General features: G+C 73.5%; 99 protein-coding genes, 2 tRNA genes and 1 pseudogene (1 of these 102 running past the window's edge). 42 read left to right on the top strand and 60 right to left on the bottom strand.

From position 1 onward, the window contains the following. Positions 1–1,600, top strand: the 3' portion of a protein-coding gene (locus AB1207_RS12730; RefSeq protein ID WP_367638747.1) for a S53 family peptidase. It extends 443 nt beyond the left edge of the window; only the last 1,600 of its 2,043 coding nucleotides appear in the window; its start codon lies off the left edge, out of view; its stop codon occupies positions 1,598–1,600. Positions 1,601–1,711: 111 nt separating this feature from the next. Here the strand turns inward: AB1207_RS12730 and AB1207_RS12725 are convergent. After that, a tRNA-Leu gene (locus AB1207_RS12725) sits at positions 1,712–1,796 on the bottom strand. A 134-nt stretch (positions 1,797–1,930) separates the two neighbouring features. Between AB1207_RS12725 and AB1207_RS12720 the strand changes: the two genes are divergently transcribed. The 7 genes from AB1207_RS12720 (at position 1,931) to AB1207_RS12690 (ending at position 12,107) form a co-directional block, all read left to right on the top strand. Next, positions 1,931–2,926, top strand: coding sequence for an AAA family ATPase (locus AB1207_RS12720; protein ID WP_367638746.1), 996 nt, complete (start codon positions 1,931–1,933; stop codon positions 2,924–2,926). Next, positions 2,923–3,933: a DUF58 domain-containing protein gene (locus AB1207_RS12715; protein WP_367638745.1), complete on the top strand. Its 1,011-nt coding sequence runs from the start codon at positions 2,923–2,925 to the stop codon at positions 3,931–3,933. Before AB1207_RS12720 ends, AB1207_RS12715 begins: the two co-directional genes overlap by 4 nt. Continuing rightward, positions 3,930–5,969, top strand: a complete 2,040-nt coding sequence (locus AB1207_RS12710) for a transglutaminase TgpA family protein (protein WP_367638744.1) — start codon at positions 3,930–3,932, stop codon at positions 5,967–5,969. Before AB1207_RS12715 ends, AB1207_RS12710 begins: the two co-directional genes overlap by 4 nt. Before the next feature lie 181 nt (positions 5,970–6,150). After that, the gene (locus AB1207_RS12705; RefSeq protein ID WP_367638743.1) at positions 6,151–7,185 is read left to right on the top strand and encodes a 3-oxoacyl-ACP synthase III; all 1,035 of its coding nucleotides are present in this window, start codon (positions 6,151–6,153) and stop codon (positions 7,183–7,185) included. Continuing rightward, positions 7,182–9,887 carry an alpha/beta fold hydrolase gene (locus AB1207_RS12700; protein WP_367638742.1) on the top strand — a complete coding sequence of 902 codons (2,706 nt, stop codon included), beginning with the start codon at positions 7,182–7,184 and terminating at the stop codon, positions 9,885–9,887. Before AB1207_RS12705 ends, AB1207_RS12700 begins: the two co-directional genes overlap by 4 nt. Continuing rightward, positions 9,884–10,858, top strand: coding sequence for an NAD-dependent epimerase/dehydratase family protein (locus AB1207_RS12695; RefSeq protein ID WP_367638741.1), 975 nt, complete (start codon positions 9,884–9,886; stop codon positions 10,856–10,858). Before AB1207_RS12700 ends, AB1207_RS12695 begins: the two co-directional genes overlap by 4 nt. Before the next feature lie 97 nt (positions 10,859–10,955). Then, on the top strand, positions 10,956–12,107 hold the full coding sequence (locus AB1207_RS12690; RefSeq protein WP_437178935.1) for an App1 family protein phosphatidate phosphatase: 1,152 nt from the start codon (positions 10,956–10,958) through the stop codon (positions 12,105–12,107). 373 nt (positions 12,108–12,480) lie between these two features. Here AB1207_RS12690 and AB1207_RS12685 read toward each other — a convergent pair whose 3' ends face one another. The 33 genes from AB1207_RS12685 to AB1207_RS12525 form a co-directional block, all read right to left on the bottom strand. After that, positions 12,481–14,277 carry a diguanylate cyclase domain-containing protein gene (locus AB1207_RS12685; protein ID WP_367638739.1) on the bottom strand — a complete coding sequence of 599 codons (1,797 nt, stop codon included), beginning with the start codon at positions 14,275–14,277 and terminating at the stop codon, positions 12,481–12,483. Positions 14,278–14,450: 173 nt separating this feature from the next. Further along, positions 14,451–14,702: a carbon storage regulator CsrA gene (gene csrA, locus AB1207_RS12680; RefSeq protein ID WP_367638738.1), complete on the bottom strand. Its 252-nt coding sequence runs from the start codon at positions 14,700–14,702 to the stop codon at positions 14,451–14,453. A 132-nt stretch (positions 14,703–14,834) separates the two neighbouring features. Then, entirely contained in the window at positions 14,835–15,077 is a 243-nt protein-coding gene (locus AB1207_RS12675; protein ID WP_367638737.1) for a hypothetical protein, read from the bottom strand. Next, on the bottom strand, positions 15,074–15,805 hold the full coding sequence (locus AB1207_RS12670; protein ID WP_367638736.1) for a PilZ domain-containing protein: 732 nt from the start codon (positions 15,803–15,805) through the stop codon (positions 15,074–15,076). The genes AB1207_RS12675 and AB1207_RS12670 overlap by 4 nt, the downstream gene beginning before the upstream one ends. 13 nt (positions 15,806–15,818) lie before the next feature. Further along, the gene (locus AB1207_RS12665) at positions 15,819–18,272 is read right to left on the bottom strand and encodes a coiled-coil domain-containing protein (RefSeq protein ID WP_367638735.1); all 2,454 of its coding nucleotides are present in this window, start codon (positions 18,270–18,272) and stop codon (positions 15,819–15,821) included. Then, entirely contained in the window at positions 18,250–20,304 is a 2,055-nt protein-coding gene (gene flhA, locus AB1207_RS12660; protein ID WP_367638734.1) for a flagellar biosynthesis protein FlhA, read from the bottom strand. Before flhA ends, AB1207_RS12665 begins: the two co-directional genes overlap by 23 nt. A gap of 241 nt (positions 20,305–20,545) precedes the next feature. Continuing rightward, entirely contained in the window at positions 20,546–20,935 is a 390-nt protein-coding gene (locus AB1207_RS12655; RefSeq protein WP_367638733.1) for a response regulator, read from the bottom strand. A 145-nt stretch (positions 20,936–21,080) separates the two neighbouring features. Continuing rightward, positions 21,081–22,502, bottom strand: coding sequence for a sensor histidine kinase (locus AB1207_RS12650; RefSeq protein ID WP_367638732.1), 1,422 nt, complete (start codon positions 22,500–22,502; stop codon positions 21,081–21,083). Then, complete coding sequence (locus AB1207_RS12645; protein WP_367638731.1) at positions 22,499–24,826, bottom strand: GAF domain-containing sensor histidine kinase; 2,328 nt, start codon at positions 24,824–24,826, stop codon at positions 22,499–22,501. Before AB1207_RS12645 ends, AB1207_RS12650 begins: the two co-directional genes overlap by 4 nt. Positions 24,827–24,849: 23 nt before the next feature. Further along, complete coding sequence (locus tag AB1207_RS12640; protein ID WP_367638730.1) at positions 24,850–25,932, bottom strand: EscU/YscU/HrcU family type III secretion system export apparatus switch protein; 1,083 nt, start codon at positions 25,930–25,932, stop codon at positions 24,850–24,852. Then, positions 25,929–26,723, bottom strand: a complete 795-nt coding sequence (locus AB1207_RS12635; protein ID WP_367638729.1) for a flagellar biosynthetic protein FliR — start codon at positions 26,721–26,723, stop codon at positions 25,929–25,931. Before AB1207_RS12635 ends, AB1207_RS12640 begins: the two co-directional genes overlap by 4 nt. Positions 26,724–26,726: 3 nt before the next feature. Then, on the bottom strand, positions 26,727–27,005 hold the full coding sequence (locus AB1207_RS12630; RefSeq protein WP_367638728.1) for a flagellar biosynthetic protein FliQ: 279 nt from the start codon (positions 27,003–27,005) through the stop codon (positions 26,727–26,729). A 185-nt stretch (positions 27,006–27,190) separates the two neighbouring features. Continuing rightward, positions 27,191–28,096, bottom strand: a complete 906-nt coding sequence (fliP, locus tag AB1207_RS12625; RefSeq protein WP_367638727.1) for a flagellar type III secretion system pore protein FliP — start codon at positions 28,094–28,096, stop codon at positions 27,191–27,193. Continuing rightward, positions 28,093–28,671 (bottom strand): FliO/MopB family protein, encoded by a 579-nt coding sequence (locus AB1207_RS12620; RefSeq protein WP_367638726.1) that lies wholly within the window; start codon positions 28,669–28,671, stop codon positions 28,093–28,095. The genes fliP and AB1207_RS12620 overlap by 4 nt, the downstream gene beginning before the upstream one ends. Beyond that, positions 28,671–29,414, bottom strand: a complete 744-nt coding sequence (gene fliN / locus AB1207_RS12615) for a flagellar motor switch protein FliN (RefSeq protein ID WP_367638725.1) — start codon at positions 29,412–29,414, stop codon at positions 28,671–28,673. Before fliN ends, AB1207_RS12620 begins: the two co-directional genes overlap by 1 nt. Then, positions 29,411–30,355 carry a flagellar motor switch protein FliM gene (locus tag AB1207_RS12610; RefSeq protein ID WP_367638724.1) on the bottom strand — a complete coding sequence of 315 codons (945 nt, stop codon included), beginning with the start codon at positions 30,353–30,355 and terminating at the stop codon, positions 29,411–29,413. The genes fliN and AB1207_RS12610 overlap by 4 nt, the downstream gene beginning before the upstream one ends. A gap of 336 nt (positions 30,356–30,691) precedes the next feature. Beyond that, complete coding sequence (mprF, locus tag AB1207_RS12605) at positions 30,692–33,271, bottom strand: bifunctional lysylphosphatidylglycerol flippase/synthetase MprF (RefSeq protein ID WP_367638723.1); 2,580 nt, start codon at positions 33,269–33,271, stop codon at positions 30,692–30,694. A gap of 121 nt (positions 33,272–33,392) precedes the next feature. Next, positions 33,393–33,896: a flagellar basal body-associated FliL family protein gene (locus AB1207_RS12600; protein ID WP_367638722.1), complete on the bottom strand. Its 504-nt coding sequence runs from the start codon at positions 33,894–33,896 to the stop codon at positions 33,393–33,395. 49 nt (positions 33,897–33,945) lie between these two features. After that, positions 33,946–34,965 carry an OmpA/MotB family protein gene (locus AB1207_RS12595; RefSeq protein ID WP_367638721.1) on the bottom strand — a complete coding sequence of 340 codons (1,020 nt, stop codon included), beginning with the start codon at positions 34,963–34,965 and terminating at the stop codon, positions 33,946–33,948. Further along, positions 34,965–35,738, bottom strand: coding sequence for a motility protein A (locus AB1207_RS12590; protein ID WP_367638720.1), 774 nt, complete (start codon positions 35,736–35,738; stop codon positions 34,965–34,967). The genes AB1207_RS12595 and AB1207_RS12590 overlap by 1 nt, the downstream gene beginning before the upstream one ends. A 3-nt stretch (positions 35,739–35,741) precedes the next feature. Continuing rightward, the gene (locus tag AB1207_RS12585; protein WP_367638719.1) at positions 35,742–36,068 is read right to left on the bottom strand and encodes a flagellar FlbD family protein; all 327 of its coding nucleotides are present in this window, start codon (positions 36,066–36,068) and stop codon (positions 35,742–35,744) included. A gap of 227 nt (positions 36,069–36,295) precedes the next feature. After that, positions 36,296–37,561, bottom strand: a complete 1,266-nt coding sequence (locus tag AB1207_RS12580) for a flagellar hook protein FlgE (protein WP_367638910.1) — start codon at positions 37,559–37,561, stop codon at positions 36,296–36,298. Between the two features lie 53 nt (positions 37,562–37,614). Next, entirely contained in the window at positions 37,615–38,232 is a 618-nt protein-coding gene (locus tag AB1207_RS12575; RefSeq protein ID WP_367638718.1) for a flagellar hook capping FlgD N-terminal domain-containing protein, read from the bottom strand. Positions 38,233–38,322: 90 nt separating this feature from the next. After that, on the bottom strand, positions 38,323–40,257 hold the full coding sequence (gene fliK / locus AB1207_RS12570) for a flagellar hook-length control protein FliK (RefSeq protein WP_367638717.1): 1,935 nt from the start codon (positions 40,255–40,257) through the stop codon (positions 38,323–38,325). Continuing rightward, a complete protein-coding gene (locus AB1207_RS12565) occupies positions 40,254–41,354 on the bottom strand; it encodes an NlpC/P60 family protein (RefSeq protein WP_367638716.1) in 1,101 nt (366 codons plus the stop codon). Before AB1207_RS12565 ends, fliK begins: the two co-directional genes overlap by 4 nt. Next, a complete protein-coding gene (locus tag AB1207_RS12560; RefSeq protein ID WP_367638715.1) occupies positions 41,351–41,803 on the bottom strand; it encodes a flagellar FliJ family protein in 453 nt (150 codons plus the stop codon). The genes AB1207_RS12565 and AB1207_RS12560 overlap by 4 nt, the downstream gene beginning before the upstream one ends. Continuing rightward, on the bottom strand, positions 41,800–43,128 hold the full coding sequence (locus AB1207_RS12555) for a FliI/YscN family ATPase (RefSeq protein WP_437178934.1): 1,329 nt from the start codon (positions 43,126–43,128) through the stop codon (positions 41,800–41,802). The genes AB1207_RS12560 and AB1207_RS12555 overlap by 4 nt, the downstream gene beginning before the upstream one ends. A 44-nt stretch (positions 43,129–43,172) precedes the next feature. Beyond that, on the bottom strand, positions 43,173–43,937 hold the full coding sequence (locus tag AB1207_RS12550) for a FliH/SctL family protein (RefSeq protein WP_367638714.1): 765 nt from the start codon (positions 43,935–43,937) through the stop codon (positions 43,173–43,175). Then, a complete protein-coding gene (gene fliG, locus AB1207_RS12545; protein WP_367638713.1) occupies positions 43,921–44,946 on the bottom strand; it encodes a flagellar motor switch protein FliG in 1,026 nt (341 codons plus the stop codon). The genes AB1207_RS12550 and fliG overlap by 17 nt, the downstream gene beginning before the upstream one ends. Before the next feature lie 3 nt (positions 44,947–44,949). Continuing rightward, positions 44,950–46,575: a flagellar basal-body MS-ring/collar protein FliF gene (fliF, locus tag AB1207_RS12540; RefSeq protein ID WP_367638712.1), complete on the bottom strand. Its 1,626-nt coding sequence runs from the start codon at positions 46,573–46,575 to the stop codon at positions 44,950–44,952. After that, a complete protein-coding gene (gene fliE, locus AB1207_RS12535) occupies positions 46,575–46,922 on the bottom strand; it encodes a flagellar hook-basal body complex protein FliE (protein ID WP_496204300.1) in 348 nt (115 codons plus the stop codon). Before fliE ends, fliF begins: the two co-directional genes overlap by 1 nt. Before the next feature lie 107 nt (positions 46,923–47,029). After that, positions 47,030–47,425: a flagellar basal body rod protein FlgC gene (gene flgC, locus AB1207_RS12530; RefSeq protein WP_367638710.1), complete on the bottom strand. Its 396-nt coding sequence runs from the start codon at positions 47,423–47,425 to the stop codon at positions 47,030–47,032. Positions 47,426–47,487: 62 nt separating this feature from the next. After that, positions 47,488–47,838, bottom strand: coding sequence for a flagellar basal body rod protein FlgB (locus AB1207_RS12525; RefSeq protein ID WP_367638709.1), 351 nt, complete (start codon positions 47,836–47,838; stop codon positions 47,488–47,490). Positions 47,839–48,311: 473 nt separating this feature from the next. On the opposite strand from AB1207_RS12525, the gene AB1207_RS12520 reads away from it, so the two are divergent. From AB1207_RS12520 to AB1207_RS12500, 5 genes are all read left to right on the top strand, one after another. Next, positions 48,312–50,399, top strand: coding sequence for a hypothetical protein (locus AB1207_RS12520; protein ID WP_367638708.1), 2,088 nt, complete (start codon positions 48,312–48,314; stop codon positions 50,397–50,399). Beyond that, positions 50,396–50,983 carry a hypothetical protein gene (locus AB1207_RS12515; RefSeq protein ID WP_367638707.1) on the top strand — a complete coding sequence of 196 codons (588 nt, stop codon included), beginning with the start codon at positions 50,396–50,398 and terminating at the stop codon, positions 50,981–50,983. The genes AB1207_RS12520 and AB1207_RS12515 overlap by 4 nt, the downstream gene beginning before the upstream one ends. A gap of 136 nt (positions 50,984–51,119) precedes the next feature. Continuing rightward, positions 51,120–51,962 (top strand): EamA family transporter, encoded by an 843-nt coding sequence (locus AB1207_RS12510; RefSeq protein WP_367638706.1) that lies wholly within the window; start codon positions 51,120–51,122, stop codon positions 51,960–51,962. A 98-nt stretch (positions 51,963–52,060) separates the two neighbouring features. Then, on the top strand, positions 52,061–54,415 hold the full coding sequence (locus tag AB1207_RS12505; RefSeq protein WP_367638705.1) for a putative bifunctional diguanylate cyclase/phosphodiesterase: 2,355 nt from the start codon (positions 52,061–52,063) through the stop codon (positions 54,413–54,415). Beyond that, positions 54,412–55,521 carry a GNAT family N-acetyltransferase gene (locus AB1207_RS12500; protein WP_367638704.1) on the top strand — a complete coding sequence of 370 codons (1,110 nt, stop codon included), beginning with the start codon at positions 54,412–54,414 and terminating at the stop codon, positions 55,519–55,521. Before AB1207_RS12505 ends, AB1207_RS12500 begins: the two co-directional genes overlap by 4 nt. Here AB1207_RS12500 and AB1207_RS12495 read toward each other — a convergent pair. Further along, a complete protein-coding gene (locus AB1207_RS12495) occupies positions 55,500–56,429 on the bottom strand; it encodes a M56 family metallopeptidase (RefSeq protein ID WP_367638703.1) in 930 nt (309 codons plus the stop codon). The two genes, AB1207_RS12500 and AB1207_RS12495, sit on opposite strands and share 22 nt — an antisense overlap. Before the next feature lie 42 nt (positions 56,430–56,471). Then, positions 56,472–56,843 carry a BlaI/MecI/CopY family transcriptional regulator gene (locus tag AB1207_RS12490; RefSeq protein ID WP_437178933.1) on the bottom strand — a complete coding sequence of 124 codons (372 nt, stop codon included), beginning with the start codon at positions 56,841–56,843 and terminating at the stop codon, positions 56,472–56,474. A gap of 137 nt (positions 56,844–56,980) precedes the next feature. Here AB1207_RS12490 and AB1207_RS12485 point away from each other — a divergent pair, with 137 nt between their 5' ends. The 5 genes from AB1207_RS12485 to AB1207_RS12465 are packed head-to-tail and all read left to right on the top strand — an operon-like array spanning position 56,981 to position 64,423. Beyond that, positions 56,981–58,426, top strand: coding sequence for a cytochrome ubiquinol oxidase subunit I (locus AB1207_RS12485; RefSeq protein WP_367638701.1), 1,446 nt, complete (start codon positions 56,981–56,983; stop codon positions 58,424–58,426). Between the two features lie 34 nt (positions 58,427–58,460). Beyond that, positions 58,461–59,519, top strand: a complete 1,059-nt coding sequence (gene cydB / locus AB1207_RS12480) for a cytochrome d ubiquinol oxidase subunit II (RefSeq protein WP_367638700.1) — start codon at positions 58,461–58,463, stop codon at positions 59,517–59,519. Beyond that, a complete protein-coding gene (gene cydD, locus AB1207_RS12475) occupies positions 59,516–62,917 on the top strand; it encodes a thiol reductant ABC exporter subunit CydD (RefSeq protein WP_367638699.1) in 3,402 nt (1,133 codons plus the stop codon). Before cydB ends, cydD begins: the two co-directional genes overlap by 4 nt. Positions 62,918–62,969: 52 nt before the next feature. Beyond that, positions 62,970–63,695: a DUF8692 domain-containing protein gene (locus AB1207_RS12470; RefSeq protein WP_367638698.1), complete on the top strand. Its 726-nt coding sequence runs from the start codon at positions 62,970–62,972 to the stop codon at positions 63,693–63,695. Between the two features lie 17 nt (positions 63,696–63,712). After that, positions 63,713–64,423 (top strand): M15 family metallopeptidase, encoded by a 711-nt coding sequence (locus AB1207_RS12465; RefSeq protein ID WP_367638697.1) that lies wholly within the window; start codon positions 63,713–63,715, stop codon positions 64,421–64,423. Between the two features lie 260 nt (positions 64,424–64,683). On the opposite strand, the gene AB1207_RS12460 is transcribed toward AB1207_RS12465, so the two are convergent. Then, complete coding sequence (locus tag AB1207_RS12460) at positions 64,684–65,232, bottom strand: glycosyltransferase family protein (protein WP_367638696.1); 549 nt, start codon at positions 65,230–65,232, stop codon at positions 64,684–64,686. 213 nt (positions 65,233–65,445) lie between these two features. Here AB1207_RS12460 and AB1207_RS12455 point away from each other — a divergent pair, with 213 nt between their 5' ends. Then, complete coding sequence (locus tag AB1207_RS12455; protein WP_367638695.1) at positions 65,446–67,539, top strand: EAL domain-containing protein; 2,094 nt, start codon at positions 65,446–65,448, stop codon at positions 67,537–67,539. A 4-nt stretch (positions 67,540–67,543) separates the two neighbouring features. On the opposite strand, the gene AB1207_RS12450 is transcribed toward AB1207_RS12455, so the two are convergent. The 6 genes from AB1207_RS12450 to AB1207_RS12425 all read right to left on the bottom strand — a co-directional run bounded on the left by AB1207_RS12450 (position 67,544) and on the right by AB1207_RS12425 (position 75,836). Continuing rightward, positions 67,544–68,539: a glycosyltransferase gene (locus AB1207_RS12450; protein WP_367638694.1), complete on the bottom strand. Its 996-nt coding sequence runs from the start codon at positions 68,537–68,539 to the stop codon at positions 67,544–67,546. 26 nt (positions 68,540–68,565) lie between these two features. Continuing rightward, positions 68,566–72,132 (bottom strand): fibronectin type III domain-containing protein, encoded by a 3,567-nt coding sequence (locus tag AB1207_RS12445; protein WP_367638693.1) that lies wholly within the window; start codon positions 72,130–72,132, stop codon positions 68,566–68,568. Positions 72,133–72,243: 111 nt separating this feature from the next. Next, entirely contained in the window at positions 72,244–72,594 is a 351-nt protein-coding gene (locus AB1207_RS12440) for a hypothetical protein (RefSeq protein ID WP_367638692.1), read from the bottom strand. Then, a complete protein-coding gene (gene fliS / locus AB1207_RS12435) occupies positions 72,591–72,998 on the bottom strand; it encodes a flagellar export chaperone FliS (RefSeq protein ID WP_367638691.1) in 408 nt (135 codons plus the stop codon). Before fliS ends, AB1207_RS12440 begins: the two co-directional genes overlap by 4 nt. Before the next feature lie 137 nt (positions 72,999–73,135). Beyond that, positions 73,136–74,521 (bottom strand): flagellar filament capping protein FliD, encoded by a 1,386-nt coding sequence (gene fliD / locus AB1207_RS12430; RefSeq protein WP_367638690.1) that lies wholly within the window; start codon positions 74,519–74,521, stop codon positions 73,136–73,138. 151 nt (positions 74,522–74,672) lie between these two features. Next, complete coding sequence (locus AB1207_RS12425; protein ID WP_367638689.1) at positions 74,673–75,836, bottom strand: flagellin N-terminal helical domain-containing protein; 1,164 nt, start codon at positions 75,834–75,836, stop codon at positions 74,673–74,675. A 483-nt stretch (positions 75,837–76,319) separates the two neighbouring features. On the opposite strand from AB1207_RS12425, the gene AB1207_RS12420 reads away from it, so the two are divergent. From AB1207_RS12420 to AB1207_RS12400, 6 genes are all read left to right on the top strand, one after another. After that, positions 76,320–77,855 carry a glycosyltransferase family 2 protein gene (locus AB1207_RS12420; protein WP_367638688.1) on the top strand — a complete coding sequence of 512 codons (1,536 nt, stop codon included), beginning with the start codon at positions 76,320–76,322 and terminating at the stop codon, positions 77,853–77,855. 66 nt (positions 77,856–77,921) lie between these two features. Next, positions 77,922–78,743 carry a hypothetical protein gene (locus AB1207_RS12415; RefSeq protein ID WP_367638687.1) on the top strand — a complete coding sequence of 274 codons (822 nt, stop codon included), beginning with the start codon at positions 77,922–77,924 and terminating at the stop codon, positions 78,741–78,743. A 10-nt stretch (positions 78,744–78,753) separates the two neighbouring features. Next, complete coding sequence (gene wecB, locus AB1207_RS12410) at positions 78,754–79,896, top strand: non-hydrolyzing UDP-N-acetylglucosamine 2-epimerase (protein ID WP_367638685.1); 1,143 nt, start codon at positions 78,754–78,756, stop codon at positions 79,894–79,896. 58 nt (positions 79,897–79,954) lie between these two features. Continuing rightward, the gene (locus tag AB1207_RS12405) at positions 79,955–80,629 is read left to right on the top strand and encodes a glycosyltransferase (protein WP_367638908.1); all 675 of its coding nucleotides are present in this window, start codon (positions 79,955–79,957) and stop codon (positions 80,627–80,629) included. Positions 80,630–81,093: 464 nt separating this feature from the next. After that, positions 81,094–81,408: a transposase gene (locus AB1207_RS24495; RefSeq protein ID WP_437178927.1), complete on the top strand. Its 315-nt coding sequence runs from the start codon at positions 81,094–81,096 to the stop codon at positions 81,406–81,408. Then, the gene (locus AB1207_RS12400) at positions 81,333–82,085 is read left to right on the top strand and encodes a transposase (RefSeq protein ID WP_437178932.1); all 753 of its coding nucleotides are present in this window, start codon (positions 81,333–81,335) and stop codon (positions 82,083–82,085) included. Before AB1207_RS24495 ends, AB1207_RS12400 begins: the two co-directional genes overlap by 76 nt. 838 nt (positions 82,086–82,923) lie before the next feature. Here the strand turns inward: AB1207_RS12400 and AB1207_RS12395 are convergent. Beyond that, positions 82,924–83,820, bottom strand: a complete 897-nt coding sequence (locus AB1207_RS12395; protein WP_367638683.1) for a sigma-70 family RNA polymerase sigma factor — start codon at positions 83,818–83,820, stop codon at positions 82,924–82,926. 246 nt (positions 83,821–84,066) lie between these two features. Here AB1207_RS12395 and AB1207_RS12390 point away from each other — a divergent pair, with 246 nt between their 5' ends. Next, entirely contained in the window at positions 84,067–84,414 is a 348-nt protein-coding gene (locus AB1207_RS12390) for a hypothetical protein (RefSeq protein ID WP_367638682.1), read from the top strand. A gap of 1 nt (position 84,415) precedes the next feature. Here AB1207_RS12390 and AB1207_RS12385 read toward each other — a convergent pair whose 3' ends face one another. After that, complete coding sequence (locus AB1207_RS12385; protein WP_367638680.1) at positions 84,416–84,751, bottom strand: Uma2 family endonuclease; 336 nt, start codon at positions 84,749–84,751, stop codon at positions 84,416–84,418. A gap of 241 nt (positions 84,752–84,992) precedes the next feature. Between AB1207_RS12385 and flgN the strand changes: the two genes are divergently transcribed. From flgN to AB1207_RS12345, 8 genes are all read left to right on the top strand, one after another. Next, positions 84,993–85,484, top strand: coding sequence for a flagellar export chaperone FlgN (gene flgN, locus AB1207_RS12380; protein WP_367638678.1), 492 nt, complete (start codon positions 84,993–84,995; stop codon positions 85,482–85,484). A gap of 26 nt (positions 85,485–85,510) precedes the next feature. Next, positions 85,511–86,920 (top strand): flagellar hook-associated protein FlgK, encoded by a 1,410-nt coding sequence (gene flgK / locus AB1207_RS12375; RefSeq protein WP_367638676.1) that lies wholly within the window; start codon positions 85,511–85,513, stop codon positions 86,918–86,920. 26 nt (positions 86,921–86,946) lie between these two features. Beyond that, positions 86,947–87,846 carry a flagellar hook-associated protein FlgL gene (gene flgL, locus AB1207_RS12370; RefSeq protein ID WP_367638674.1) on the top strand — a complete coding sequence of 300 codons (900 nt, stop codon included), beginning with the start codon at positions 86,947–86,949 and terminating at the stop codon, positions 87,844–87,846. A gap of 36 nt (positions 87,847–87,882) precedes the next feature. Continuing rightward, the gene (locus tag AB1207_RS12365; protein WP_367638672.1) at positions 87,883–88,284 is read left to right on the top strand and encodes a flagellar assembly protein FliW; all 402 of its coding nucleotides are present in this window, start codon (positions 87,883–87,885) and stop codon (positions 88,282–88,284) included. Positions 88,285–88,461: 177 nt separating this feature from the next. After that, positions 88,462–88,866, top strand: a complete 405-nt coding sequence (locus tag AB1207_RS12360) for a flagellar assembly protein FliW (protein ID WP_367638671.1) — start codon at positions 88,462–88,464, stop codon at positions 88,864–88,866. Positions 88,867–88,939: 73 nt separating this feature from the next. Continuing rightward, positions 88,940–89,446 (top strand): YbhB/YbcL family Raf kinase inhibitor-like protein, encoded by a 507-nt coding sequence (locus tag AB1207_RS12355; protein ID WP_367638669.1) that lies wholly within the window; start codon positions 88,940–88,942, stop codon positions 89,444–89,446. After that, positions 89,443–89,988, top strand: coding sequence for a YbaK/EbsC family protein (locus AB1207_RS12350; protein WP_367638668.1), 546 nt, complete (start codon positions 89,443–89,445; stop codon positions 89,986–89,988). Before AB1207_RS12355 ends, AB1207_RS12350 begins: the two co-directional genes overlap by 4 nt. Before the next feature lies 1 nt (position 89,989). Beyond that, positions 89,990–90,367, top strand: coding sequence for an SRPBCC family protein (locus tag AB1207_RS12345; RefSeq protein WP_367638666.1), 378 nt, complete (start codon positions 89,990–89,992; stop codon positions 90,365–90,367). Here AB1207_RS12345 and AB1207_RS12340 read toward each other — a convergent pair. From AB1207_RS12340 to AB1207_RS12320, 5 genes are all read right to left on the bottom strand, one after another. Continuing rightward, a complete protein-coding gene (locus AB1207_RS12340) occupies positions 90,326–91,282 on the bottom strand; it encodes an NAD(P)H-dependent glycerol-3-phosphate dehydrogenase (RefSeq protein ID WP_367638664.1) in 957 nt (318 codons plus the stop codon). The two genes, AB1207_RS12345 and AB1207_RS12340, sit on opposite strands and share 42 nt — an antisense overlap. Before the next feature lie 10 nt (positions 91,283–91,292). Beyond that, positions 91,293–92,111: a TrmH family RNA methyltransferase gene (locus AB1207_RS12335; protein WP_367638662.1), complete on the bottom strand. Its 819-nt coding sequence runs from the start codon at positions 92,109–92,111 to the stop codon at positions 91,293–91,295. Between the two features lie 9 nt (positions 92,112–92,120). After that, positions 92,121–93,722, bottom strand: a complete 1,602-nt coding sequence (locus AB1207_RS12330; RefSeq protein WP_367638661.1) for a putative bifunctional diguanylate cyclase/phosphodiesterase — start codon at positions 93,720–93,722, stop codon at positions 92,121–92,123. Positions 93,723–93,910: 188 nt separating this feature from the next. Beyond that, positions 93,911–94,603: a response regulator transcription factor gene (locus AB1207_RS12325; protein ID WP_367638660.1), complete on the bottom strand. Its 693-nt coding sequence runs from the start codon at positions 94,601–94,603 to the stop codon at positions 93,911–93,913. Continuing rightward, positions 94,600–96,222 (bottom strand): sensor histidine kinase, encoded by a 1,623-nt coding sequence (locus AB1207_RS12320; RefSeq protein ID WP_367638659.1) that lies wholly within the window; start codon positions 96,220–96,222, stop codon positions 94,600–94,602. The genes AB1207_RS12325 and AB1207_RS12320 overlap by 4 nt, the downstream gene beginning before the upstream one ends. Positions 96,223–96,374: 152 nt before the next feature. Between AB1207_RS12320 and AB1207_RS12315 the strand changes: the two genes are divergently transcribed. Both AB1207_RS12315 and AB1207_RS12310 read left to right on the top strand, forming a co-directional pair. Continuing rightward, positions 96,375–97,790, top strand: coding sequence for a CitMHS family transporter (locus tag AB1207_RS12315; protein ID WP_367638658.1), 1,416 nt, complete (start codon positions 96,375–96,377; stop codon positions 97,788–97,790). A 52-nt stretch (positions 97,791–97,842) separates the two neighbouring features. Beyond that, the gene (locus tag AB1207_RS12310) at positions 97,843–98,244 is read left to right on the top strand and encodes a universal stress protein (protein ID WP_367638657.1); all 402 of its coding nucleotides are present in this window, start codon (positions 97,843–97,845) and stop codon (positions 98,242–98,244) included. A gap of 24 nt (positions 98,245–98,268) precedes the next feature. Here AB1207_RS12310 and AB1207_RS12305 read toward each other — a convergent pair whose 3' ends face one another. The 4 genes from AB1207_RS12305 to AB1207_RS12290 form a co-directional block, all read right to left on the bottom strand. Next, positions 98,269–99,408 (bottom strand): anhydro-N-acetylmuramic acid kinase, encoded by a 1,140-nt coding sequence (locus AB1207_RS12305; RefSeq protein ID WP_367638656.1) that lies wholly within the window; start codon positions 99,406–99,408, stop codon positions 98,269–98,271. A 7-nt stretch (positions 99,409–99,415) separates the two neighbouring features. Then, positions 99,416–101,170 carry a selenocysteine-specific translation elongation factor gene (gene selB, locus AB1207_RS12300; protein WP_367638654.1) on the bottom strand — a complete coding sequence of 585 codons (1,755 nt, stop codon included), beginning with the start codon at positions 101,168–101,170 and terminating at the stop codon, positions 99,416–99,418. Beyond that, entirely contained in the window at positions 101,167–102,474 is a 1,308-nt protein-coding gene (gene selA, locus AB1207_RS12295) for an L-seryl-tRNA(Sec) selenium transferase (protein ID WP_367638652.1), read from the bottom strand. The genes selB and selA overlap by 4 nt, the downstream gene beginning before the upstream one ends. 40 nt (positions 102,475–102,514) lie before the next feature. Further along, a tRNA-Sec gene (locus tag AB1207_RS12290) sits at positions 102,515–102,610 on the bottom strand. 30 nt (positions 102,611–102,640) lie between these two features. Between AB1207_RS12290 and selD the strand changes: the two genes are divergently transcribed. Next, positions 102,641–103,624, top strand: a complete 984-nt coding sequence (selD, locus tag AB1207_RS12285) for a selenide, water dikinase SelD (protein ID WP_367638650.1) — start codon at positions 102,641–102,643, stop codon at positions 103,622–103,624. A gap of 4 nt (positions 103,625–103,628) precedes the next feature. Here the strand turns inward: selD and AB1207_RS12280 are convergent, their stop codons facing one another. The 4 genes and pseudogenes from AB1207_RS12280 to fdh all read right to left on the bottom strand — a co-directional run. After that, positions 103,629–104,426: a formate/nitrite transporter family protein gene (locus tag AB1207_RS12280; protein WP_367638649.1), complete on the bottom strand. Its 798-nt coding sequence runs from the start codon at positions 104,424–104,426 to the stop codon at positions 103,629–103,631. 16 nt (positions 104,427–104,442) lie between these two features. Then, the gene (nrfD, locus tag AB1207_RS12275) at positions 104,443–105,555 is read right to left on the bottom strand and encodes an NrfD/PsrC family molybdoenzyme membrane anchor subunit (protein ID WP_367638648.1); all 1,113 of its coding nucleotides are present in this window, start codon (positions 105,553–105,555) and stop codon (positions 104,443–104,445) included. After that, on the bottom strand, positions 105,552–106,631 hold the full coding sequence (locus tag AB1207_RS12270) for a 4Fe-4S dicluster domain-containing protein (protein ID WP_367638646.1): 1,080 nt from the start codon (positions 106,629–106,631) through the stop codon (positions 105,552–105,554). The genes nrfD and AB1207_RS12270 overlap by 4 nt, the downstream gene beginning before the upstream one ends. A gap of 206 nt (positions 106,632–106,837) precedes the next feature. Continuing rightward, positions 106,838–110,080 (bottom strand): annotated as a pseudogene (fdh, locus tag AB1207_RS12265) (formate dehydrogenase); the annotation flags it as partial. 30 nt (positions 110,081–110,110) lie between these two features. Between fdh and AB1207_RS12260 the strand changes: the two are divergent. Genes AB1207_RS12260 through AB1207_RS12245 form a run of 4 tightly spaced genes read left to right on the top strand, consistent with a single transcriptional unit; the run spans position 110,111 to position 114,246 of the window. Next, the gene (locus AB1207_RS12260) at positions 110,111–110,989 is read left to right on the top strand and encodes an aldo/keto reductase (RefSeq protein ID WP_367638644.1); all 879 of its coding nucleotides are present in this window, start codon (positions 110,111–110,113) and stop codon (positions 110,987–110,989) included. A gap of 10 nt (positions 110,990–110,999) precedes the next feature. Continuing rightward, complete coding sequence (locus AB1207_RS12255) at positions 111,000–112,076, top strand: permease (RefSeq protein ID WP_367638643.1); 1,077 nt, start codon at positions 111,000–111,002, stop codon at positions 112,074–112,076. 11 nt (positions 112,077–112,087) lie between these two features. After that, complete coding sequence (locus AB1207_RS12250) at positions 112,088–113,323, top strand: CaiB/BaiF CoA transferase family protein (RefSeq protein WP_367638642.1); 1,236 nt, start codon at positions 112,088–112,090, stop codon at positions 113,321–113,323. Beyond that, positions 113,320–114,246 carry a hydroxymethylglutaryl-CoA lyase-like TIM-barrel protein gene (locus tag AB1207_RS12245; RefSeq protein WP_367638641.1) on the top strand — a complete coding sequence of 309 codons (927 nt, stop codon included), beginning with the start codon at positions 113,320–113,322 and terminating at the stop codon, positions 114,244–114,246. The genes AB1207_RS12250 and AB1207_RS12245 overlap by 4 nt, the downstream gene beginning before the upstream one ends. A gap of 1 nt (position 114,247) precedes the next feature. Here the strand turns inward: AB1207_RS12245 and AB1207_RS12240 are convergent, their stop codons facing one another. Both AB1207_RS12240 and AB1207_RS12235 read right to left on the bottom strand, forming a co-directional pair. Further along, positions 114,248–114,637: a hypothetical protein gene (locus tag AB1207_RS12240; RefSeq protein WP_367638640.1), complete on the bottom strand. Its 390-nt coding sequence runs from the start codon at positions 114,635–114,637 to the stop codon at positions 114,248–114,250. 81 nt (positions 114,638–114,718) lie between these two features. Beyond that, positions 114,719–114,892 (bottom strand): hypothetical protein, encoded by a 174-nt coding sequence (locus AB1207_RS12235; protein ID WP_367638639.1) that lies wholly within the window; start codon positions 114,890–114,892, stop codon positions 114,719–114,721. Between the two features lie 153 nt (positions 114,893–115,045). Here AB1207_RS12235 and AB1207_RS12230 point away from each other — a divergent pair. After that, positions 115,046–115,343: hypothetical protein (locus AB1207_RS12230; protein WP_367638638.1), on the top strand; the 298-nt coding region annotated here is incomplete at its 3' end.

The following is a 115,343-nucleotide window of genomic DNA, read 5'->3' as shown; positions in this document are numbered from 1 at the left end:
CGGGACGCGGGACCAGCTCGAGCGGGCCTTCGGGGTCACGCTGGCCTCCTTCACGCACGACGGTGCGCAGGTCGTCGCCCCCACCACCGCCGCGTCCCTGCCGACCGCCGTGGCCGCCGACGTGCTGACCGTCAGCGGTCTCGACACGAGCGTGCAGCGCATGACGTCGCACCGGGTCACCGAGGCGACCGGCTCCACCGCGGCCGCCGACGACGCAGCGGACCGCGCGGCGGCCGCGGCGTCGGCCGCCGGGGTCCGGCAGCCGGTCGTCGCACCGCCCGCCGCGTCCGTCGTGGGTCGTCCGTGCAGCCAGTTCTACGGCGGTCTCCTGGCGAAGTACCAGGCGGACTACAAGACGCCTCTCCCCGCCTTCGAGGGGCAGACGCCGTCGTACGCCCTCTGCGGGTACACCGCCCCGCAGCTGTCCCAGGGGATCGGCGGGGACACGGGGACGACCGGTGACGGCGTGACCGTCGGGATCGTGGACGCCTACAACTCCTCGACGATCGTGCAGGACACCGACACCTGGTCCAGGGCCTACGGCTGGCCGGCGTTCACGAAGAACCAGTACTCCACCTGGAGCGCCGGGACGTTCACCGACCAGGAGACGTGCGACGCGTCGGGCTGGACGGGTGAGCAGACCCTCGACGTGCAGGCCGTCCACGCCCTGCGGCCGGCCGCCGGCATCCGCTACTACGCGGCCGCGAACTGCGACGAGGGGTTGCTCGACGCGCTGGCCGCCGTCGTCGACGAGAACCGCGCCGACGTCGTGACGAACTCCTGGGGCGGTCTGGAGACCGACACCGGCGCCGACGCCGTCTTCGCGTACGAGCAGGTCTTCCTGCAGGGTGCGCTGCAGGGGCAGACGTTCCTCTTCAGCTCCGGCGACAACGGCGACGAGACGGCGTCGACCGGCACCAAGCAGGTCGACTACCCGACGAGCGACCCGTACGTCACGTCCGTCGGCGGGACGTCGACGGGCCTGGGCAAGGGCGTGCGGAACGTCGTCGCCGAGACCGGCTGGGGCACCGACGTCTTCACGCTGAACCCCAAGGGCAACGGCTGGGTCGACGGAGGGTTCCTCTACGGCGCGGGCGGCGGGTACTCCACCCTGTTCCCGCGGCCCGCGTGGCAGGCCGCGACCGTGCCCACCTCGGCCCCGACGGGACGCGCCGTGCCGGACGTCGCCAGCATCGCCGACCCGCAGACGGGGATGCTCGTGGGGCAGACGCAGACGTTCCCGGACGGGGTCCGGTACGGCGAGTACCGCATCGGTGGGACGAGCCTCGCCTCGCCCCTGGCGGCCGGGGCCGTCGCCGAAGCGGTGCAGGTCAGCGGGAAGCGGGCCGGCCTCGCGAACCCGACCCTGTACTCGATCGCGCGCAGCGCCTACACCGATGTGAAGGCGTCGGGGGTCAAGGGCGTGGTCCGGGCGAACTACGTCAACGGGATCGACCCGAGCGGGGGGATCTCCTACACGGTCCGGACCTGGGGCCAGGACTCCACCCTCGCGGTCGCGAAGGGCTGGGACCCGGTGACCGGGCTGGGCCGTCCCAGCGCGACGTTCGCGAAGACCCTGGGGAAGGCCCTGACCAAGTAGCGGCGCGGGACGCGCCCACCGGGTCCACCGGTGGGCGCGTTCACCGGCGCATGCCAACGCAAAAGCCCCTGACCTGCTGGTCAGGGGCTTGCGCGTCGCTGTCTCAACGAGTGTCCGAGGGGGGACTTGAACCCCCACCCACTATACGTGGACTAGCACCTCAAGCTAGCGCGTCTGCCTATTCCGCCACCCGGACGAGTGGTTCCGCACCGGCCGGGAAGCCCGTGCGAACGAGGAAAACCGTAGCACGGGAAGCGGGTCGCCCACGCCACTGCGCCGGTCGGGCGACCGCGGGTGGGGCCGGTGGGACGCGGTGCCGATGCACGCAGGGTGAGCCACGCCCTCGTCGAACCCCTGCCGCACGCCGACCCCGCGGCGGCGGCCCGTGCCCTCGTCGACGGGGTCGAGCGGGTCGTCCGCGGCCGGCGGGCGGCCGTCGAGCTGCTCGTGACGGCGGTGCTCGCCCGCGGGCACGTCCTCATCGAGGACGTGCCCGGCAGCGGCAAGACGACGCTGGCGACGGCGTTCGCGGCGAGCCTCGGGGCCGACTGCGGACGCGTGCAGGCAACCGCTGACCTGCTGCCGGCCGACGTCACCGGATCGGGGATCTGGGACCCGGCCGCGGGCGGGTTCCGGTTCGTGCCGGGACCGGTCTTCGCCCCCGTCGTCCTCGTCGACGAGCTGAACCGCACGTCGCCCCGGACGCAGTCGGCGTTCCTGGAGGCCATGGAGGAGCGCGCGGTGACGGTCGACGGCGTCCGGCACCGGCTGCCGGACCCGTTCGTCCTCCTCGCCACGCAGAACCCCGTCGAGCAGCACGGGACGTACCCGCTGCCGGAGGGGCAGCTGGACCGGTTCGCGGTCCGCATCGTCCTGGGGCCGGTCACCGAGGACGTGGAGCGTCAGGTCCTGCGCGAGCAGCTCGCGGGCAACCGTCCCGAACGGCTGACGCCCGTCCTGGGCCTCGCGGACCTCCTGCGGCTGCAGGAGGCGACGGCGGCCGTCCACGTCGCGGACGCGACGCTCGACCTCGCGGTCCGGCTGTGCCGGGCCACCCGCACCGACGCGCGCATCCGGCTCGGGGCCGGCACGCGGGCGGCGCTGACGCTCGTCCGCTGCGCCCAGGGGCGTGCGCTGCTGGCCGGGCGCGACCACGTCCTGCCCGAGGACGTGCAGGCGCTCGTCGTGCCCGTGCTGGCCCACCGCCTCGTGCCGGGGGACGGGCACGGCCTCGTCGCCGAGGACGGCGCGGCGGCCCGCACGCTCACGCAGGAGCGGCTCGCCGCGGGCGTCCTGCAGCACGTCCCGGTGGACCTGCGCCGGTGAGCGCTGCACTCCCCCACCTGCCGGACGACGAGCGTCTCGTCACCGCGCCGGTCTCCCCGACCGGTGTGCGCTGGCGGCGGATCGCCCTGGTGACGGCGGGTCCGGCGCTGCTGGTGCTGTCCTTCGGCGTCGGCAACCGCTGGCTCGCCCTCGTCGGCTGCCTGCTGCTGGCCGCGCTCGGGCTCGCGGCGCTGACGGCACCCACCGTCAACGCTCTGACGGTCGCCGTCCAGCGCCCGTCCCGGGTCGCCGTGGGTGGGGTCGTCGAGGACGTCGTGCGGGTCCGGAACACCGGGAACCGGCCCTCCCCGCCCCTCGTGCTGCACCTGGGCGGTGACGTCCTGGCCCCCGTCCACACCGGTGTCCCCGCGATCGAGCCGGGCCAGGTCGTCGCGCTGCGCGTGCCGCGGGCGGCGTCCGCCCGGGGCGCCTGCGAGGCCGCGGACGTGGTGCTGGAGTGGGCGGACGCCCTCGGGATCGTCCTGCAGCGCCGGCGCGCGTTCGTGCCCGCGCCCGTCCACGTCCACCCGGCGCCCGCGGTCCTCCCGGCCCTGCCGGTCCCCGCGCCGCGCGCCGGGGCGGAGGACCAGGCGGGCGTGCGGCCGTTCCGCCGCGGCGACGCTCCCTCGGCCGTGCACTGGCGGGCCTCCGCGCGCCGCGGCACCGGACCCGCCGGTCCGACGCTCGTCGTCGTCGAGCGGGACACCCCGCCCGTCGGGCTCCGCGTCGTCGTGCTGCCCGGCCCCGGCGAGGCGTCGGAGGAGGACTTCGAGGCCGTCCTGCGGCAGGCCGCGGCCCTCGTCCTGGCCGACCTCGGGTCCGGTCGGCGCACGGCCGTCCTCGCGGCGGACGGGACCGCGCGGGAGGGCGTCGACGCGCTCGACGCGCTGGCCGTGGCGCAGCCGTCGCCGCACGAGCAGCGCTCGACCCTCGAGGCCGCGCGCGACGCGGCCGGGCGCGACGGCGAGGTCCTGCTGGCCGGCGTCGGCGGGTGGCGGTCGCTGTGACCCCCGCGTCCGCCCCCGCCGAGGCACCCGCCCCGCCGGACCTGCTCGGCACCCACGCCCCCTCGCGGGCCGCCCTGCGCTGCACCGCGCTCGCCGTCGTCGCCGCGGCCCTCGCGCTCACCGTCGCGGGCACGCTGCCCGCCCTCGGCCTGGCCGGCGCCGCGGGCGCCGTCGTCGCTGCACTGCTCCTGCGCGGCCGCAGCGCCGTCCTGGACCAGGTGCTGGGGGCCGTCGGTGCGCTCGCGAGCGCCGTGGCGTTGCCGGGGCTGGTGGCCGACGCAGGGGTGCCGGCGGTGTCGCCGGTGCTGGCGCTGGCGCTGGCGGTGCGGCAGTTCGCGGTGGCGCGGTCGGTGCGTGCGGTGCGGGCGGTCCTGGGGTTGTCGGTGCTGGTGACGGTGGCGGCGGCGGGGACGGCGCCGTCGAACGCGCTGGTGGGGCCGGTGGCGTTGGTGTGGGGTGCGGTGCTGGCGGGGCTGGCGTGCGCGGTGCCGCACCGCGCCGTGGACGGGCGGGTGCTGCGGCGGGCCGCGGGCGCGCTGGCGGTGGCGACGACGGTGGCGCTGGTGCTGTTCCTGCTGGTGCCGGCGTCGTCGTCGGGTGGTGGCGCGTTGCGCGGTCTGGGCCGTGGGGGCCCCGGGGCCGGGGAGGCGCCGGTGCGGTCGGCGGAGGCGTACGCGGGCGGGACGTTGGACCTGTCGGCGCGTGGGGAGCTGCCGGCGACGGAACTGCTGCGGGTGCCGGCGGACTCGCCCTCGTCGTGGCGGTCGGGGGTGCTGGACGTCTACGACGGTCGGACGTGGGCGTCGTCGGGGAACCCGGTGCGCTGGGTGTCGGGGGCGGCGGGGTACGAGGCGGCCCCGGAGGAGGGGGCGTCGGGACCGGAGCGGGTGGACGACGTCGTGCCGCTGGCGCCGTACCCGGCGGTGGTGAGTGCGGGGTCGCCGGTGGGGGTGCGGACGTCGTCGCGGGTGTTCGACGGGGGTTCGGGGCTGGTGCTGCAGGACGCGTCGTCGCCCTACCGGGTGCTCTCGCGCGCGGTGCCGTCGGTGGAGGAGACGACGGACGGTGAGGCAGGCCGACCGGCCGGCCTGCCGGAGGACCAGCCGAAGGACGTGGCGCGGTGGACGCAGCTGCCGGGTTCGGTGCCGCAGCGGGTGCGGGACCTGGGGGTGCGGCTGGCGGACGGGCGGGATCCGGTGACGGCGGCGCGGGCGGTGTCGGCGCACCTGCGCTCGGTGGCGCGGTACTCGCTGCAGGCGCCGGTCCCGGCGGACGGGGAGGACGCGGTGGACGCGTTCCTGTTCGAGGACCGGATCGGGTTCTGCGAGCAGTTCGCGAGCGCGGAGGTGGTGCTGCTGCGGTCGGCGGGGTTCCCGGCGCGGTTGGTGACGGGGTTCGCCGGCGGTGAGCCGTCGGGCGGTGGGCGGGTGTTCCGCTCGGCGGACGCGCACGCGTGGGTGGAGGTGTGGGTCCCGGGGTCGGGCTGGGTGTCCTCGGACCCGACGGCCGGGGCGACGCTGGTCGCGGGCGGGTCGGGGGCTCGGGGCTGGTGGCAGCGGCTGTGGGCGCAGGTGCAGCGGCTGGTGGAGCGGGTGCTGGCGGACGCGGGGGCGCGGGCCCTGGTGGCGGTCGTGCTGGTGGCGCTGCTGGTGGTCGGGGTGGTGGTCGTGCGGCGGCGCTCGCGGCGCCGGTCGGTGCCGGTGGTGGCCGGGCCGGCGGTGCGTCGGGGGGACCCGGCGGTGGCGGCGTTGCTGCTGGCGCTGGAGCGGTTCGACGCGGCCGTGCCGGAGCCGTGGCGGCGCGGTCCGGCCGAGGGGTTGTCGGACTGGCGGGCGCGGGTCGGTCCGGCGCTCGGGGCGGAGGCCGGAGCGGAGGTCGCGGGAGCGCTGGCGGTGGTGGAGCGGGCGTGCTTCGCCCGGGCGCTGCCGCCGCGGGCGGAACTGGAGGGGGCCCGTCGAGCGTTGGAGTCGGCGTCGTCCGTCCTGCTGGCGCGGGAGCGGCGCGCGACGGCGGGTCAGGCGGGGTCCGGCGGGTGACCTGGGCGAGCGGGTCGTCCACCGGCGGTTAACCTGAGTTCCCGCCACGCGGGTGGTCCTGCCGCTCCTTTGGTGGATCATGACGGACCTCGTACGGTGAGCCACCGCCGCGCGGCCGACGACCAGATCGGGGAAGCCCTTGTTCGACCCTTCCAGCACCGAGGCTGCCCCCGCGCACAGCGTGGGGTCTCCCTTCCAGGGGAACTCGACGTTCGCGCCGGCGAACGCGGCGTTGCTGTCGATCTCGCACGTGGAGGCGCCGACGGTGGTCCCGTCGTCGTACTTCGACGAGGTCCTGGCGCCGACGCTGGAGCGGCTGCGATTGCGGCCGGGCCTGCTGGAGAAGGTGGCCGGGGTGCAGGAGCGCCGCTGGTGGGCGCCGGGTCAGCGCGCGTCGGACGTGGCGGCGGAGTGCGGGGCGAAGGCGCTGTCGGAGGCCGGGGTGGACGCCTCGGAGGTGGGGATGGTCATCTCCACGACGGTGACGCGGCCGCACCTGGAGCCGGCCGTGGCCACGAGCGTGCACCACGGGATGGACCTGCCGACGTCGGCGCTGAACTTCGACATCGCCAACGCGTGCCTGGCGTGGGTGAACGGGGTGCAGGTCGCCTCGGCGATGATCGACGCGGGCATGATCCGGTACGCGGTGGTGCTGGGCGCGGAGGACGTCCGCTCGATGCACGAGGGCACGGTCTCCCGGTTGCAGCGCGACGGCATCACCCGCAAGGACTTCCTCAACGAGTTCGCGACGATGACGCTGGGCTGCGGTGCGGCGGCGGCGGTCATCGGCCGCGCGGACGAGCACCCGGAGGGTCACCGCATCGTCGGGGGCGTCTCGCGGGCGGGCACGGCGCACCACGAGCTGTGCATCGGGGACATGAACCACATGCGCACGGACGCCAAGCTGATGCTGACCGAGGGCATCGAGATCGTCTCGGACGCCTTCGAGGCCGGGGACGCGCTGTGGGGGTGGCGGGACGCGAAGAAGTTCGTCATCCACCAGATCTCCCGCGTGCACACCGAGACGCTGATCGAGCGGATCGGGGTGGACCCGGCGAAGGTGCCGATGACGTTCCCGACGTGGGGCAACGTGGGGCCGATCTCGCTGCCGATGACGCTGGCGGCCTCGGCGCCGGAGTTCTCCGCCGGGGACAAGGTCATCGCGATGGGCGTGGGGTCGGGGCTGAACACGGCGATGCTCGAGCTGGCGTGGTGAGCGGACGGCGTCTCGCTGTTCTGCCCGCGGTGACGCCGGCCCCGGACCTGCCGGGGTGGGACCCGCGGTGGTCGCGGTTGGTGGACGCGGTGGACCACTCCGGAGCGGTCCGCACGTGGCACGTGCTGGACACCGCCCCCGAGGGGGAGGCGATCGGGACGTTGCTGTGCGTGCACGGCAACCCGACGTGGTCGTACCTGTGGCGGGGTCTGGCGTCGGCGGCCTCGGCGGTGCAGCTGGGGTGGCGGGTCGTGGCCGTGGACCAGCTGGAGATGGGCTTCTCCGAGCGCACGGGCGCGGTGCGGCGCCTGGGTGAGCGGGTGCAGGACCTGGCGGGGCTGGTCGACGCGCTGGAGCTGTCGGGTCCGGTGGTGGCGGTCGGTCAGGACTGGGGCGGGATCGTCGCCTCGGGCTGGGCGGCGGCGCAGCTGGGACGGCGCGAGGGCCGGCACGGTGGTGGGTCGCGGATCCGGCTGGCGGGTCTGGTCGTGGCGAACACCGCGGCGAGCTGGCCCGCGGACGCGGGGGCGCCGGGGGTGCTGTCGGCGGTGCTGGCGCCGGGGGTGCGGTCGCTGGTGACGTCCCGCTCGGACGCGTTCCTGCGCACGACGCTGGCCCTGCCGCGTCCGGCGCTGCCGGGGGCGGTCAAGGCGGCGTACCGCTCCCCCTACGGGTCGGCGGGTGAGCGGGCCGGGATCGACGCGTTCGTCGCCGACGTCCCGGTCGGGTCCGGGCACCCCAGCCGGGCCGCGCTGGACGAGGTGACGCAGGGCGTGGGCCGGCTGGCGGCGGCCGGGGTCCCGGCGCTCGTGGCGTGGGGTCCGCGGGACCCGGTGTTCGGCGAGTGGTTCCTGCGGGACTGGCGCGCGCGGGTGCCGCACGCGGACGTGCACCGCTTCGCCCACGCCTCGCACCTGGTGCCGGAGGACCCGGCGTTCGCCGACGTCGTCCTGCGCTGGCTGGACGAGCGGGTGCTGCACCCGACCCCGGCGCCCGAGGCAGCCCAGGGGTCGCCCGAGGCGGGGTCGCCGCGGTTGTGGGCGGCGCTGGGTGAGCGTGGCGGCGACCCGCAGGTGGCGGGGACGCCCGCGGTGGTGGAGATGCCCACCGGGCGCGGCAGCGGGACCACCCCGAAGAGCGCGCCGAGGACCACCTCGTGGGCCGAGCTGGACCGCCGCACGCGCGAGCTCGCGGCCGGCTTCGTGCTGCAGGGAGTGCAACCGGGACAACGGGTCTCCCTCCTCGTGCCGCCCGGGGCGGACCTGACGGCGGCGCTGTACGCGCTGCTGCGGATCGGCGCGGTCGCTGTCGTCGCGGACGCCGGCCTGGGCGTGCGCGGCCTGTCCCGTGCGGTGAGGGGTGCGGGGGTCGACTGGGTCGTCGGGGTGCCGAAGGCGCTGCTGGCCGCGCGGGTGCTGCGCTGGCCGGGCCGGCGGGTGTCGGTCGGGGACCTGGCCGACGTGGCGCGGGCCGGGGCCGCGCGCCTGGCGGCCGGGTTCGAGCTGCCGGCCGAGCCGGACGCCGACGCCGAGGCGGCGGTGCTGTTCACGTCGGGGTCGACGGGACCGGCCAAGGGGGTCGTCTACACCCACGGCCAGCTCTCGCAGCTGGCGCGGGCGATGGGGTCGGTCATCCGGATCGGGCCCGGGCAGCCGCTGGTGTCGGCGTTCGCGCCGTTCGCGCTGTTCGGGCCGGCCCTCGGCGCGACGTGCGTCGTCCCGGCGATGGACGTCACCAAGCCCGCGACGCTGAGCGCCGCGGCCCTGGCCGACGCCGTCGAGGCGGCCGGGGCGACGTCGGCGTTCCTGTCCCCCGCCGCCGTCGTCAACGTGCTGGCCACCGCCGGCGACCTCACGACGTCGCAGCGCGCGGCGCTGGCGCGGGTGCGGACGCTGCTCTCGGCCGGGGCGCCGGTGCCGACCCCGCTGCTGCAGCGGGTGCGCGAGCTCATGCCGTTGGCCGACCCCCGGACCCCCTACGGGGCGACGGAGGTGCTGCCGGCGACCGACGTGGGCCTGTCGGACATCCTCGACGCCGGTGCGGGAGAGGGCATCTGCGTGGGCCGGCCCGTCCAGGGCGTCACCGTGGCCGTCGCGCCGCTGGACGCCGACGGGCGCGCCGGCACCGACCTGGTGACGACACCAGGGGTCGTCGGGGAGGTCGTCGGCGGCGGCGAGCACGTCAAGGAGCGCTACGACCAGCTGTGGGCCACGCAGGCCGCGTCCGTGGACGTGCGGCCCTCCCCGACCCTGCTGGGGTCCGTGCGGGCGGGCCGCTGGCACCGCACGGGGGACGTGGGGCACCTCGACGAGCGCGGGCGGGTGTGGATCGAGGGGCGCCTCGCGCACGTCGTCACCACGGCCGACGAGGTCGTCACCCCCGTCGGGGTGGAGCAGCGGGCCGAGACCGTCGCCGGGATCGCGCGGGCCGCGCTCGTCGGCGTCGGGCCGCGCGCGGCGCGCCAGCTCGTCGTCGTGGCCGAACCCGACGCCGCGGTGGTGCCGGGCGTGAAGCGCACCACCGTGGCCGATCCGGTCCTGTCGCAGGCGGTCCGGGAGGTCACGGGGCGCAACCTCGTGGCCGTGCTGCTCGTCCCGGCCCTGCCGACGGACGTGCGGCACAACTCCAAGATCGACCGGGCGAAGGTGTCGTCGTGGGCCGAGCGGGTCCTGGCGGGCGAGCGGGCGGGAGCACTGGCGTGAAGGTCCTCGTGACGGGTGCCAGCGGGATGCTGGGCCGCGAGACCGCGCGGGCCCTGGCCGCGCGAGGCGACGACGTGTGCGTCCTGCAGCGGCGCACCGCCGGGGCCGGGTTCGCCGAGGTCCTCGGCTCGGTCACCGACCCGGCCGCCTGCGCACGCGCCGTCGACGGGGTCGAGGCCGTCGTCCACCTCGCCGCGAAGGTCTCGGTGACGGGCCCGCACCCGGAGTACGTCGCCACCAACGTCGACGGCACCGCGAACCTGCTCACCGCGGCCCGCGCCGCGGGGGTGTCCCGGTTCGTCATGGTGTCCTCCCCCTCCGTGGCGCACGCCGGGTCCGCGCTCGTCGGCGTCGGGACCACCCCGGCCGACCCGGGGGCCGCGCACGGCTCGTACGCGCGGACGAAGGCGCAGGCCGAGCTGATGGCCCTGGCCGCGGACTCCCCCGCGTTCGCCGTGTGCGCCGTGCGGCCCCACATCGTGCTCGGCCCCGGCGACACCCAGCTCGTGCAGCGCATCGCCGACCGCGCGCGCGCCGGACGGCTGCCGCTGCTCGACGACGGGACCGCGCTCATCGACACCACGTACGTCGACAACGCCGTGGACGCCCTCGTGGCGGCCCTGGACCGCTGCACCGACGACGGCGTGCACGGCGAGGCGTTCGTCGTGACCAACGGCGAACCGCGCACGGTCGCCGAGGTGTTCGGCCGCATCTGCGCCGCCGCCGGTGTGCCCGCGCCGACGCGGCGGGTCCCGTCGGCGGTGGCGAAGGCCGCCGGCAGCGTCGTGGAGCGCGTGTGGACGCGGTTCGGGCTGCCCGACGAGCCGCCCATGACGCGGTTCCTGGCCGAGCAGCTGTCCACGGCGCACTGGTTCGACATCGCCCGCACGCGGCAGCGGCTGGGCTGGTCGCCGAGGGTGCCGCTGGACGAGGGCTTCGACCGCCTCGCCGGTGGGTTCGGGTCCCGTTAGGGTCGGTTCCGTGATCAAGGGGCCGGCTCTGACCCGCGGGCAGCGGCGCGCCCGGGCGGCGCGTCGCGTGGAGGAGGCGCGCCGCGACCTCGAGGAGCTGCGCGGGGACCTCACCCCCCGGCCCGGGGAGCACTCGCTGCACCGCGCCGCGCGCGTGGAGGACGCCGTCAAGGGGCTCGTGGGCTCCCGGCTGCGCCGCCGCGGGTACCACGCACGCGCGCTGGCCTACCCCGGCTACGGCGGCCCCGGCTGGGTGCGCGTCTTCGGCCGGGTCCTGCTGGGCCGGGAGGACACCGCCGAGGAGACCGGCCGCGACGGCGTCCGCAGCGTGCGGGGCTGGCGCAACTTCCTCACCGTCCCGGTCGCCGGGGCCCAGGTGACGGTCCGCATCGGCGGGCACGAGCGGGTGCTGCGCACCAACCGCGAGGGGTACCTCGACGAACGCGTCGAGGTGGACCTGCCCCCGGGCCGGCACGAGGTCGTCCTGACCGTGGGCCCGGACTCCGCGGACCCGCGCGACCTGCTGCCGCCCGACGTGGAGCTGGTCGAGGACGACACCGAGGGCGGCGCGGAACTTCCCCCGCAGAACGCGTTGCGGCACAGCGGGACCGCCGAGGTCGTCGTCGTGGGTCCGGACCCGGTCGTGGGGCTGCTGTCCGACATCGACGACACCGTCGTCGTGACCCGGCTGCCGCGTCCGCTCGTGGCGGCGTGGAACTCCTTCGTCCTGGACGAGCGCGCGCGGGTGCCGGTCAACGGCATGGCCGAGCTGTACCGGCAGGTCGTCGCGGAGAACCCCGGCGGGCCGGTCGTGTACCTCTCGACCGGTGCGTGGAACGTCGCCCCGACGCTGGGCCGGTTCCTGCACAGGTTCGGCTACCCGGCCGGGCCGATGCTGCTGACGGACTGGGGACCGACGAACACCGGGTGGTTCCGCGACGGCACCGCCCACAAGCGCGAGTCCCTGGCCCGGCTCGCCCGCGAGCTGCCGCAGGTGCGGTGGCTCCTGGTCGGCGACGACGGCCAGCACGACCCCTCGACCTACGCCGAGTTCCTCTCCGCCGCCCCCGAACGGGTCGCCGGGGTCGGGATCCGGCGGCTCACCCCCGCCGAGCAGCTGCTGGCCGGTGGGCACCCGCTGGCCCCGGCGGCGACACCGGAGGACTCCCCGGTGCCGTGGGTGACCGGCGACAGCGGGTACGAGCTGTGGCACCACTGGTACCGCGCGGGGATCCTCGACCGCCCCTGACCTCGGGGGACGGCACCGCCCGGGAACGCAGCAGGCCGGCCCCCGGGACGGGGACCGGCCTGCTGACCTCGGCGCGAGCGCCTCAGAGCTGGGTGCGGCGCGGGTTCGCGACCGTGGTCAGCTCGCTCTCGCGGACGTCGATGACGCGGGCGTCGGTGGTGTTCTCGTCCATGGCGTACCTCCTGTGGGTGCGGACCGTGCCTGTACTTCGAACCGCAGACGACGCTGTCCTCACCAGTCGGTGGCGGGTCGGGATCAGGCTAGCCAGGCCCCCGCGGTCACGGCACGTCCGGTACGGCCGTTCAGGGGGTGAGCTTGGTCACCCGCCGTGCCGGACCACCCGTCCGGACCAGCCCGCCGCCCCCGGGAGGGCTCAGGCGGCCCGCCAGCAGGCCCGGCCGGCGGCCTTGGCCCGGTACATGGCCCGGTCGGCCGCCCGGAGCAGCTCGTCGGGGCCCAGGCTGCCGTCGGTGCGCGCCGCCCCGACGCTCGCGGTGACGGTGACCGTCCGCGCGCCGAGGTCGACGGGGATCGTGATGCGCTCGCAGACCCGCTCGGCGATCGCGGACAGGGCCTGGGCGTCGGCGACGTCCTCGCAGACCAGCACGAACTCGTCGCCACCGATGCGCGCGGCCATGTCCCCGGTGCGCAGGAGCCCGCGCAGCCGGTCGGCCACGTCGCGCAGGAGGTGGTCGCCCGCCGCGTGGCCCAGGGTGTCGTTGACGTCCTTGAAGTGGTCGAGGTCGACGAACAGGACGGCGCAGCCCCCGCCGCGGCGCTGGGTGCGGGCCAGCGCCGTGCTCAGCTGGTCCTCGGCCTTGGCGCGGTTGGGCAGGCCCGTCAGGGGGTCGTGGAGGGCGGCGTGCTCCAGCTGCTCGGCCTCGCGCTTGCGGGCGGTGACGTCCTCGACGAAGGCGAGGAAGGCCGGTTCGCCCGTGCTGGAGGACGTCAGCGACAACGTCACCTGCGCCCAGACCGTCCGGCCGCTGGGCAGGTCGAAGCGTCGCTCGCGGTGCGCGACCTCGGCGCTGCCGTCGACGAGGGCCTGCAGCTGGGCGTGGGCCTGGGCGAGCTCGTCGCGCTCCTCGGCGCTGGCCCGCTCCCCCGCGGCCGGTTCGAGCAGCTCGGCGGCCGCGGCGCCGACGAGCTCGGCGGTGTCGCGTTCGAGCAGGGTGCACAGCGCGTCGTTGACCTCGCTGACCCACCCCTCCAGGCCGAAGATCAGCATGCCGACCGGGCCGCGCGCGAACACCTCGTGGAAGCGGCGCTCGGAGCCGGCGAGGGCGTCCATCGTGGTGATGGTCTCGGTCAGGTCCTGGGCGATGCCGACGGCGTGCAGGGCCCGGCCGGCGGCGTCGAGGTCGGTGACGGTGGAGCGCGTGTGGACCCAGCGCTCCTCCCCCCACGTGTCCACGACGCGGTAGGTGCACTCGACGATCTCGCCGGGGGCGGCCGCGCACAGGGTCTCCACGGCGCGCTGGACACCGGGCACGTCGTCGGGGTGGACGAGGTCGGGCGCGACGAGGTCGTCGACGGCGGGCAGGCCGAGCAGGCAGGCGCCACCGCTGTTGGTCCACTCGACGTGGCCGGTGCCCAGGTGCAGCCGGTAGATGGTGTCCGGGGAGGCCGACATGACGGCCTCCTGCTGGGCTAGCCGCGTCCGCAGGGAGGTGCGCTCGGCGTGCTGGGCCGTGACGTCGCGCAGCAGCACGACGGCCCCGCCGTCGGCGCTCGCGGTGACCTGCACGTTCAGCACGCGCGGGGGACCGACCGGGTGACCCTCCTCGTGAGACTCCTGGTGAGACTCCTGGTGCGGTGGCGTCACCCCGCGCAGTTCGACGTCGAGGTGGACGTCACCGGCCGCGGCGGCGGCCAGCACCGCCGACACCGACGGGGCCGGACCGAGGCCGGTGGGGTGCGTGGCGTCGCCGTGGCCGGTGGTGACGTCGGGCGTCGTCCCCCACCAGTCCAGCACGACGGTGCCCGGCACGCGGGCGGCATCGAGGCCGGTGAGGCGGCAGTAGGCGGCCGTGACGGCAGCGACGTGCCCGGCGGGGTGCAGCACCGCCAGGGCGACACCGGCCAGGTCCAGCGCCTTGTGCCAGCCCGCAGCCGCCGCCGGCGCACCCGGGGGCGCGTGCGTGCTGCTGCTCGTGGTCGTCGTCGTCACCGCCCGCCTCCTGCTCCACCGGTCTCCTGCATGTGGTGTCGGTGGGGCCGTGCGGCGTCTTGAGCGTGATCGCTCGATCAGGTGAAACGTTCAGGGCGTCCCAGAGGGGGCGTCGATGGGCTCATCGGCGGGCCGGGCGCCGCTGGTCGTGCGTCTGGTGGCGCGTCAGCGCGTCATTGGGTGGGGCCGACCGCACCGGCGCGCCGCACGATGCCCTGCAGGGCCGTGATGGCCTCCTCGGAGGCGGTGGAGGCGGCGATGTTCGCCTCGCGCACCGCCTCGTACACCTCCTGCCGGTGCACCTGCACGTCGCGCGGGGCGTCGATCCCGACCCGGACCACGTCCCCCCGGACCTCGAGGACGCGCACGACGACCTCGTCGCCGATGACGACGGATTCCCCGGCCTTGCGGGTCAGGACCAGCATGCGACCAGTGTAGGTGACGACGCGTGGTCAGCCATGTCGTTCGAGTGACATCCCCGGGACGCCGAACCGCCCGCCCCCGTGAGCGGGGACGGGCGGTCGGTCTGCCGGGGTCGTGCCGTGGTTGTGAGCGGTTCAGCGGTCGTCGCGCCGCCGGCCCGGGGTCTGGTCGGTCTCGGGCGCCACGGCCGGGGTGCGGGCGGCCTGGTCCTGGTAACCGCGCACCACGGTGCGCACGACCTGGCCGGCGACCGAGGTCACGACGAGGGCGAGCACGAGGTGCAGCAGCGCCGTGTCGACCTCCCCGGTGCCCTTGGCCACGGCCAGGATCGAGGGTCCGGCCAGCAGCAGGCTGACGGCCAGCACGATCGCGGTCATCGGTCTCCTCCACGGCGTTGCCTGATCTGGGTCTGCATGACGTAGCGGCGCAGCCGGTCTGCGGCGGCGACGGGTTCGGCGAAGGCCACGACGACCTCGAGCCGGTCGGCCTCCAGGGAGTCCAGGCTGCGCACGACCTGGCCCTCCTGGTGAACGGGGAAGCCCTCGAGGTCGAAGGCGAGCCGGGCCAGCCGGCCCAACCGCAACCAGCTGCCGGCCGGCACGGACAGGGCTGACCCGCCCTCGGACAGGTCGACGAGCTGGGCCGGGACGGTCGGTTCCTCGACGGGGTCGTCCGGGTCGACCTCCGCGGCGAGCGGGTCGCCGTGGACGGGCGTCACGTGCACACCGCCGGAGGCCGGGACGCGGGCGTACCGGCGCCGCTGCTCCACGACGACGTCGCTGCAGGGCACCAGGTCCCACGCGGGCACGCGCCGTCGGACGACCTCGGCGATCAGGAAGTCCTGCCGGGACTGGCCGCGCTGGCCGGCCCAGCAGACGGCCACCGGCAGGCCGGGGGCGACGACGTGCAGGTCACCGCGGAAGCTGGGCGCGGCCACGACGAGCGTGCCGTCGTGCGCGTCCTCGACCCGGGTGGGGATCCGGATGGTCTCCCCGCCGAAGCTGTCCGGCATCTGCACCTCGACCCACACCCGGTCGTTCAGACCGGGCCAGTGCGCAGGAGCCGAGCGGGTGAGCTCGGCCCCTGCCGGGGTGCGTCGGGCCATCGTCCGGGAGCCGTCAGCGCAGGTTGTGGTCGCCGGCGGCGTCCAGCAGCAGACCCGCCCACGCACCGGAGGTCGCGGGACGACCGTCGAGGAAGCCGACCGGGACGTCCAGGGACAGGACGTCCAGCGGGTCCGGGCTCTCGGCGGCGCGGTGCACGGCCAGGCGGCGGGCGGGCAGGCCGACACCGTCGAGGGCGCGCAGCAGGCTCGCGACCGCGTGGCTGCGGCGGGTGGCGTCGACGCAGACGACCACGGAGGCGGCGCCGATCTCGGCGGCCATGCGGGCGGCGCGCTCGGCGTCGGCACCGGTCGGGCGGGCCGGGATGGCGACCGTCAGCGGGGCGCTCCAGCGGCGGGCCTGGTCCTGACGGGCCGGCAGCTCGTCGGCGGTGATCGTGTTCTGGACGTCGGCGCGGCCGAGCACCAGCGGGGCCTCGGAGCCGACCTCGTCGGCGACCAGCAGGGCGGCCGCCACGACGGCGTCGGCCTCGCCGATGACGACAACGAGCTCGCCGGCGCCGACGCGCAGCGGCGCGGGCACGTCGATGTCGCGCGCCAGGCGCAGCACGTCGCCGGTGTCCTGCGGCTCGCGGTAGGCCATGCGGGACGCACCGGAACGGTCGCTGTAGGTGGTCACGGGTTCACGGTAAGTCAGATCCATGGTCATCGCCTCGTTGTCGTCCCCATCGCGGTTCACCGCTCGGTCAGTGGCCCGGTCCACGCGCTCGGCGGCGCGGGCGGCGGGCTGGTAGCTGCGGGCCGGACGCTCGTCCTGACGCTCGTAGCCGGGTTCGAAACCCTTCTCGTAGGAGTCCTGCTCGTAGTAGGACTGCGCAGCGACCTGCTGCTCGAGCTGGTCGTAGTCGTGGGCCCAGTCACCGCGACGGTCCGCGGCACGGTCGGCGGCACGGTCCAGGGGCCGCTCGACGGGGCGCTCGACCTCGAAGCGGTCACCGAACTGGTCCCCGAACTGGTCGGCGAACTGGTCGGCGAACTGGTCCTCGACCGCGGCCGGGCGGCGCAGCTCCGGACGGCGGGCCGGGCCGCGACCCTCGCGGGTGGCGCCGTTCGTGGTCCCGAACTGATCGGACACGCGTTCCTCCGGGGTGCGAGCGGGTCGAGCGTCGGGGTGTCCCGGACGGGGACGAACGGAACGCACCGGCGTGGTAACGGAGCGTACATCACCCGTTACTCCAGTCGCAGGGGTTCGCGTGGCGCCCTGACGCATCGAGGCCAGTGTCCGGGCGAAGGAGTCGCTCTCGGTCGAGATCGGCCGGTGCGGGCGGGCCGCCCGCTGCTGCGGCGCCGGCTCCCCCTGCCCGGCGGCGAACATCGCGCCGAGGCGGTCGGTGCCGTCCGCGGCGTCCGCCGCAGCCAGGACCTCACCGAGCGACCGTGCCGGCGCCTGCGCCGGCACGTGGGCGCGGGCCTGACCCTGGGCCTGCGGGCGCGGAGCGCTGACGCGCTCGGCCTGCCGGCGCCGGACGTCCGCGCGGGCCGCCTCGCGGCGCACCTCCTGCTCGCGGACCGCCTCGCGGCGGGCGTGCTCGGCGCGCTCGGCCTCCCGGCGCTCCATCTCCAACTGCTGCATCCGCTCCTCTTCCAGGGCTCGTTCGGCGGCGGCACGTGCGGCGGCGCGCTGGGCCTCGGCGCGCTCGGCCTCGGCGCGCTCCAGCTCGGCGCGCTCCTGCCGGGCACGCTCGACCTGCGCGCGCTCCAGCTCCTCGCGCTCGATCTCGGCGCGGGCCTGCTCGAGCAGCTCGGCCTCGAAGGCCGCCACGGCGGCCTCGTCGGCGGCGAGCGCCTCGACGACCTCGTCGCCGTGGTCGGCCTGGTCCACGTGGCCGACCTGGCCGACCTTGCCGACCTCGTCGTCCTGCTCGGTCGCCTCGGCGACCAGCTCGTCCAGGTGGGCGAGGTCGGTCGACGCAGCGTGCTGGTCGTCACCCGTTTGCGCGATCACACCCCGGTCCTCGGCATCCGCGGCGGATTCCTTGAGCGCGGCCTGCGGGGCGTCGGCGGACGCCCCCTGCTGGGAGGCGCGCAGCACCTCGAGCAGCCCGGCCCGGGCGGACTCGAACTCCTCCGCGGCGACGGTGTCCTCAGCGGCCACGGGCGCGGGAGCGGCGCTGGCGGCCGTCTCGGCGGCGTCGGCGGCGGCGAGCAGGGCCTCGAAGTCGAGGGCCTCGCGTTCCTCCACCTGCAGGCCCTCGGGGGCCTGTCCTGCGGCGGCGGGGGCCTGGTCGGGGGCCTGGTGATCGGCGTGGCTCACGTGGGTCTCGTCGTCCCCTCCGGCGCCGTCCATCTCGACGGTCACCTCGTAGCGTTCCTTGCTGAAGAAGCCGGCCACGCCGCCGGAACGGATGCGCTCGGCGCGGACGACGCGGGCCGCCGGGCCGTGCTGGGTGCGGACCTCCGCGAGGAGGTCGCCCAGGTCAGAGCCTTCAAGAAGCAAGTGCATGGACACCGCTCACCGATCCAACCGTCTCGATCCGGGGGTGGTTGCTCACGTCGTCGTAGGACAGGACGTGCAGGCGGCCCACCGCCACCTTCAGGAGGCGGCGCAGGGGGGCGCGCAGAGGGGGTGCGCAGACGAGCACCGCGCTGATGCCCTGCCCTTCGGCACGTTCCATGCAGGAACTTGAGGAGGTCACCAGGTGCTCGGCCGTGCGGGCGTCCAGGGCCAGGCTCGCGCCGTGCTCCCCCGGTCGCAGGGACTCGGCCAGCTGCTGCTCCAGGACGGGGTCGAGCGTGATGACGTGCAGGGTGCCGTCCTGCTCGTGGACGGCCGCCACGGCCGGGCCCAGGGCGCGGCGGGAGGCCTCCACGAGGCCGTCGAGGTCGCTGCCGGCCTTGGCGCGCAACGAGAGCGCCTCGAAGATGCGGGCGAGGTCCCGGATCGGGACGGCCTCGTCGAGCATGGCCTGCAGGACCCGCTGGACCTCCCCGAGGGTGAGGACGGCGGGGGTGAGCTCGTCGACGACGGCGGGGTGGGTGCGCTTGAGCGCCTCGACCAGCGAGCGGACGTCCTCGCGGGACAGCAGGCGCGGGGCGTGGGTGCGGACGAGCTCGCCGAGGTGGGTGATGAGCACGCTCGCGCGGTCGACGACCGTGGCCCCCATGAGCTGGGCCTGGTGGCGCAGCTCGGCGGGGATCCACTTGCCGGCCAGGCCGAACACCGGCTCGACCGTCGCGCGGCCCGGCAGGCCGTCGAGGTTGTCGCCGAGGGCGAGCACCTGTCCGGGCGGGGCGGTGCCGCGGGCGACCTCGACACCGGAGATGCGGACCGCGTAGGTCGACATGGGCAGGTCGAGGGAGTCGCGGGTGCGGACCGGCGGCACGACGAGGCCGAGCTCCAAGGCGATCTTGCGGCGCAGGGCGCGGACGCGTTCGAGCAGGTCGCCGCCGCCGGAGGTGTCGACGAGGTCGACGAGGTCGGGGGCCAGGACGACCTCGAGCGGGTCGACGCGCATCTCCTCGAGCAGGTTCTCCGCGGCCTCGTTCGGGTTGTGCGGCACGGGGGCCAGCTCGGCCAGGGCCGCGTCGCGGGCGGTCTGCTTGTCGCGCTTGGCGATCCGGGTGGAGGCGAAGATCGCGAGCCCACCGATGAGGAGGAAGGGCAGCTTGGGCATGCTCGGGATGAGCGCCAGGACGATCATCGCCGCACCGGCGATCTGGAAGGCCGTCTTCTGCTGGCCGAGCTGCTTGATGGCCTCCCCGCCCATGTCCCCGGTCCCGGTGGAGCGGGTGACGATGAGGCCGGTCGCGACCGACAGCAGCAGCGCCGGCACCTGGGAGACGAGGCCGTCACCGATGCTCAGCAGGGCGTACTTGTTGATCGACTCCGCGGGGCCCAGACCGTGCTGGAGCATCCCGATGGCGAACCCGCCGATGAGGTTGATCATCACGATGACGATGCCCGCGATGGCGTCGCCCTTGACGAACTTCGACCCACCGTCCATGGCGCCGTAGAAGTCGGCCTCGGCGGTGACGTCGGCCCGGCGCTGGCGCGCCTCGGCCTCGTCGATGAGGCCGGCGTTCAGGTCGGCGTCGATGGCCATCTGCTTGCCGGGCATCGCGTCCAGGGTGAAGCGGGCGCCGACCTCGGCGACGCGCTCGGCGCCCTTGGTGATGACGACGAACTGGATGACGACCAGGATGAGGAAGATCACCATCCCGATGACCAGCGAGCCCGAGATGACGAAGTGCCCGAAGGCCTCGATGACCTTGCCCGCGTAGCCGTTGGACAGCACCAGGCGGGTCGAGGCGACGTTCAGGCCGAGGCGGAAGAGCGTCAGGACGAGGATCAGCGCCGGGAAGACGGAGAAGTCCAGCGGACGCTTGACGAACATCGTCACGAGCAGCGCGACGAGCGACAGCGTGATGTTCAGCGCGATGAGGAAGTCCAGCAGGGCCGCCGGCAGGGGCACCACGAGCAGCAGGACGATCCCGACGACCCCCGCGGGGATCGCCAGCTGGGGAAGGTTGCGAAGTCGCACTGCACCGCCTTGGTTCGCGCGGGGCACCCGTTCGGGTGTCCCTCGTCCAGCGGCCCGTCCGTGGCCTGCTGCGGCCGTCCTGGCCACTGCCTCCTTCGGCACTCCGGGGCCCGGGCTTGAGTCACCCGGTCGGACGCACCCACCCGGACGCCGCGGGCTGGGCAACGCGACGAGCCCCGTCCGCGGGTCGCGGACGGGGCTCGGGCGGTGCTGCGGCGGCGGGGTGGCTGTCGGGGGTGGTTCACCAGCCCCCGGCGGCGTGCGCGTTCGCCTGCAGCGCCTTGTCGATGGCGCCGGCGAGCGCGCTGACGACGAAGGGCTTGGTGAGGTAGACAGCCCCGAGCTCCTCCCCCGCGGCGATGTCCTCGGGCCGCACGCGGGCGGACAGGAAGATCGCGGGCAGGTCGGCGGTCTCCGGCTGGGCGCGCAGCGTCCGCAGGACCTCCAGGCCGGTCATCCCCGGCATGGCGACGTCGAGGACGACGACCTCGGGGGCCCCGCGCTCGGCGATGACCGCGAGCGCCTCGGCGCCGGACGGGGCGGACACGACGCGGTGGCCGAGGCCGCGCAGGCGCAGCTCGACGAGCTGGCGGATGTCCGGGTCGTCCTCGACGACGAGCACTCGTGCCACGGGGTCCTCCTGGACCTGGAAGGGTCGGGTTGTGGGTCGGTACCTCGGCACCTGGGGTGTTGCGGGTGTCTGCGGCCCATCGGCAGCCGGGGCGCGGTCTTGAGGCGGGCGGTCGTGACCCACCCGGTCGGCCCACTCCCCCGGCTCAGGGGGAGGGGGCTGCCGAGCCGTCGGGGAAGCCGTCGGGGAAGCCGCCGGGGAAGCCGCCGGGGAAGCCGCCGGGGAAGAAGGTGGCGCGCAGGGTGGCGCCGCCGCCGGGGGTCGGCTCGGCGGCGATGGTGCCGCCGTGGCGGGTGACGATGCGGCGGCAGGTGGCCAGGCCGATGCCGTGCCCACCGGGGGCGGGCCCGGAGGTGAACATCGCGAAGACGCGGTCGCGCTGGTCGGCGGGGATGCCGCGGCCGTTGTCGGCGACCGTGAGTTCCCAGCCCCCGGCGGGCAGGGCGGTGACGGTGACCTCGATGCGGCACGGTCGGTCGGGGTGGCGGTGGCGGACGGCGTTGGCGAGGAGGTTCTGCAGGAGCTGGCGCAGCAGGACGGGGTCCGCGTGGGCCTCGACGGTGCCGCCGGGGTGCGCGGGGACCTCCGTGTAGCCGATGCGGGCTGCGGCGCAGGAGGTCCCGAGGTCCTCCACGACGTGGCGCAGGACGTCGCGGACGTCGACGCGGCGGGGGTGGCAGCGCTCGCCGTCGGCGAGGGAGTGCACGAGGACGGCCTCGATGAGGCCCTGCATGCGGTGGGCGGCGCGCAGGGCGGTGCCGAGCCACTCGCTGCCCTGGGCGCCGAGGTCGTCGCGGTGGACGTCGAGGACGAGGTCGAGGTAGCCGATGACGGCGGTCAGCGGGGCGGCGAGGTCGTGGCCGGCGACGGCGGCGAGGTGGGTGAGCTCGTCGTTGGTGCGGCGCAGCCGCTCCCCCGCCGCCTCCAGCGCTGCGGTGCGGGCCAGGGCGGCGGTGAGGAGTCCACGCTGGTGCTCGAGCTCGGCGAGGAGGCTGACCTGGCGCCGGCGGCGCCGCTCGAGCGCGGCGACGGCCAGGCCGGCGAGGTCGCGCAGCCGGTCGGCGTGCTCGGCGGTGAGGTCGCGGGGGGTGCCGGCGGTGACGGAGAGGCTGCCGAGCAGGTGCCCGTCGGCGGTCACCAGGAGCGCGGAGGCGACGAACACGACCCGACCGAGGCGACCCTCGACCCAGCCGCTGTCCCGCAGGCGCGGGTCGAGGCGGGCGTCGCGGACGACCACCACGTCGGACGCGGCGTGGCCCCCGGTGTGCAGGCGGGCGCCGAGGGACTCGCGGCGGTCGCTGCTGCCGGTCGCCGGAGCCGTGCCGGGGCTCGTCCCGGTGGTGGCGAGCCGCAACTGACGGTGGGCGTCGAGGAGGTCGACGGCCGCGGCGGACGCGCCGGTGACCGCGAGCGCCAGCCGGACGACGGCGTCGAGCTCGGGGTCGGCGTCGGGGGTCTCGGGGAGGGCCAGCAGGTCGTGGGCGCGCAGGGCGGCCCGGCGCGCGTCCTCCTCGGCCTGGGCGAGGTGGGCGCGGTGGGCGGCGTCGAGGTGGCGCAGGGGGCTCACCAGGCACCGCCCACGGTCTGCTCGCTGGCCGGGGAGGTCGGCGCGGAGGTCGGCGCGGAGGTCGGCGCGGAGGTCGGCGCGGAGGTCAGGGGCAGGCTGACGGTGGCGGTCGTCCCCTGGCCCTCGACGGAGTCCAGCTCGATGCGGCCGCCGTGCAGGCGGACGAGGTCGCGGGCGATGGTGAGGCCGAGGCCGGTGCCGGGGACCTGCTGGACGGCGGCGTTGGAGCCGCGGGCGAAGCGTCCGAAGACCCCGGCGACCTCGGCGGCGGGGATGCCCATCCCGTTGTCCTGCACCACGATCCGGACGTCGGCGGGGTGTCGTTCGACGCGGACGCGCACGAGGGAGCCGACCGGGGAGAACTTCACGGCGTTGTCGACGACGGCCAGCAGCGCCCGGTGCAGGTGCTCGGCCTCCCCCGGTACGCGCAGCCCGGTGAGTTCCTCGGGGGCGGTGGTGCAGCGGACGGTGCCGCCGCTGGTGGGGCCGGCCGCGACGGCGGCCAGGACGCCGCTGAGCAGGTCGGCGACGGTGCTGGCGCCGCGGACCTCGGTGGCGGGGGCGGACTCCACGCGGGACAGCAGCAGGAGGTCCTCGATGAGCGCGCGGAGCCGGTCGGTGTTGCGTTCGACGATGCCCAGGACGGCGGCGACGTCCTCGCCGACCTCGCCGACGGCCCCGTCGCGCAGGAGCTCGAGGTAGCCGGAGATGCTGGTCAGCGGGGTGCGCAGCTCGTGCGAGACGGTGGCGAGCAGGTCGGACTTGACGGACTCGACGTCGCGCAGCTCCCCCAGCAGCCGTTCCTGGGCGCGGTAGAGGCCGGCCAGGACGAGGGCGCGGGACAGGTCGACCGCGACGGAGCGGGCGAGCTCGACCTCCGGGACGGTCCAGTCCCGCGGGCCCGTGCCGCACACGACGGTGAGCAGGCCCTGCGGGGCGTCGCCGACGCCGATGGGGACCAGCAGCAGGGCCCGGGCGTCGGTGCCGCGCAGGAACCCGTCGAGCAGGGGCGAGCGGCCGCGGAGGCTGCGGGTGTCGGGGACGGCGTAGACCTGCCCGGAGGCGTGCAGCTCGTGCAGCCAGCTGCGGGAGTCGTCGAAGGCGCGGGTGGCGCCCCCGTCGCCGCGGGGCAGCGAGCGCAGCGGGGCGAGGGCGGGCGCGGCCCACTCCCCGGCCACCGGTCCCAGCCCGGCGCGCGGGCCGGCGCCGCCGGCGCGGTCGGGCCCGTCCTGCAGCATCCGCACCCAGACGCGGCCGACGCGCAGCTCCTTCCCCAGCCGCGTGACGGCGACCTGCAGGGCGTCCTCGGCGACGAGCTGGTCGCGGACCTGGCGGCCGATGTCGCCGGCGAGGCGGTGCAGCCGGGCGGACTGCTCGGCGGCCTCGAGCAGGCGGGCGTTCTCGCGGGCGAGGTCGTTGACGGCGAGGGCGACGCTGCGGACCTCGGCCGGCCCGGCGGTGGGGTCGGCGTGGGCGCGGCGGTCCCCGCGGCCGTGGGCGTCCAGGACGTCGACGAGGGAGCGCAGCGGGTCCACGAGGGCGCGGCGGGTGCGGGCACCGGTGCCGGCGACGACGGCGAGCGCCGCGGCGAGGGTGAGGGCGGTGACGGCCAGGGCGCTGTAGCGGACCCAGGCCTCGGTGCTGGTGGCGTCGTGGCGCTGGCGGCGGACGAGGTCGTCGAGGCGGGTGTTGGCGTCGCGCAGGTCGGTGAAGGCGCGCGCCTGCGCGGCGGCGCCGGTGAGGTCGGCGTCGCCCCGATCGGGGTCGGCCGTGGCCAGCCAGCTGTCGATGAGCGCGGACTGCTCGGCGAACAGGCTGCGCTGCAACGGGTCGGTGAGCAGGGACTGGACGCGGGCGCGCAGGGCGGGCAGGGCCTGGACGGCGTGGTCGTAGGTCTGGCGGGACTGCGGCAGGTGCCCGGTGGTGGCGTCGCGGACGGCGGCGTCGGCGTCGGCGAGGGTCAGCTGGAGGGTGGCGTTGGCCGCTTCGAGGCCGCGCAGCTGGGTCTCGCGGGTGCGGGAGGAGCCGGTCACGAGCAGGCCGCCGGCGCCGCTGGCCCCGACGAGCAGCAGGAGGGCGACGACGAGGCCGAGGGCCCGGGTGAGGCGGACGCCGACGGAGGTGCCCCCGGCGGCGGCGGCGCGGTCGTCGGCGCGGCGCCGGCTGCGCCGGTGCAGGTCGCGGGCGCCGTCCAGGTCGCCGGGTTGGGGGGCGGGGTGCGGCAGGACGTGCTCGAGGGGGCGGCCCGGCACGGCGGTCCCCTCGGCGCCCACGGCGTCACCTGCTCGGCCCACGTCCTGGGCATCGGCGCTCGCGCTCGCCACCTTGACCTCGACGACCCGGGCCGTCAGGCCGGGACGGTGTGGGCCTCGCCGAAGGCCGTCAGGGAGCCGCGGGTGCGCAGGCTCATGACGAAGGCGAGGACCTTGGCGACGGTGGCGAAGAACTCCGGCGGGATCTCCTGGCCGACCTTGACGCTCTTGTACATGGCGCGGGCCAGCTCGATGTCCTTGACGAGCGGGACGTCGTTCTCCTTGGCCTTCTCGCGGATCTTCGTGGCGATGGCCCCGGCGCCCTTGGCGACGACCTTGGGCGCGCCGGTGCCGGGCTCGTAGCGCAGGGCCACGGCGATGTGGGTGGGGTTGACCAGGACGACGTCGGCCTTGGCGACGTCGGCCATCATGCGGTTGCGGGACATGGCCATCTGCTTGGAGCGGATGGCGCCCTTCAGCAGCGGGTCACCCTCGGAGTTCTTGTGCTCCATCTTGATGTCCTGCTTGCTCATGCGCAGCTTCTTCATGATGCGGCGCCGGCTCATGGCGTAGTCGGCGACGGCGATGAGCAAGCCGACGACGATCGTCACCAGCAGCATGCGGATGACGGCCGAGCCGGTGAGGGACAGCACGGCGGCCGTGGGCATCGCGCCCTGGGCGACGAGGCGGGGGGCGAGGTCCTTGGCCACGAGCCAGACGGCGCCGCCGATGACGATCGTCTTCAGCAGCGACTTGGTGGCCTCCCACACCGCCTGCGGACCCCAGTGCTGCTTCAGGCCGTTGACGGGGTTGAGGTTGGTGAACTTGGGTTTGAGCTTCTTCGGCGCGAAGTAGAGGGTGCCCTGGACGGCGCCGGCGACGACGACGGACAGCACGGTGGCGATCGCCAGCGGGCCCAGGACGGCGGGGACGCCGGAGAACGTGTCGGTCAGGACGGACAGGGCGCGGGCGGGTTCGGGGTCGGCGGCGACCTCGGCGATGCGGCCCATGGTGCGCTGCAGCAGGACCCGACCGGCTTCGATGGTGTGGGGGATCGTCGCGGCGCCGGCCCCGGTGGACAGCCAGGCGGCCACGTCGCGGGAGAACGGGACGTTCCCCTCGTCGCGGGCCTCCTTGAGCTTCTTCGGAGTCGGCTTCTCGGTCTTCTCACCGCTCACCCGCCCCCACCTCCCGTCACGACGGGGGTGACCATCCGGACGACGGTCTCGCGGGCGGTGTCGGCGAGGTCGCCGACGACGCCGGGCAGCAGGGAGAAGGTGAACCCGCCGAGGGTGAGGGCGATGAGGATCTTCACGGGGAAGCTCATGGCGAACACGTTGAGGGCGGGGGCGACGCGGGACAGCAGCCCGAGGCCGATGTCGGTGAGGAACAGGACGGCGATGAGGGGGGCGGCGATCTGCAGCGCCGACAGCATGAGTTCGGTGACGCCGGAGGTGAAGACGCGCGCGACGGTGCCGGTGTCGACCCCGGCGTCCAGCGGCAGGACGTCGTAGGAGCGCAGGAACCCCTGCAGGATCAGCAGGTGCCCGCCGGAGACGACGAGCAGCGCGGTGGTGGTCCAGGTGTAGAGCTTGCCGAAGATCGCCGTCTGGGACTGCATGAGGGGGTCGTAGGCGCTGGCGAGCTGGAAACCGCCGAACAGGTCGAGCATGTCGCCGGCGGCCTGGACGGCGGCGAACAGCAGCGCGACGAACGCGCCCATGACGACGCCGACGAGGGCCTGCTGCAGGGCCGCGGTGATGATCGCGCCCGGTTCGACGGGCGGGACGGAGTCGCGCAGACGGGTCGCGACGGGCAGCGCGATGGCCACCGACAGCATCGCCTTGGTGCGGCCGTTGACGGCCTTGTTGGCGAACGGCGGGGCCAGCATGAGGAACGCCGCGGCGCGGATGCCGGCGAGCAGCAGCGCCATCAGCAGGTCCAGCGGGACCGAGGGGACCCCCTGCACGGCTCAGCCCCCGTGGGTCAGCAGGGAGGGGATCTGCTCGTACAGCGCCGTGGTGAAGCTCGTCATCTCGTGCAGCATCCACTTGCCGCACACGACGATCGCGACGCCGACGGCGACGGCCTTGGGCACGAAGGAGATCGTCTGCTCCTGCAGCTGCGTGACGCTCTGGAACAGGGAGATGCCGAACCCGACGGCCAGGGCGGTCAGGAGCATGGGGGCGCAGAGCTTGGCGGCGAGGACGAGAGCGGTCATCCCGAGGTGGATGACGGTCACGTCGGTCATCTGGTCGCCTTCCTGTTCGCAGGGGTGTCGCAGGGGTGTCACGGGTGTTCCGGTGACTGCTTCGGCTGTTCGGGTGAACGCCTTGAGCCGGACGGGGTCCGGACGCTCAGGGCGCGGGAGCCCCCCGGACGCGACCGTGCCCGGGCACCCGCGAGGGGTGCCCGGGCACGGGACGGTGGACGAGGTCAGCCGGCGTAGGAGGAGACGAGGGACTTGATGATGAGCCCCCAGCCGTCGACCATCACGAACAGCAGCAGCTTGAAGGGCAGCGACACCGTCACCGGTGGCAGCATCATCATCCCCAGGCTCATCAGCGCCCCGGAGACGACGATGTCGATCACCAGGAACGGGATGAAGATGACGAACCCGATGATGAAGGCGCTGCGCAGCTCCGAGAGCGCGAAGGCGGGCACCAGCGTCGTCAGCGGCGTCTCCTCGCGGGTCGTGGGCAGGTCCCGCTTGGCGGCCTTGGTCATGAGGGCCAGTTCCTCGGGCCGCGTCTGCTTGAGCATGAACTCCTTCAGCGGCTTCGAACCGTCCTCGAAGGAGACCGTCGCGGTCTTCTCGCCCTTGAGGTAGGGCTGCACGGCGACGTCGTTGATCTGGCTGAACGTCGGCGCCATGACGAACATCGTCAGGAACAGCGCCAGGCCGGCGAGGACCTGGTTGGGCGGGGTGCCCTGCAGGCCCAGGGCGTTGCGGGTCAGGCCGAGGACGATGAGGATCTTGGTGAAGCTCGTCGTGAGCAGCAGCAGCGCGGGCGCCACCGACAGGATCGTCAGCGCGATGATGATGGTGATCGACTGGCTGGGCTTGCCGTCGACGCCGTTGATGTCGACCGAGACCGACCCGGTGCCCTCCGGCGCGACCGGAGCCTGCGGGGCCGTGGGGGCCTGCACTCCGGTGGCGAAGGCTGCCGGGGCGGCGGCCAGCGTCACGGTCGAGACCGAGCCGGTGGCAGCGGGGGCGGCCGCCTGGGCGCTGAACGCGCCCCCCACGACCAGTCCCCCGGTGAGCACCAGGGCCGCGGCGAGCCGGCGGGCGGCTGCGGTGGTCCGGGTCGTCTGGGGCCGGACTCGGGAGTTCGTCACCTGCGGGTCGTCCTCTCACGCAGCACGTCGACTGCCTTGGACCAGGTGGCCGGGGAGAGCGCCGAACCCTGCACACCGGTGGCGGTGTGACGGGCCGGGGCCTTCACGGCGATCGTCTCGCCGGCCTTGCGGAGGTAGCGCTCGCCCGTCACCGGTTCGGTCCGGGAGTGCGCCGCGACGGCGTCCGTGCCGCTGAGCAGGTCCGCCTCGTCCGTGGCGGAAGTAGTGGCGGAGGTGGTGATGTCCACCTCCTCGACACGTCCGGCCGGTTCCTTGAGGGACCCGCCCGGCTGAGTGACCTCACCCTCGGTGACCGGCAGCACCGACGCGACGTCGGTCTCGCCGAGGAGGTTGACCCCGCCGTCGGAGATCCCGACGACGAGGGCCTTGTCGCCGACCTTGACCAGCGCGACGGCGGCCTTCGCACCCAGGCTCTGCTTGGCCAGGACGGCGAAGTCCGCCCCGCCGGCCACGCCGCCCTGACGGCGGCGCAGCCAGCGGGAGATCAGGTAGAGCAGTCCGAGGACCGCCACGAGCGAGATGCTCGTGCGCGCGATCGCGGCGACGGCGTCCATCAGGCGCCGGCCTCCGGGGTGACGATCTCGGTGATGCGGATGGCGTAGTCCTCGTCCACGACGACGACCTCACCGCGGGCGATGAGCTGGCCGTTGACGAGGATGTCGGCGGGCGAGCCGGCCGCGCGGTCCAGCTCCACGACCGAGCCCGGCGTCAGGGCCAGCAGGTCCTGCACCGTCATGTGGGTGCGGCCGAGCTCGACGGTGACGTCCATCTGCACGTCGCGCAGCAGGTCCATCGTGCGGCGGGGGCCGCCGGCGGCCGCGGCCGAGGCGGTCGCGGTCGCGGTGGGGGCCGGGACGTCCTGCTGGGCGGTGAGGGTCAGGCCGATGAGGGCCAGGGTCTCCCCGCCCGCGCCGACGACCGCGACGGCGCCGCCGTCGAGCTGGCGCAGCGCCTGGGCGGGGTCGCCCTCCACGCCGGCCTCCAGGACGCACTGGCCCAGGGAGTGCACGACGGTCTCCAGCGCCGGGCGCAGGGCGTCGACCGGGTCGAGGGCGCCCTCGGGGCTCATGAGGAGCGTGCCGAGCGTCTCCTCCCCCACGACGACGGTGACGCGGCCGTTGGCGGCGCCGGCGAAGTTCGCCGAGACCGCGGTGCCCTCGTCGCCGAGGTCGGGGGCGGCCGCGACCGGAACGATGTCGGTGATCGTGCCGGGAGCGGACAGCGGGAGGACGGCGAGCGCAGCCTGGGCGGCCTCACGCAGGGTCGCGGTCAGGTCGGTGGTGGTCATGGCGCTCATCGGGCGTTCTCCTCGGGGGTCGGGACGATCAGGCAGGCGAGTTTGGCTCCGCGGCTACCGGCCACGGCGGAGGCGACGTGGGCCCCGGAGGCCACCACCTCCAGGGGCTCCTCGGCGCGGTGCGGCAGGCGCAGCACGTCGCCGGGGATGAGCGAGAGGATCTCGTCGGGGCGCATCTGCGCCGCCTGCATCCGCACCGACACCTCCACCGGGATGTTCTCCAGGTGGTCGTCGAGGCGGTCGCGCATGAGGCGCCGCAGCCGCAGCTCCTCGGGGCTGGCGACCCGCAGCTCGGCCGCGGTGAGGGCCGCGGACAGCGGGTCCAGCGGCATGGCCAGGGTCGCGGTGCCCGAGGCGCCCTCGACCTGCAGGTGGAACGAGGAGACGATCATGACGTCGGTGGCGGCGGCGGCCTGGGCGAAGGCGGGGTTCTGGTCGATCGCCGTCAGCTTCGGCTTCAGGTCGGTCACCGTCAGCAGCGAGGACGCCAGCTCGACCAGCGTGCGCTCGACCATGCCGCGGGCCAGGACGGCCTCGATGTCGGTGAGCTGGCGCGCCGGCTGCTCGTTCGCGCCGGTGCCGCCGAGCATCCGCTCGATGCACGACAGCACGAAGGCGATGTCCATGTGCAGCACCGCCGCGCCGACCAGCGGCTCGGGGTCGAAGACGGCCATCACGGTCGGCATCGGCAGCGACGCGGCGTACTCGTCGTAGCTGTACTGCTGGATGCCGTCGAGCTCGACCTGCACGGTGGTGCGCAGGGTGGAGGACAGCAGTGTCGCCCACTGACGGCAGAAGCCCTCGTAGGTGATCTCGAGCACGCGGGCGTGCTGACGCGACAGCTTGGTCGGCCGTCGGAAGTCGTACGGGACGGGGACACCGCGTCGCCGGGAGCGACGGGTGCCGGTCCGCTCTGCGGTGCTGGGGGTCTCGGCTGCCACGCGCTTCCTATCGGCACGAACGGCCGTCACCCTTTAGCGCGAGCCCGAACGGGTGGTCCGGCGGCCTCGTCCCTCAAGTCTCCGCGGGGCCGGCTGGGGGGTGGCTCGTTGTCCAGCGCTGCGCGCTGGCTCCAGCAGCCGCTCATCCTGTGAGCCGGACGTCACGACGACACCACGACTGCTCGTCGAGACGGGAGGGTCGCGCTGACGCCGCGGGCTCCCAGGTCGAGCGCGATGCGTCGACGAGCCCACCCCCGGCCCACGCGGCGCCGGGTGCACGACGGCTCCCCCGTCGACGTCGACGGGGGAGCCGGGGGCGGGAGGGGTGACGGGGCGTCAGCCGCGCAGGACCCCGCGGACGCCGCCGCCGACGAGGGTGACGACGTCGACCATGGCGCTGGTCAGGGCCGGGCCCCCGGGCGAGGCGACGTAGCAGGGCTGCCAGCGCGGCGCGAAGCCCTGCTTGAAGGTCCGCAGGCCCTGGAAGTTGTAGAACCGCTCGCCGTGGGTCCAGACGAGGTGCCCGAGCAGGTCCCACACCGACTCCGGGCCCTGCTCCCCCTGCAGCCCGGCCAGCGGCGCCATGCCGAGGTTGAAGGTGGCGCACCCCTGCTCCTGGGCCCACAGGATGCACTCCACGAACAGGTACGTCATGACGGTGCGGGGGCCGTCGGGCAGGCGGCGCATGAGGTCGACCTGGACGTCGCGGCCGTCGGCGCTGGTCCACAGCGTCGCGAAGGCGGTGATGCGCCCGTCCTGGCGGACGACGGCGAGGGGGAAGCGGCGCACGTAGTCCTCGTCGAACGCGCCGAGGGAGAACCGCTTCTCGCGGCCGTTGCGGTGCGTCAGCCACGCCTGCGACACCTCCCGCAGCTGCGGCAGCAGCGGGTCGACGTCGGCGGCGGCGACGAACTCGACGCTCAGGCCGATGCGCTGGGACTTGTTGCGGCAGTTGCGCAGTCCGACGCGCGCCTTGCCGGCGAGGGTGAAGCCGTCGAGGTCGACGACGGCCTCCTCCCCCAGCTTGGCCAGCGTCAGCCCGCACGCCCGGTACAGCTGCGCGTGGTCGGGGGTGACGTTGTAGAAGACCGGCCGCCCGCCGTGGCGGTCGACGAGCGCGACGAAGTCGGCGACGAGGTCGCGCACCTGCTCGTCCTCACCGACGGGGTCGCCCATGACGACCCAGCTGCGCCCGCGCACCTGGTACATGAGGAAGGCGGCACCGGTGGGGCTGAAGTGGAAGCGCTTGTCGCCGGTGAACGCCAGGTGCGACAGGCAGCTGCCGAAGCGGGCGACGAGGTCGTCGACGCGGGCGAGCTCCACCGGGCACGGCCCGGCGTCGGGGGCCCGGCGCGGGCCGGCGGTGACGGTGCGCGCCAGCCAGCGGCCGCCGAGCAGCATCCCGACGGCGCCGGCCACGAGCAGCAGGCGGTCCCACCACGGGGTCGGGGCGGTCTCCCCGGCCAGCGCCTCGTGCCAGGTCACCGCCCCCGCGACCAGGACGGTGGCGGCGACCGGGACCAGGAGGGCGGTGCCGGCCCCGGCGGGCAGGAACCGGCCGCGGTGGAAGGCCGCCCGGCGCAGCACGAGCGCGACGAGCAGGGCCGTGGCCGCGGCGGCGCACACCTGCTCGCCGTGGCTGAGCGCGGACACCGCGACGGCGGCGGACGAGACGACGGTGGCCGCCCAGGCCCCGCGCAGGCGGCGGTGCAGCCCGGCGGCGAGGAGGACGGCGGCCAGGCCCACGAGCCCCGTCGTCGCCCGCGACAGGCCCGCCGGCACCGCGCCGGCCACGTCGCCGGCGACGAGGGTGGCCACCCCGGCGGCGGCGACCGCCAGGGCCAGGGCGGGCGGGGCCAGCGGGGCGCGCACCGCGCGGACGGCCCGGCGCGGTCGCAGCACCTGCAGCCAGCGGCCGCGGCGCGCCTCGTGCAGCGCGAGCAGGACGGCTGCCGGCAGCACCGGCAGCAGGAAGTAGCAGACGCGGTACACCACGAGCGCGGCCGCGACCTGCGCCGGGGACCCGATCGGCCCGGTGAGCAGCAGCAGCGAGGTCTCGAAGACGCCGACGCCGCCGGGCGCGCTGCTCAGCAGACCCGCGACGGTGGCGGTGGCGAAGGCGACGGCGAAGGGCAGGAACGCCGGTCGGCCCGCCGCGGGCAGCAGGACGTACAGGACCGAGGCCATCGCCAGCCACTCCACCGTCGACAGCACGACCTGCCCGCACGCCAGCGGCAGCGTCGGGCGGTGCAGGACGAGGCGGCCGATGCGGACCTCGCGCGGTCCGGCGGCGGCGAAGGCCAGGTGCGCCACGACGAGGCCGACGAGCACCCCGGCCACGGCGAGCACGGCGGGGACGGGGACGCCCAGCGCGGCGGCGACGGCGTGCGGTGCGGCGAGCGCGCCCCCGCCGGCCAGCACGGCGGCGCCCAGGACGAGGGTGACGAGGTTGAGGGCCACGACGCGGGCGACGTCCCCACCCGGCACGCCCCAGCGCGTGTAGAGGCGGGCCCGAACGGCCGCGCCCACGACGGCGGAGGCTCCCAGGCCGTTGCCCAGCGCCGTCGCGGCGAAGGCGGCCAGACCGTACCGGCGGTACTCCAACCGCTGACCGACGTGCCGCAGGGCCAGGGCGTCGTACCCCGTCATGAGCAGCAGCGACAGCGCCGTCAGGGCCACCGCGGGCAGCAGCGCCCCCGGTCCGAGACCGCGCAGCGCGGCACCGAACTCGGCGCCGGACAGGCGGCCGAACGTGCCGTGGAGCATGACGACGGCCACGCCCAGCAGCACCAGGACGGCCAGCGCCCCGAGCACGCGCCGGCGGCGGCTGCGGCCACGGGCGGGTGCCGGCGCGTCGTCGGGGCGGGCCGACCGGGGCGCGGGCACGGCGGGGGCGTGGGTCGTGGGGGAACTCACCCGTTCAGGGTCGGCATCCGGACGGTCCCGCTTGACCCGCCCCGCCGAGCCCGGCGCGGGACGACGAAGGACCCCGGACGGGTCGTCCGGGGTCCTTCGGGGTCGCTGCGTCAGCGAGGGGTCACTGCATGACGAAGGAGGTCAGGTAGATGCCCATGACCCCCGGCGTCTTCTCCCCCTCGACCTCGGTCGTGTAGGCCTCGATGACCTTCTTCTGCAGCTCGTCCTTGAACGTGTTGCGCTGCTCGGAGTTCTCCAGGTCGGTCATCGACAGGTTGGAGTACTGGTTGATGATGATGTCGTACGCCTTGGACCCGTCGAGGGTGTCCTTGCTGCCGTGGCCCTCGCCGCCGGCGGCCGCGACGCCCTGCAGGGCGACGCCGATCTTGAGGTAGTGCCCGTCGGCGAGGTTGACGCTGATGGGGTCCAGCGCGGTGACCGTCCCGGGCGTCAGGGTCGGCGTGGGCGTCGCCTCCGCCGCCGAGGCCTTGTCGCCCTTGGTCATCATGAACACGCCGGCACCGGTGCCGCCGGCGAGCAGGACGGCCGCGGCCGCACCGATGACGATGAGCTTCTTCGCGCCGCCGGGCTTGGCCTCGCCGTCGCCCTTGTCCTTCTTGGCCACGTCGGCCTCCTTCGGGTCTGCTGAGTCTCGGATCTGCGTCTGGGGTCGGTCAGCCCGCCGCGACGGGCGCGGACAGGTCCGGCTTGATGCCGGCGGAGATGTCGGCCGCGGTCTCCCCGCTGGTGGCGGGGCCCGTCGGCACGGTGTCGGTCGTGCCCGTCAGTTCCTTCGGGCCGTCACCGGTGGCGGTCTGCTGCGCGACCTCCGGCAGCAGGGCCTTCACGGCGTCCGAGCTCGGGGAGGCCACGACCAGGTCCACGCGGCGGTTGCCGGTGGTGGCGCGGTCGTCGGTGTCCGGGTAGAGCGGACGGGAGTCGGCGTACCCGGTGCCGGACAGCCGGTTCGAGGCCATGCCGGCCGCGGCGAAGCGCTGCACCACGGTCATGGCGCGGGCCGCGGACAGGTCCCAGTTGTCCCGGTAGCGGCTGCTGCCGGACAGGGGCAGGGAGTTCGTGTGGCCCTGCACCGCGATGTCGTTGGGCAGCTGGGCCAGGATCGGGGCGATGGTGTCCAGGACCTCGCGGCCCTTGGTCTCCACGTCCGCGCTGGCGTTGGCGAAGAACACGTTGTCCGCCACCAGGCCCACGACGAGCCCGTCGGAGGTGATCCGGTAGGTGACCTGGTCCTGGTCGTCCTTGGCCGTGAGCGCGTCGTTCAGCTGCTTGGCGATGGCGCGGTAGTCCGAGACCTCCTCCTTGGCGGCGTTGAGGTCCTGCTGCTGCTGCTGCGTCTGCGCGCGCTGCAGGACCTTGCGGTCCTCACTGGAGATGCTCTGCTGCAGCGGCTGTCCCGTGGAGTTCGGGCTGATGTCGATCGGCATGTCGCCGTTCACGGCCTCCAGGACGCCGGCGCTGCCGGAGACGGCCTGGTTGGAGTTGGCCGTGCCCTTGGTCAGGCCGTCCTTGAACTGCGCGAACTTCAGCTGGTCGATCTGGCTGAGGGCGAACAGGACGATGAACAGCGCCATGAGCACCGTCAGCATGTCGGCGTAGGAGACCAGCCACCGTTCGTGGTTGACGTGCTCCTCGTGCTCCTCGTGCTTGTGACGCCGCTTGTGCGCTGCGGACATCAGGCCGCCTTCTTGTCCGGAACCGCGGTGCCCGGGGGCAGCAGGCTCTCGAGCTTCTTCGCCACCGAGCGCGGGTTGGAGCCGGCCTGGATCGCGAGGATGCCCTCGACGACCAGCTCCATCTGCGCGGTCTCCAGACCGGAGAGGCGGTTCAGGCGGGTCTGCACGGGCAGGAAGAAGACGTTGGCGCTGGCCACACCCCACAGGGTCGCGACGAACGCCGAGGCGATCATCGGGCCGAGCGACCCGGCGTCGGACAGGTTCTGCAGCACGACGGTGAGGGAGATGACCGTCCCGACGATGCCGACCGAGGGGGCGTAACCGCCCAGGTCGCCCCAGAACTTGGCGACCTGCTTGTCGTTGGCCTTCTTGGCCTGGATCTGCGCCGAGAGGATCTCGTAGAGCTCGTCGGGGTCGGTGCCGTCGATGGCGGTCTGCAGGCCGTCGCGCAGGAACTCGTCGTCGACCTCCTTGATGGCGTCCTCGAGGGCCAGCAGGCCCTCGCGGCGTGCGCGCTCGGCCATCTTGACGATGACGGCGACGGTCTCGCCGGAGTTCTTCGGCTTGCCCAGGAAGGCCTTCTGCAGGGCCTTCAGGGAGGCGATGCCGTCCTTGAGGGTGCCACCCATGAGGCCGACGCCGAGCGAGCCGATGAAGACCAGGACGAGCGGACCGGGCAGCAGGATGTCGGTGGGGCTACCGCCCTCGTGGTTCTGCGTCCAGAGGATGGCGGCCGCGGCGATGATCAGACCGCCGATGGTTGCGAAGTCCATGGCTCACGGCCTCCTGCGGTGCAGCGGGACCGGGGCCGGCAGGTCGCCGTCCGCACCGCTGGGGTGGTCACTGGTCTGGTCGTTCTGGCCCGTGTGGGTCGGCAGCTCGAGGACGTGCGCCGTCCCCGTCTCCTCCAGGGAGTGCGCGGTCGCGACGACCCGCGCGCGGAAGGCCATCACGCGCTCGACGAGCTCGGTCAGGGGCTCGGTGACGACGAACTTCGCACCGTCGACCAGGGTGATGACCGTGTCGGGGGTCGAGTCGACGCGCTGGATCAGATCGGGGTTCACAGCGAACACCGACCCGTTGAGGCGAGTCACGAGGATCACGTGGGGTCCGTCCTTGGCGGTGGAGGCGGGGTGCGCCCGTCCGTGGGCTGGGTGGTTCCACCCTGTCCATCGGCGTGCGGTCTGTGGACCTGAGAGGGGCTTGCACGGTGCACCCGTTCGTGCTAACGCCGCGCCGGCAGTCACTCTCCGTCGTCGCCGGCACGTGGTGCCGGACAAGCGAACACCCTCCCGGAAGGGCTTCCGGGAGGGTGTTCGGTCGGTCAGGGTCAGCGCTTGAGGTTGACCAGGTCCTGCAGGATCTCGTCGGAGGCCGTGATGACCTTCGAGTTCGCCTGGAAGCCGCGCTGGGCGAGGATCAGGTTGGTGAACTCGGCGGAGAGGTCGACGTTCGACATCTCCAGCGAGCCGGCGAGGAGGCCACCACGGCCGGCCTGGCCGGCGATGCCGTAGACGGGGTTCCCCGAGTTCGTCGACACGCTGTAGAGGGAGTTGCCCTCCTTGCGGAGCCCGGCAGCATTGTTGAAGGACGCGATCGCGACCTGGCCCAGTGTCTGCTTGTACCCGTTGGAGTACGAACCGGTGATGACGCCGTCCGTGCCGAAGGAGTAGCTCGTCAGGGTGCCGATGGGGGCACCGTTCTGAGCAGTCTGAATGCTGCTCTTGCCACTGGTGCCCACGTACCCGGACAGACCATCGACGTTGACAGCGGCGCTGTTGCCCGTGCCGAAAGGAACCGCCAGCGTGCCCGTGACCTTGGCCTTCTGGCCGTCCTTGTAGACGGTGCCGTCGGTGTCGGTCCAGCTGCTGTAGTCCAACGTCACACCGGCCAACGTCTGGAAGCTCGCATCATCGGTGCCAGTGGTGGAATATGCGACGTTCCACACGTTGCTCGGCGTGGTGGACGTCGACGTGTTGGTGAACCGCACGTAGACCTGGGTCGCGACACCCTGCTCGTCGTACGCAGTGAAGGAAGTCGTCACCTTCTGCGCACCAGTACCCGCACTGAACGTGCGGTCAAGGTTCCCCGTCACCTTGGCGGTCTTCGTCTCCTGCGCCGGCATGACGGTGTCGGAGGGAATGACCAGCTTGGAGATCTGGCCGTTGGTGTTGACATTGCCGTTCCCATCCGGCTTCCAGCCCATGACGTACGCACCGTCGTTGGTCACGATCGATCCCTGAGCGTCAAGCGTGAAGGACCCGTTTCGGGTGTAGAACACGCCGTCGCCCTGCTGGACGGCGAACATCCCGTCGCCCTGCAGCATCAGGTCGGTGGACTTGCCCGTGGCCTGCGCGGAACCCTGCGACATGTTCTGCGTGATGGCCTGGACGCGGACACCGAGGCCGACCTGGGAGGGGTTCGTCCCGCCGTTGGCGTCGGTGGGGGCGCCGGCGGCCTTGGTGAGCTGCGAGAGCGTGTCGGCGAAGACGACGCCGGAGCTCTTGAAGCCGGCGGTGTTGACGTTGGCGATGTTGTTGCCGACGACGTCCATCATCGTCTGGTGCGAACGGAGACCGCTGACACCGGAGAACATGGAGCGGAGCATGCTTCAGACCTTTCGAGGGGGCTGACGGGGAACTGGAGGGGTCAGGCGGACTGCGTCGAACCCGTGGTGGGGTTCGTGGTGGAGCCCGCGGCAGGGGTGCCCGAGGTGCTCGAGGCGGGAGTCGTAGCCGTGGTGCCGGCGGTGGTGGTGGTGCCCGCCGCCGTGCCCGCGGCGTTGACGCCGGCGATCTTGGAGAGGACGACGCTGACGCCGTCGACGTTCAGGACCGGCTCGCCGTTCGTGCCACCGGCCGACCCCTGGACGAACGACACCGACCGGACCTCGCCGGTCTTCGTGGTCCCGTCCTCGCCGGTGTAGGACACCGTCTGGCCGACGAGGGCGCTGGCCTGCAGCTTGTTCTGCGCCGCGACCATCGTCGTCGACTGCTTGGCGACGTCCTGCATGGCCTCCAGCGCGGAGAACTGCGCGGTCTGCGCCATGAACTGCGTCGTGTCGGCCGGCTTGGACGGGTCCTGGTAGCGCAGCTGGGCGACCAGGAGCTTGAGGAACATGTCCTTGTCGTCCTTGGTCTTCTGCTGCGCCACCGCGGAGGTGTCCGTCTTGCCGGCGTTCTTCGCCGCGGTGGTCTGCGTGAGCAGGTCGGAGTTGGCGATCAGGCCGGCGTACGGGTTCGCCCCGCTGGCCGCGTCGATGGTCATGCCTCTTCTTTCGGACGAACGGGTGACGGTCTGTAGCCCGGGCGGGGCATTCTCAGCACCTGTTCAGGTGCATCCGGTGCCTGGAACGGTTCAGACGCTCAGGTCGACACGACCGGCGGCCACGGCGGCGGCCTCGCGGGCGCTGCGGCGCTCGGCGGCGGCCGCGGAGAACGCCGACCGGGCGCTCGCGCCGGCCTCGGCGGCGGCCGAGCGCGGCCCGGACCCCTGCTGCCCGGAGGAGGACCCCTGCTGACCGCCGAACTGTGCGTCGGCCGAGCGACCCTGCTGGGAGGAGCCGGAGTCGGCGCGGACGTCGACCGTGGTCTGCGTCCAGCTGCCGGTCGACAGTTCGCGCTGCAGATCGCCCACGGCGGCCTTCAACGCGTGGCGGGCGGCCTCGGAGGCCCCGGCGAGGGAGACGTGCAGCGCTCCTCCGCTCACCTCGGCGGTCACCTTCACCGGGCCGAGGCCCTGCGGGTTCACCTCGACCGACATGCGGTGCACGGCGTCGGCCGCGGGCAGGTCCTCCAGGCGCCCGGCGACGCCCTGGGCGAACGCGGCGGGGTTGGCCAGGGGCAGTGGGACCGGCGGCGTCGACGCCTGGGCGCCCGCCGGCGCGGTCACCGTCCCGGTACCGGTCACGGACGGGACGGCCGTCGGCAGCAGACCCGCGGGCACCCCCGCGTCGTCGGCCACCGCGGCCGGGACCGGCTGCGCCGCAGCGGTCACGGGCGGGGCGATCGGCTGGGTGACGGCCGGGCTGCCGGCCAGGACGACCGGCGCGGTCTGCACGGGGGCCTCCCCCGCGGCGGCGCGCGGTGCGGTGGGCACCTGCGGGGCCGGGGCGGGCTGCTGCCCCGCCCGATCCTGCTGCTGACCGGCACCCGCACCGTCACCGGCGCCCTGGCCGGCCTGACCCGCGGCCGGTGCCACCGGGACGCCCGGGGCCGGGGCGGTGTCGGCGGTCGGAGCCTGGGCCTGGGACGTCGTGGACGCAGCAGCCGGCACCGGCGTGGCGGCCTGGGCCACCGGCGTCGCGGTCGTGGCGGTGGCGGCGGGCGTGACGTCCACCGGGGCCTGGGACGGCTCGGTGGGACGCACGTGCTGGGGCAGACCCGTCACGGCCGTCTGGACCGCAGCGGCGGGCGCACCGGAGCCGGCAGCGGGAGTCGTCGTGACGCCGGCGCCTGCGAGCGCCGTGGCGACAGCGTCGGCGGGTGCGTCGGCGGGGGTCGCGGCCACGGGCGTGGCCTGGGTGCCGGGGGTGCCGGGGGTGCCCGGGGTGCCCTGCGGGGCCTGCGAGGTCTGCGGGGTCTGGGCGGCGGGCGTGCTCCCAGCGGTGCTCGCAGCAGCGGGGACGCCGTTCGGGGACACCTGAGCCGCCACCGGCGCGCCGGGGACCGTCGACGGTCCGGGGAGCTTGGCCACCGCGGCGGTGGTCGTCGACGTCGCAGCCACGGGGGCGGCGTCGACGAGCGGCTGCGTCGTGGCCACACCCGCCGCGCCGGCAGCACCGGTCACGGGAGTCCCGGCGTTCTCACCGGACAGGCCGGGAGCGGTCTTCGGCGTGAGCGCGGCGCGCAAGGCGGCGGGCAGGCCGAGGAGGGAGGGGTCGACGGGGACGGTCGGCACCGCGGTGACGGTGGCGTCCGCGCTGGTCTCGCCCTCGGCGTCGGTCTCGTCGGCCTCCTCACCCTTCGCGCGGGTGACCGGGCGGGCTTCGTGGCCCTTCTCGGTGCGCTCGGTGGCCTTCGCGGGCCGCGCCTCGGGCCGCTCGGCCGGGCGCTCGTCGTGACGTTCCACCGCCTTCTCGACGGCGCGCTCGGTCGCCGCGGAGGCGTCGGGGCGGTCGTCGCGGACGGGCCGGTCGTCGCGGGTGTCGCGGGAGGGGGTGCGCAGGTCCTGGACGGCCTGGCCCAGGGAGCCGGCGAAGTCGGCCTCGGCCCCGCGGGTGCCGCCGGAGCGGCCGCTCTCGCGGGACGTCACCGGGAAGGGCAGCGTCGTGACGGACAGGTTGGCGCTCACGCGGCACTCCCGAGGTCGGCGGTGATCTTCTTGACGTAGTTCTGGGTCTCGGCGAACGGGGGGACGCCGCCGTACTTCTTCACGTTCCCGGCGCCGGCGTTGTAGGCGGCCAGGGCCAGGGACACGGACCCGAAGGTCTTCAGGTGCCCGGAGAGGTACTTGCCGGCCGCGTCGATGGAGGCGAACGGGTCGGTCGGGTCGATGCCGAGGCTGCGGGCCGTGGCGGGCATGAACTGCATGAGCCCGGTGGCGCCGGCGTGGCTGCGGGCGGTCGGGTCGAAGCCGGACTCCTGCTTGGCGACGGCGCGCAGCAGGCCGGTGGGCAGCCCGTACTTCTGTTCCGCGGCGGTGAAGGCGCTCTCGTACGGGGCTGACTTCGACGTCGCACCAGTCGACAGGGACGCGGGGCGCACGTAGGAGGAGGCGTCGGTGGCCGTCGTGCCCCCGAGGCCGGACAGCAGGGTCGCCGCGACGCCCACGCCCAGGGCTGCGGAGGTGGCGGTGGTGGCCGCGGTGGTGCCGAGGCGGCGGATGGTCATGGGGGTCTCCCAGACCTTGGAGATCTTCACGACGTCGCCCGTCTTCGGCGCGTGCAGCATCTGCCCGTTGCCGACGTAGATGCCGATGTGGTGGCCGTTCTCCAGGACGACGAGGTCGCCGGGACGGGCCTGGTCCAGGGAGGGGACCGCGGTGCCGACGGTGGCCTGCTGCGCCGCGGTGCGGGGCAGGGTCAGGCCGATCTGCTTGCCGGCGTACTGGATGAGGCCGGAGCAGTCGAAGCCGCTCGGCGTGGTGCCGCCCCACTTGTAGGGCACGCCCTTGAACTGGGAGGCGACGTCGAGCAGGCGCTGGCCGGTGCTGCCGCCGCCGAGCGCCGCGTCGTTGAGGACGCGGGTCCCGCGGCTGACGGCGCCCGCCACGCCGGACCCCACGCCGGACCCCGTGCTGGACAGCACGTTCGCGAACTCCCCGGAGGCGGTGGAGGTGGCCTTCGCCAGCGTGGTCGTGGCGAGGGTCTGCCCCGTGGTGCCGGCGAACTGGGCGATGCGGGCCTCGATGTCGGCGATGCGCGACTGGACCTCGGCGATGCCGCTCACTCCTGGCCCCCTTCGAGCTGGGCCCGGCGGCGGGCGCGGGCGGCGAACTCGGCGACCGTGCGGTCGTCGAGGGCCTTCTGGTCGGCGCGCAGCGCGGCCTCCTCCTGGGCGCGTTCGTGGCGTTCCACGACGCGTTCGAGGGAGCGCTCGGCGCGGCGGGCGCGGGCCCAGGCGGCCTGCTTCTCCCCCAGGTCGGACTCGGCGCGCGCGACGAGGGCGCGGGCACCCTCGAGGTCGGCGACGAGAGCGGCGCGGCGGGCGACGGAGGCCGTCCAGGCGGCCATCGTCTCGTCGCTCAGGTGGGCCTCGCCCAGTTCGTGCCGGACGCGGGCGGCCCGCTTGTTCTCGTTGCGCAGCACCGCGTTCGCGGCGGCGACGTCGATCTTGATCTGGTCGGCCTGGACCTTGCGCAGCTTCAGCAGCGCCATGATCGCCCGGGTGGCACTCACAGTCGTCCTCCGAAGCTCGCGACCAGCTGCTGGAGCTGGGCCCACGCCTGGGCGGGCGGGGTGATGTCGTGGATGTCCTGGCGCAGGAAGGCGTTGATCGCCGGCAGGTGCGCGACGGCCGCGTCGACCTCGGGGTTGGCGCCGGGCTGGTAGGCGCCGACGTCGATGAGCTCCTTGGCCTCGCGGTGGGCGGCCAGGACGCGGCGCAGGGCGGTGGCGGCGGCCTTCTGGTCCGGTCCGGTGACGCGGCCGGCGACGCGGGAGACCGAGTCGAGGACGTCGATGGTCGGGAAGTGCCCCGCGGTGGCGAGCCGGCGGTCCAGGACGACGTGGCCGTCGAGGATGGAGCGGGCGGCGTCGGCGATGGGCTCGTTGTGGTCGTCACCGTCGACCAGCACCGTGTAGATGCCGGTGATGGAGCCGGTGACGCCGGGCCCGGCGCGCTCGAGCAGGCGGGGCATGAGGGCGAAGACGCTCGGCGGGTAGCCGCGGGTGGCGGGGGGTTCGCCGACGGACAGGCCGATCTCGCGCTGGGCCATGGACACGCGGGTGAGGGAGTCCATCATGAGCACCGCGTCGGCGCCCAGGTCGCGGAAGGACTCGGCGATCGCGGTGGCGGTCAGCGCGGCACGCAGGCGCAGCACGGGGGCCTCGTCGGAGGTGGCGACGACGACGACGGAACGGGCCAGCCCCTCGGCGCCCAGGTCGTCCTCGATGAACTCGCGGACCTCTCGGCCACGTTCACCGATGAGGGCGAGCACGGAGACGTCGGCGGAGGTGCCGCGGGCGATCATCGACAGCAGCGAGGACTTCCCGACGCCGGAGCCGGCGAAGATGCCGAAGCGCTGGCCGCGACCGGCCGGGACGAGGGTGTCCAGAGCGCGGACGCCGAGACCGAGGGGGGCGTCGACGCGGCCGCGGGACAGCGCCGGCGGGGGGCTGGCGTGCAGGGCGGCGCGGGGTGCGGAGACCAGCGGCGGGCCGCCGTCGAGGGGGTTGCCCATCGCGTCGACGACCCGGCCCAGCAGGGCGGGGCCGACGGGGACGTCGGAGGGGCGGCCGGTCGCGACGACCGGGGCGCCGGCGGCCAGGCCGGTGAGGTGGCCCAGCGGCAGGCAGCGCAGGCGCGACCCCTCCGCGGCGACGACCTCGGCGGGGATGCACGCGGCCGTGCCGGGCTCGCCCAGCAGGAGCGTCTCCCCCACGGCGGCACGCAGGCCGGAGACCTCGACGGACAGGCCGACGATGGCGCTGACCCGCCCGCGCAGCTGCGGGCGGGCCGCGACGGCGGCGCGGGCGACCTGGGGGGCCAGGACCTCCCGCACCTGCGCCGCGAGGCGCTGTGACACGACGCCCGAGACCAGCGCGCTCACGCGAGCGCTCCGGTCTCGCCCTCTCCGACGAGGGCAGCCAGGGCCCGGGCGACGCTGGCCCGCAGGCCGGCGTCCACCTCGGTGTCCCCCTGGCGGGCGAACGCGTCACCCGGGTGCACGGTGGGATCGGGGAGGAAGCTCACGAGTTCTGCATCGGACGTCGCGTGCCGACCCTTGAGGGCGTCACCCGTCAGGGCGCTCAAGTCGACCGGGTTCACACGGACCGTGACGGGCTTCTCGGCGTCCAGGGGCGCCAGGGCGCGCCGGACGGCCTCCCCCACGGGGGAGTCCATGAGCTGGACCTCACGGTCCAGGACGGCCCCGGCCAGTTCCAGGGCCAGTTCCAGGACGGTGTCGGCCAGGGCACCGATGGCGGGTTCGCGTTCGGCGCGCAGGGCGTCGCCCGCGGCCAGCAGCGCCTCCTCGGCGCGACCGCGCGCGGCGCGGCGCTCGTCGCGGTCCAGCCGGGCGGCCGTGTGGGCGGCCTCCCGCTGGGCTTCGAGCTCGGCCTCGGCGCGCACGGCGGCCTGGCGCATGCCGGTGGCCCAGCCGGCGGCGTAGCCCTCGGTGCGGGCCTGCTCGCGCAGCTGCACCATCTCGGCGGAGTCCTCGCGCTGGGCGAGGTCGAGGCCGACGAACCCCCGCGGTGACGTGCTCGTCGCCGCGGGGACGGCGACGAACACGCGCGGTTCGCGGGTCGTGGTGGGCCGGGTGTCGGCCGCCTGGAAGGCGTTGCGCCCCAGGCTAGGAGACGAAGTCATCGTCACCACCGCGGGTCAGCACGATCTGGCCGGACTCCTCGAGCTGGCGGATGATCGCGACGACCTTCTGCTGGGACTCCTCGACCGCGGACATGCGGACCGGGCCCATGAGCTCGATCTCGTCGAGCAGGTTCTCGCGGGCACGTTCGGAGACGTTCTTGAGGATCTTGTCCCGGACCGTCTCGGTGACGCCCTTGAGGGCCGTGGCCAGGTCGGCCGTCTCGACCCCGCGCAGGACGAGCTGGATCGCGCGGTCGTCGAGGGTGGTGATGTCCTCGAAGACGAACATGAGCCCGCGGATCTCCTCGGCCAGCGCGGCGTTCTTGGCCGCCAGGCCCTCGAGGATGGAGCGCTCGGTGCCGCGGTCGGCACGGTTGATGATGTCGACCAGGGGCTGGACGCCGCCGACGGCGGTGTTCGTCTTGGCCTGCAGCACCGTGGAGGTGCGGCGCTGGACGACGTCCTCGACGAGGCGGACGTACTCGGAGCTGGTCGCCTCCATCGTGGCGATGCGCAGCGCGATGTCGGCCTGCATGTCGGCCGTCAGCCCGCCGAGGATCATCGACGCCTGGTCCGGACGCAGGTGCGCCACGACCAGGGCGATGGTCTGCGGGTGCTCCCCCGTCAGGAACGTGAGGATCTGCTGCGGGTCGGCCTGGTGCAGGAACTGGAAGGGCTGCACGATCGCGGCCTCGGCCACCCGGCCGAGCACCTCGGCGGCGCCCTCGGCGCCCAGCGCCCCCTCCAGGAGGGACTGGGCGTAGTCCAGGCCACCGAGCCCGCCGCGCAGCGGCGAGGCAATCAGCCCGTGGAACTCCTCCAGGACCACGCCGGCCACCTCGGGGGTGACCGAGCGCAGCCGCAGGATCTCGGCGGTCAGCTCCTCGATCTCCGCGGGCCGCAGGTGACCCAGCACCTTGGCGGCGTTCTCCTGACCGACCTGCAGCAGCAGGACGGCGGCCTTCTGCGCCCCTGTCAGGGGCGCGACCTCGAGCTCGGTGGACGGCACGGCTCAGGACCTCCGATCGGCGAGCCAGCCGCGGAGCAGTTCCGCGACTTCCTCGGGCTGGCGGGAGACGAGTTCGACGACCTCGGTGCGGCGGGCGGCCGCGGCCTCCAGGGCCGGGTCCACCGGTGCTGCTTCGAGCGCAACGTGCTTCTCGACCGCAGGGGCGATCTCCTTGAGCCCGGCCGGCGGCCCGGTGATGTCACCGAGCTGCAGGGGGTCGACGTCCAGGACGTCGACCGTCTCCACCTTGCGGCGGCGGAAGGCCACGAGGATCACGATGAGCATGATCAGGACGAGCAGGGCCAGGGCACCGGTCTTGGCGTACCCGATGAGGGTGTCCTGCTGCTCGGCCTTGTCGGCCTCGGCGAGCTGCTTGGCCGCGTCGGTCGAGGCGGAGTCGTCGAACGCGGTCTTGACGACCGACACCGTGTCGTTGCGGGTGGCGTCGATGCCGGCGGCCTGGTTGACGATCTGCGTGACCTGGTTGATGTCCGCAGCCCCCGCAGCACCCTTGGCGCCGGCGTTCAGCACGACCGAGACGGTCTGCTTGACGACCTTGCCGGGGGCCTGCTTGATGACGGTCTTCGTCTTGTCGACCGAGGGGTTGGAGCTCTCCGACGTCTTGGAGTAGCCCCCGTTGCCACCGGTGCCCGTGGTGCCACCGGGGACGGCGATGTTGTCGGGACCCAGGACGCCCGTGGCCGCACCGGTGCCGGTGGTGCCGTTGTACGTCTCGGTGGTCTTCTGCTGCGCCAGGGGGTCGATCTTCTCCGGCTGCGTGTAGGTCTCGGACTCGACGGTCTTGTCGTCGAAGTCCAGCGAGGCCTTCACGGTCGCCTTGACGTTGCCCTTGCCGTAGATGCCCTCGAGGTAGCTCTGCAGTTCCGAGGACGCGCTGGCGTTGTAGTCGCTCGTCTTCTCGTTCTGCGCGCTGGACCCGGTGCCGTCGGTCGAGAGGGTGTTGCCCTTGTCGTCGACGACGGAGACGTTCTTGGGGTCCATGCCCGGCACGCCGCCGGAGACGAGGTTGACGATCGCGGTGACGTTGTCGTTGGACAGCGTCGCGCCCGGCTTGAGCTTGACCAGCACCGAGGCGGTGACCGGGTCCTGCTCGTCGAGGAACACGTCCTTCTGCGGCATCGCGAGGTTGACCACGGCCGAGTCGACGCCGGCGAGGGCCTCGATCGTCTTCGCCAGTTCCTTCTTCAGGTCCTGCTGGTAGGCCTGCTGCTGCACGAACTCCGAGGCGGTGACGCCCTGGGTCGCGAGCAGGCTGCCGGAGCTGGAGTCGGTCTCGGCCGGCAGGCCGGCCCCGGCCATCGCCAGGCGCTCGGAGTCGACCTTGTCGGCGGGGACGGAGATCGTCCCGCCACCGTCGGAGATCGTGTACGGCGTGCCGTCCGCCTTCAGCTTCTCGGTGATCGCGCTGGCGTCCGTCGCCGAGAGGCTGGAGAACAGCGGCGAGTACGACGGCTTGGACGCCCACTGCGAGAACACGACGGCCCCGCCGATGAGCGCGGCCACGACCGCGATGACGACCGCCTTCTGGCCGGTCGAAAACGTCCGGAAACCGGACACGAAGTTCTTGGCGTTCTCGACGATCGCCGCGCTTCCCTTGGCCTTGGCCATCAGACCTGCATCCTCATGATCTCGTTGAAGGCGTCGACGGCCTTGTTGCGGATGGCGACGGTGAGCTGGGTGGCCAGCTGGGCCTCGTTGCTGGCGATCATGTAGTCGTGGACGTTGGTCAGGTCACCCGTGGCGGCCTTGACCGCGAGGTCGTCGGAGGTGGACTGCAGGCCCTGCAGCTTGTCCACTCCCCCGCCGAGCCCCTGCGCCAGCAGCGACGCGAAGTCGGTCCCGGAGGTCCCGTCCACCGAGGTGGAGGCCCCGGTGCCGGCGACGCCGGAGACCGCGGCCGGGTTCACGACCCCCGTGTAGGAGGTGCCGCTGCCCCCGCCGACCGCTCCGGTCATCTGCAGGTTGTCGGTGTCGGCGATGCCCTGCCCGTAGCCGGTGGCCAGGGTGCCGAGCGTGCTGGCGACGTCCCCGACGCCACCGATGGACTCGATGCTCATCCCGGTCACGCCTTCCCGAGCTGCAGGGCGGCCTGGTAGGCCTCCTTGGACCGGTCGATCACGGAGAGGTTCGCCTGGTAGGCGCGCTGGGCCATGATCAGGCTGGTCATCTGCGTGCTCATGTCGATGTCGGGGTACTTCACGTACCCCTGCTCGTCGGCCAGCGGGTTCGACGGGTCGTAGACCAGCTTGCCCTCCGCGCTGCCCGTGACGATGCCGGCGACCTGGGTGCCCTTGCCGTCGGCGGCCTCGGCGGCCACGACGTACTTGGCCTCGTAGGCCGGGTCCGACGTCCGGACGGCGGTGTTGATGTTCGCCAGGTTGTCGCTGACGGCGTCCATCCACTTGCGGTTCACGGTGACGCCGGTACCGGCGATGCCGATCGCGTCGAAGATGCTCATGCGGTGCTCCGGATGTCAGGTCAGGGGACGGGGACCGGTGGACGGGACCAGGGGATCCGTCGTCATTGGCTGCTCATCGCGGTGCGCAGCAACGAGTACTTGGAGTTCAGCGCGCTCAGCACCGTCTGGTAGCTGAGGTTCGTGGAGATGTTCGAGATCGACTCCTCGTCGAGGTTGACGTTGTTGCCGTCCTCGCGGGTCGGCTCCAGCGACTTCTTCGTGGAGATGTCGGCGCTCACGGCCGCGGCGGGGTCGCCGGCGGCGACCGCGCTGGCCAGGGCGTCCTCGAACTGCACCTTGTTGGCCAGGTAGCCCTTGGTGTTGATGTTGGAGATGTTGTCGGCGATGGCCCGCTGCCGCGCCTGCAGACCGTTCAACGCGGTGTGCAGTGCGACGCTGGTGAGATCGGACACGGGGCCACCCTCCGGGTTTCGAACTTGTCGGATCGAGCTGAGCGCTGGGGACTTCGGGCTCTGTTGGCTCAGACACTCCTTCGGCCCTGTGGCCCTGCGTCTTGAGCCCGGACGGGACACCGATCGGTGCCGTCGTCCACCTGCGCCGCACCGGTTCGCGCGGTTGCGCCGACCGGGCCGGGGAACGTCACCCGGACGGCGGTACCGACCCCGCGACGACCACCGACGGTGGCCGCCCGGGCCCGTGAGGCGTGTCCGGGCTTCTAGAGCTGCCCACTCCATCGGCGCAACGCGCCGGCCCCTTGACCGTGCCCCCTCCCCCGACGCCCCGACACGGTGCGTGGTGCGGCTGGGCCGGACGGGTGACGCACGTCCGGACGATCCAGCCGCTCAAGCTCACGGCCGCCCGCGCCGAGGAAGAGCGCAGCCGCACCACCGTCCCCCACCCACTCCAGGACAGGAACACCCACTCCATGGACAGCGCAGAACGTCCCACCGACGCGCCCGCCGCGGGTCCGGCGGAACTGGCCCTCCTGGCCGAGGAGGCCGAGCAGCTGACGGCCGCCGAGCCCTCCGAGCACCGCGCGCAGGTGCTGGGGCAGCTGGCGACCGCCGTGCGCACCGAGGCCGAGGGTGGCGACGGACGGCTGGGCCGCTGGGCCGACGCCGACCTGTTCGACGTCCTCGACGTGGACGCCGCGGTCGCCCCGCTGGAGCTGCGCCGCAGCGTGCTGCGGTCCGGGTCGCTGCGCACCATCCTCGTCTTCGCGCCCGTCATGGTGACGTGGGTCGGTCTGCTCTTCGCCGGCCGCGCCTACGGCCAGATGTCGGCCGCCGGGGAGGCCGCCGACGGTGAGTCGTTCCTGCAGCTGTGGCTCGACGGCTTCGGCGGCCGCACCTTCTTCTCCCTCGACCGCGTCGCCGAGTTCGCCGTCGTCCTCATCGCCGCCGCCATCGCGGTGGCCGTGGCGACCGACCGCCGCCAGCGCGCGGACGAGCTGTCCGCCGCCCGCGCCGACGAGTCCCACCGGCAACTCCTGCGCGGTTTCGCCGCACGCGCCACGCTCGCCCTGGCCCCGCACCGCAGCAACGCCGCCGAGCAGCTCGGCGCGCACTTCGAGCGCGGTCTGACCGAGCTGGGCCGGCTGGTCGCCGAGACCATCCGCCTGCACGCCGACACCAGCGAGCTCGTCGCGACCGTGCGGTCCTCGGCCCAGCACGCGATCACCGCGGCCGAGGCCGCCAACACCGGCGGCGCCGACGTCGCCCGCGCCGCCACCGAGCTCGGCTCCGCCGTCACCGAGGCCGTCTCGCGCCACGGTGAGCTCATCGCCGCCGACCGCGAGCAGCACACCCGCACCCTGGCCGAGTCCACCCGCACCCTCACCGAGCACCTCGAGCAGGTCCGCGCCGGCACCGCCGAGGCGCTGCGCGAGGGGCTGCAGGGCCGCGACCGCGTCCTGTCCGCCGTCGAGGGCGTCTCGGCCGCCGTCGAGGCGCTGAGCACCCAGACGCGGGAGTCCATCACCGAGCTGTCGACGTCGGCGCAGACCATGAGCAAGCACAGCGCCGACTTCGGCGAGGCCGTCACCGGCCACGTCGCCGCCCTGTCGACGACGGCCCGCGAGTCGGTCGAGACCATGCACGCCACCGTCGTCGAGAGCGTCCAGCAGGTCACCCGGATGACCGGAGAGGCCTTCAGCGAGCACGTCTCGGCCTCCGCCGAGCACGCCGCCACGACGATGGAGACGCTGCGCCGCGACGTCGAGCGCACCTCCGAGGCCGCCGAGTCGGCCCTGGGCACCGCGAGCCGCGTCCTGGCCACGGCCGCCGAGGCCGCCGACCGCCGCACCCGCCACGAGGAGCGCCTCGCGGACCTGCTCACCACCCAGAACGAGGTCCTGGACTCCTGGCGGGGCATCGAGAACCGCCTCGTCGAGGCCGCCCACGACATGCGGTCGGTGCCGCGCTGGCTGGAGAAGGTCCAGCACGAGCACGCCGACGCCACCGGCCGCGCCCTGCGCAGCATCGGCTCCACCCTGCGCGAGGACGTCTCCGCCGCGGTCACCCAGACGCTGGCGATGGCCGGTGAGGACCACGTCCGCCAGGTCAACCGGGCCTACCGCGACGCCAGCCGCACCCTGACGCAGGACCTCACCTCCACCCTCAGCCAGTCGCTGAACTCCGAGCTCGGCTCCGTCGTCGACGGCGTCATGGACCAGCTGACCCACCAGGTCGAGGCCCTGCCGGAACGGATCGCCATCGCCTCGGCCCGCCAGCAGCAGCAGCAGCAGCAGCGCCCGGTCGTGCCCGCCCGTCGCCCGGCGCCGCGCCCCGAGCCCCGCCCCGAACCGCGCCCCGAACCGCGTCCGGAGCCCCGCCAGGACGTGCGTCCCGAGCCCCGCCCCGAGCTGCGCGTGCCTCACCCTCAGGCTCAGCCCGAGGCCGTCGTGCGACGCAACGCTCGACCTGACGTCGAGGTCGAGGAGCAGTTCGTCGCGGTCGCGCCGCGCACGCTGCAGGACCTCGCCGCCCGCCGCTACGCGCGGGTGGGCCAGTGAGGCGCCCGGCCCTGCGACCCTCGGCCCGTCTGGGACGCAAGGAGGACGGCACGGTCGGCCTCGCCGGCTGGGTCTTCGCCGACGCCCTCCTGGCCCTGACGATCATCGGGCTCGCCGCCGGGGGGGCCGTCCACGCGGGGGTCGACGCCCCCCGGGCCGCGGCCGCCGTGAGCACCCCCACACCCAGCCCGACCCCCACGCCCGTGCCGACGGTGACCGTCACCGCCCCGGCCCCCGCACCGGACCCGGTCCCCTCGATGCCCGCGGGCGTCGCGCAGGCCCCGGTCGTCCTGGAGGTGCTCGTCGACGGGGCCTCCACCGACGACGCCATCCGCGGCGCCGTCGCCGGGGCGGTCGGTGACCTGGCGGCGCAGAACCGCCGCGCCGCGTTCGTCCTGACCTTCGGGACGGCCGGGGACCCCGGTGCCGGCACGGCCCTGGCCCGCCGGGTCAACGCCCAGCTCGACGCGGCCGCCCCCGGCGTGTTCGCCGGGTCCGCCAAGCGCGACTTCTGGCGCGCGGTCAACGCCCAGTCCCCCCGCCCGGGGATCGTGCAGCTGGAGCTGTACCTCATCCAGCAGTGACCTGTCGGTGATCCAGGGGTGAGGCCCGCCACAGCGGGTGGGTGAACGCTCAAGGGGGCGTGCACGGTGGTCGAGGAGACCCCGTGCACGCCCCCTCGTCGTCCCCCCACCCGTCCCGGCCCGCCCGGCCCGCCCGGTGAGCGCCGGTCTCGCGCTGCTGGCCAGCGCCCTGTGGGGCACGTCGGACTTCCTCGGGGGCAGCGTCAGCCGCCGCCTGCGCGCGGTCCAGGTGCTCGCCGTCTCCCAGGTCCTGTCCGCCCTCGTGCTGCTGGTGTTCCTGCTGGTCACCGGCCAGCTCGCGCACGTGCGGGCCGGCGCGTGGCTCGGCTGGGCCGTGCTGGCCGGGGTGACGTGGGCCGGTGCCATGGGCGCCCTCTACACCGCCCTGGCCCGCGGGACGATGGGCGTCGTCGCCCCGATCGCCTCGTGCGGGATGCTCGTCCCCGTCGCCGCCGCCGTCCTCACCGGCGAACGCCCCGGTGCCGTCGCCCTGGGCGGCGCCGCGCTCGCCCTCGTCGGCGTCGTCGGCACGGCCGGCCCGGAACTGTCCGGGACGCAGCGCACCCCCGCGTCGGCGGTGGGGCTGGCGGCGCTGGCCGCGCTGCTGTTCGGGGTGGAGGTCTACGCCCTGGCCCGGGCCAGCGAGACGTCCGTCGCGGGGGCCCTGCTGGGGATGCGCCTGTCCTCCCTCGTCGTGGTCGTCGCCGCCGCGGCGTTCGTGGTGCGCACCGCTCCCCCCGTGCTCGGCCGCGACCTGCCGCTGCTGCTGGCCCTCGGCGTCCTGGACCTGGCCGCCACGGCGGCCTTCGCCCTCGCCTCGGCCTCCGGGCTGGTCAGCGTCGTGGCGGTGCTGGCCTCGCTGTACCCGGCCGTGACGGTCCTGCTGGCCCGGCAGGTCCACGACGAGCGGCTCAGCCGCCTGCAGACGACCGCGGTGGGGCTCGTGCTCCTCGGCGCCGTGCTCTGCGCGCTGGGCTGACGGGCCGACCAGGTCCCGCAACCGGGACCGACACCCGTTCGGCGGGTCGAGTCGTGCACATGGGCAACCGACACCTCCTGTGACCTTGGAGGTTCGTCGTGAGCTCAACCAGTCGGCACCGGACGGTGCTCCCCGCGCGCTGGCACCGCGTGCTGCACGTCCTGCTGCTGCTCGTGCCCGCGGCCTTCGTCGTGTCCACCGTGCCGGGCGTGCGCGCCACCTCGGGCTACTCGCTGCTCCTGGACGGGGTCCTCAACAACCTCGCCTACGAGTCCGCGGCCGCCCTCTGCCTCGTGCGCACGCTGGCGCTGCAGGGGTCCCGCCGTGGCGGGTACCTGCTCAGCGCGGCGCTCGCCGTGTACGGCTCCGGCAACGTCTTCTGGACCATCGTGGTGCGCCCGATGGCCGACCCGCCCTACCCCTCCGGCGCCGACCTCGGGTTCCTCCTCTTCTACCCGCTCGTCTTCGTCGCCCTCATCCTGCTGGCCAAGCACCGCGACGCCCGGCACACCCGCAGCCTGTGGCTCGACGGGGTCGTCGGCGCCCTGGCCGTCGGGGCCGTCGCCGCCGCGGCCGTCATCGGCCCCATCGTCTCGGCCGAGGGCAGCTGGGCCGCGGTCGCGACGACCTCGGCCTACCCCGCGCTCGACCTCGTTCTGCTGATGGTCCTGGCCGCCGTCCTCGCGCTGTTCGGCTGGCGCCCGCCCAAGGGGCTGTGGCTGCTGGCGGCCGGGCTCGTCGTCTTCGTCGTCGCCGACGTCGCCTACCTGTTCGCCACCGCCCAGGGCACCTACGTCTCCGGCGGGGTCACGGACGGCGTGTGGGTCACCGGCGTCGTCCTCATGGGGTTCACCCCGGGCTGGACGTCGACCCCGACCGGCCCCCGTCTGCCCGCCTGGGCGCTGCTGTCCATCCCCGTCCTGGCCACCACCGTCGCGCTCGGCGTCCTCGTCGTCGACCACCGCTGGCCGTTGCACCCCATCGCCATCGCCGTCGCCGCGGCCACCGTCCTCAGCGCCCTGGCGCGCCTGGTCGTCACCCTGCGCGACGTGACCCGGCTGGCCGAGCACCGCGAGCTCGCCCTGACCGACGAGCTCACCGGTCTGGGCAACCGGCGCGCCCTGTACCGGCGGGGTCCGGAGCTGCTCGCCGCGTGCGCGCCGCAGGAGACGGCGGCCCTGCTCCTGCTCGACCTCGACGGGTTCAAGGAGGTCAACGACAGCCTCGGCCACCAGGCCGGTGACGCGCTGCTGCGCGACATCGCCCGCCGGGTCCGCGACGTCGCGGCGAGCCCGCGGACCGTCGTCGTGCGCCTGGGCGGGGACGAGTTCGCGATCCTGCGCGCCGGCGCCTCCCAGACCGAGGCCCTCGCCCTCGCCGACGACGTCCACACCGCCCTGCACGAGGCGTACGGCCTGGACGGGGTGCAGGTCCGCGCCCGCGCGAGCATCGGCGTCTCGGTGCTGCTCGCGAGCGCCGCGGAGCTGTCGACGCTGCTGCGGCAGGCGGACGTGGCGATGTACCACGCCAAGACGCGCCACCTCGGCAGCTTCGCCTACGTCGCCGACGTCGACGAGTTCGCCTCCGGGGAACGGCTCGAGACCGCCGAGATGCTGCGCGCGGCCATCGAGGAGCGGCGCATGGTCCTGCACTACCAGCCGAAGGTCGACGTCGCCTCGGGTGCGGTGGACAGCGTCGAGGCGCTCGTCCGCTGGCAGCACCCGCGCCGCGGGCTGCTGTTCCCCGACGCGTTCCTGTCCGTGGTGGAGGCGGCCGGGCTCATGGAGGCCATGACCCAGGCCGTCCTGGAGCAGGCGCTGGACCAGGCCGCGGTGTGGTCGGCCGCCGGGCGCCCGCGGGCCGTCGCCGTGAACCTCTCGGCCTCCTCCCTGGGTGACGCCACGCTGCCGGACCGCGTGTGCGCCATGCTCGTCGCGCGCGGGCTGCCGGCGGAGCTGCTGGAGATCGAGATCACCGAGGACTTCCTCATGGCCGACCGCGTCCGCGTCCAGGAGATCCTGGACGGTCTGCGGCGCAGGGGGATCCGGGTCGCCGTCGACGACTACGGCACGGGGTACTCCTCGCTGGCGTACCTGCGCGAGCTGCCCATCGACGACCTCAAGCTCGACAAGTCGTTCCTGTCCGACCTCACCGACGACCCGCGGGCGCTGGCCATCGTCCGCTCGACGATCGGGCTGGCCCACTCCCTGGGCCTGCGCCTGGTCGCCGAGGGGGTCGAGGACGAGGAGACCTGCCGCGAGCTCGCCGCGGCCGGCTGTGACGTCGTGCAGGGCTGGCTGTACGCCAAGGCCCTGCCGGCCGCCGACCTCGAGGACTGGCTGCTCCGGCACGACGCCGGCCTCGCGACCGCGTCCTCCCCCGTTCCCGTCCCCGTTCCCGTTCCCGTTCCCGTTCCCGTTCCCGCCCAGGCTCCGGCCGGAGAGTTCTCGTGAGCATCCCCCAGCAGTACAGCCCCCTCCCCTCCGTCGCGGCCTCGCTCGTGCAGGGCCGCGACGCGGTCCAGGCCCTCCTCGACCACGTCGAGGGAACCCCGTCCCCGGCCGACCCCGTGACCGCCTCCCTGGCCTGGGTCCGTCGCGCGGTGGCCACCGCCCCGCCCGCCGCCGTCTGGGCCGTGACCGTCCGCGACGGCGCCGCCTGGGGGCTGGCCGTCCTCCAGGACACCCGCGAACGGGCCGCCCGCCACGGGCAGGACGGGACGCGCACCGACCTGCTGAGCGGGGGCGGCGGGTACCGCAGCGGGGTGCTGACCAGCCCGGGGGCCCGAGGCGCCCAGGACTTCGCGCGTGCGGCCCTGGCCCTGGCCGGCCCCCTCGGCGCGGCGCTGGCCGACGGCGCCGACCGGCGCGGGACGGACCTGGCGCTGACCGGGCTGCCCGACACCCCGGCCGTGCGCGCGCTCGCGGTCGCGGCCGGCGCCCAGGTCGGCGCCGAACTGCCCGTCCCCGTGGTCGAGCGCCCCGCGCCCGGAGCCCACCTCGTCAGCGCCGGGATGCGCAAGAACCTGCGCAAGAACGCGAACCGGCTCGCCACCGACGGCGTCACGGCGGAACTGGTCCTGAGCCGGGACCCGGACGTCTTCGCCGCGACGCTGCCGGAGATCGAGGCCGCCTACCGCGACCGCGACGCCGCACACGGTCTGGCCTGCCCGCTGGACACTCCCGCGGGCCGGCGCACGTGGCTGGACCGGCTCGCGGCGCTGGGCGAGGTGGACCGCCGCGAACTGGCGACGCTGCGGCTGGACGGGGACCTCGCCGCTTACGTCGTGGGGGTGCCGGGCCAGGGCCGCTACGGCGTCTTCGAAGGACGCTTCGTGACGCGGTGGGCTCGCTACTCCCCCGGCCGGGTTCTCGAGCACGCCGTCCTGCAGCACGCGTTCGCGGACCCGACCACGCAGGTCGTGGACTGGATGACCGGGGTGGCGCCGGAGACGCTGCTGACGGTCAGCCGCTTCGAACCGCGGGTCGGCGTGCACCGCCCGGTCGCCGGGGACGCACGGCGTCCCCTCGTCGCCGCTCAGCCGGCCAGCGCGCGGTAGCTGGCCTCCAGCCAGGGGACGGCGATGGCCAGCGTGGGCCCGCCGAGCACCACGGCGGCCGTGGCGTAGGTCGCGACGGACAGGCCCCGTCGCGGGGGGCGGGCCGCCAGGCGGCGCACGCGGGCCAGGGCCGCGGAGCCGACCGGCATCTCCCGGCCGGGTTCGTCGGTGCCGGCCAGGGCCACCAGCGCGCGCGCCAGCGGCTGCGAACCGGCCCGGCGGCGGGCGGCGTCGTCGGCGAGCATCTCGACGAGCAGGCGCACCGAGTCCAGCGCGGCCTGGCTGGAGACGAACCGCGGGAACGCGGCGTGCAGGGCGGTGAAGCCCTCCAGGACGAGGTCGTGCCGGGCCCGCAGGTGGGCCCGCTCGTGGGCCAGGACGGCCCGCACCTCCTCGGCGGTCAAGGACGCGAGCATCGCGTCGGAGACGACGACGCGGGAGCGGACGCCGGGGACGCAGTAGGCGACGCGGCCCGGTCCGGACAGGACCCGCACCCCGGTCCCGGACAGCAGCGCGGCGTCGACCTCGGAGACGGACTCGTTGCGGTGCAGCAGGTCCACCAGGTCACGGTGCCGGTTGCGGCGGCGGCGGGTGCGGATCCCCACGAGGGTCGCGACCACCCAGAACCGGACGGTGACGATGGCGACGAGGGCCGAGCCGAGGCCGATGAGCGTCGTCTGCACCACGCCGTGCCGTTCCAGGAACGGGAACCCCGGTTCCTCGGTGAACAGCAGGGACAGCGAGGCCAGGCCCGCCCCCAGGGTCGCCAGGACGGCGCCGAGCGCGATGGCCTGCCAGAGCACCAGAGCGGCGCGGGGGACCTGCCAGGTCCACCGCGCACGCGCCAGGAGCGCCGGGACGGGACCCGCCAGGAGCAGCGCCAGTGCTGCGAACCAGACGGCTGTCACGGTCCGAACCTACGGCGTCCGGGGCCGGGTGGTGTGCACGGCTCAGGCGGTGGGGGTGGCGTTCCCCCGCTCGGGTGCCCCACCGTTCGACACGGCGTCGAGCGCCTCGCGCAGCGCAGCGGCCTCCGCGGGGGAGACACCGCCGATGAAGTGGACGAGGGCGGCCTGCCGGTCGTCGACCGAGGGGACGCCGCCGAGGGCGTCGAGCATGAGCTCGGCGACCATCTGCTCGCGGGAGGCGACGGGGGTGTAGCGGAAGGCCCGACCCTCGCGCTCCTGGCGCACGACGTGCTTCTTGGCGAGGCGGTCCAGCACCGTCATGACGGTCGTGTAGGCGATCTTGCGGTGCTCGGCGAGCTGCTCGTGGACCTCGCGCACGGTCAGCGGCTCACCGGCCGCCCACAGGCGGTCCATGACGTCGCGTTCGAGTTCTCCCAGGGCCACAGGTAGATGTTACGTCAAACACACTGCCGAACGCGAGCCGTCGTACTACCGATGCAAGTACTACAGTTGGTCGTAGTACGACAGGACGTCGTAGGAAGGCGGAGGACGTGACCATCGAGGACCTCACCCGGCTCCAGTTCGCGGTGACGACGCTCTACCACTACCTCTTCGTGCCGCTGTCGATCAGCCTGGCGCTGTTCACCGCCCTGCTGCAGACCGCGCACCTGCGCCGCGTCCGGCGAGGGAACACCGACGACACGTTCGGGCGCCTGTCCCTCCTCGTCGGCAAGCTGCTCATGACGACCTTCGCCGTCGGCGTCGTCACCGGACTGGTCCAGGAGTTCCAGTTCGGCCTGTCCTGGAGCTCCTTCGCCCGGTTCTACGGCGACGTGTTCGGCCCCACCCTCGCCGTGGAGGGGATGCTCGCCTTCTTCCTCGAGGCGACGTTCCTCGGCCTGTGGTGGTTCGGCCGCGACCGGTTGCCGGCCCTGGTCCACCTCGCCACCATCTGGATCGTCGCGGTCGGCACGGCGATCAGCGCGTTCGTCATCCTCGCGGCGAACTCCTTCATGCAGAACCCCGTCGCCTACACGATCGACGCGCAGACCGGCCGTGCCCGGCTCGGCAGCTTCTCGGAACTGCTGTTCAACGAGGTGAACCTCGCGGCGTTCCCGCACACCTACGCCGGGGCCGTCATGGCCGGTGGCGCCCTCGTCATGGCCGTCGGCGTGTGGCACCTGCTGCGCGGCGACTACGCCGAGGACACCCGCGAGTTCGCGGCCTTCCGCACGCTGTCGCGGTTCGGGGCCTGGGCCCTGCTGGCCGGCGGCGGCCTCGTCGCCCTCAGCGGCGACGTCCTGGGCAAGGTCATCACCCAGGTGCAGCCCATGAAGATGGCCGCGGCCGAAGCGTTGTACCGGACCACGACCGGCGCCCCGTTCTCGATCTTCTCCTACGCCCCGCCGGGAAGTGACAAGCCGACGTTCTCCCTGGAGGTCCCGGGGTTCCTGTCGTTCCTGGCCAAGGGTTCGTTCTCGGCCCAGGTGCTGGGCACCAAGGACCTGCAGGACGCCTACGTCGCGCAGTTCGGCCCCGGCGACTACGTGCCGTGGATCCCGGTCGCGTTCTGGAGCTTCCGGCTCATGATCGGCGTGGGCATGTTCGCCGTCGTCGTCGCCGCCGCCCACCTGTGGGTCACGCGGAAGTCCCGCGTCCTGCGTCCGGACCGGCGCCTGGCCCAGGGGCTGCTGTGGTCGGTCGGCCTGCTGCCGCTGCTGCCGCTGGCTGCGAACTCCTTCGGCTGGATCTTCACCGAGACCGCCCGCCAGCCGTGGCTGGTGTTCGGGTTGTTCAAGACCGCCGACGGGGTCTCCCCCGGCCTGACCTTCGCCGAGGTCGCCGCCTCCCTGGCCGCGTTCACTGTCGTCTACGGCGCCCTGGCCGTCGTCTGGGTCAAGCTCGCGGTCCGCCTGGTCCGCAAGGGGTTGCCCGAGATCCCGGCGCCCGCGCCGACCGAACGGGCCGCGGACGACGAGTTCGTCACCACCTACTGAGTCCACCACCTCGTCAGTTCAGAAGGGACCCGTCGTGGAACTGTCCGTCCTGTGGTTCGGGATCGCCGTCCTGGCCTGGGTGCTGTTCTTCGTCCTGGAGGGCTTCGACTTCGGCGTCGGCTTCCTCGGCCCCCTGCTGGGGCGCACCGAGGCCGAGCGCGGCGCCGCCGTCCGCACCGTCGGGCCCGTCTGGGACGGCAACGAGGTGTGGCTCGTGGCCGCGATCGGCGTCACGTTCGCGGCGTTCCCCGACTGGTACGCGGCACTCCTCTCCGGGTTGTACCTGCCGATGATCGCGCTGCTGCTCCTGCTCGCCGTGCGGGGGGTCGCCATCGAGTTCCGCGGCAAGCACGACACCGCACGCTGGCGGAACCGGTGCGACGCCGCCCTGGCCGCGAGTTCCCTGCTCCTGGCCGGCACCTGGGGCGCGGTCCTGGGGGTCCTCGTCTCGGGCCTGGCCCTGTCCCCCGGCGGCGAGGTCCACGTGCAGGGCTGGCTGGGCGGCCTGGGCCGGTCCCTGGACCCGCTGTTCGGGCCGTGGGCCGTGCTCGGCGGGTTCGCCGGCGTCCTGCTGACCACGGTGCACGGCGCGACGTTCCTCGCCCTGCGCACGACCGGCGTCCTGCGGCAGCGGGCCCGTCGCCTGACGATCGCGACCGCACCGGCCCTCCTGGTCGTCGCGCTGGCGCTGTTCATCGCCGCCGGGCACGCGGTCGTCGCCGCCGCGGCCGCCCTGCTCGCCGTCGCCGCCGTCGCCGCCTGGCGCCGGGCCGAGGCCCTCGCGTTCGCGGCGACGACCCTGGCCGTCGCCGGTAGCGTCGTCGCGGTGTTCACCGCCCACCTGCAGACCGGCGCGGGCACCGGCGCGTGGGTCCTGCTGCGCAGCACCCTCGGGCCCTCCGGGGACGTCACGCTCGGTGCGGCTGCCGCCTCCCCCGCTGCGCTGCACCTCATCACGGTGGCCGGTGTCGTCATCCTGCCCGGGGTGCTCGCCTACCAGGCGTGGTCCTACTGGGTGTTCCGCCGCCGCGTCGCCAGCGGCCCCTCGCGGCGCACCGCCCGCCCGGCCGCGGTGGGCCGAGCCGCCCGGTGAGCACCGCACACCGCCCGCGCGGACCCGTCGACCCCCGGCTGCTGCGGCACGCCCGGCCGGCGCGCGCGGGCATCGCGGCCATCGGTGCCGCCGAGGCGGCCGGTGCCGGCGCCCTCGTCCTGCAGGCCGTGGCGCTCGCCGACGTCGTGGTGTCCCTGTGGCACCGCACGGATCCGGCCGCGGGTCTCCGGCTGCTGCTGGTGGCCGTCGCCGCCCGCGTCCTGGCCTCCTGGGCGGCGACGAGGCTGGCGCAGCGGACCGCGAGCGCCGTGCGCGACGACCTGCGGGTCCGGGTGCTCGACCGGGCGCTGCGGCTGGGTCCGGCGTGGGTGGAGCGGTTCGGCCGGGGCCGGCTGGCGGCGCTGCTGACGCAGGGGCTGCCGTCCCTGGACGGCTGGTTCACGCGGTACCTGCCGGCCCTCGTGCCCGGGGTGCTGCTGCCGCCGGTGGTGCTGGTGCTGCTGGCCCTCACCGACCTCGAGTCCGCGGTGACGGTGCTCCTGACGCTGCCCCTGGTCCCGGTGTTCGCCGTGCTGCTGGGCAAGGCGACGCAGGCGCGCGCGGACCGGCAGTGGCGCACGCAGCGGACGCTGGCCGCGCACTTCCTCGACACCGTCCGCGGCCTGCCGACGTTGCGCGCCCACCGGCGGGCGCAGCGGCAGGTCGCGGCCGTCGCGGCGACGACGGACGCCCACCGCCGCGCGACGCTGTCGGTGCTGCGGGTGGCCTTCCTGTCCTCCACGGCCCTGGACCTCGTCGGGACGCTCTCGGTGGGCCTGGTCGCGGTGACGGCGGGGATGCGGCTGGCCGGGGGGACGCTGGACCTGCACACCGCGGTCCTCGTCATCCTGCTGGCCCCGGAGGCGTACCGGCCGCTGCGGGAGGTCGGCGCGCGGTTCCACGACACCGCCGACGCGACCGCGGTCGTCGACGACGTCGACGCGGTGCTCACCGCTCCCCTGCCGCGGCGCGGCGTCCCCTCGCCGGCCGCGGGGGTCCGGCTGCGGGCGGTGGGCGTGCGGCGCGAGGACGGCACGGCGGTCGTGGACGGGGTCGACCTCGACGTCGTCCCCGGCGAGCTGCACGCCCTCGCCGGGCCGAGCGGGGCGGGCAAGACGACCGTGGCCCGTGTCGCGGCGGGGGTGCTCGTCCCCGACGACGGCACCGTCGAGCTCCCCGCGTCGGTGGCGCACCTGCCCCAGCGACCCGAGTTCGGCCACGCGGTGACGGTGGCGGACGCCGTCCGCGCCGGCCGCGAGACCACCGACGAGCAGGTCCGCAGTGTGCTGGCCGAGGTGGCCGCCGCCGACCTGGACCCGGCCACCCCGCTCGGGGAGCACGCGGCGGGCCTGTCGGCCGGTCAGCGTCAGCGGGTGGCCCTGGCCCGGACGGTGCTCTCGGCGCGCCTGGGCGCGCGGGTGCTGGTGCTGGACGAGCCGACCGCCCACCTCGACCCGGTCGCCGAGGCGGCCGTCGTCGCGACCCTGCGGTCCCTGGCCCACGACGACGGGCTCGCCGTCCTCGTCGTCGCCCACCGCCCCGCCCTCCTCGCCGCGGCCGACCGCACCACCACCCTCGCCCGCCCCCTCCCCCCGGCCCCCGACTCCCACGTGGAAAACACTCTTTCCGCCCCTCCAGGGGCGCCATCGGGGGCGGAAGTCGTGCTCTCCGCCCCCGCCGAGCCGGCCCGTCGCGGCCGGTGGGCGGGTGCCCTGGCGGTCGCGACCGGCGTCGTCGCCGTCCTGGCCGGCCTGACGTTGACGGCCGCCGCGACGTGGCTGCTGGTGACGGCCGCCGACCGCCCACCCGTGCTGACCCTGTCGGTGGCGGCCGTGGTCGTGCGCGCCAGCGCCACGGCGCGGCCCCTGCTCGTCTACGCCGAGCGGCTGCTGAGCCACGACGTCGCCTTCGCCCGGCTCGCGCGGTGGCGCTCCGACGTCGTCGCCGCCCTCGTGCCGAGGCTGCCGGGTCCGTTGTCCCGCAAGCGGTCCGGACGCTCGGGCGAACTGCTGGTCCAGCTCGCCGACGACGTCGACGCCCGCGTGGACGGGGTCCTGCGGGCCCGGCACCCGGCGACCGTCACGGTCGTCGCCGTGCTGCTGGCTCTGGCGGCGCTCACCGCGCTGCACCCGCTGCTCGCGCTCGCCGCCGTCCCCGGGCTGCTGGTGGCGGTGGTCGGCGCACCGGCCGTCGCCGCGGCCGCCGAGCGCCGCGAGGGGGCGGACGGGGATGCGCACCGCACCGGTACGGGCGCGCTCAGTGCGGCCACCGTGGAGGTCCTCGACGCCGTCGAGGACCTCCAGACGCTGCCGGCCGAGGACGCCCTGGACACGCTGCGGCACAGGCAGTCCGTCGTGGCCGCGGCCGACCGGCGACGCGCGCGGGCCGCCGCCGCGACCGCCGGGCTGACCGCCGCGGGCGCCGGCCTCGTGGCCCTGGGGACCGCGGCCGTCGCCGGACGTCTGGTCGGGACGGGGGGCACCCCCGTCGCGTGGACCGCGGCCGCGGTGCTGGCCGGGGTGGTGCTCGCCGACGCCGCCCGTGGCCTGCCCGACGCCGCGCGGGCCGCCGTCCGCGCCCGGCGCGCCCGGCAGCGGGAGACGGCGCTGCTGGACACCTCCGTCCCGGCCGTTGAACCCACTGCGCCACGACCGCTCGCGCCGCCGTCGCCGACCGTCCTGAGCCTGCGGGGCGTGCGGGCGGACTGGGACCCCGCGGCCGTCGACCCCTGCCTCGACCTCGTGGACCTCGAGCTGCGCGCCGGGGAGGTCGTCGCGGTCCGCGGGCCGTCCGGTTCGGGGAAGTCGACCCTGGCCGCGGTGCTGCAGCGCTTCCTCGACCCGGTGGACGGCCGGGTGCTGCTCGACGGTGTCGACGCCGGTGACCTGGCCGGGGACGACGTCCGGTCGGTCGTCGGCCGGGTCGGCGACGACGAGCACGTCTTCGCGACCTCGGTCCGGCAGAACCTGCTGCTGGCCGCCCCGGACCGCTCCGACGACGAGCTCCTCGCGGTGCTGGACCGGGTCCGGCTCGGTGAGTGGTTCCGCGCGCTGCCCCGGGGGCTGGACTCCCGTGTGGGCGACGGCGGCGCACCCTTGTCCGGCGGGGAGCGCCGTCGGCTGGCGATGGCCCGCGCCCTGCTGGCCGACGTGCGGGTGCTCGTGCTCGACGAGCCGTCCGAGGGTCTGGACGTGGAGACGGGACGCCAGCTCGTGGCCGACCTGCTCGACGCCCGGTCCGGTCGCAGCGTCCTGCTGCTCGCGCACCGCGAGGAGGGCGTGGACCGGGCCGACCGTGTGCTGGACCTGCGAGACGGGAAACTGGTCGCGGCTCCGGAAGTCACCCGTTCGGCCCACGGTTCCGGGTTCACCACTGGTTCATCCGTGGTTAACCTGTGACCCCGCCCACCGCCAGAGTTCCCGGCACCGGGCTCGACGGGGGGTCCCCGCGATGCTTCGAGTCACCGTCCGACCACGCCACCTGTTCCTCGTCCTGCTGGGGGCGGCCGTGGTGCTGTCGGCCCTCAGCTACCTGTTCCTGCTGCTGACGGTGGCGTTCGGCGTCGACGCCGGGGCGGTCGTGTCGGCCCGCAAGTTCGTCGACGTGAACGCCGAGACGAACCTGCCGTCGTGGTACTCCGCGGTCCTGCTCACCGTCACCGGTCTGGTGACGTTCGAGGTGGGGCGTCAGGCGCTCGTCGAGGGCCGCCGCTGGGCCTGGCACTGGATGGTCCTGGGGGCCGGGTTCTGCTACCTGTCCCTGGACGAGCTCGTGGCGCTGCACGAGCGGTTCGTCGGACCGATGACCGCGGTCGTCGGTGATTCCGGGGTGTTCAAGTACGCCTGGGTCGCCGCCGCGCTGCCCGCGGTCGTCCTCGTCGCGCTGTTCTACGCGCGGTTCCTGCTGGCCCTGCCCCGCCGGACCGCGGCCCTCGTCCTGCTGGCCGGCGCGTTGTACGTCGGCGGTTCCGTCGGCCTGGAGATGGTGGCGAACGCGCTGTCGGACAGCGGGTTCAGCGAGCAGGGTCTGCTGCTCGGGACGCTGCAGACCGTCGAGGAGGCCTGCGAGATGGTCGGCCCGGCGCTGTTCCTCGCCGTCGTCGCGGGGGTCTCGCAGCAGGCCCGGACGGTCGACGTGACGAGCGCGTCGTCGACGTCCCCGGTGCGCGCCGCCTGACGGGGTAGCGTGCGGCGATGCGAGCAGTGAGGTTCCGCCTACGCAGCGCAGTCATCGCCGTGCCCCTGCTGCTGGGGGCCTGTGCGGTACCCGTCGCGACGGAACCCTCCGGCCCCCCGTCGGCGCACGTCACCCGCCAGGCCCGCCCGGTCCAGACCCCGGTGACGCCGGCGTTCACCTCGTCGGTGGCGCCCGTGACGGCCGCGGAACTGTCCGCGTCCTGGCGACCCGGGTGCCCCGTCGCGCCGGAGAAGCTGCGGACGGTCACGGTGTCCTTCGTCGACTTCGCCGGCGCCCCCTCGACGGGACGGCTCGTCGTCCACGCCGACGTGGCCGCCGCCGTCGTCGCGGTGTTCGCGCAGTTGTACGCCCAGCGCTTACCCGTCGCCCGGATGGAACCCGTCGAGGCGTTCGGCGGCTCGGACGACGCCTCGATGGCCGCGGACAACACCTCGGCGTTCAACTGCCGCCGAACGACGGGCGGCACGGGTTTCTCGGAGCACTCCTACGGCACGGCGATCGACCTCAACCCCGTCGAGAACCCCTACGTCAAGGGCACCACCGTGCTGCCCGCCGCCGGTCGCGCGTTCGTCGAGCGGCGACCGGGCCGAGGGGTCGTCCTGGCCGGCGACCCCGTCGTGCGGGCCTTCGCCGACCACGGGTTCTCGTGGGGCGGGGAATGGTCGTCGCTGAAGGACTACCAGCACTTCTCCGTCTCGGGGGACTGACGTCTCAGCCGAGCAGTCCCCCACGTCGGCGTCCTCGGACGTCGTGGGACAGGGTCGGGGTCTGGAGCACCTGCCCGTCGGCTCACCCGGCGCGCGGCGTCTCCGGAAGCTGCTCGACCTGCTCCCCGGTCAGCCCCGGACCCACGCCGGTGTGCGACTCGACCAGCTGCTCGGACACGTGACGACCTCCCGGGGGTGCCTCCAGGCCAGCCGCGGCCACCGCGGCGGGGCCGCGCACCACGCACCGGCCCCGCCGCGCGTCAGACCCGGTCGAAGACTCCGCGCTGCCGCGGGACGCTGGCGGTGGTGGCGACGGGCTGGCGGACGGTCAGCAGCGCGCTCGGCACCTCGGGGACGTCGCCGGTGCGGCGCGTGCCCGAGGCGGCCTTGTGCAGCAGCCGCGCCGAGCGGTGGGTGCCGCGGACGACGTCGTCGACCCGGACGGACATGGCGGGGACGTCGGTGGCGCGGTGCAGCAGGTCGCGCAGCTCCTCGGTGGAGGCCGTGACCCGCTCACCGGCGAGGACGCACAGCGCCCAGTCGGACCCGACGTGGGCCAGCGCCGCCTCCTGGGCGCGCTCGCGGTCGTCGGCCCAGAAGCCCGAGACGACCGTGACGGCGGGGTGCAGCGTGGCCGCGAAGGCGGGGCTGCCGGGGGCGATGTGGTCGGCGGTGTCGTAGACGACGACCTCGTCGGCGACGTCCACGAGACCGCGCAGGTCCTGCTCGAGCGCGGGTGCGAGGGCACCGGTGTCGGTGGTGCCCTGCAGCACGAGGCACGCGGCGAGCGTGGTGCGGGTGGTCGGCATCGGGTCTCCCGGTGGTCTCCTGCGGTGCGTGGCGAGCTGTTCCCCACTGTCCACTTCCATCGGTCGGCACACGCGAAGCGTTTCGTCCGTCACACTCCTTTTACGCAGCGTTGACATCCTGGAAGCGTTCGCCCACGCGGTGGACGAATTCTCAAGCACTTCGGAAGGGGATCCGATCACGTGCACGTGTCCCCGTCCGTCCCCTCCGCGCCCGTGAACGCGGTGGACTTCGTCGCCGTCGCGCAGCGCGCCCTGCGCGACCTCGCCGACCGCGCGGGGCTGCGCAGCTGGTGGATCGGACGCACCGAGGGGCCGGACCAGGTGCTCGTCGCCGCCCTGGACCCCGTCCTCGGCGTCCAGGTCGGCGACGCGCTGCCGTGGGCCGACACGCACTGCCGCCGCGTGGTCGAGCAGGGCGCGCACCCGCTGTCCCTGGCGATGCCGCGGTGGCCGGACTCCCTGGCCGACCGCCCCGGGACCGTCGAGGGGGTGCCCGTCTCCGTCGTCAGCGTGCCCCTGACCTCGCCCGACGGGCGGGTCCTGGCGACGTTGTGCGGCATCGGCGAGGGGGAAGGCACCCGGCTGCCCGGGCTGTTGGACAGCATCCGGTTGCAGGGTGACCTGCTGGGGGCACTGCTCGCCGCCGAGCTCGAGCTCGCCGACCGGACCCGCGCGGACCGGCACGCCGCCGTCGACGGCCGGGTCGACGAGGTGACCGGGATCGCGACGCTGCCCGCCTGGCAGGAGGCCCTGGCCGCCGAGGAGCAGCACGCCGCCCGGCACGCCGTCCCCGTCTCGCTGGTGCTGCTCGAGGTGCAGGGGCTGGCCGAGGTCAACGCCGAGCTCGGGCTGCCCGCCGGGGACGCCCTCCTGCACCGCGCCGCCGGGGCCGCCACGGCGCGGTTGCGGGACGGCGACCTCATCGCCCGCACCGCGCCGGACCGGTTCGGGCTGCTGCTGCCGGGGACGGACGCGACCGGGGCCGCCGCCCTCACGGAGCGGCTGCGCACCGCGCTGGCCGCCGACGGGATCGGCACCCGGACCGGGCACGCGACGCGCTCGTACGAGACGACCCTGTTCGCGACGTGGGCGAGCGCCGAAGAGCGCCTGGTCGCCGACGTGCCGACGACACCGCACCGCCGGCCGGCCCCCGCTCCCCCCGCCCCCGGCCGCAGTCCCCTGGACGCCCTCCTCGACCTCGCCCGGCGCCAGCTGGGCGCCGACATCGCCTTCATCACGACCATCGAGGGCGAACGCCGCCTCATCCGCAACGTGGCCTGCCCGCGGACGGTCCCGTACGTGCCGGGCATGCCGGCCGCCCAGGACGACGGGCTGTGCGACCGGGTCGTCGCCACCGGCCGGCCCTTCGTGGTGCCCGACCTGGGCGTCCCCGCGTTCGAGCAGTCCTCGGCGCGGGCGGCGGGCGCGCGGACGTACGTCGGCATCCCGTTGCGGCGACGCGACGGCTCGCTCTACGGGACGCTGTGCGCCCTGTCCCGCCAGCCCGACCCCGGGTTGCGCGACCGCGACGCCGAGGTCCTCATCGCCGTCGCCGACGCCGTCATGGAACTCGTCGAGGAGGAGGACGGGGCGCGCCGGCTGCGGCGGGCGCGACTGGCACGGCTCGCCGACCTCGACGCCTCCGGCGGCCCCGTCGTCGTCTACCAGCCCGTCGTCGACCTCGTCTCCGGCGCCACCGTCGGCGCCGAGGCGCTCAGCCGGTTCCCCGCGGGAACCCCGAGCCCCGACCGCTGGTTCGCGGACGCCGCCGAGGTCGGCGCCGGGGAGGACCTGGAACTGTCCGCCCTCGACAACGCGCTCCAGGGGCTGCCCCACCTGCCGGGTTTCCTCGCCCTCAACGTCTCCCCCTCCACCATCACGACGCCGGGTTTCCTACGGCGCCTGCAGGCGCTGCCGCTGGACCGCGTCGTCGTCGAGATCACCGAGCACTCCGCCGTCGCGGACTACACGGCCCTCCTGCAGGCGCTCGAGCCGTTGCGCCGCAACGGCCTGCGCATCGCCGTGGACGACACCGGAGCGGGGTACGCGTCGTTGTCGCACGTCCTGGCGGTGCTGCCGGACTTCATCAAGCTCGACATCTCCCTCGTGCGCGGCATCGACGCCGACACCTCCCGCCGGGCCCTGGCCGCCGGCCTCGTGACGTTCGCGCAGGCCACCGGCGCGCGGATCATCGCCGAGGGGATCGAGACGGCCGCAGAACTCGCGGTGCTGCGGGAGCTCGGGGTGGGGTTGGGGCAGGGGTACCACCTCGCGCGGCCCGCGCCGTTGCGGATCGCGGCGGCCTGAACCGTCAGCCCGTCGCGGCCTCCCGGCACAACCGGCGCAGGACGTCGAGGGCCACCGGATCGTGGCGCCGGCCCGCCGTGTCGACGATCGTCGTCAGCCCGTCGAGTTCGGCCAGAGCGTCACGCGTCCGACCCTGCTGCGCCAGGCCCTGCGCCCGCAACCACCGGCAGTACCGGGGGTCGACGCCCGCTAGGACGAGCTGGTCGGCCAGCACGATGCCCAGTCCGGCCTCCCCGGCCCCCAGCAGGACACGGGCGAGGTAGTCGGTCGCCTGGCACCACGACGGACCGGACGCGACCAGCTCGCGCACCACCTCGAAGGCGTCCACGGCCCGCTGACGGTCGCCCGCACCGAGCGCCGACCTGCCCAGGTCGAGCGCGGCACCGGCGAGCTGCTCGGCGGTGGCCCCGGGCCGGGTGCGCAGCTGCTCGAACTCCCCGACTGCCAGCCGGAGGTTGCGTTCGCCCTTGCGGCGGCGCGCGCCCTCGTCGGCGTACCCCCGGTGGTCCAGCCGTGCGACGTCGCGCGGCAGTTCCCCGGGCGCTTCGTCGCGGTGCGCGGGGTGGCCGACCTGCTCGTGCACCCGGCCGTTCCAGACCGCCCCCTCACGCCGGAACAACCGCACCGCGGAGAACTCGTAGTCCCGTCCCCCGTCCGCCCCGAGGTTGCGCACGCAGACGGCCAGCGTCCTCCCGGGTTCGTGGGACAGACTGCGGCGCAGCGCACCTCCGCCGGCGACGAGGACCTCGTCGGCGTCCACGCTGAGGACCCACTCCCCCCGCGCGGCGGCGAGGACCGTGTTCCGGGCGGCGGCGAAGTCGTCGGTCCACGGAGCCTGCGACGACCGGACACCGGGTCGCCCCCGCAGCAGCTCCCACGTGCCGTCGACCGAACCGGTGTCGAGGACGACGACCTCGTCCACGACGCCGACCAACGCGTCCAGGCAGGGCCCGAGCGTGTCGGCGGCGTCGCGGACGATGAGGCACGCGCTGAGCTGCACGGTGCGACGCTACGGCACGGTGTCCCTCACATCCGGGAGACGACGGAGCCGGTCGTGAGGTTCTTGCTGTAGGTGTCGACGACGCCGTTGGTGTCCGCCGGCACGAGGGACTGCATGGTCGTCACGAGGACGGAGTCGGCCGACAGGACGTGCACGACGCCGTACTCGGCAGTGGACTCCTGGGTGGTGAGCCGCCGGGAGGTCGGCGTCCCGTCGGCCTGGGACGTGACCATGACGGCCGGCGCACCGGGGTTCTGCGCGTCGGTCCGGTACCAGTCGGTCCGGTTGTCCGTGTCCGCACCCACCTTCGCCGTGGTCGCGAAGAACACCCACCGGCCGGTCGGGTCCAGCTGCGCGCCGTGCTCCCAGCGGGACGTCGTCGTCTGGATCCCGACCCGGCTGAACTGGCCCGCGACGGTCATGTCGCGCCGGTACACGAGGTACTCGGCGGCGTTGGGGGTCAGTGCCGTCGTGCTCGAGCTGAAGGCCACGAACCGGCCGTCGTCGCTGACGGAGGTGTCGCGCGAGTCGTTGCTGACCGGGTAGGCCGCACTGAGGCTCCCCCACTGGCCACGCCCGGAGACGACGTCGAGGGCTCCGGTCTGGAGGTCCTTGCGCCACAGCACGGCCATGTTCTGCACCGAAGAGGGGAACACGGCGAACCGACCGTCCGGCGTCACGGCCAGCGCCGGGCCGGTCGCACCGGCGCCGAGCTGGCCACCGGTCGTGGTCGTCGAGACGCGGACGACCACGCCGCTGGTCATGTCCTTGCGGAAGAGGTCGACGGTCCCGTTGGTGTCGTCGGGCACGAGGTCCGTCCTGGCCGAGTAGAAGAAGACGAACCTGCCGTCTTCGCTGGCCGCCACAGCCGGCGCCTGGCTGTAGACGCGCGTCTGGGACTGCAACTCGGTGCCCGCCACCGTCGCGACCTTCCCGGAGGTCGGGACGGAGACCAGTTCCCACGTCGAGGTCCACCGGTCGAACCGGTACACGTCCGGCAGCTTGTTGGTGTCGGCGGCGACCTTGGCCGCGGACGTCACGACGACGACGAAGCGGCCGTCGGCGCTGATGGCCGTCTGGCTGGCGCCGAGGTCGGTCCCGGCGGCCGAGGGGTCGAGCCGGGTCACGGTGCCGGCCACCGAGTCGCGCAGGTACAGCTCGAACAGCGAGTTCGTGTCCGACGGCTCGAGCTGGGCCGCGGTGCCGACGAGGCTGAACCGTCCGTCGCGCGTGGTGGACACGCCGGCCGAACCCGACCCGCTGACCGGGGGCGCGGTGGGTGCGGGCGCGGCCGCCCGCGGTGTGAGGGACACCGAGGACGAGAGGGTGCCGGGCTGCCCGCCCGCGGCGACGGCGCGCACCGTCACCGCGTAGGTGCGGCCGTTGACCAGACCGGTCAGGGCCGCCGAGGTCCCCGTCACGCTGGCGGACACCGCCCCGTCCAGCAGCACCTGGTAGGAGGCCGCGCCCGCCACCGCGGTCCAGCCGACGGTCCCCGACGCGTCCTGCCCCGTCACCGCCAGCCCCGTGGGGGCCGCCAGCGCCGGTGCCTGCGGGGACACCGGAGCGGCCGACCCGGCCGGGGACCGGTTGCCCGCCGCGTCCACGGCGACGACGGAGAAGGTGTAGGTGGTGCCGTTGAGCAGGCCGGTCACGGTCGTGCCCGTCGCGCCGGCGGGTGCGGTGGCGCGGACGGAACCCGTCTGGTCGACGACCTCGTACCGGGTGACGTCGGGGCTGGCCGAGGCCGTCCACGTCACCACGGCGGTGGCGTCGCCGGCGGTGGCGGCGACGCCGGAGGGTGCGGTCGGGGGCGTGGTGTCGCGAGGCGTCACCGACACGGCCTGGCTGGCAGCCGACGTGTTCCCCGCGCGGTCGACGGCGACGAGGCGGAACGTCGACGCCGAGCCGTTCACCAGGCCGCCGACGACCACACCGGTGGCGGGGTGAGCCACCGAGGCCACCACGGCGCCGGCGCCGTCGAGGACGTCGTAGCGGGCGACGTCGGCCTCCGGGTTGATGGCCCAGCCCAGCGTCGCGCTCCCGTCGCCGGGAGTCGCCACCAGACCCGTCGGTGCTCCCGGCGGGGTGAGGTCGCGCGGCGTGGCGCTGACGGCCGTGCTGGGGGCGGAGGGGTTCCCGGCGGTGTCGACGGCGATCACCCGGAAGGACTGCGTCGTCCCGTTCACCAGACCGGTCACGACGGCCGTCCTGCCCGGGGCGGGAACGGTGGCCAGGACCCCACCGGCCGCGTCCACGACCCGGTAGGAGGCGAGGTCGGGTTCGGTGTTCGCCGTCCAGGACAGGGCGACCTGCCCGTCCCCCGCCACCGCGGCCAGCCCTGCGGGGGCGCCCGGCGGAGTGAGGTCGCGCGGGGTGCCCGCGACGGTCTGGCTGCGGGCGGACTCGTTGCCCACCAGGTCGACCGCTGCGACGGACACCGAGTACGAACGGCCGTTGACCAGCCCCGTGAGCTGCGCCGTCCGGGCGGTCGTGACCGGGCGGGCGACGCCGTCGACGTAGAGGCGGTAGCCGGCGGTGTCCGCGGCGGCGGAAGCGTTCCAGGTGACGGTGAGCGCGGCGTCCCCCGGACTCACGGACAGGCCCGCGGGGACGTCCGGCGGGGTGGTGTCCCGGGGCGTGGCGGACACGCTGCTCGTCGCGGAGACGTTGCCCCACCGGTCGACCGCGGTGACCGACCAGGTGTGGGCGAGACCGTTGGTGAGCCCGGTGAAGGTCACGGACGGGGTTGCGCGCGGGACGGTCGTGACCGTTCCCCCGCGAGTGACCTCGTAGTGGTCGAGGTCGGACTCCGTCCCCGCCGTCCACGACAGGGTGGCGGTCGCGTCACCGGCCACCGCGGCCAGCCCGGCGGGCGCGGCCGGCGGGATCCGGTCGTAGGGACCCGCCACCACGCTGTCGGAGTTCGCGGACACGTACTGCGGCTGCGACCCCACGGCGACGAGGTGGTACGTGTACTGGGTCCCCAGGACTCCGGTGGTGTCGGTCCACGTCGTCGTGGGGACCGCGACGGTCGCCACCTGGGTCCCGTTCCGGTAGACCTTCACGGCCGTCCGGCTGTCCGCGGGCGGCGGGTTCCAGGCCAGGACGACGCTGTCCTGCCCGGGGGTCGCCGTCAGGCCCGCAGGCCGTGCCGGGGTACTGCCGTTGAGGTTCGGCGTCGCCGACACCGCCCCGGACCAGTCCGAATACGTCTTGAGGACACCGGAGCCGTAGACCGCCCGAACCCGCACGGCGAAGGAGTTCAGGAAACTGCCGTTGATGAACGTCGACGTCGTGGCGCCGCCGGCGACGTCCTTGATCGTGGACCCGAGTCCCAGACCGATGAGGCTGGTGTCGTACTGGACCTGGTAGCCGGAGGGTCCGTCGGTCTTGGCCGTCCACTGGACGTAGACGCCGGTCGCCGTCGCGTCGGCCTGGACGCCCGAGGGCGCCGTCTGGTTCGAGCTGACCGCGGCCACGGCCGCTTGCGGTCCGATCCCCCACGTCGACGGCAGCGGGGCCAGAACGAGGGCGAGGGCCAGCGTGCCGACGGCGGCGGCATGACGACGCGAACGGCGGGACGGGGACATCGGGCACCTCGCAGCAGACGGGCCCCGGACCGTCGCCGGGGCTCACCTGCTCATCGACCCGAAGGTTCTAGAACTTGCCTCGTTATCTAGAACGTCACCCGTTCGCGCGCCTCACACCGCCGTGTCGAGGAACACCGGCCGGGACTCGGCCCGGTCCAGCTTCGCCAGCGCCCGCGTCTGGGAGCGGACGTGGTGCATCGCCTCCTCCAGCGCCGCCCCGACCTCCTCCTGCCGGGCGAGCAACCGGCGGGCACGCTCGGCGAACTGCTCCGGGACTGGCCCGGTGACGTCCGGGGACGTCCACGAGTCCCCGACCGGGACCTCCGGGACGAACCCGGGGTCGCCGTGCAGACGGCGCAGGAGGTCCTCGGCGAGCAGGACGTCCCCCTCGACGGTCCGCAGCGCCTCTGCCCACGCCGCGATCCACTCGGAAGGTTGGGCAGCAGCGCCGGCCTGGTTCACGCGCTGCCCGTCGAGCCCGCCATGCCCTTGAGCGCCGCCTCGCGCCACGCCTCGGCGAGCGGCTCGACGGTGTCGACGCGGCAGCGCGCGGTGCGTTCGGGGTCGCAGTCGACGTTCGCGTTCGACATCTCCTGCAACAGCCACGTGTAGAGCGACATCAGGCCGGGAGCACCTTCCCAGGCCTCCAGGTCGAGGCTGCTCTGCAGTTCCTGGACGATGGCCTGGGCGTGGATGAGGTTGGTGTGCGCGGTTTCGCGGTCCTGCTCGCGCTGCGCCTTCTCAGCCCGCTGCAGGTCCAGCAAGAGGCGGTCGTAGAGCATCACGAGCAGCGTCGCCGGCGTGGCCGTGGCGAGCGCGTCCCCGAGGTAGCGGTTCTTGGAACGGCCGTACGTCATCGAGGTCATGCGGTGGTCCTCCGTGGGGTGGACGGATTGTCGTGCACTCCATCGGCAACGCGGGCGGATTCCTGAAAGTGGCCGGAACGCGAAAGGAGCCGGGTGCGCTCACGCGCACCCGGCTCCCGCCGGACCGTCTCGTCGGTTCAGCCGAGCTTGGACAGCTGCCCGGCCAACCAGCTGGACTGGTTCTGCAGCTTGCCGAGGGACGTCTCGAGCGAGCTGTAGTACTTCTGGTAGCGCACCTTGCGGTCGGCCAGGCGGTCGTCCCAGTCGGCGATCCTCTTCGTGAGGTCGCTGATCGTGGTGTTCTGCCCGGTGATCGCAGTGGTCAGCTGACCGGTGTACTGGTCGGTCGCGCTCTTGGCGAGCGCGCTCAACCGGTCCACCAGACCGCTGGCCGTCGACGCGGTGTCCACGCTCTTCGGCGCCAGCAGCTGCTGGGCCGCGACGGGGTCCTTGCCGTAGGACTCCAGGAACTTCGCCTTGTCGAAGGTGAGTTCGCCGTCCTTCGTGGACTGAATGCCGAACTGCGCCGGGGAGACGTTGTTCCCAAGAGCGCTCGTGACGGTCCCGAGGAGGGACGTCTTGAGCTGACGCAGGATGGCGTCACCCCGCAGGGTGCCACCACCGACCACCTTGCCGTCCGACCCGACGGCGCCGGGGCGGGACTGCGTGGTGATCTCGCCGACCGCGTCGTTCGCTGCCTTCACGAGGGCTCCGACCGCGTCCGCGACGGCGCTCGGGTCGCCGGCCACGGTCACCTTGGCGACGCCGGTCTTGCTCGCCGTCACGTTGACGCCGCTCAGCAGTTCCTGGAACGTGTTCGTCGGGCTGCTGACCGGCACGCTCGTGCTGCCGCTGGACCCGTCACCGACGATGAACGCCTGAGCGTTCGCCGCCACCGTGAGGTTGTCGAAGTCCGTGCTCTGGGCGCCGTTCACCCCGGCCGACGTGCCGTCCGAGTTGCGCGGGACCAGCTTGAAGTCCCCGTCCTGCGCACCCGTCTTGGTCGACGTGATCTGCAGGCGGTACTGGTTGTCCCCCACCCGCACGGCGACGGCGGTGATGCCGAGAGTCGTCGCCTTGTTGATGGCCGAGACGACGTCGCTGAGGGTGCCGCGGCTCGGGCTGACCGTTCCCACGATCTGCCCGTTGGCGACCACGTCCAGCGGGTAACCCATGTCCGACGCGGCGTTCGTGTCGGTGGCGCTGTAGAAGTCCTTGCTGATGACGCTGCGACCGCTCGCGAGGTTGCGGACGTCGAGCGTGACGCTGCCCGGCTGCGCCGTGCTGCTCGCGGTGGCCACGACCGAGTCGCTCGAGGAGGTGGCCTTCGCCGAAGCCCAGGTGGTCGCCTTGGAGAGGTTGTCCGCGGCGGTCTGGAGTGCCGACATCTTGGTGTTGACGGACTGGTAGGCCGTCACCTTCAGCTGGGCTGCGCTGACGTTCGTCTTGAGCTGCGTCTGCGGAGCGGCGTCCGCGGTGAGCAGCTTGCTGATGATCGCGCTGGTGTCGAGCCCGCTGATCAATCCGTCGACAGTGGACGATGAGACGGAAGCCATTCCGGTCACCCTTCCTGTCTGGTCGAGGTTGATGTGGAGACAGGCGAGGGTGCCGGCATCACCGGCACCCCCGCCTCAGGAAGTGGCTCGACCGAGGTCGGACCACCTCATGTCAGACTCAGCCGCGCAGCAGCGTGAGGACGTTCTGCGAGGCGGAGTTCGCCTGCGCCAGCATGCTCGTACCAGCCTGCGAGAGGATCTGGCTGCGGGTGAACTTCGTCATCTCCTTGGCCATGTCGGTGTCGCGGATGGCCGACTCCGACGCGGTCAGGTTCTCGACCGCGACGTTGACGGAGTTGATGACGTGCTCGAAGCGGTTCTGGAGCGCACCGATGGAGGCGCGAGCCGAGGAGACCGTCTTCAGGGCGGTGTCGATCGTCGCGATCGCCGACGCCGCACCCGACTGGGTGGACAGGTTGAGCGTGCCGAGACCAAGACCACCGGAGCCGAAGGAGTCGGCCTTGACGGCGGCGGAGGCAACCGCACCCTGAACCTCGGTGCCAGCGAAGGTCGCGCCACCGAAGCTGACCGCAGCGTCGGTGACGTTGCCAGCCACCTTGGAGGTCAGGATGAGGGACCCAGCAGCATTCGTCGTGGCGTTCCACGCGGCACCCACCGTGGGGTCGGCGTTGATCGCCGCAACGATGGAAGCAGCCGACGAGCTGACGGCGAAGCTGACCGTGTTGCCGCCGATCGAGATCGACGTGGCCGCGCTGACGGCCGCGTTGTCGAAGGCACCGGTCGACGTGAAGGTCTCGGTGGCCGCGACGACGGCCGACGCCGCAGAGGCACCGGACTTGACGTCAAAGCTGATCGTGTCGCCGTTGAACGCGCCGACCTGGAAGACCTTGCCCGCGAAGGTGCCGTCGAGCAGGTTGACACCGTTGAAGGAGGACTTGTCCGAGATGCGGTCGAGCTCGGCCGAGAGGGAGGTGATCTCCTTCTGGATGGCCGCGCGGGACGTGGTGTCGTTGGTGTCGTTGGCCGACTGGACAGCCAGGTCACGCATGCGCTGCAGGATGGTCGTGGAGGTGCTCAGCGCGCCGTCCGCGGTCTGGGCGACGTTGACGCCGTCCTGGGCGTTGCGGGCCGCAACGGTGAGACCGCCGATCTGCGAACGCAGACCCTCGGAGATCACCAGGCCGGCAGCGTCGTCAGCAGCCTTGTTGATCCGCAGACCGGAGGACAACTTCTCCAAGGAGGAGTTGAGCTGCTTGTCCGTCGCCTGCAGGTTCCGGTAGCTGTTCAGAGCCGCGATGTTGTTGTTGACGCGAAGACCCATGATGTTCATTCCTCCGTGAGTGGGGTCGATGTGGGGGTTACCGGTCCATCCGTGGTCCGGCCTGGCCTGCCCTCGCGGGCCAGCCACTGACTCCATCGGAGCCAGCGACCGCGACCTGAACGTTTCCGGTCATGTTCTTCGACGTCGCCCGTTCGGCCGTGCCCCCCGGTGGCACGAGGCGCACCCCAGGATCCCCGGGGTAACAGGTGGAAGTCCTCATCCACACCCTGCGTGCTCGAGACTGCTCTTCAATGATGCCCTAGGTAGCTCTAAGGTGACTAGCTGTGAGCAGCGTTCGTGTCCTGAGACCCCCTTCACGTGGCGGAGGCCCGCGCTTAGGCGCCCGCCAGACGTAGCGGGTGTGACCAGTGTTTCGCGAGGGGCGTCCGGGGCACACCTGGGCGTGCTCAGGTCGGGTCGACCGGCTGCCGATGGATGGGCTGAACGGGTGGTGGTGCCGCGGCACCTTGCGAGAGGGCACACATGAGCGACGAACCGGTCTTCATCAGCGCTTGCTACATCGTGAAGGACGAGGAAGAGTTCCTCGCTGCCTCGTTGACGGCAGTGATCGCGTTCGCGGACGAGGTGGTCGTCTACGACACCGGCAGCAGCGACCGGACGGTGGAGATCGCGCGTGAATACGGCGCGATCGTGATCGAGGGGTACTGGGACGACGACTTCGGAGCCGCCCGCAACCGAGCGTTGGAGCACTGCCGGGGCGAATGGGTACTGAGCGTAGACGCCGACGAGGTCGTGCAAGGGGATCCTCGAGCCTGGCGCAGGTCCCTGCACCTCGCCTCGGCGCAGAGCTTCGCCGTCGAGGTCGTCTCCAGCGCCTTCACCGACGGCGGCGCAGAGCACAGAGCGATGGTCGCGCGTGTCCTGAGGAGGTCGCACTGTCGTTGGGAGGGCGCCCTCCACGAAGCGATCGTCGGTCGTTGGCAGGAGGCCCCGCACGTCCTCAACGAGGCGATCCACCTGCGACACTATGGCTACACAGCGATGCACCTGAACGAACGGAACAAGGGCGAGCGCAACCTCAGGCTGGCGGAGAGCGCGCTCGAGAAGGCGCGCGCGCGAGGTGCCCGCAACATCGACGAGCTCATCGTGAACGTCGGTAGGTCAGCTGCACTCGCAGGGAACCACGCCAAGGCCCTCAGCACGTTCGCGGAGCTCGACCTGGACACGATCCCCGCGTCCTACGGCATCATGTCGGGTCAGACTGTTGTTCTCAGCGCTCTCAACCAACTGCAGCTCGATGTGGCGCGCGACTGGATCGACCGCATGGCGGCCTGGGGGGAGAGCCCGCACGCCTGCAACGCACTCCGAGCACACGTCAGCATGGCCGCCGGCGACTGGGCCGAGGCTGAGCGTCTGATCCGCTCCCTCGAGGACGACCGGATGTTCAGCCAGGCCCAGTTCCGTGCCCGCGCCCACACCGACGAACTCATCACCAGCATCGCTCGTCAGGGTCGGGGGCGGGAAGCGGCCGAGATGCTGCTCGAGCACGTTGCCACCGGGATCTCGAACATCTCCCCGGTCAGCGCCCTCCTCCTGTCCAGCGAGGCGCACAACGGTGTGCGCCGCCTGGCGGAGGCACTGCCGGCCAACCTGCTCAAGCCCTACCTCGCACAATTGCAGACGTGCCGGGCTGACGCTACCGACGTGTTCTTCGAGCACCTCTGGAGCACGGAGCGCTCCCGCACGGCGGTCCTCGTCGCGGTGTCCAAGCAGTGGCCGACCCTCAGCTTCGAGAAGGCTCTGGAGTGGTCCCTGCGGTGCCGCGAAGCCGGCGTGGTGGAGCTCTGCCCCCTGCGCCGCATCGCCCTCGCCCGAGGCGAGCGGGACACCATCACCCGAATCCTGTGTGCGAGCGTCCTCGTCGAGGTGGGCGAGGAGGACGTGCGGCCCGCCCTTGATTCCATGCTCGCCGTCGTCCCGCAGCACGAGCGCATTCCGCTGACGGCGCAGCTCTCTCGCTACGCACCGAACGTCGCCTCGGTCCTCGCTCCGGTCTGAACCTCGCAGCCCGACACGCGCGCCGCACGCTCGCCCCCGTCCTGAACCAGCCCTAGGAGCACCCCGATGTCGCCGACCCGGGTCTTGACAGCATCCCCGGTCCAGCAGGATCCCGAGATCCTGGCCGCATTCCTTGACAACCTCATCCTGCAGGAGACGAACGGACTCGTCGTTGACTACGCCTTCGTCGATGACAACCACGACGCCCGCTCCTCCGAACTGCTGGCGGACTTCTCCTCGAAACATCCCAACACCACCGTGGTCAAGGTCCCGCCTGCCCAGCGGTACCACCGGGACGAGAACACCCACCACTGGAAGGACGGCCTCATCTGGCGGGTGGCGGAATTCAAGGACGCGCTGATCGATCACGCACGGGACGGCGGGTACGACCACATCTTCTTCGTCGACTCCGACATCGTCCTCCGCCCCGGCACGATCGGACACCTGGCGAGTCTCGGCAAGGACATCGTCAGCGAGGTCTTCTGGACGTCCTGGCAACCCGGCAGCCCGGAATGGCCCCAAGTGTGGCTCCGCGACTCCTACGACATCGTCTACCGGCGCCGAGGTGAGATCATCTCGGCCCACGAGGAGGCGCGTCGCGCGCAGGAGTTCCTCGACGTGTTGCGCATCCCCGGCGTCTACGAGGTCGGAGGCCTCGGGGCCTGCACCCTGTTGTCACGCGAGGCCATGATGCGCGGTGTGTCTTTTGCCGAGATCCCGAACCTCTCCCTGAACGGAGAGGACCGGCACTTCTGCGTTCGCGCGATGGCCGTGGGGCTTCGGCTCCACGCGGACACTCATTTACCTCCCCTGCACCTCTACCGCAAGTCCGACCTGCAGCGACTTCCGCACTTCCTGGCCGAGGCGGGAGTCGTCGCCGGTGTCTGACCAGTACGTCGTGGCCGTCGTCGGAACGAGGCCGGAGGCCATCAAGATGGCCCCGCTCATCGCACGACTGCGCGCGAGCGGCACTGCCGTGCGCGTCCTCAGCACGGGCCAGCACACGACCGTGGTGAGCGACGTCCTGACCTCGTTCGGTCTCTCGCCTGAGGTGACCCTCGGCCCGTGGCCGGATGGGCGAACCCTCGGCCGTCTCCTCGCCGACGTCGAAGCAGGGACTACAGAGCACCTCAATCAGGCCGACGTCGCCGCCGTTGTGGTCCAAGGCGACACCACGTCGGCTCTCGCAGCGGCTCTTGCTGCCTTCAACGCCAGGGTTCCAGTCGTCCACCTAGAAGCCGGTCTTCGCACAGCGGACCTGCACAACCCGTTTCCTGAGGAAGGAAATCGTCGGCTGATCGGCCAGATCGCCGACTTGCACCTCGCTCCGACAGAGCGGGCCCGGGCCGCTCTGGTGCGGGAGGGCGTCGCCGCTGAGCGGATCGCGGTCACCGGCAACACCGTCATCGACGCCCTGCTCACAACGGTGGCCGGACTGGCCCCCGCCACCGAGGACGCCGGCAGTATGATCGACGGAGGCCGCCGTGGCCACGTCCTCGTGACCGCCCACCGCAGAGAATCGTGGGGGGCCGCCTTCCAGGGCATCCTCGACGCGGTTCGTCACCTCGCGACGACCCACCGAAGGCAACGGTTCCTCTGGGCCGCCCACCCCAACCCTGAGCTCAAGGGCCGAGTACTCGCGGCGATGGACGGCCTCGATAACGTGCAGGTGGTCCCGCCGCTCCCCTACCGCGACATGGTCGCCGCCCTGCGAGACGCGTCGGTGGTCCTGACGGATTCAGGAGGACTCCAGGAGGAGGCCCCCAGCCTCGGCAAACCGGTCCTGGTGATGCGTGCCAGCACCGAGCGTCCCGAGGCCGTCGACGCCGGATGCGCCCGCCTCATCGGGACAGGACGCGAGGCGATCGTGGGCGCGGTGCGAGAACTCCTCCTCGAAGACGACGACTACCGACGCATGAGCGCCGTGGCCAACCCTTACGGCGACGGCCGGGCCGCCGAGTACGCGGCGCGCGAGATCCTTGAGCACTTTCCGGCCGCGGCAGGACGCCCGTCCGTGGGGGTCACGGTGGGGGCATCGTGACTTGCGACAAGAATCCCCGATCCGCTCGAAGGGCGATCTGATGGTGAACGTGATCAGCATGATGCTGGTCAAGAACGAAGCCGATCGATGGCTCCACGAGGCGCTGCGACAGGCTCGCTTCCTCAGCGACCACGTCGTGGTGCTCGATGACGCCAGCACGGACACGACGCGTGAGATCGCCTACCAGTACGCCGACGAGGTGCTCGAGAGCGCGGTCAGCATGTTCGCGCGCGACGAGCGCTTCCAGCGTCAGCGGCTGTGGGACACGGCCACGAGGATGGCGAGACGAGGAGACTGGATCTTGGGGTTCGACGCCGACGAACTCTTGCCCGAGGACCACGTCGAACGACTCCGCCTCATCCTCACGACGAAGTTCTTGCCTGGAGTGGACAGCATGAGCTTCCGGTTGTGCGACATGTGGTCGGACACGCACTACCGCGACGACAAGTTCTGGACGGCGCATCACCGCCAGTGGGTCCGAGCGGTTCGCTTCGATCCCACGGCACCGAACAGGTGGAGGGACGCCACTCACCACTGCGGGTCCTTCCCCCTCGGCTCGGAGGGTGTGGTCGGGTTCACGGACCTCACCATCAAGCACATGGGGTGGAGCCGCGAGCAGGATCGCAAGGCCAAGTTCGACCGCTACATGGAGGCGGATCCTGACGGAGCACTAGGCTGGCTCGAGCAATACCACAGCATCCTGGACCCCGAACCGCACCTCGTCGCGCTGTGACGCGATGCCGCCGGCGCGCGCTCAAGCGTGCCGGCGGTGTCCGAGGGCTACACGAGGTGGCTGCAGACGTGCGGCCCCCATCCTCATCCCCGGCCCCCCTCGCGCAGAGTAGGAATCCCTGCACCTGGTGGCGGGGCGGTGCTCCTCCCGGTCCGCCGCACGATCGTGGTGCGCGCACGGGGAAGACTCCTCGACCGCCGCGCGGACCGCCCAGCCCACCAGCACCGCTCCAGCGCGTGGTCCTTGCCGTGCGCCTCTGCCTCAGCATCCTGCGGTAGCACCCTTGCTCCTTCCCGTGACCGAGGTCCGGGGCCGGCCGGCAGCGTTCCGGTGTGTTCGAGTGGAGTGCAGTCCAGCAGAGTGGTGTGCGACCACCCCGCCGACGGGCGCGGCTGACACGTAGAAGGCGGCCACCGCGTGATGCTTCGAAGTGAGTTCCCCCTCAAGTCGAAGAGGACACCGCGATGACCATAAACCCCATGATGGACCCTGCCCATCTCCTGGACGAGGACCTCGCTCAAGCCAGCCCGGACCTGATGCACATCATGCTGCGCGCCTTCATCGACACCCTCATGTCCGCCGACGCCGCCTGCGGCGCGGAGTACGGAGCCTCCAGCCCGGAGCGGGTCAACACCCGCAACGGCTACCGCCACCGACCCCTCGACACCCTCCCCGGGACGATCGACGCGGACACTGCGGGGCCATCCCCAAGCTGCGCTCAGCTCCTACTTCCACGACTGGCTGCTGGAGGGGCGCCCGCCGCGCCGAACGCGCCCTGACCATCGTCGTACCCACCGCCCATCTGCTGGGGGTGTCCACCAGCAGGATGGAGAAGCTGGTCGAGACCCTCGGCATCACGAGGTTTTCGAAGTTGCAGGTCAGTGAGATGGCGAATGACCTGGCTTCTCAGGTCGAGGCGTCCCGCACCCGCCCCCTTCCTGCGGCCGTTACACCTTCGCCGCCGCCGGCTCGTTGGTGTCAAGATTCGCGAGGACGGCCGCCCCGTCATGTGGTCGCCAACGTCCACGCCCTGTCGGCTGTCGGGGTGAAGGCCGATGGGCACCGGTACATCCTGGGCCTGCTGGTCTCCTCCGCTGAGCACGGGACCGGCTGGTTAGGATTCTTCCGCGACCTCACCGCCCGCGGCCTGTCCGGGGTGCGACTGGTGACCTCCGACGCCCAGGCTGGCCTGGTCGCTGCGATCGGCGCCACCCTGCTCGGCGCGTCCTGGCAGCGGTGCCGCACGCACTACGCGGCGAACTTGGTGGCGGTGACGCCCAAGACGAGCTGCCGTTCGATGAAGTCGCTGCTGCACAGCGTGTGCGACCAGCCCGACGCGGCGTCGCTGCGTACCCAGTTCGACCGGCCGCTGGATCCGGCCCAGGCCAAGTTGCCGAGCGTCACCGCGCATCTGGACCCCGCAGGCGCCGACGTCCAGGCCTTCACCAGCTCTTGAAGTAGGTGGCGACAAGTGTGGTCGAAAAGCCCGTAGGAGCACCGAGTCCACTCAGGAGGTGGGCACCGCCCTCGGGATAAGGGCCCTGTAGGGCTAGCCGCAGGAAGTATCACGCGGCAGACGTCGCACACCGCCCCCGTGGGCTTGACGTCGGGTAGGCCCGGCGCCGACGACACGACCCGCTCACCGTTCTGCTTGCACGTGCACCGTCCCCCTGTGCTTACGGTCCTTCGGTTTCGATGAGGACGTGGCGCGGGTTAGGGCTGGGCCGTCGTCGGCGTCGGCTGGCTCTCCGCGCACGCCGGATGGCGCAAGTTCCGCCGAGAAGCTCTTCGGAATGGCCAGTTGAGGACCGAACCTCAGCGCAACGGCGCTCGCGCCCGATCCTTGCTCAAAGAACTACGGCGACCACCACGCGCAGACCCAGCCTGCCCCGGCGCGGCCGGACCGCACCTGGAGCGCCCTCCAGCGCGCGCGCAGGACCGGGAGCTTGTCTGCCGTCTTGCGGCGCGTCCGGCATCGGGATCGGTTCCGGCCACCGCAGTGACCTCCCGAACCCACGTGTCCGTGACGTCTGGCGCCAACCAGCCCATGCGGAGGGCCGAGGACCGGCGATGAGGCTCGGTCGTGCAACGCGGGCCGGACCCCGTCCACGACGGCGATGCGGATCGAGTCCATCGCCATCACGGCCGCGCATCTGTGGGGAGAGTGCAAGCGAAGGTCGGCAGAGCGCTCGAAGTTTCTCACAGCAGCGAAGGAGCTGACTGGCCTCGCATTCGAGGGCGACGGACGTGTCGGGCCCGGACGTGTGGTGGGTGTCCAGACGCGGCCGCCGCGGTCAGGCCGTCCGCGCCACCGGCACGGAAAACTGCGCGAAGCTGCTCAGCGCCAGCCGGCTGCGGAAGTCGCTCTGCGTCCCGACGGCGGCGTAGTACGCCTCCTTGCGCTTCACGGCCGCGCCGGACCCGGAGGACTTCAGCACCATCTCGGGCGACAGGTGCGTGTTCATGCCGTCGCGCAGCAGGACGAGGGCCTCGGCGCGCATCTGCGAGATGCGGGACTCCGAGACGCCGAGCTCCTCGGCCAGCTCGGCCATGGGGCGCTCCTGCAGGAAGTAGCCCTCCACGACGTGCCGCAGCCGCTCGGGCAGGACGTCGACGGCCGAGCGCAGGTAGCCCAGGCGCTCGCGGTGCAGGAGCTCCTGCTCGGGGCCGGGCGTGTGGGTCGGCAGGTGGTCGTCGAGGGAGGCGCCCTCGGCGGTGAAACCCTGCATCGACAGCACCATGGAACGCTGCGCCTCGTCGCGGGTCTCGGCGAGCTCCTTCTCGGACACCCCGAGGGTGGAGGCGAGCTCGGCGGACGTCGGCGTGCGGCCGAGCTGGGTGGTCAGCTGGTCCTCGGTCTGCGACAGCTTGCGCTGGCGGCTGCGGACGCCGCGCGAGGCCCAGTCCTGGCCGCGCAGGTCGTCGAGGATGGCGCCGCGGATGCGGGTGTTGGCGTAGCGGTTGAACGGGACGCCCGTGGTCGGGTCGTAGGCCCGCGAGGCCTGGAAGAGCGCCATGAGGCCGGCCGAGGTCAGGTCGTCGCGGCTCACGTGCGAGGGCAGACGACCGATGAACTCGGAGGTGATGTAGCCGACGAGCGGCAGGTGCTGCTCGACGAGCGAGCTGCGCTGGGCTGCGCTGAGCTCGACCATGGGGAGCTCCCGGGTGGCGGTGGCAACGTCTGCGGTCACACACCCCTTCTCGGCACGTTCCCCCTCGTGACTTGAGCGCCGATCGGGTGAGTCGTCACCCCGGCGCGTTGCGCCGAACGGGACCGCCGGCGCCACGCGCTGTGCGCCGATCGGCGGTCGGGGTGACGTCCGACCCGATCGGCCCAGACGGGTTCAGCGGACCCCACCCATGCGCCGAGAGTTGTTGCGGAGCACCCGTCGCCCGAACCCTGAGGCGCGTGGGACCAGTGAGGCAGGAGGACGTTCGTGAAGCCGCTGTGGCAGGTCGTGCAGGACCTGGAGTTCGCCTACAAGAAGGGCTGGCTGACACCGACCTTCCTCGACAACTACGCGGTGAAGAACGAGGAGCGCGTGAGCGCCCTCTACGCGTTGTGCGCGAAGAACTTCCTCGACGTCGAGCACGAGATCGGCCGCAACGACCACATCGCGAAGGAGCGCTCGCGCGGGCTCGACCAGAGCGCGGTCAACCGCGCGATGGAGGAGGAGGCGCGCGTCTTGAACCAGGAGATGCGACGAGCCCGCGAGGACGGCCGGCCCTACGCCCTGCGCAAGCCGTCGAAGAACGCGCAGTTCGTCCGCAAGGCGGGGACCTGAGTCAGCGCGGCCAGACCGCGGTGACGTCCACGGACGAGAGCCAGCTCCCCTCGGGGTCACCGACCTCGTGGAGTCGCTGTCCACCGAGCCGCAGACGGGTCACCGTGCGCGCCTCCGTGTCGACGATCCAGTAGCTCGGTATGCGCCACTGCGCGTAGCGGTCCCGCTTGAGCGAGCGATCGGTGGACTTCGTCGAGGGCGACTCGACCTCAACCACCAGGAGGACGTCTGACGGGTCGACGTAGGGACTGTCCTCGGAGAGGACAGCGCTGGCTCGCAGCGCGCTGTACAGCTCGCCCACGACGTGCTGGTGACCGGGCCCTGCCAGGGGCGTCACGAGAAGGCCCCCGTCGACGAGCTCGATGCGCGGCCCGGCCGTCCTGCGGCAGGTCCTCCACGTGCAGGGGCAGCGCCGAGCCGATCGACACGGTCACGTGACCGCCCCCTCCCCCGTCGTCCTGGGCCGATCCTCGCCAGCCGACCTCCCCGATCCACCCTCTCGCCGCCTCAGCTCGTGGTACCGCCCGCCGATGGACGCCTCGAGCACCACCCACGACAGGCAACGGGGAAGGACACGCATGGGACTCGCCGAGGTCTCCGGCATCCTCTGGAAGGAGCGGGAGCTGCTGGAGCTGCTCCTGTTCAAGCTGGAGGAGGAGCAGCTCGTGCTGGCCAGTGGCCGGACGCGCTGGCTGGCGCACGCGACCCGCGAGGTCGAGTTCGTCATGGAGCAGATCCGGACGACCGAGCTCCTGCGCGCGACCGAGGTCGACGCCGTGGCCGCCGAGCTCGACCTCGAACCCGGCCCGAGCCTCAACGCCGTGGCCGACGCGGCGCCGGACCCGTGGGGTGAGATCTTCCGCGGTCACCGCGACGCGTTCCTCACCCTCACCGCGGAGATCCAGGACCTGGCCGACGCCAACCGCGACCTCCTCAACGCCGGCTCCCGCGCCCTGCGCGAGACGCTGCTCGGGCTGGACAAGCCCCTCGACACCTACACCGCCAAGGGCAAGAACATGGCCGCGCCGACCGGTGGCTCCCGCGCCCACTTCGTCGACGAAGCACTCTGACCGGCCTGCTGAAAGGACCCCAGACGATGAGCACCTTCTCCGGCATCACCACCGCCTCCCGCGCCCTGTCCGCCGCTCAGCGCGGCATGGAGGTCACGGGCCAGAACATCGCCAACGTCGGCACGGAGGGCTACTCGCGCCAGCGCGTCGAGCAGTCCGCGAGCGTCCTGAACCAGACGGGCCAGTTCAGCCAGAAGTTCGTCCCCGGTGACGGCGTCGTGGTCACGGGCCTGTCGCGCGTCTCGGACGCCCTGGCGACGGCCACCGCCCGTCAGGACTCCGCGGCCGCCAAGGAGCAGGCCACCGCGAGCACCGTGTGGTCCAGCATCGAGAACGCCATCGGCGACACGGGCGCGACCGGGCTCAGCAAGAGCCTCTCCGACCTCTCCGCGTCCTGGAGCGACCTCGCGGCCAAGAGCGGCAACGACGGTCTCGCCGGCGCACAGGCGCTGGTCGTGACGCGCAGCCAGGCCGTGGCGACCGAGCTCGTCGGGATGGACAAGCAGCTCGAAGCGCAGTACGACCAACTCGGCCTGCAGGCCCAGACGCTGGCGAGCCAGGCGAACACCATCGCGGTGAACGTCGCCAAGCTCAACACCTCGATCCGCGAGACCCTCGTCAACGGCGCCTCGGCCAACGAGCTCCTCGACCAGCGCGACCAGTACCTCAACCAGCTCGCCGACCTCACGGGCGCCCGCGTGGTGGACCGCCAGGACGGCACGGTCGACGTCCTCGTCGGGAACGCCGCCCTGGTCAGCGGTGACTTCTCCTACGGACTCCAGATCGGCACCGTCACGAGCACCACCGACCGCACCCCTGTCGCCCCCGGGGCGGAGAAGATCGGCAACCAGTTCGTCGTGTCCATCGGAGGTCAGGACGCCGGGCCGGTCACGGGGTCGCTGAAGGCCACGCTGGACGGCGCGAACAAGACCCTCGTCGACCAGCAGAAGGGTCTGGACGACTTCGCCACCAAGCTGGCGACGACGGTCAACGGCGCCTACGACGGCACGTTCTTCAGCAGCGTGGCTGCGGGCTGGACGGCCGGTGACCCGGTCAAGGCCTCGCAGCTGCAGGTGTCGGTGACGACGGCGACGTTCCGCGACAGCACGGGCACGGGCACCGGGACCGGCTCGGCGGACCGCGTCTACGCGACGGCTGTCAAGAACGCCTTCGGCGACGTCAAGAGCACCTGGCGCACCAACGTGACGAACCTCGCCGCCTCGACCCAGTCCGCGTCCAACCGGGCCGACCTCGCCTCGCAGGTGTCGCTGAAGTCCGGCGCCGTCCGCGACGGCGTCTCGGGCGTCAACCTCGACGAGGAGATGACGAACCTGGTGGCCTACCAGCACGCGTACTCGGCGGCCGCCCGCGTCCTCACCAGCATCGACGAGGCGCTCGACACCCTCATCAACCGCACCGGCCTCGTCGGCCGCTGACGACTGACCTGACCGGAGGAGAGACCATGCTCGGCCGCATCACCCAGCGCAGCCTCGCGACGAACGCGCTCACGAACCTGCAGAACACGCAGGCTCGTGCGGCGAAGTTCCAGGAGCAGATCACCAGCGGGACGTCCCTGCCCAAGGGCTCGGACGACTCCGTGCGCGCCGCCGCGGCGTTGCGCCTCAACGACCAGATCGCCGTCAACACCGAGAACTCCCGGAACCTCTACGAGGCGCGCGGGTGGATGACGACGCAGGAGCCGGCGCTGGACAGCACCACGTCCGCGCTGCAGAAGGTCCGCGACCTCACGGTCCAGGCCGGCAACAGCGCGCTCGACGCGAACGGCCGCGCGGCCATCGCGAAGCAGATCCGGGAGATCAAGAACACCGTGCTGGGGGACGCGAACACCCAGTACCAGGGCCGGGCCGTGTTCGCGGGCACCTCGGCGACGACCACCGCCTTCACGACGACGTCCCCGTACACCTCGAACGACGACGGCGGCGCGGTCACCCGCACCATCTCCCCCGGTGTGACGACGTCGGTGAACATCTCCGGCAACAGCGTCTACGGCGCGCAGGCGCCGGGGACCACGACGGTCTTCCAGGAGCTCGACACCCTCGCCGACGACATCGCGGCGGGGAACCTGAGCACCAGCAGCACGACGCTCACGACGATCGACAGCCGCATCAACCTGGCCACCAACGCCCGCGCCGTCATCGGCGCGAAGACCAACCAGCTCGACCACGCGGACGACGTCAACACGACGCAGCTGCAGTACCTGCAGTCCCAGCTCGACGACGTCCAGGGCGTGGACCCGATGAAGGCGTACCTGGAGTTCAACCAGCAGAACATCGCCTACCAGGCGGCCCTCCAGGCGACCGCGAAGACCGTCCAGGTCTCCCTGCTCGACTTCCTCCGCTGACTCGTCCACCCCTCCGGAGTTCCTAGAGTGACCCTCATGACCGACGCGCCCGTGTCCGCTCCCGTCATCGAGTTCGTCTCGCCGATCATGGGCCTGCCGAACCACACGGCCTTCCACCTCCAGCCGCTGGACGAGGAGGGGAACCTGTGGTCGCTGCGCGAGGCGGGCGGGACCCGGACGCGGCTGGTGGTCGTCGCGCCGGGGCGGTTCTTCCCGGGCTACGCCCCCGAGATCGACGACGAGACGGTGGCCGCGCTCGACCTGCGCGAGGCGAGCGAGGCCGCCGTCCTCAACGTCGTCAACATCGGGGACGACCCGGCGACGGCGACCGTCAACCTGCTGGCACCGATCGTCATCAACCACCGGAACCTGCGGGCTGCGCAGGCAGTGCTCGTGGGGACCGACCTCCCCCTGCGGGCGCCGCTGCTGGCCCCCTGACGCCTCCACGCACCAAGCGCCCCGCCGAGCTGTCGGCGGGGCGTTCGTGCGTTCCGGGAGAGACACGAGTGCCGCGACGGATCGCTGATTCTTCGCTACTGTCTGTAGTGGCCGAGCAGCCAGCGACCTGCCCCCGGGAGGAGTCCTCGGGGGCTTGCAGACGAAGGGATCGTCGTTGTGAGCATCGCTTCCGAAACAACTCCCAAGATCGAGTTCATCTCCCCCCTCGTGGGTCTCGAGGAGCACCGCAGCTTCGAGCTCGAACCCCTCGACGAGGACGGCCTGTTCTTCACCATGCGGTCCACGTCGGACCCCAGCCTCCAGCTGGTCGTCGCCGACCCCATGCCCTTCTACCCCGACTACGAGCCGATGATCGACGGGGACACCGCGCGTTCCCTGGAGATCGTCGACGAGAAGGACGGGGCCGTGCTGGCCGTCGTCAACATGCAGGGCGGGGCCGAGAAGGCCACCATGAACCTGCTCGCGCCGATCGTGCTGAACCCCAAGGCACACCGCGCGACGCAGGCCGTCCTGTACGGCAAGGACCAGCCGCTGGACGCCCCCCTGGTCCGCAAGGACTGACGCGCAGCTCCTGGGAACGCGGTCCGGACCGGTCGAGGGGCCGGTCCGGCCCGCGCCCGTTAGCGTCGGGTGCATGGACCTCGAACGACCCATCGCCCCGGACCCCTACTCCCTGCTCCCCACGGTGCCGAGCTTCGCGCTGCACTCCACCGACGTCACGTCGGGTGAGCAGATGGACGAGAAGCACGCCGGCGGCAACGTCTCGCCGCAGTTGAGCTGGGACGGGTTCCCCGAGGGCACGAAGAGCTTCCTCGTGAACTGCTTCGACCCCGACGCGCCGACGCCGGCCGGGTTCTGGCACTGGGCGGTCGTCGACGTCCCGGTGGGCGTCACGAGCCTGGAGCAGGGCGCCACGGCCCCGCAGGGCGCCACCGTCCTGCGCAACGACATGGGCACCCAGGACTTCACGGGGGCGGCGCCGCCGCCCGGAGACCGCGAGCACCGGTACGTCTTCGCCGTGCACGCCCTCGACGTCGAGTCGCTCGGCCTGCCCGAGGGTGCGACGCCGACCGTCGCCGCCTTCACGTCGTTGGGCCACGTGCTGGCGCGGGCGACGCTCAGCCCCGTCTACTCCCGGTGAGTGGTCCGCAGCGCGCGGCCGGCTCACTGACCCTCCTGCCCGCGGCCGAGCACCCTGAGCTCCTCCCCGAGGCGGTCCGGGCGGTCCTGCCGGAGGGCGCGTGGGTCGCCGACATCGATCCGGACCTCGCCGACACCGCGGCCCTGGTCGAGGCGGCCGGCGTCCCGCTCGACGGGTCGGCGAACTGCGTCGTCGTCGCGGGCAAGCGGGAGGGTGAGGAACGCATCGCCGCGTGCGTCGTCCTGGCGAGCACCCGGGCCGACGTCAACGGCGCCGTCAAGCGGCTGCTGGAGGTGCGCAAGGCCTCGTTCCTGTCGATGGACCGCGCCGTGGAGGAGTCCGGCATGGAGTACGGCGGCATCACCCCGGTCGGACTCCCCGCCGGCTGGCGGGTCCTCGTCGACCAGCGGGTCGCCGACACCGACTGGCTGCTCGTCGGCTCCGGCCTGCGCCGCTCCAAGCTCGTCGTCCGGGGCGACGACCTCGCCGCCCTCCCGGGCGCGGAGGTCGTGGACATCGCCATGGACATCGCGCAGGGCTGACATGCGCCTGACGGTGCGGGGCCCGCGGCCGGCCACGGCGGTCTGGGCGGACTACGCGCAGATCGCCCGCTGGCCGACCTGGGCCCCGCACATGACGTCCGTGGACGCCGACGCGGACCGGATCGCCGAAGGCGTCACGGGTCGCGTCCACGGCGGACCGGTCCGACTCCGCTTCACGATCACCGCGGTCGACGAGGACGCCATGACGTGGTCGTGGCGCGTCCTCGGGATCCGGATGGCCCACGCCGTCCGTGCCGTCCCGGGCGGGTGCGTCACGACGTTCGACGGCCCGGCCCCGTACCTGCCGGTGGCCTGGTGCGCGCTGCGGCGCCTGGTCTCAGGTCGCCGACAGCAGGCGGGACACCGCGGCGACGGGTGACCGCTCCCCCGCGAGCACCGCCACGACGTCGCGGACGAACGGCAGGTCGGCGTCGCGGCGGAGCAGGGCGGGGGCAGTGGCGACCCCCTCGGCGGTCCCGCCGGCCCGGCCGACCGCGTCCGCGAGCGGCAACCCCTCCCCCAGCGCCAGCCCGACGCGGTGGTTGCGCGAGAGCGTCGACGTGCTCGTGGCGACGAGGTCCCCGGCCCCGGCCAGGCCCAGGAACGTCTCCGGCCGCGCCCCGAGCCGCCCGCCGAGGGCGGCCATCTCGCTGAGACCCAGCGTCAGCACCGCCGCCCGCGCGTTCGCCCCCAGCCCGGCGCCCTCGACCATCCCGACCGCGAGGGCCACGACGTTCTTGAACGCACCCGCGACGTCGACCCCGACGACGTCGGTGACCGCGTGCGCGTGGAACTGCGGTGTCGTGAAGGCGGTCGCGACGGCCGTCGCCACCGCGGCGTCCGACCCCGCCACGACCGTGGCCGCCGGTTGTCCGCGTGCGATCTCGGCGGCGAGGTTCGGTCCCGACAGCGCGAGCACCTGCCGGTCGCGCAGCACGTCCTGCACGACCTCCGTCCCGAACTGCCCCGTCGCCGTCTCGACGCCCTTGGCGAGGTTCACGACCGGAACGTCGGGGAACTCCGGTCGCCAGGCGGCGAGCCGGGACCGCAACTGCTGCAACGGTACGGCCAGCACGACCAGCGACGCCCCACCCAGGGCCACCGCGACGTCGGGGGTCGCGAGGATCCGGTCCGGCAGTTCCACGCCGGGCAGGTAGCGGGAGTTCTCGCGGGTCGCCGCGACCTCCTCGGCGAGTTCGCCCCGCCGGCACCACAACGCGACGTCGGCGCTTTGCGCGAGGACACCGGCGACGGTCGTCCCCCACGCTCCGGCTCCCAGGACGGCGACGCGCACGCGGTCCACGCTACGCCCGCCGCGTCTCCCACAACGCGACCGCGCTCGCGGCGGCGACGTTGAGGCTGTCGACGCGCGGGTCCATGGGGATGCGGACGACGACGTCGGCGGCGGCCACCGCCCGCCGGCTCAGCCCGTCCCCCTCCGTGCCGAGCAGGAACGCGAGCCGCTCGGGCGCCGCGAACTCCCCCAGCGCCACCGAGTCGTCCGACAGGGCGAGCGCGGCGACCGTGAACCCCGCCTCGCGCAGGAGGTCGAGGTCCCCCGGCCAGGACACCGCCCGCGCCCACGGCAGGTGCAGGACGGTCCCCATCGAGACGCGCACGCTGCGCCGGTACAGCGGGTCGGCGCACCGCGGGCTCACGACGAACCCGTCGACCCCGAACGCCGCGACCGACCGGACGATGGCGCCGACGTTCGTGGCGTCGGCGATGTCCTCGAGCACGACGAGCCGGGCCGGGCCGGGCGGCAGCGCCGCCAGCAGGTCGGCCACGCTGCGCGGCGCCGGACGCGCGAAGGACCCCAGCGCCCCGCGGTGCAGGTCGACACCGGTCAACGCCTCGACGGTCCGGGGCGGCGCCACGAAGACCGGGGCGTCGTCGGGCAGGTCCCCGGCGAGCTCGGCGTACCGGTGCGGGGAGACGAGGAACGACCGCGGCGCGTACCCGTTCTCCAACGCCCGGCGGATCACCTCGACGCTCTCGGCCAGGAACAACCCCTCGGCCGGCTCCCGGCGCGTCCGCAGCTGCACGTCGCGCAGCGCGGTGAAGTCGCGCAGGAAACCCGTGTACCGGGGGTCGTCGAGGTCCTCGAGGTCGATCCGCGGCACCCCGGGAACCTACCGCACCGCCTCCTGCACAGCGGGAGCAGCGCCCTGCCGTGCCTCCAGGGCCGGCAGGTCCACGACGTCGCGCACGTCCGGACTCGGCCGGCCGAGGAGGAAACCCTGGGCCGAGTCGCAGCCGAGCCGCTTCAGCGCCTCGAGCTGGTCGGAGGACTCCACGCCCTCCGCCACGACGCCCACGCCCATGTTCTTCGCCATGCCGATGATCCCGGCGACGACCGCCTCGTCCTGGCGGTGCCGGCCGAGCCCGGCGACGAAGTGCCGGTCCACCTTGACGTGGTCGATGGGCATCGTCTGCAGGTGGGCGAGCGAGGAGACCCCCGCCCCGAAGTCGTCGACCGCGACGCGGACGCCCATCATCCGCAGCGCGTGCAACGTCGAGAACCCCGCGTTCGCGTCGGCGACGAGGAGTTCCTCGCTCACCTCGACCAGCAGCGCGTTCCCGGCCGGACCGGTCGGCTGCGAGGACGCGACGGCGTCGAGCAGTTCGGCGTTGGCAAGCTGGCGCCGCGAGACGTTCACGGCGATGGTCAGGCGGCAGTCCTCGATGGTGGAGTACCAGTGCTCCAACGTCTTCCACGCCTCGTCGATGACCCACTTGCCGATGTCGACGATGAGGCCGCTGCGCTCGGCCAGCGGCACGAACTCGGCCGGCTGCAGCAACCCCCGGCGGGGGTGCTGCCAGCGCAGCAGCGCCTCGACGCCCTGCACGTGCCCGTCGCGCAGGTCGACGATCGGCTGGTAGTGCAGGCGCAACTGCCCCTCGGCCACGGCGAGGGCGAGGTCGTCCTCGGTCTGCAGCGTGTCGACGGCCTGGGCCTGCATGCGCTCGTCGAAGAGTTCCGAACGGGCCTTGCCGCCCTCCTTCGCCCGGTACAGCGCGGCGTCGGCCCGGCGCAGGAGCTTCGAGGCGTCCGCCTCGTCGCGGGCCAGCGCGATGCCCACGCTGGGAGTGATGACCAGGCGACGGCCACCACCGAACTCGATGGGCCGGTCGGCGATGGAGTTCACGACGCGCTCGGCGATGCGCGAGGCGTTCAGCTCGTCGGCCAGGTCCTCGCACAGGACGGCGAACTCGTCGCCGCCGAACCGGGCCACGGTGTCCTCGGGGCGCACGGCGGCGCGCAGCCGGTTCGCGACCTCGACGAGGACGATGTCGCCCACGGCGTGCCCGTGGGTGTCGTTCACGCCCTTGAACCCGTCGAGGTCGAGGTACAGGACGGCGCAGGCGCCGGAGCTGCGGCGGGCCAGGGCGTGCTGGAGGCGGTCGGTGAACAGCTGGCGGTTGCCGAGGTCGGTCAGCGGGTCGTGCAGCGCCTGCCGCAGGGCGGCGTCGAGCGCCTCCTGCTGGTGACGGCCCTCGCCGTCGAGGCGCACGGCCGACTGCAGGGCCAGGACGAGGAGCAGGAGAGCGGCGACCAGGCCACCGGCCAGCGCGGCCAGCAGCACCCGCAGCGAGGGCCCTCCGGCGGCGAGCACCTCGACGAGGGCGACCACGCCCACCACCACGAGGGGCGAGACGATCGCCCAGGGCACGACCCGGGTGCGGACGTCGTCGCCCGCCGAGTGCCGCGCCGACCAGGGCCAGCGGCTCATCCCGGGGTCCTTCCTCGTCGTCGTCCCTCGTGTCACGCGGGCCACTCCAGGCGCTGGCTTCACCTGAGCAGCTCGTTGACTGCTCATCGTCATCGAGCCCACACGTTCTGTCTACTTCACCCGGTCGGCCGCGTCACGACGACCCACCCCGAACGGCCCTGAAGTCACCCGATCGGGTCACGTCGGGCTCAGGTCAGCGGCGCGTAGCGCTGCTCGGGCCGTCCCGTGGCCCCGTAGCGCAGGCGAAGGGCGAGCTTGCCCTCCCCGTCGAGCGCGGCGAGGTGGCGCTGGGCGGTGGCCCGCGAGATCCCGGTGGCGGCCGCGACGTCGGCGGCCGACAGCGGCTCGGCGGCCTCGGCGAGGGCCCGCAGGACGAGGTCGCGGGTGGCGCTCGTCGCGGCGCTCCCCCCGCGGGTGGCCGCGGCGTCGGCGTGCAGGGCGCGGAAGGCGGCGTCGGCGACGTCCTGGTCGAGGGGCTGACCGTGCTCCTCGGCCGTGGCGAGCACCCTGCGGTAGCGGGCGTAGGCGCGCAGCCGGGTGTGCAGGACGGCCTCGCCGAACGGTTTGACGAGGTAGCCCAGCGCCCCGCAGCGCACCGCACGACGGAACGAGCCCGGTTCACCGGCCGCGCTGAGCACGAAGGCGTCGCAGGACCCGAGGAGGTCGAGCCCGGACCCGTCCGGGAGGTAGACGTCCAGCAGCGCGAGGTCGACGGGGGTGCCGGCCGCCTGCTGGCGGGCGAGCAGCGTCCGGGCCTGCGCGACCGACCCGGCGGTCCCGGCCACCTCGAACCCGGCGACGGCGTCCACGTACCCGGCGTGCAGCGACGCGACGCGGAAGTCGTCGTCGACCACGAGGACGCGCAGACCGCCGCCCGTCACGGCACCTCCAGCTGGTGCACGGGGGTCAGGGCCCCGGGGAGCCGCACGACGAAGACGGCGCCGGACCCGGCCGATGCGGGAGCCAGCCACGCGTCGCCGCCCCGGGCGCGGGCCACCTGCCGCACCAGGCCGAGGCCGATGCCGTGGCCCTCCTCGTCGCGGGTGCTGACCCCCGTCTCGAACACGCTGTCGCGCAGTGCTTCCAGAACTCCGGCCCCGGAGTCGGCGACGGCCACGACGAGGTCCGCGCCCTCCTGCACCAGGTCCACCTCGACCCGGGCGTCGGGACTGCCCGCGGCGGCGTTGACGGCGTTGTCCACCAGGTTGCCCAGCACCGTGGTGACGTCGACCGGGTCGGCGACGCGACCGGCGACCGAGACCTCCCCGAGGGCGAGGACGACCTGCCGTTCGCGCGCGTGGGCGGCCTTGGCCGCGACGAAGGCCTGCAGGTACGGGTCGCCGACGGCGTCGAGCCCCTCCACCCGGGACCCCAGCGGCCCGGTGGCGAGCAGGGTGCGCACGTAGGCCCCGGCCTCCTCCGGACGGCCCGTCTCCAGCAGCCCGGCGACGAGGTGCAGCCGGTTGGCGAACTCGTGCCGCTGCGCGCGCAGGACCTCCCCGACGGCCTGGACGGCGTCGAGCTGGCGGGTCAGCAGTTCCACGTCGGTGCGGTCGGCGACCGTGACGACGTGCCCCAGCAGCCGGCCGTCGCGGTCGACGCGGCGGGCGGACAGCAGCAGCGCCCGGTCCCCCACGACGGCGAGGACCGGCGCCGCCGGCGGGCTGGTGACGACCTCGCGGACGGCGGGGGGCAGGTCGTCCAGCGCGGCCCCTGCGGGGACGGGGCGGCCGAGGAGCCGGGCCGCCTCCCCGTTGGCCAGGACGACGCGCTGGTCGGGCCCGAGGGAGACGACCCCCTCGGCGATGCCGTGCAGGACGGCGTCGTGGGCCTGCAGGATGCCGCCGAGCTCCTCCGGCTGCAGACCCAGGGTGAGCCGGCGCAGCCGCCCGGCCAGGACGCTGGCCCCGGCCAGCCCGAGGACGAGGGCGGCGGCGGCGACGGCCAGGGCGGGCACCAGGGCGTCCCGGGCGCGGTCGGCGATGGCCGCGGACCCGACACCGACGCTGACCTCGCCGACGACACGGTCCGACCCGAGCGCGCGGACCGGCACCTTGGCCCGGGCCGAGGCGCCGAGCGTCCCGGTCTCGTCGGTGACGACCTCCTCCCCAGCCAGGGCGCGGGTGGGGTCGGTGCTGACCCGCTGCCCGAGGACGTCGGGGTTCGGGTGCGCGAGCCGGAGGCCGCGGTCGTCGGTGACGACGACGAACAGGGCCCCGGTGCGCGCGCGGACGGCCTCGGCCTCGCGCTGGACGAGACCGTCGCGCAGCGTCGCGGCCCCGGCCGGCGGGGCGTCGCTCGCGGCGGTGACGGCCGCACGGACGGCGTCGTCCTCGGCGAGCGTGCGGGCGACGTCGAGGCTGCGGTTGCGGGACTCCACCACGGCCTGCTGGTGCAGGAGGTAGACCGAGCCGCCGCAGCCGACGGCGAGGACGACGGCGACGAGCAGGAGCAGCACGGCCAGCACCTGGCGGCTGAACGACCATCGTCGGGGGTCCACGCGCCGAACGGTAGCCCCGTCGCGCGCGTGAGCACAACGCGCACAACACGCGGAACGCTCAGTGCGCCGTTCTGTGCGCGCAACCCTCCCCGACGACCGGGAGTTCCCTAGCGTTCCCGCCAGTCCCGTTCGACGGAGAACTCGGAGCAACGATGCTGGTCACCCTCGGTTTCACCATGGTCGCCCTGTTCATGGTCCTCATCATGACGAAACGGCTCACGCCGGTCGTCGCCCTGATCCTCGTCCCGCTCGCGTTCGCCGTCATCGCCGGCACGGGAGTCGGGGTCGGGGACGCGGTGATGGAACAGGTCGGGAAGTTCGCCCCGACGGCCGCGCTGCTGTTCTTCGCGATCGTCTACTTCGGCCTGATGATCGACGTCGGGTTGTTCGACCCGCTGATCCGGCTGATCCTGCGGATCTGCGGGAACTCCCCCGTCAAGGTCGTCATCGGCACAGCCGTGCTGACCTCGCTCGTCTCCCTCGACGGGGACGGGTCGACGACGTTCATCATCACGGTCTCGGCCATGCTGCCGCTGTACCTGCGCCTGGGCCTGTCGCCCGTGGTCCTCACGGTCGTGGCGAACCTCGCCGCCGGCGTCATGAACATCATCCCCTGGGGCGGGCCGACCGTCCGGGCGGCGACGGCGCTCGGCGTCTCCCCCTCGGAACTGTTCAACCCCATGGTCCCGAGCATGCTGGCCGGCCTCGCGGCCGTCGTCGTCATGGCCTGGACGCTGGGCCTGTCCGAGAAGCGCCGCCTGGCGAAGGCGGGTCGCGAGTTCGGCATCGAGACCGTGGAACTCGTCGAGGTGCGCGAACCCGCCCTCGCCGGTGGCGGTCCCGGTGCGGGCACCGCCCACCGCACGACGGGTTCGGCCGGCGGCGCAGCCCTCGGCGGCGACGACGACGGCATGACCAGCGGTGCGCTCGACCCCGACCGTCCCACGCTGCGTCCCAAGCTCATCTGGTTCAACGGCGCCCTCACCGTCGCCCTGCTCGTCCTGCTGGGCATGGACGTCATGCCGCTGCCGTTCCTCTTCATGGTGGCCGCCGCCCTCGCGCTGCTGGTGAACTTCCCCAAGCCCTCCGAGCAGGTCGAGCGCATCAAGGAGCACTCCTCCAGCATCGTCGCGGTCGTCTCCATGGTGTTCGCGGCCGCGGTCCTGACCGCGGTGCTCACCGAGACCGGCATGGACACCGCCATGGCCCGCTGGCTCGTCGACATCGTGCCCGACGCGTGGGGCCCGCACCTGGCCGTCATCACCGGCGTCCTCAGCATGCCGCTGACGTTCTTCCTGTCCAACGACGGGTTCTACTTCGGCGTCCTGCCGATCCTGTCCGAGGCCGCCTCGCACTACGGCATCTCCAGCGTCGAGATGGCCCGGGCCTCGATCGTCGGCCAGCCCGTCCACTTCACCTCCCCGCTCGTGCCGGCGATGCTGCTGCTGATCTCCCTGGCCAAGGTCGACCTGGCGGACCACCACAAGAAGGTCATCTGGCGTTCGGTCGTCCTGTCCCTCGTGATGCTCGTCGCCGCCGTGGCCAGCGGGGTCGTCCCCTTCGGCTGAGGACGCCCCGAACCCCACGCCCCCTGAGCACCCGCGAAACCCGGAGGACACCGTGACCGGAGAACCACCGACCACCGGCGACGTCGTCGTCGCCGTCACCGACCGCCCCGAAGGAGCCGCGGCCCTGGCCTGGGCCCTGGAACGGGCCCGCAGCCTGGGGCTGGGGGTGCAGGCGGTCCCCCTGACCTCCGACGCGCCCTCCACACCCGTCCACGTCTCGCAGGAGGTGCGACGGACCGTCGAGGAGGGCGCCCGGCAGGCCGGCGTCGCCGCCCACCTGCACCACCCCGACCCCGACGTCGCCGAGCAGCTCATCGCGCTCAGCGCGGCCGGCGCCGACGTGGTGGTGCTGCCCGTGCGGAAGCGGTCGGCGACCATGAAGTACCTCATGGGCAGCATCGCCCAACGGGTCATCGGTGAGGCCGCCTGCCCCGTGGTGACCGTCCGGTCCTGAACCGACCGGTTCGGCCGCAACGCGTCAGGACAGGTGCAGGGCCGTCGGCCACCGCTCGGACCGGGTGGTGGCCGGCAGGCCGGACCGCCCCGGCGTGACCCGCCCCAGGACCCGCCCACCGCGGGCTCCCGTGCAGCTCGGCACGTTCCCCGGCCGACCGGTGGCGAAGGCGTACCCCAGCAGTGCGAAGGCGACGGCCTCCTTCTCCCCGGCGGGGCAGCCGAGGTCGTCGGACAGCACCACCCGGGCGCGCAGTTCCCGCTGCAGCCCGGCCAGGAGGACGGGGTTGCGGACGCCGCCTCCGGAGACGACCACGACGTCCACTCCCGCCAGCGCGTCCGCCACGGTCCGCACGGTGAGTTCGGTGAGCGTCGCGACGAGGTCGGCCGGTCGCAGGACCCGGCCGTCGAGGAGCCCGTCGACGTATCCGGGGTGGAAGAGTTCCTTGCCCGTCGTCTTCGGCGGCGTGCGGGCGTAGAACGGCTCGGCCAGCAGGGCGGCAAGGAGTTTCACGTCGACGGTTCCGCTCGCGGCCAGGCGGCCGTCGCGGTCGATCCCGCCGGCGGCGGCGTCGACGAGGGCGTTCGCCGGCCCGGTGTCCCACGCGCGCACCGGTTCTCCCGGTGCGCAGACGGTCACGTTGGCGATGCCCCCCAGGTTCAGCGCGGCGGCGGTCAGTCCCCGTTCGACGAACGGGGCCAGGAGCAGCCCGTCGAGCAGCGGGACGAGCGGGGCTCCCTGACCGCCCGCGGCGACGTCGGCGGTCCGCAGGTCCGAGACGACGGGTCGGCCCGTCGCCTCGGCGATCCACGCGGGCTGGCCCAGTTGCAGGGTCCCCCGCGCCTGGCCGCCCTCGACCCAGTGGAACACCGTCTGCCCGTGGGAGCAGACGAGGTCGTACTCCTCCCCGACCGCGGCCGCGGCGGCCGCGAACTCCTGGCCGATGCGGACGTCGAGGGCGCACACCTGCTCCAACCCCGGGCGGGCCGGGGGCAGCGCCGCCACGAGGTCGGCCCGCAACGACGGGGAGTACGGCACCGAGCCGCGCTCCCCCAGTCGCGCCCGCAGGACACCGCCGTCCGGCCCCTCGGTCTCCGAGAACTCCACGACGGCGACGTCGATGCCGTCGTGGGAGGTCCCCGACATCATCCCCAGGACCCTCACGCGGGACTCACCGCAGCCGCCGCCGGTCGTCGGGTTCGCGCACCGTGGCGCCCGACGCGTCGAGCGCTTCGAGCACCGGCACCGCGACGCGGCGGGACGTCCCGAGCGCCTTCCGCGCCTCGCCTAGGGAGAACGGTTGCGGGACGGCGCGCAGCGCGGCGACGGCCCGGTCCCGGAACCCCGGCGCCAGCACGAGTCCCTCGGCGACGCGCTCCAGCCGGCCCGCCCGCACCGCGGCCGCGAGTTCGGACCGTCCCAGCCGCAGGTCCCGCAACCGTTCCACGTCGGGCGCCGCGAACGGGGACGTCGCGAGGTCGGCGAGCACGGCGGCCACCGCGCGCTCGACCGCCGGGGGCAGGTCGTCGGTCCGCTCCACGACCCGGCCCGCCCGCACCCGCAGCGGGTCCGCGACGAGCGCCGTGACGACGTCGAGGTCCGGCAACCGGAGCGTGCGCCGCACGTGCTCCAGCGTCGGCCCGGGCTGCAACGGGTCCCGCGCGCGGTGGTCGCGGACCACCTCGGGCACCCGCGCGCGCTGCGCCTCCCACCAGGCCGGGTCGGCGTGCCAGTCGCCCACGACAGGTCGCCCCGCCACGGGAACGCCCATGGCCCGCAGGGTGGCGCCGCGGACGAGGTGTCGTCGGCGCAGTTCCGAGGCGAGGTCGGGGCCCTGACCGTCGACGAGGACCTCGGCGAGCTCGCCGGCCCGGGCCGCCGCCGCGCCCCGTCGCCGGAGCGCGGGCGGCAGGACGTCGAGCACCGCGGCCGCGCCGAGGACCTCGTGCCGGGCGGGGTCCCGCAGCAGCAGCCGGTCCCCCACGACGAGCGGCAACGGCGTCCGCAACTGCAACCGCACCACCACGCCCCCCAGGGGCCGCACCCGCGCGGGGACGGCGGCCGACCCGAGGTGCACCACCAGCTCGGCGGGGAGGTCCGGCAGCTCCACCCGCACGTCCACGACGTCGGTGCGCACGTGCGTTCCCGGGGTCAGCAACGCGTCGCCGCGGCGCACGTCCCGCCGGTCGACCCCGCGCAGGTTCAGGGCCACCCGGGCCACGCCCACGACCCGCTCGACGGATTGTTCCAGCGACTGCACCCCGCGCACGTGCACGGTGCGCCCGCCGACGACGAACTCGTCCCCGACCGCCACTGTCCCGGCGGCCAGGGTTCCCGTCACCACCGTCCCGGCCCCCGTGACGGAGAAGCTGCGGTCGACCCAGAACCGGACGGGTGCAGCGGGATCCGGCGCCGCGACGTTCCCCAGGACCTGCGCCAGCGCCGCCCGGACGTCGTCGAGACCCCCGCCCGTGACGGCGCTGCACGCCACCGCGGGCACGTCCCCGAGGCTGGTGCGGCGCAGGTGCGCCAGGGCCGCGGCGCGCGCCGGGTCGGGGTCGGCGAGATCGGCACGGGTCACCACCAGCAGCCCGTGCCGGACGTCGAGGGCGTCGAGGGCGGCGAGGTGCTCGGCCGACTGCGGCATCCACCCCCCGTCGGCCGCGACGACGAACAGCACCACGGGCACCGGCCCGACGCCGGCGAGCATGGTCGGCACGAACCGTTCGTGCCCCGGGACGTCGACGAACGCGACCGTCCCCGCGCCGGAGACCTCCGTCCAGGCGTACCCCAGGTCGATCGTCAGCCCGCGCCGCTTCTCCTCCTCGTAGCGGTCCGGGTCGCGGCCGGTGAGGGCGCGCACGAGGGAGGACTTCCCGTGGTCGACGTGACCCGCGGTCGCGACGACGCTGGTGCGGCTCGTCATCGCGCCACCGCACGCACGGCGGACACGACGAGTTCGTCCGCGTCGGTCGGCACGGTCCGCAGGTCCAACAGCAACCGGCCCCCCTCGACGCGGCCGGCGACCGAGGGGTCCCCCGTCCGCAGCGCGACCGCCAGGTCCGGTGGCAGCGAGACGACCCAGGACGGGAGGTCGACCCCCGGAGCGCCGCCCCCACCGACGACGGCCGCGGACGGTTCCACCGAGACGTCGATCCCGCTGAGGCGCAGCGGTTCCGCCACGGCGGCGCACCGTTCGCGCAGGCCCTCGGGATCGGCGTGCACGGCGTCGCGCGTGGGGTTCGGGGCCGCCCGCACCGTCGCCTCCAGGGCGGCCAGCGTCAGCTTGTCGACGCGCAGCGCCCGCGCCAGCGGGTGCCGACGCAGCCGTTCGACGAGGTCCGCCGTGCCGAGGAGCAACCCCGCCTGCGGCCCTCCGAGGAGCTTGTCGCCCGAGGCCGTCACGAGGTCGGCACCGGCGGCGAGCACGCTCGTCGCGTCGGGTTCGTCCGGCAGCGCCGCGTCCGGAGTCAGCAGGCCCGACCCGATGTCGACGACGACGGGAACCCCCAGCGTTGCGAGGTCCACGGCCTCGACGCCCGCGGTGAAACCGGTGACCACAAAGTTCGAGGGGTGGACCTTCAGCACGAACCCGGTCCGGTCGGACAGGGCTGCGCGGTAGTCCGCGAGCGAGGTGCGGTTGGTCGTGCCGACCTCCCGCAGCCGGGCCCCGGTGGACTCCAGCAGGTCCGGCAGTCGGAACCCGTCACCGATCTCGACGAGTTCGCCGCGGCTGACGACGATCTCCTTGCCGGCGGCCAGGGCCGTGGCGACGAGGACGAGGGCGGCGGCACCGTTGTTGACGACGTGCACGTCGCCCGCGGCGGGGACCGCCGCCCGCAGGGCGGCCATCGTCCCGCGGCCTCGCCGGGCCCGGCGGCCCGTCACGAGGTCCAGCTCCACGTCGGTGGCGCCCGCGGCGGTGACGACGGCGTCCACGGCGGCCGGCGAGAGCTGCGCGCGACCGAGGTTGGTGTGCAGGACCGCCCCCGTGGCGTTGAGCACGCGTCGCAGCGTCGTGCCCGCCGGGGGCAGCGCCGCCAGCACCTCGGCCACCAGGGCGTCGGCCGGGACCTCCCCGGCCCGCACCCGCTGCTGGACCGTGCGCACGACGTCCTTGACGACGTCGCGGCCCCGTTCGGCGACGGCTGCGGCCACCCGGGGGTCGGCCAGGACCGCGTCGGTGCGCGGGACGCTGCGTCGGGGGTCCTGCGGTTCCGCGGGCTGCACACGGGCAACCTACGCGACACCTCCGGTGGGGCTGCGCGCGTGGCGGAGGCGGATGGGAATCGAACCCACCTGACCGAGGTGCTCGGTCACGCCGGTGTTGAAGACCGCGGGGGCCACCAGGCACCCGTACGCCTCCACGCACGCGGGGCCAGCCTACGGTGGGGCCATGAGCGACCTCCGGAGACTCACCCAGTACGCGCACGGCGGCGGCTGCGCCTGCAAGATCCCGCCCGGTGAGCTCGAGGAGATGGTCGCCGGTCTCGCACAGCGAGCCGGCGAGGACCTGGTCGTCGGCGTGGGCGACGACGCGGCGGTCGTGCGCATCGACGGCGGCCGCGCCGTCATCGCCACCGCGGACTTCTTCACCCCCGTCGTCGACGACGCCTACACGTTCGGCCGGATCGCCGCGACCAACGCGCTGTCCGACGTCTACGCGATGGGCGGGACCCCGCTGGTCGCCGTGAACCTCCTCGGCTGGCCGCGGGACGTGCTGCCGCCGGAGCTGGCCCGGGAGGTGCTGCGCGGCGGCGCCGACGCCGCCGCGGCGGCGGGGTGCTTCCTCGGCGGCGGCCACAGCATCGACGACCCCGAACCGAAGTACGGCATGGCCGTGACGGGGATCGGCGACCCGGACACGTTGCTGCGCGGCGACGCCGCGCAGGCCGGTCTGCCGCTGACGCTGACGAAACCCCTCGGGCTCGGTGTGCTGAACAACCGGCACAAGGCGACGGGTGAGGTGTTCGAGGAGGCGATCGCCGTCATGACGACGCTGAACCGGGACGCCTCCGTCGCGGCCCTCGCCGCGGGCGCTCGGTGTGCCACCGACGTCACGGGTTTCGGGCTCCTCGGCCACCTGCACGAGGTCGCGCGGGCCAGCGGGGTCACGGCGGTCGTCGACGCGGCCGCCGTCCCGTACGTCGACGGGGCGCGCCGGTCGCTGGCCGACGGTTTCGTCCCCGGTGGCAGCCGACGCAACCTCGACTGGGTCCGGCCGCACCTCGACGCCGGTGCGGCCGGCGAGGACGAACTCGTCCTGCTCGCCGACGCCCAGACCTCCGGCGGGCTCCTCGTCGTCGGCGAGGTCCCCGGGTACCCCGTCGTCGGAGAGGTCGTCCCGCGCCGCGGGGACACGACCCTGGTCGTGCGCTGAGCGTTCAGTCCGCCTCGCGGCCGCGCAGGTAGAGGAACCAGTAGAGGACGCCGACGAAGAAGCCGCCGCCCACGACGTTGCCGAGGCCGGCGAACACCCAGTTGTTGACGATGTGGCCCCAGCCGATGCCGGGGACCCCGGCCCAGTGGGCGGCGGGCAGGAAGAACATGTTCGCCACGACGTGGTCGAAACCCAGCGCCACGAACGCGGTGATGGGGAAGAAGATGGCCAGCACCTTGCCGGCGACGTCCTCGGCGGCCAGCGCCATCCACACCCCGAGGCAGACCAGCCAGTTGCACCCGATGGCGCGCAGGAAGATGGTCAGGTCGTCCTCGGTCACGGCCTTGCCCGTCGCGATGGCCGCGATGCGCGCGTACGACGCGGTGCCCTCGGCGCCGATGACCCCGGTCTGGACGGCGAGGACGTAGGCGACGAACAGGGCCCCCAGAAGGTTCGCGCCGAGGACGACGCCCCAGTTCACCGCGAGGCGGCCGATCGTGACCCTGCGGCTGAGCACCGCGATGGGGATGAGCGCCATGTTGCCCGTGAGCAGTTCGGACCCGGCGATGATGACGAGCACCAGCCCGAGGCTGAACACGGCCCCCGTGAGCAGCGTGGTCACCCCACCCCACAGTTCGGGTTTCAACCCAGCCGTGACGTCCACGGCCAGCAACCCCGCGAACGCGATGCAGGCCCCGGCGAGGAAACCCCCGGCGAGCATCTTGCTGACCGGCAGGTGCGCCTTCTTCTCACCGCTGGCCACGGCGGCGACGGCGATCTGCTCCGGTGTCTTGAACGCCATGCGGTTCTCCTCGTGCTCAGGAGGCGCGCTGACGTGCCTCCAGGCGTTCCCGTTGCGGGACGACGACGTACTTGGGGTCCTTCGTCGAGACGACACCCGCCTCGAAGACGGCCATGCGCGTGAGGAACGAGCCGCCCAGCAGGCTCGCCCCGGCCAGGGCCGAGACCACCCTCCCCGTTCGGCGCGGCAGGAACCGGGCGGCGATGCCCCCGGCGACCCCGGCCACGGTCAGCGCGCGGGCGGTCTTGAGGAACGTCCCCGGCCGACCGAGGTGGAAGGGTTCGCTGACGAGCCTGTGCGCGGTCTCCATCCGGTGCGCGGCCGCCAGTTCGACGGTGGCACCGATCGCCGCCAGCCGGGCGGCGGAACCGCTCTGGGCGACGGGGGCGAGCAGCAGGGCCGCACCGGACCCGGCGGCGAGCGCGCTCCCGCCGAAGACGAACGGCAGTTCCCGGTAGGGCTCGTGCCAGGAGGGGACCGCGGTGTCCGCGAAGAGCACCGCGGTGTACGTGGCCAGCAGCGGACCGGTCAGCGCGGCCCCCACTCCGGCCACCGACCCCGCCGGGCCGGCGACACGGCGCAGCAGGCCCAGGACGCCCCGCTCGGGCAGCAGCGCCCCGAGCTCGGCGACGGCAGCAGCCCCGGACAACGGCCCGAACACCGAGAGGATGTACGTCCCGACGGACATGGGCGACGTCACCTTGGCGACGCGCAGCATGTTGTAGAAGCGTTCCGGACGGCCGAGGTCGGCGATGAGGAAGTACGCGCTGGCACCCACCGCCCCCAGCGACGTCGTCCGCAACGCCCTGCGTGCCAGCACGTCGCCGCGGGCGTCGGCGACGGCGGCGAGCATCGAGCACCCGGCCGCCAGGCCACCCGAGAACAGGTAGTAGGCGATCTCGTGCGTCCACACCGGGGGTTTGAGGACGGCCCGGCCGTAGTAGGACCGGAACTCCGCGTCCGGGACCACGGCGTTCGCGTCCCCCCGCCTCTTCTTCGCCCGCCGCGCCCCCATGCCCGCGTCCCACATCCGGGCGGCCTGCCCGCCGATGGGGTCGGTGCCGGGGACGTGCTCGAAACCCGGCTGGCCGGGCTGGTGCGGAGTCTCCTGGGACGGTTTCGGGCTCACGCGCGCCGTCCCAGCGCCGCCGCCACCGTGCCGAGCACCATGAAGCCCGCGGCCGCCACCATGTGCTTGTACATCGACGGCAGGTCGCGGGTGGTGACGACCGGGTCCGGCGGCAGGCCGTACACCTCCGGCTCGTCGAGCAGGAGGAAGAAGGCCCCGTCGCCGCCGACCCCGTCGTCGGGGTCCTCGCCGTACAACCGCGCCTCGGTCACGCCGACGTCGTGCAACTGCTGGCGGCGCCGTTCGGCACGTTCGCGCAGCTCGTCGAGGTCGCCGAACTGGATGGACTCCGTGGGGCACGCCTTCGCGCACGCGGGCGTCTCGTCCTCGCCCAACCGGTCGTAGCACAGCGTGCACTTCCAGGCGCGGCCGTCGTCCTCACGCTTGTCGATGACGCCGTAGGGGCAGGCCGAGACGCAGTAGCCGCAGCCGTTGCAGACGTCCTGCTGGACCACGACGGTGCCGAACTCGGTCCGGAACAGGGCCCCGGTGGGGCACACGTCGAGGCAGGCCGCGTGCGTGCAGTGCTTGCAGACGTTGGACATCATCAGCCAGCGCACGTCCTGCCGGCCGTCCCGGTCCGGCAGCGGGGCGGGGGCGAGCATCCCGGGCATGCCGAGGAACTGCCCACCGGTGTCCTTCGCCGCGGGGGCCGCGGAAGCGCCCCCGCAGGATCCCCCGCATCCCCCGTGCGAGGAGTTCTGGTAGGCGCGCTCGGCCACCGGGTGCCCGCCCGGCACCCCGGTGCCCAGGCGCGCCGCCTCGGCGAAGGCGTCGAACCCGGCTGCGGCGGTGTCCTGCTGCATCCGGTCGACCGCGGGCCGGGACTGCTCGATGAAGGCGACAGCTCGCCAGGAGTCCGCTCCGAGACCCCCGGTGTTGTCGTACGACAGCCCGAGCAGGTCGATGCCGTCCTCGGGGACGGCGTTCCACTCCTTGCACGCGACCTCGCAGGCCTTGCAGCCGATGCAGACCGACGTGTCGGTGAAGAACCCCTTGCGCGGTGGCGGGTCGACGTAGCCGGCGTCACGCGCCGGGTCGTCGAGGCGGCCGTACAGGCTGTTGGGGGAAACCACTACCGGCCCTCCAGGTCCAGGTCGGGGTTCGGGTCGAGGACCTCGGGGTCCACGCCGTGCTGCTGCGGGTCACCGGGCTGCGACCGCGTGTCGTGACGCACGCTCACCACCTCGTCGGCGAGTTCGTCGTCGTGTCCGGACGCGACGGTCGTCGCTCCCTGCCGCGCCAGCTCCCCGCGGTCCCGCCCCTGCTGCTCCAGCAGGTCGGACGTCACTGCGACGGCGCCCGAGGCCATCGTCACGCCGCCGCGGACGCGGTACTCGTCGACGTAGGCCAGGGCGTCCCGCCCGCGCGGACGGCGCCCGGCCACGACGTCGCACGTCCCGGCCTTGAACTCCTGGATGTGCACGTTCGGGTCCAGCGTCAGGTGCGCGAGGTCGTTGACGACGTCCCCGGTCGTGAGCCCGCCCTGGCCCCAGTGGTACGGGAGCCAGACCTGGTGCACGAGGTCGTTCTGCACCTTCAGCGGAGCCAGGCGGTCGGTCACCATGACCCGCGCCTCCACCACGGCCCGCGCCGTGACGACGTGGGCCCACCCCAGGTGCTCGAGGCCGCGCAACTGCGCCAGTTCGGGCGAGACCTCCATGAAGAGCGCGGGCTGCAGTTCGGCGAGGTACGGCAGGTAGCGGCTCATGCCACCCGCCGTGTGGTGCTCGGTCATGCGGGAGGTGAACCACACGAACGGGAACACCCCGCTGCCGGGTTCGGGCGGCGACGGGTGCACCTCGTTGAGGTGGTTGGTGTAGATCTCCCGCGCCGGGTTCGCCTGCTGGGTGTAGACGGCGTTGCGGAACGGGGACTCGGCCGGTTCGTAGTGCGCCGGCAGCGGCCCGTCGACGACGCCCTTGGGCGCGTAGAGCCAGGCCTTGCCGTCGCTCTGCATGATGAACGGGTCGTCGCCGGCGATGGCCTCCACCCCCGTCGCCCCGGCCGGCGGCCGGTACGACGGCGGTTTCGTCGCCTCGAAGTCGGCGGTGTCGTCACCGACCCACCGGCCCTGCTCCTCGTCCCACCAGACCAGCGCCTTGCGCTCGCTCCAGGGCTTGCCGTCCGGGTCGGCCGAGGCGCGGTTGTAGAGGACGCGGCGGTTCATGGGCCAGGCCCAGCCCCACTCGGGGGCGTGCAGCGACTGCTCGCGGCCGGGCTTGCGGCGCGCGGCCTGGTTCACGCCGTCGGCGTAGACGCCGGAGTAGATCCAGCAGCCGCTCGACGTCGACCCGTCGGCCTTCAGGGCCGTGTACCCGGGCAGCAGGCCGTCCGGGCCGTACCCGTTGACCTCCTTCAGCACGTCCTCGGAGCTCGGTTCCTGCTCCTCGCCGTGCAGCGGGTAGTCCCAGGCCAGCTTGAGCAGCAGCTGGTCGCGCGGGTCGGTCGAGTCGGCCAGCTTCTCCCGCATGCGCCGGCCGAGGTGGTAGAAGAACCAGAGCTCGCTCGTCGCGTCACCCGGCGGGTTCACCGCCTTCTCCCGCCACTGCAGCATGCGCTGCGTCTGGGTGAACGTGCCCTCCTTCTCCACGTGGGAGGCGGCGGGCAGGAAGAACACCTCGGTGCGGCACTCCTCGGGGACGATCTCCCCCGTCTCGACCTCGGGGGCGTCCTTCCAGAACGTGGCGCTCTCGATCATCACGAGGTCGCGCACGACCATCCAGTCGAGGTTGGCCATCCCGAGCCGCTGGGCCCGGCCGTTGGCGGACCCCACGGCGGGGTTCTGCCCGAGCAGGAAGTACCCGAAGATCTTCCCGCCCTCGATCATGTCCATGACCTGGCTGTAGGTGCCGTGGTCACCGTTGATGCGGGGCAGCTCGTCGAACAGGTAGTCGTTCTCGGCCGTCGCGTTCTCGCCGAAGTACGCCTTGAGCAGGCTCACGGTGTAGGCGTCGGCGTTGGCCCAGAAGCCCTTCTGGTTCTGGCCCTTGATGGTGTCGACGTACCCCGCGAGATCGGCGTGCCGCTCGGCGTGCGGCATCTGCAGGTAGCCGGGCAGCAGGTTGTACAGGGTCGGGATGTCGGTCGACCCTTGGATCGAGGCGTGACCGCGCAGCGCCATGATGCCGCCGCCGGGCCGGCCCATGTTCCCCAGCAGCAGCTGGAGGATCGCCCCGGTCCGGATGTACTGCACGCCCGTCCCGCGTTGCGTCCAGCCGACGCTGTAGACGAGCGCCCCCGTCTTCTCGCGACCGGAGTTGGAGATCCACGCCTCGGCGATCTCGTCGAACACGTCGAGGGGGATGCCGCAGACGTCGGCCACCATCTCGGGGGTGTACCGGGCGAAGTGCCGCTTGAGCACCTGGTAGACGCACCGCGGGTCCTGCAGCGTCTCGTCGCGCCGGATGTGCTCGTGGTCCACCGAGGCGCCGCCGGATCCGAGGGAGTGCCCCGACTCGCTGTCCGTCGACTCGGCGGTCTCCTCCTGCTCGTCACCCTGGTGCTCGCCGCCGGCGTACTGCCACGAGGCCGTGTCGTAGGAACGGGTGTCGTGGTCGAAACCGGAGAACAACCCGTCGAGGTCCTCGGTGTCCTGGAAGTCCTCCGACACGAGGTGCGAGGCGTTGGTGTACGCCACGACGTACTCGCGGAAGTCGCGCTCCTGCGTCAGGACGCGGTTGATGATCGCCCCGAGGAACACGATGTCGGTTCCCGTGCGGATCGGGACGTACGTGTCCGCCAGCGCACTGGTGCGCGTGAACCGGGGGTCGACGTGGAAGACCTTCGCACCGCGCGCCTTGGCCTCCATCACCCACTGGAACCCGACCGGGTGGCACTCGGCCATGTTCGAGCCCTGGATGACGATGACGTCGGCGTTGCTCAGGTCCTGCAGGTCACCGGTGGCTCCACCGCGACCGAACGAGGCACCCAGACCGGGCACCGTGGCGGAGTGTCAAATGCGGGCTTGGTTCTCGACCTGGATCGCGCCCATGGCCGTGAACAGCTTCTTGATGAGGTAGTTCTCCTCGTTGTCCAGCGTCGCACCACCGAGGCTGGCGATCCCCATCGTGCGGTTGAGACGCCGGCCCTGGTCGTCGCTGTCCTGCCACCCGCGCCGCCGGGCGTCGATCACCCGGTCGGTGATCATGTCCATCGCGGTGTCGAGGTCGAGGTCGCTCCACTCCGTCGCGTACGGCGCGCGGTAGCGGATGGTGGTGGCGCGGGAGTCTCCGTTGACCAGCTGTTCGCTCGCCGAGCCCTTCGGGCAGAGCCGGCCGCGCGAGTGCGGGGAGTCCGGGTCGCCCTCGATCTGGACGACCTTCTCGTCCTTGACGTAGACGCGCTGGCCGCAGCCGACCGCGCAGTAGGGGCAGACCGACTTCGCGACGCGGTCGGCCGTGGCCGTGCGGGGCGTCAGCGACTTCGAGCGCGCCGACTGGGTCGCGGCACCGCGGCCCAGCGGGTCGTCGCCCGTCAGCTGCCGGTAGACCGGCCACCCCTCGAGGAACGTCTTGAGACCCACGCCCGGAACATACCCCCGGTCCCGCTCCGCATGCGCGTCCGACCCACCCGTACCAGGATCACCACCGTGACTGTTCCCACGATCATGCTGAACGACGGCCGCGAGATCCCGCAGCTCGGCTTCGGGGTCTTCCAGATCCCGCCGGAGGAGACCGCCGACGCGGTGCGCACGGCGCTGGAGGTCGGCTACCGCCACCTCGACACCGCGCAGATGTACGGCAACGAGGCCGAGACCCTGCAGGGCGTCCTCGACTCCGGGGTGCCCCGCGACGAGGTCTGGATCACCAGCAAGCTGAGCAACGCCGCCCACGAGCCGGATGCGGCGCGCGCCGCGGTCGACGCCTCGGTCGAGAAGCTGGGCGGCCCGATCGACCTCTACCTCATCCACTGGCCGCTGCCGACGCTGTACGGCGGGGACTTCGTCTCCACCTGGAAGGTGCTGGAGGAGGCGCGCGCCGACGGACGGCTGAAGTCCATCGGCGTGTCCAACTTCCAGGTCCCCCACCTGCGCCGGCTGGCGCAGGAGACGACGGTGACGCCCGCCGTCAACCAGATCGAGGTGCACCCCTACTTCGGCAACGAGGAGGTGCGCGCCTACTGCGGTGAGCACCAGATCGGCGTCGAGGCGTGGTCGCCCATCGCCCAGGGCAAGGTGCTGGACAACCCAGCCATCACCGCCGTCGCCGAGCGGCTCGGCAAGTCGCCGGCGCAGATCACCCTGCGCTGGCACATCGAGCGCGGCGACATCGTCTTCCCCAAGTCGGTGACGCGCTCGCGCGTGGAGGAGAACTTCGACCTCTTCGACATCGAGCTCACCGAGGAGGACCTCGCGCTCATCACCGCGCTCGACCAGGGCGCCGAGGGCCGCATCGGCGGCCACCCCGACACCATGGACTACGTGCCCTCGTAGTCTCGCCCGGGTGAGCACTCCCGCACTGGCCGCACGCCGCCGCACCCCTCGGGGTGCGGCGGCGTTCGCCGTCCTGGCCCTGCTGCTGGCGGCCGGGCTGCTGCTGTGGTCGAAGTGGCTGCCCTACTCCGCGCGCGTCGGGGAGCTGTCCGGGACGCACGCGTGGTCCGGCTCGTCGGTCCTGGCGGGGGCGAGCATCGAGGCCGGTTCCGGGCCGAGCCCGGCGGCCGGGTGGGAGTTCACGAAGGTCTACGCGCTCGCGGTGTGGAAGGCCCTCGTCGCGGGCCTGGTCATCGCGGCGGCCGTGCAGACGCTCGTGCCGCGGCGGTGGCTGACGGCGGTGCTCCGCCGCCGTTCCAGACCGTCCAGCGCGCTCGTCGGCGGGTTGCTGTCGACCCCGTCGATGATGTGCTCCTGCTGCACGGCTCCCGTCGCCACGGCGCTGCGCCGCAGCGGCGCCCCGACGGCCGGCGTCGTGGCCTACTGGCTGGGCAACCCGCTGCTGAACCCGGCCGTCCTCGTCTTCCTCGTGCTCGTCGCGCCGTGGCAGTGGGCCGCCACGCGGTTCGTCGTCGGCGCGCTCCTCGTCGTCGGCGGCAGCGCGCTCGTGGCCCGGCTCGCCGGGGACCGCGTCGCGGCGAGCGCGGTCGACGAGGTCGCCGCGCAGCACGAGGAGGGACGCGACGAGGGCCCTCGCCGGTTCCTGCCCGTCCTGGCCCGGATGAGCGCCTACCTGGTGCCGGAGTACCTCGTCGTCGTGTTCGCGGTGGGGACGTTCGCGGGCTGGTTGTTCCCGCTCGGCGAGTCCGCGCGTTCGTGGGGTGTGCTGGGCGTCCTCGTCGCGCTCGTCCTCGGCCTGCTGCTGGTCATCCCCACCGCCGGGGAGGTGCCGCTCACCCAGGGGCTCGCGACCGCCGGGTTCGGGCCGGCCGTCGTGGGGGCGCTGCTCATCGCCCTGCCCGCCGTGAGCCTTCCGTCCGCGGTCATGGTCGTGGGCGCGTTGGGGCGCCGCGTCGTGGGGTGGACGATGGTCGTCGTCGCCGCGGGGAGCCTCGTGAGCGCGGGGCTGCTGACGGTGCTCGTCTGAGGGGAGTGCGCGTGACCGACGACCGGAGGGAACTCCCGCTGGCCGGCCTGCGGGTCGTGGAACTCGGCAACTACATCGCGGCACCCACCGCGGGGCGGCTGCTCGCGGACTTCGGCGCCGACGTCGTCAAGGTGGAGCGGCCCCGCACGGGCGACGAACTGCGGCAGTGGCGCCTGCACGCCGGGGAGACTTCCCTGCTCTACCGGACGCTCAACCGGGGCAAGCGGTCCGTGGTGCTCGACCTGCGGACCGAGGCGGGCCAGGACGTCGTCCTGGACCTGGTCCGGCACAGCGACGCGCTGCTGGAGAACTTCCGTCCCGGGACGCTGGACCGGTGGGGACTGTCCGCGGAGCGGCTGCAGGCGGCGAACCCCGACCTGGTGGTGGCGCGGGTCTCGGCGTTCGGGCAGACCGGTCCCCTGGCCCCGCGGCCGGGTTTCGCCGCGGTCGCCGAGGCCTACGGCGGCCTGCGGGCGCTCGTCGGGGAACCGGACCGGCCACCGTCGCGGACGGGGGTGTCGATCGGTGACTCCATCGCCGGGTTGTACGCGGCGTTCGGCGTGGTGACCTCGCTCCTGCAGCGCGACCGCCGCGCCGCCGCGGGCCGGGCGCCGCTGGGGCCGGTGGACCAGCACGTCGACGTCGCCCTCAGCGAGGCCGTCCTGTCCGTCATGGAGTCCCTGCTGCCCGACCACTCCGCCCACGGGGTGACCCGGCGGCGGGTGGGCGGTCGCATGGAGGGCATCGCCCCGACCAACGCCTACGCCTGCCGGGACGGCGAGGTCGTCATCGCGGGGAACGGCGACGCGATCTTCGCCCGCTTCATGGCCGCGATCGACCGGCCGGACCTCGCGGCCGACCCGGCGCTGCAGGCGAACCCCGCCCGGTGGGCCCGCCGCGACGAGCTCGACGCGGCGATCGGGGCGTGGACGGGAACGCGGACCCGCGCGGAGGTGCTCGCCGTGCTCGACGGCGCGGGAGTTCCCGCGGGCCCCATCCACGAGGCGGCCGACATCCTCGCCGACGAGCAGTTCGAGGCCCGCGGGATGGTGCAGCACCTCACCGTCGACGCGGGGAACGGGCCGCAGGTAGTGGCGTTCCCCGGCATCGTGCCGTTGTTCGGGCCGACGTCGCTGCCCGTGCGCAGCCTCGGACCGGACCTCGGCCAGCACACGCGCGAGGTGCTGGGCGACGTGCTCGGCTGGGACGGTCCGCGCATCGAGGAGTTCCTGGAGGCGCAGGCGTGAGCACCGACCCGGGTTCGTGGGGCGTAGAACTGCGGGACGTGACCCTGCGGGACGGGCTGCAGCTCGTTGGCCGGGCGCCGTCGACGGGACGCAAGGTCGAGGTCGTGCGCGAACTCCTCGCGCTGGGGGTGCCGTCGCTGGAGATCGGGTCGATGGCCCGCCCGGACCTCGTGCCGACGCTCGCGGACACCCTCGACGTGGTGGACGCCTTGACCCCGGGGGAACTCGAACGCTGCTGGGTGTGGGTGGCCACGCCCGGCCACGTCCGGCGGGCTGCCGAGCGGGGCGTCGTGAACTTCCAGTACTGCCTGTCGGTGTCCGACGCGCACAACCGCGCGAACCTGGGACGCAGCACCGAGGCGAGCCTGGACACCGTCCCCGACGGGGTGGCGGCAGCCGGTGGGGGCCGCGTCCAGCTCACGCTCGCGACGAGTTTCACGTGCCCGTTCGACGGACCCGTGGACCCGGACGAGGTCGTGCGGATCGCCGCCGACCCGCGGACCGCCGGGACCGTCGACGTCGTCGTGTGCGACACGCTGGGGCAGGCGGCCCCGGCGGAGGTGGCGTCGCTCGTGGCGCGGGTGCGGGCCGAGACTCCCCCGCGTCGCACCGGGTTCCACGGGCACGACACGTGGGGTCAGGGCGTCGCGAACGCCCTCGCCGCCGTCCAGGCCGGGGCCGAGTTCGTCGACGGGACGCTCGGCGGCCTCGGCGGGTGCCCGTTCGCGCCGGGCGCGAGCGGGAACACCGCCACCGAGGACCTGCTGTTCGGCCTCCGGCCCTCCTGGCTCACTCCGTCGTCGTTCGCCGACGTGGTGCGCCTGGCGGAACGCGTCGTCGCCGACCTCGGCGAGCGCAGCAGTTCCAAGGCCGCGCAGGGAGCGCGGTCCCGCGCCGAGGCCTTCGGCTGGGTCGTCCGCTGACTCAGGCCCAGGTGCCGACGGGGAGGCGGTGGCAGCGGACGCGTTCGAGCTCCTCGCCGCGGTGGTCCCCGTCGCGGGCCACGACACGGGCGTCGACCAGTGTGCGGTCCGAGCCCAGGAGCACGACGGCCAACGCGCCCGCCTGGCCACGGTGGGCGAAGCTCCCCCACCGGCTCGCGACGGTTCCTGCCTCGTCGAGGAGTTCGACGTCGCACAACTGCTCGCCCACCGGCTCCTCGAGGTGCCGGCGCACGTCCGGCAGAGCGTCGACGTGGACCGGGAGCACCATGACGAGCCCGCTGCCGTCGCGCACGTACAGGCGCGGGTGGGTGGTGCCCTGGTCCTCGAGGGCGACGCTGAGCGGGCCCCGTCCGATGCGCTGCTTGGCCATCGTGTCCTCCGTCGACTCTCCACGACCCGCGGCTCCGCGGGTCCACGACCACCACTGTTCTCCGGAGGACTGGGATCGTTCTCAGGGTTCCCTGGACGTTGCCTGAAGACGACGCCGCGCCCAGTCCGAGAAGCGGCGCAGACCTTCGAGGCGGTCCTCGCCGCCGCGCTCGAGGAGTTCGCGGATGTCGTCGGGGACCTCCGACGCCGGGATGAAACCTCCGCCGCGGTCCCCCAGCTCGTCAGCGTGCGCCATCCGTCGAGCGTGGCCCGGACGGGCGGAAGGTGAGCGGACGTCGATGCGTTCCCGACGCAGACGGCGACCACCGGACTGCCGTCACCCTTGGGAATCGTTGCGGCACACCGCGTTCGTATTGTTCGAACGAGTCCTGAGCGGTAGGATCGAGACATGACGGCAGCGGTTGCAGAACGCGTGGAACACCCCACGCACACCTCGCTGCCCTCGCAGTCGTTGCAGTTCCCCCTCGACGCCGACGGCTTCACCGACCTCGACGTCGACGTCCACCTCGCCACCTTGCGCCGCGCCGCCGACCAGGCCCACGCCCGCGAACTGCTCGGCCTGGCCGACCTCATCACCCAACTCAGCACCCACCCCCACCCCGACCAGGCCGGGGAACTGTCCGACCGCCGCATCCAGATCATGGGCCGCCACCACGGCCACCCCTTCGCGGCCTGGACCCCACTGC

Source organism: Kineococcus endophyticus (assembly GCF_040796495.1).
In the GTDB taxonomy this organism is placed as follows: Bacteria; Actinomycetota; Actinomycetes; order Actinomycetales; family Kineococcaceae; genus Kineococcus; species Kineococcus endophyticus.
This window is presented reverse-complemented; position numbering and strand designations above follow the sequence as displayed.

Bases quoted from the DNA above. Each gene is read 5' to 3' on its own strand.
- flgL (WP_367638674.1), top strand. From the start codon at position 86,947: ATGCTCGGCCGCATCACCCAGCGCAGCCTCGCGACGAACGCGCTCACG.
- AB1207_RS12405 (WP_367638908.1), top strand. From the start codon at position 79,955: ATGATGCTGGTCAAGAACGAAGCCGATCGATGGCTCCACGAGGCGCTG.
- csrA (WP_367638738.1), bottom strand. From the start codon at position 14,702: ATGCTGGTCCTGACCCGCAAGGCCGGGGAATCCGTCGTCATCGGCGAC.
- AB1207_RS12590 (WP_367638720.1), bottom strand. From the start codon at position 35,738: ATGGACTTCGCAACCATCGGCGGTCTGATCATCGCCGCGGCCGCCATC.
- selD (WP_367638650.1), top strand. From the start codon at position 102,641: ATGAGCGACCTCCGGAGACTCACCCAGTACGCGCACGGCGGCGGCTGC.
- AB1207_RS12420 (WP_367638688.1), top strand. From the start codon at position 76,320: ATGAGCGACGAACCGGTCTTCATCAGCGCTTGCTACATCGTGAAGGAC.
- AB1207_RS12630 (WP_367638728.1), bottom strand. From the start codon at position 27,005: ATGACCGACGTGACCGTCATCCACCTCGGGATGACCGCTCTCGTCCTC.
- AB1207_RS12240 (WP_367638640.1), bottom strand. From the start codon at position 114,637: ATGGCCAAGCAGCGCATCGGACGGGGCCCGCTCAGCGTCGCCCTCGAG.
- AB1207_RS12490 (WP_437178933.1), bottom strand. From the start codon at position 56,843: ATGGACCGCCTGTGGGCGGCCGGTGAGCCGCTGACCGTGCGCGAGGTC.
- flgC (WP_367638710.1), bottom strand. From the start codon at position 47,425: ATGAGCATCTTCGACGCGATCGGCATCGCCGGTACCGGCGTCACCGTG.
- AB1207_RS12235 (WP_367638639.1), bottom strand. From the start codon at position 114,892: ATGGCGCACGCTGACGAGCTGGGGGACCGCGGCGGAGGTTTCATCCCG.
- flgK (WP_367638676.1), top strand. From the start codon at position 85,511: ATGAGCACCTTCTCCGGCATCACCACCGCCTCCCGCGCCCTGTCCGCC.
- AB1207_RS12445 (WP_367638693.1), bottom strand. From the start codon at position 72,132: ATGTCCCCGTCCCGCCGTTCGCGTCGTCATGCCGCCGCCGTCGGCACG.
- AB1207_RS12365 (WP_367638672.1), top strand. From the start codon at position 87,883: ATGACCGACGCGCCCGTGTCCGCTCCCGTCATCGAGTTCGTCTCGCCG.
- AB1207_RS12460 (WP_367638696.1), bottom strand. From the start codon at position 65,232: ATGCCGACCACCCGCACCACGCTCGCCGCGTGCCTCGTGCTGCAGGGC.
- AB1207_RS12595 (WP_367638721.1), bottom strand. From the start codon at position 34,965: ATGTCCGCAGCGCACAAGCGGCGTCACAAGCACGAGGAGCACGAGGAG.
- AB1207_RS12425 (WP_367638689.1), bottom strand. From the start codon at position 75,836: ATGGGTCTTCGCGTCAACAACAACATCGCGGCTCTGAACAGCTACCGG.
- flgN (WP_367638678.1), top strand. From the start codon at position 84,993: ATGGGACTCGCCGAGGTCTCCGGCATCCTCTGGAAGGAGCGGGAGCTG.
- AB1207_RS12470 (WP_367638698.1), top strand. From the start codon at position 62,970: ATGCTTCGAGTCACCGTCCGACCACGCCACCTGTTCCTCGTCCTGCTG.
- fliF (WP_367638712.1), bottom strand. From the start codon at position 46,575: ATGGCCAAGGCCAAGGGAAGCGCGGCGATCGTCGAGAACGCCAAGAAC.
- AB1207_RS12670 (WP_367638736.1), bottom strand. From the start codon at position 15,805: ATGGCCCGACGCACCCCGGCAGGGGCCGAGCTCACCCGCTCGGCTCCT.
- AB1207_RS12260 (WP_367638644.1), top strand. From the start codon at position 110,111: ATGCGCGTCCGACCCACCCGTACCAGGATCACCACCGTGACTGTTCCC.
- fliS (WP_367638691.1), bottom strand. From the start codon at position 72,998: ATGACCTCGATGACGTACGGCCGTTCCAAGAACCGCTACCTCGGGGAC.
- AB1207_RS12675 (WP_367638737.1), bottom strand. From the start codon at position 15,077: ATGACCGCGATCGTGCTGGCCGTCAGCCTGCTGCTGGCCGGACCCTCG.
- AB1207_RS24495 (WP_437178927.1), top strand. From the start codon at position 81,094: ATGACCATAAACCCCATGATGGACCCTGCCCATCTCCTGGACGAGGAC.
- AB1207_RS12520 (WP_367638708.1), top strand. From the start codon at position 48,312: ATGGACAGCGCAGAACGTCCCACCGACGCGCCCGCCGCGGGTCCGGCG.
- AB1207_RS12345 (WP_367638666.1), top strand. From the start codon at position 89,990: ATGCGCCTGACGGTGCGGGGCCCGCGGCCGGCCACGGCGGTCTGGGCG.
- fliN (WP_367638725.1), bottom strand. From the start codon at position 29,414: ATGAGCGCCATGACCACCACCGACCTGACCGCGACCCTGCGTGAGGCC.
- AB1207_RS12575 (WP_367638718.1), bottom strand. From the start codon at position 38,232: ATGACCATCGACGCGGCCAGCGGGGCGAACCCGTACGCCGGCCTGATC.
- selB (WP_367638654.1), bottom strand. From the start codon at position 101,170: ATGACGAGCCGCACCAGCGTCGTCGCGACCGCGGGTCACGTCGACCAC.
- AB1207_RS12465 (WP_367638697.1), top strand. From the start codon at position 63,713: ATGCGAGCAGTGAGGTTCCGCCTACGCAGCGCAGTCATCGCCGTGCCC.
- AB1207_RS12620 (WP_367638726.1), bottom strand. From the start codon at position 28,671: ATGGACGCCGTCGCCGCGATCGCGCGCACGAGCATCTCGCTCGTGGCG.
- AB1207_RS12315 (WP_367638658.1), top strand. From the start codon at position 96,375: ATGCTGGTCACCCTCGGTTTCACCATGGTCGCCCTGTTCATGGTCCTC.
- AB1207_RS12330 (WP_367638661.1), bottom strand. From the start codon at position 93,722: ATGAGCCGCTGGCCCTGGTCGGCGCGGCACTCGGCGGGCGACGACGTC.
- fliE (WP_496204300.1), bottom strand. From the start codon at position 46,922: ATGACCGGAGCGGTCGGCGGGGGCAGCGGCACCTCCTACACGGGGGTC.
- AB1207_RS12355 (WP_367638669.1), top strand. From the start codon at position 88,940: ATGGACCTCGAACGACCCATCGCCCCGGACCCCTACTCCCTGCTCCCC.
- AB1207_RS12580 (WP_367638910.1), bottom strand. From the start codon at position 37,561: ATGTTCTCCGGTGTCAGCGGTCTCCGTTCGCACCAGACGATGATGGAC.
- AB1207_RS12415 (WP_367638687.1), top strand. From the start codon at position 77,922: ATGTCGCCGACCCGGGTCTTGACAGCATCCCCGGTCCAGCAGGATCCC.
- AB1207_RS12280 (WP_367638649.1), bottom strand. From the start codon at position 104,426: ATGGCGTTCAAGACACCGGAGCAGATCGCCGTCGCCGCCGTGGCCAGC.
- AB1207_RS12550 (WP_367638714.1), bottom strand. From the start codon at position 43,937: ATGACTTCGTCTCCTAGCCTGGGGCGCAACGCCTTCCAGGCGGCCGAC.